The 115,343-nt window shown below is 44.5% G+C and carries 104 protein-coding genes, 1 other RNA gene and 2 pseudogenes (2 of these 107 running past the window's edge); 64 read left to right on the top strand and 43 right to left on the bottom strand.

Annotated features, from left to right (window positions below):
• The 6 genes in view from NI389_RS08230 to NI389_RS08205 are tightly spaced (at most 59 nt apart) and all read left to right on the top strand, a layout consistent with a single transcriptional unit that may run on beyond the window.
• Positions 1-2,977, top strand: the 3' portion of a protein-coding gene (locus NI389_RS08230; RefSeq protein ID WP_308362395.1) for an amino acid adenylation domain-containing protein. It extends 1,346 nt beyond the left edge of the window; 2,977 of the gene's 4,323 nt are visible here — the last part of the coding sequence; the start codon falls outside the window, past its left edge; its stop codon occupies positions 2,975-2,977.
• Positions 2,974-3,795, top strand: coding sequence for a siderophore-interacting protein (locus NI389_RS08225; protein WP_308362394.1), 822 nt, complete (start codon positions 2,974-2,976; stop codon positions 3,793-3,795). Before NI389_RS08230 ends, NI389_RS08225 begins: the two co-directional genes overlap by 4 nt.
• A complete protein-coding gene (gene dhbA / locus NI389_RS08220; RefSeq protein ID WP_308362393.1) occupies positions 3,795-4,568 on the top strand; it encodes a 2,3-dihydro-2,3-dihydroxybenzoate dehydrogenase in 774 nt (257 codons plus the stop codon). Before NI389_RS08225 ends, dhbA begins: the two co-directional genes overlap by 1 nt.
• A gap of 15 nt (positions 4,569-4,583) precedes the next feature.
• Positions 4,584-5,840, top strand: a complete 1,257-nt coding sequence (locus tag NI389_RS08215) for an aspartate aminotransferase family protein (RefSeq protein ID WP_308362392.1) — start codon at positions 4,584-4,586, stop codon at positions 5,838-5,840.
• A 59-nt stretch (positions 5,841-5,899) separates the two neighbouring features.
• On the top strand, positions 5,900-7,375 hold the full coding sequence (locus tag NI389_RS08210; RefSeq protein ID WP_308362391.1) for an amidohydrolase family protein: 1,476 nt from the start codon (positions 5,900-5,902) through the stop codon (positions 7,373-7,375).
• The gene (locus NI389_RS08205) at positions 7,372-8,550 is read left to right on the top strand and encodes an MFS transporter (RefSeq protein WP_308362390.1); all 1,179 of its coding nucleotides are present in this window, start codon (positions 7,372-7,374) and stop codon (positions 8,548-8,550) included. Before NI389_RS08210 ends, NI389_RS08205 begins: the two co-directional genes overlap by 4 nt.
• Before the next feature lie 16 nt (positions 8,551-8,566).
• Here the strand turns inward: NI389_RS08205 and NI389_RS08200 are convergent, their stop codons facing one another.
• Positions 8,567-9,517 carry a helix-turn-helix domain-containing protein gene (locus NI389_RS08200; protein WP_308362389.1) on the bottom strand — a complete coding sequence of 317 codons (951 nt, stop codon included), beginning with the start codon at positions 9,515-9,517 and terminating at the stop codon, positions 8,567-8,569.
• Positions 9,518-9,650: 133 nt separating this feature from the next.
• Between NI389_RS08200 and NI389_RS08195 the strand changes: the two genes are divergently transcribed.
• Positions 9,651-11,786, top strand: coding sequence for a TonB-dependent receptor domain-containing protein (locus NI389_RS08195; RefSeq protein ID WP_308362388.1), 2,136 nt, complete (start codon positions 9,651-9,653; stop codon positions 11,784-11,786).
• 188 nt (positions 11,787-11,974) lie between these two features.
• On the opposite strand, the gene NI389_RS08190 is transcribed toward NI389_RS08195, so the two are convergent.
• The 4 genes from NI389_RS08190 to NI389_RS08175 all read right to left on the bottom strand — a co-directional run bounded on the left by NI389_RS08190 (position 11,975) and on the right by NI389_RS08175 (position 15,799).
• Complete coding sequence (locus NI389_RS08190) at positions 11,975-13,195, bottom strand: isochorismate synthase (protein WP_308362386.1); 1,221 nt, start codon at positions 13,193-13,195, stop codon at positions 11,975-11,977.
• A 164-nt stretch (positions 13,196-13,359) separates the two neighbouring features.
• Entirely contained in the window at positions 13,360-13,851 is a 492-nt protein-coding gene (locus NI389_RS08185) for a DUF3299 domain-containing protein (protein WP_308362385.1), read from the bottom strand.
• Positions 13,852-13,862: 11 nt separating this feature from the next.
• The gene (locus NI389_RS08180) at positions 13,863-15,107 is read right to left on the bottom strand and encodes an ABC transporter permease (protein ID WP_308362384.1); all 1,245 of its coding nucleotides are present in this window, start codon (positions 15,105-15,107) and stop codon (positions 13,863-13,865) included.
• Positions 15,104-15,799 carry an ABC transporter ATP-binding protein gene (locus NI389_RS08175; protein ID WP_308362383.1) on the bottom strand — a complete coding sequence of 232 codons (696 nt, stop codon included), beginning with the start codon at positions 15,797-15,799 and terminating at the stop codon, positions 15,104-15,106. Before NI389_RS08175 ends, NI389_RS08180 begins: the two co-directional genes overlap by 4 nt.
• Positions 15,800-16,078: 279 nt before the next feature.
• On the opposite strand from NI389_RS08175, the gene NI389_RS08170 reads away from it, so the two are divergent.
• The 5 genes from NI389_RS08170 to NI389_RS08150 all read left to right on the top strand — a co-directional run bounded on the left by NI389_RS08170 (position 16,079) and on the right by NI389_RS08150 (position 21,525).
• Positions 16,079-17,179: a phosphoribosylaminoimidazolesuccinocarboxamide synthase gene (locus tag NI389_RS08170; protein ID WP_308362382.1), complete on the top strand. Its 1,101-nt coding sequence runs from the start codon at positions 16,079-16,081 to the stop codon at positions 17,177-17,179.
• A gap of 120 nt (positions 17,180-17,299) precedes the next feature.
• On the top strand, positions 17,300-17,935 hold the full coding sequence (locus NI389_RS08165; protein ID WP_308362381.1) for a methylamine utilization protein: 636 nt from the start codon (positions 17,300-17,302) through the stop codon (positions 17,933-17,935).
• Positions 17,925-20,237 carry a bifunctional diguanylate cyclase/phosphodiesterase gene (locus NI389_RS08160; protein ID WP_308362380.1) on the top strand — a complete coding sequence of 771 codons (2,313 nt, stop codon included), beginning with the start codon at positions 17,925-17,927 and terminating at the stop codon, positions 20,235-20,237. Before NI389_RS08165 ends, NI389_RS08160 begins: the two co-directional genes overlap by 11 nt.
• Positions 20,224-21,051 (top strand): DUF3034 family protein, encoded by an 828-nt coding sequence (locus tag NI389_RS08155; protein ID WP_308362379.1) that lies wholly within the window; start codon positions 20,224-20,226, stop codon positions 21,049-21,051. The genes NI389_RS08160 and NI389_RS08155 overlap by 14 nt, the downstream gene beginning before the upstream one ends.
• Positions 21,052-21,084: 33 nt before the next feature.
• The gene (locus tag NI389_RS08150; protein WP_308362378.1) at positions 21,085-21,525 is read left to right on the top strand and encodes a group I truncated hemoglobin; all 441 of its coding nucleotides are present in this window, start codon (positions 21,085-21,087) and stop codon (positions 21,523-21,525) included.
• Here the strand turns inward: NI389_RS08150 and NI389_RS08145 are convergent.
• A complete protein-coding gene (locus NI389_RS08145; protein WP_308362377.1) occupies positions 21,512-22,528 on the bottom strand; it encodes a glycosyltransferase family 9 protein in 1,017 nt (338 codons plus the stop codon). The genes NI389_RS08150 and NI389_RS08145 overlap by 14 nt on opposite strands.
• A 106-nt stretch (positions 22,529-22,634) precedes the next feature.
• Here NI389_RS08145 and NI389_RS08140 point away from each other — a divergent pair, with 106 nt between their 5' ends.
• Positions 22,635-23,465, top strand: coding sequence for a sulfurtransferase (locus NI389_RS08140; RefSeq protein ID WP_308362376.1), 831 nt, complete (start codon positions 22,635-22,637; stop codon positions 23,463-23,465).
• On the opposite strand, the gene NI389_RS08135 is transcribed toward NI389_RS08140, so the two are convergent.
• Positions 23,456-23,725: a DUF5522 domain-containing protein gene (locus NI389_RS08135; RefSeq protein ID WP_308362375.1), complete on the bottom strand. Its 270-nt coding sequence runs from the start codon at positions 23,723-23,725 to the stop codon at positions 23,456-23,458. The genes NI389_RS08140 and NI389_RS08135 overlap by 10 nt on opposite strands.
• Positions 23,726-23,810: 85 nt before the next feature.
• On the opposite strand from NI389_RS08135, the gene NI389_RS08130 reads away from it, so the two are divergent.
• Positions 23,811-24,143, top strand: a complete 333-nt coding sequence (locus tag NI389_RS08130) for a hypothetical protein (RefSeq protein ID WP_308362374.1) — start codon at positions 23,811-23,813, stop codon at positions 24,141-24,143.
• Between the two features lie 75 nt (positions 24,144-24,218).
• Here NI389_RS08130 and ubiK read toward each other — a convergent pair whose 3' ends face one another.
• Entirely contained in the window at positions 24,219-24,476 is a 258-nt protein-coding gene (ubiK, locus tag NI389_RS08125) for a ubiquinone biosynthesis accessory factor UbiK (protein ID WP_308362373.1), read from the bottom strand.
• Positions 24,477-24,619: 143 nt separating this feature from the next.
• On the opposite strand from ubiK, the gene rep reads away from it, so the two are divergent.
• Positions 24,620-26,635: a DNA helicase Rep gene (gene rep, locus NI389_RS08120; RefSeq protein ID WP_308362372.1), complete on the top strand. Its 2,016-nt coding sequence runs from the start codon at positions 24,620-24,622 to the stop codon at positions 26,633-26,635.
• Positions 26,636-26,670: 35 nt separating this feature from the next.
• Here rep and NI389_RS08115 read toward each other — a convergent pair whose 3' ends face one another.
• From NI389_RS08115 to elbB, 3 genes are all read right to left on the bottom strand, one after another.
• Positions 26,671-29,244, bottom strand: a complete 2,574-nt coding sequence (locus tag NI389_RS08115; protein ID WP_308362371.1) for a bifunctional diguanylate cyclase/phosphodiesterase — start codon at positions 29,242-29,244, stop codon at positions 26,671-26,673.
• A 136-nt stretch (positions 29,245-29,380) separates the two neighbouring features.
• A complete protein-coding gene (locus tag NI389_RS08110; protein WP_208844318.1) occupies positions 29,381-29,773 on the bottom strand; it encodes a c-type cytochrome in 393 nt (130 codons plus the stop codon).
• Between the two features lie 200 nt (positions 29,774-29,973).
• Entirely contained in the window at positions 29,974-30,627 is a 654-nt protein-coding gene (elbB, locus tag NI389_RS08105; RefSeq protein ID WP_308362532.1) for an isoprenoid biosynthesis glyoxalase ElbB, read from the bottom strand.
• Between the two features lie 572 nt (positions 30,628-31,199).
• On the opposite strand from elbB, the gene polA reads away from it, so the two are divergent.
• From polA to NI389_RS08090, 3 genes are all read left to right on the top strand, one after another.
• Complete coding sequence (polA, locus tag NI389_RS08100; protein ID WP_308362370.1) at positions 31,200-33,947, top strand: DNA polymerase I; 2,748 nt, start codon at positions 31,200-31,202, stop codon at positions 33,945-33,947.
• Between the two features lie 362 nt (positions 33,948-34,309).
• Entirely contained in the window at positions 34,310-34,891 is a 582-nt protein-coding gene (locus NI389_RS08095; RefSeq protein ID WP_308362369.1) for a YceI family protein, read from the top strand.
• A 52-nt stretch (positions 34,892-34,943) separates the two neighbouring features.
• Positions 34,944-35,489, top strand: coding sequence for a DUF1285 domain-containing protein (locus NI389_RS08090; protein ID WP_308362368.1), 546 nt, complete (start codon positions 34,944-34,946; stop codon positions 35,487-35,489).
• Between the two features lie 40 nt (positions 35,490-35,529).
• Here NI389_RS08090 and yihA read toward each other — a convergent pair whose 3' ends face one another.
• Entirely contained in the window at positions 35,530-36,165 is a 636-nt protein-coding gene (gene yihA / locus NI389_RS08085; RefSeq protein ID WP_308362367.1) for a ribosome biogenesis GTP-binding protein YihA/YsxC, read from the bottom strand.
• A 265-nt stretch (positions 36,166-36,430) separates the two neighbouring features.
• Between yihA and NI389_RS08080 the strand changes: the two genes are divergently transcribed.
• From NI389_RS08080 to NI389_RS08055, 6 genes are all read left to right on the top strand, one after another.
• Positions 36,431-37,063 carry a c-type cytochrome gene (locus NI389_RS08080; RefSeq protein WP_308362366.1) on the top strand — a complete coding sequence of 211 codons (633 nt, stop codon included), beginning with the start codon at positions 36,431-36,433 and terminating at the stop codon, positions 37,061-37,063.
• Between the two features lie 786 nt (positions 37,064-37,849).
• On the top strand, positions 37,850-38,488 hold the full coding sequence (locus tag NI389_RS08075; protein ID WP_308362364.1) for a class I SAM-dependent methyltransferase: 639 nt from the start codon (positions 37,850-37,852) through the stop codon (positions 38,486-38,488).
• A 31-nt stretch (positions 38,489-38,519) separates the two neighbouring features.
• Positions 38,520-39,110: a Der GTPase-activating protein YihI gene (gene yihI, locus NI389_RS08070; RefSeq protein ID WP_308362362.1), complete on the top strand. Its 591-nt coding sequence runs from the start codon at positions 38,520-38,522 to the stop codon at positions 39,108-39,110.
• Complete coding sequence (locus NI389_RS08065) at positions 39,110-39,625, top strand: DUF2489 domain-containing protein (RefSeq protein ID WP_308362361.1); 516 nt, start codon at positions 39,110-39,112, stop codon at positions 39,623-39,625. Before yihI ends, NI389_RS08065 begins: the two co-directional genes overlap by 1 nt.
• Positions 39,626-39,897: 272 nt before the next feature.
• Positions 39,898-40,527, top strand: a complete 630-nt coding sequence (locus tag NI389_RS08060; protein ID WP_308362360.1) for a trimeric intracellular cation channel family protein — start codon at positions 39,898-39,900, stop codon at positions 40,525-40,527.
• A 36-nt stretch (positions 40,528-40,563) separates the two neighbouring features.
• Positions 40,564-42,069, top strand: coding sequence for a YifB family Mg chelatase-like AAA ATPase (locus NI389_RS08055; RefSeq protein WP_308362359.1), 1,506 nt, complete (start codon positions 40,564-40,566; stop codon positions 42,067-42,069).
• Here NI389_RS08055 and NI389_RS08050 read toward each other — a convergent pair.
• From NI389_RS08050 to NI389_RS08035, 3 genes and pseudogenes are all read right to left on the bottom strand, one after another.
• Complete coding sequence (locus NI389_RS08050; protein ID WP_308362358.1) at positions 42,061-42,771, bottom strand: response regulator transcription factor; 711 nt, start codon at positions 42,769-42,771, stop codon at positions 42,061-42,063. The genes NI389_RS08055 and NI389_RS08050 overlap by 9 nt on opposite strands.
• Positions 42,772-43,079: 308 nt before the next feature.
• Positions 43,080-45,535: pseudogene (locus tag NI389_RS21140) on the bottom strand (prolyl oligopeptidase family serine peptidase).
• A gap of 199 nt (positions 45,536-45,734) precedes the next feature.
• On the bottom strand, positions 45,735-46,943 hold the full coding sequence (locus NI389_RS08035; protein WP_308362355.1) for an EAL domain-containing response regulator: 1,209 nt from the start codon (positions 46,941-46,943) through the stop codon (positions 45,735-45,737).
• A 224-nt stretch (positions 46,944-47,167) separates the two neighbouring features.
• Here NI389_RS08035 and NI389_RS08030 point away from each other — a divergent pair, with 224 nt between their 5' ends.
• On the top strand, positions 47,168-48,181 hold the full coding sequence (locus NI389_RS08030) for a metalloprotease (protein ID WP_308362354.1): 1,014 nt from the start codon (positions 47,168-47,170) through the stop codon (positions 48,179-48,181).
• Positions 48,182-48,240: 59 nt separating this feature from the next.
• Here NI389_RS08030 and NI389_RS08025 read toward each other — a convergent pair whose 3' ends face one another.
• Positions 48,241-49,557 (bottom strand): short-chain fatty acid transporter, encoded by a 1,317-nt coding sequence (locus NI389_RS08025; RefSeq protein ID WP_308362353.1) that lies wholly within the window; start codon positions 49,555-49,557, stop codon positions 48,241-48,243.
• A gap of 176 nt (positions 49,558-49,733) precedes the next feature.
• Here NI389_RS08025 and NI389_RS08020 point away from each other — a divergent pair, with 176 nt between their 5' ends.
• Entirely contained in the window at positions 49,734-49,958 is a 225-nt protein-coding gene (locus tag NI389_RS08020) for a hypothetical protein (RefSeq protein WP_308362352.1), read from the top strand.
• A gap of 63 nt (positions 49,959-50,021) precedes the next feature.
• Here NI389_RS08020 and NI389_RS08015 read toward each other — a convergent pair whose 3' ends face one another.
• Positions 50,022-50,933 carry an AEC family transporter gene (locus tag NI389_RS08015; protein WP_308362351.1) on the bottom strand — a complete coding sequence of 304 codons (912 nt, stop codon included), beginning with the start codon at positions 50,931-50,933 and terminating at the stop codon, positions 50,022-50,024.
• Positions 50,934-51,183: 250 nt separating this feature from the next.
• Here NI389_RS08015 and NI389_RS08010 point away from each other — a divergent pair, with 250 nt between their 5' ends.
• Complete coding sequence (locus NI389_RS08010) at positions 51,184-51,555, top strand: YacL family protein (protein ID WP_308362350.1); 372 nt, start codon at positions 51,184-51,186, stop codon at positions 51,553-51,555.
• A 26-nt stretch (positions 51,556-51,581) separates the two neighbouring features.
• Here NI389_RS08010 and NI389_RS08005 read toward each other — a convergent pair whose 3' ends face one another.
• Positions 51,582-52,286, bottom strand: coding sequence for a 2OG-Fe(II) oxygenase (locus NI389_RS08005; protein ID WP_308362349.1), 705 nt, complete (start codon positions 52,284-52,286; stop codon positions 51,582-51,584).
• A gap of 28 nt (positions 52,287-52,314) precedes the next feature.
• Here NI389_RS08005 and NI389_RS08000 point away from each other — a divergent pair, with 28 nt between their 5' ends.
• A complete protein-coding gene (locus NI389_RS08000; RefSeq protein WP_308362348.1) occupies positions 52,315-52,710 on the top strand; it encodes an acyl-CoA thioesterase in 396 nt (131 codons plus the stop codon).
• A 73-nt stretch (positions 52,711-52,783) separates the two neighbouring features.
• On the opposite strand, the gene NI389_RS07995 is transcribed toward NI389_RS08000, so the two are convergent.
• Both NI389_RS07995 and uvrA read right to left on the bottom strand, forming a co-directional pair.
• Positions 52,784-53,878 (bottom strand): hypothetical protein, encoded by a 1,095-nt coding sequence (locus NI389_RS07995; protein WP_308362347.1) that lies wholly within the window; start codon positions 53,876-53,878, stop codon positions 52,784-52,786.
• 43 nt (positions 53,879-53,921) lie between these two features.
• Complete coding sequence (gene uvrA, locus NI389_RS07990) at positions 53,922-56,741, bottom strand: excinuclease ABC subunit UvrA (protein WP_308362346.1); 2,820 nt, start codon at positions 56,739-56,741, stop codon at positions 53,922-53,924.
• A 131-nt stretch (positions 56,742-56,872) separates the two neighbouring features.
• On the opposite strand from uvrA, the gene NI389_RS07985 reads away from it, so the two are divergent.
• The 4 genes from NI389_RS07985 to NI389_RS07970 all read left to right on the top strand — a co-directional run bounded on the left by NI389_RS07985 (position 56,873) and on the right by NI389_RS07970 (position 61,525).
• Entirely contained in the window at positions 56,873-57,622 is a 750-nt protein-coding gene (locus tag NI389_RS07985; protein ID WP_308362345.1) for a substrate-binding periplasmic protein, read from the top strand.
• Positions 57,623-57,672: 50 nt separating this feature from the next.
• On the top strand, positions 57,673-59,040 hold the full coding sequence (locus tag NI389_RS07980; RefSeq protein ID WP_308362344.1) for an MFS transporter: 1,368 nt from the start codon (positions 57,673-57,675) through the stop codon (positions 59,038-59,040).
• Between the two features lie 22 nt (positions 59,041-59,062).
• The gene (ssb, locus tag NI389_RS07975) at positions 59,063-59,719 is read left to right on the top strand and encodes a single-stranded DNA-binding protein (protein WP_208844294.1); all 657 of its coding nucleotides are present in this window, start codon (positions 59,063-59,065) and stop codon (positions 59,717-59,719) included.
• Between the two features lie 123 nt (positions 59,720-59,842).
• Positions 59,843-61,525, top strand: coding sequence for an EAL domain-containing protein (locus NI389_RS07970; RefSeq protein ID WP_308362343.1), 1,683 nt, complete (start codon positions 59,843-59,845; stop codon positions 61,523-61,525).
• Here NI389_RS07970 and NI389_RS07965 read toward each other — a convergent pair.
• Positions 61,503-62,396, bottom strand: coding sequence for a 1-aminocyclopropane-1-carboxylate deaminase/D-cysteine desulfhydrase (locus tag NI389_RS07965; RefSeq protein WP_308362342.1), 894 nt, complete (start codon positions 62,394-62,396; stop codon positions 61,503-61,505). The two genes, NI389_RS07970 and NI389_RS07965, sit on opposite strands and share 23 nt — an antisense overlap.
• Before the next feature lie 221 nt (positions 62,397-62,617).
• On the opposite strand from NI389_RS07965, the gene NI389_RS07960 reads away from it, so the two are divergent.
• The 9 genes from NI389_RS07960 to tldD all read left to right on the top strand — a co-directional run bounded on the left by NI389_RS07960 (position 62,618) and on the right by tldD (position 75,223).
• The gene (locus NI389_RS07960) at positions 62,618-64,633 is read left to right on the top strand and encodes a formylglycine-generating enzyme family protein (protein ID WP_308362341.1); all 2,016 of its coding nucleotides are present in this window, start codon (positions 62,618-62,620) and stop codon (positions 64,631-64,633) included.
• 76 nt (positions 64,634-64,709) lie between these two features.
• The gene (locus NI389_RS07955) at positions 64,710-65,753 is read left to right on the top strand and encodes a rod shape-determining protein (RefSeq protein WP_308362339.1); all 1,044 of its coding nucleotides are present in this window, start codon (positions 64,710-64,712) and stop codon (positions 65,751-65,753) included.
• Entirely contained in the window at positions 65,753-66,586 is an 834-nt protein-coding gene (mreC, locus tag NI389_RS07950; protein WP_208844289.1) for a rod shape-determining protein MreC, read from the top strand. Before NI389_RS07955 ends, mreC begins: the two co-directional genes overlap by 1 nt.
• Entirely contained in the window at positions 66,583-67,059 is a 477-nt protein-coding gene (gene mreD / locus NI389_RS07945; protein WP_308362338.1) for a rod shape-determining protein MreD, read from the top strand. Before mreC ends, mreD begins: the two co-directional genes overlap by 4 nt.
• Positions 67,059-67,634 carry a Maf family protein gene (locus tag NI389_RS07940; RefSeq protein WP_308362337.1) on the top strand — a complete coding sequence of 192 codons (576 nt, stop codon included), beginning with the start codon at positions 67,059-67,061 and terminating at the stop codon, positions 67,632-67,634. The genes mreD and NI389_RS07940 overlap by 1 nt, the downstream gene beginning before the upstream one ends.
• Positions 67,631-69,103: a ribonuclease G gene (gene rng, locus NI389_RS07935; protein WP_308362336.1), complete on the top strand. Its 1,473-nt coding sequence runs from the start codon at positions 67,631-67,633 to the stop codon at positions 69,101-69,103. The genes NI389_RS07940 and rng overlap by 4 nt, the downstream gene beginning before the upstream one ends.
• Before the next feature lie 14 nt (positions 69,104-69,117).
• A complete protein-coding gene (locus NI389_RS07930; protein WP_308362335.1) occupies positions 69,118-72,972 on the top strand; it encodes a YhdP family protein in 3,855 nt (1,284 codons plus the stop codon).
• Positions 72,969-73,787, top strand: a complete 819-nt coding sequence (locus NI389_RS07925; protein ID WP_308362334.1) for a carbon-nitrogen hydrolase family protein — start codon at positions 72,969-72,971, stop codon at positions 73,785-73,787. Before NI389_RS07930 ends, NI389_RS07925 begins: the two co-directional genes overlap by 4 nt.
• Positions 73,784-75,223: a metalloprotease TldD gene (tldD, locus tag NI389_RS07920; RefSeq protein ID WP_308362333.1), complete on the top strand. Its 1,440-nt coding sequence runs from the start codon at positions 73,784-73,786 to the stop codon at positions 75,221-75,223. The genes NI389_RS07925 and tldD overlap by 4 nt, the downstream gene beginning before the upstream one ends.
• A gap of 62 nt (positions 75,224-75,285) precedes the next feature.
• Here the strand turns inward: tldD and yjgA are convergent, their stop codons facing one another.
• Positions 75,286-75,813, bottom strand: a complete 528-nt coding sequence (gene yjgA, locus NI389_RS07915) for a ribosome biogenesis factor YjgA (protein ID WP_308362332.1) — start codon at positions 75,811-75,813, stop codon at positions 75,286-75,288.
• Positions 75,814-75,992: 179 nt separating this feature from the next.
• Here yjgA and pmbA point away from each other — a divergent pair, with 179 nt between their 5' ends.
• Positions 75,993-77,342, top strand: coding sequence for a metalloprotease PmbA (pmbA, locus tag NI389_RS07910; RefSeq protein ID WP_308362331.1), 1,350 nt, complete (start codon positions 75,993-75,995; stop codon positions 77,340-77,342).
• A 21-nt stretch (positions 77,343-77,363) separates the two neighbouring features.
• On the opposite strand, the gene mgtE is transcribed toward pmbA, so the two are convergent.
• The 12 genes from mgtE to NI389_RS07850 all read right to left on the bottom strand — a co-directional run bounded on the left by mgtE (position 77,364) and on the right by NI389_RS07850 (position 86,594).
• Complete coding sequence (mgtE, locus tag NI389_RS07905; RefSeq protein WP_308362330.1) at positions 77,364-78,725, bottom strand: magnesium transporter; 1,362 nt, start codon at positions 78,723-78,725, stop codon at positions 77,364-77,366.
• A gap of 117 nt (positions 78,726-78,842) precedes the next feature.
• The gene (locus tag NI389_RS07900) at positions 78,843-79,115 is read right to left on the bottom strand and encodes an HPr family phosphocarrier protein (RefSeq protein WP_308362328.1); all 273 of its coding nucleotides are present in this window, start codon (positions 79,113-79,115) and stop codon (positions 78,843-78,845) included.
• The gene (gene rapZ, locus NI389_RS07895; protein ID WP_208844281.1) at positions 79,105-79,959 is read right to left on the bottom strand and encodes an RNase adapter RapZ; all 855 of its coding nucleotides are present in this window, start codon (positions 79,957-79,959) and stop codon (positions 79,105-79,107) included. The genes NI389_RS07900 and rapZ overlap by 11 nt, the downstream gene beginning before the upstream one ends.
• 14 nt (positions 79,960-79,973) lie before the next feature.
• The gene (gene ptsN, locus NI389_RS07890) at positions 79,974-80,420 is read right to left on the bottom strand and encodes a PTS IIA-like nitrogen regulatory protein PtsN (protein ID WP_308362326.1); all 447 of its coding nucleotides are present in this window, start codon (positions 80,418-80,420) and stop codon (positions 79,974-79,976) included.
• 2 nt (positions 80,421-80,422) lie between these two features.
• Positions 80,423-80,710, bottom strand: coding sequence for a ribosome hibernation promoting factor (hpf, locus tag NI389_RS07885; RefSeq protein ID WP_208844279.1), 288 nt, complete (start codon positions 80,708-80,710; stop codon positions 80,423-80,425).
• Between the two features lie 29 nt (positions 80,711-80,739).
• Positions 80,740-82,254, bottom strand: coding sequence for an RNA polymerase factor sigma-54 (locus tag NI389_RS07880; protein ID WP_308362325.1), 1,515 nt, complete (start codon positions 82,252-82,254; stop codon positions 80,740-80,742).
• Between the two features lie 59 nt (positions 82,255-82,313).
• A complete protein-coding gene (gene lptB, locus NI389_RS07875; RefSeq protein ID WP_308362324.1) occupies positions 82,314-83,039 on the bottom strand; it encodes an LPS export ABC transporter ATP-binding protein in 726 nt (241 codons plus the stop codon).
• Positions 83,036-83,557 (bottom strand): lipopolysaccharide transport periplasmic protein LptA, encoded by a 522-nt coding sequence (lptA, locus tag NI389_RS07870; RefSeq protein WP_208844277.1) that lies wholly within the window; start codon positions 83,555-83,557, stop codon positions 83,036-83,038. The genes lptB and lptA overlap by 4 nt, the downstream gene beginning before the upstream one ends.
• On the bottom strand, positions 83,547-84,101 hold the full coding sequence (gene lptC / locus NI389_RS07865) for an LPS export ABC transporter periplasmic protein LptC (protein ID WP_308362323.1): 555 nt from the start codon (positions 84,099-84,101) through the stop codon (positions 83,547-83,549). The genes lptA and lptC overlap by 11 nt, the downstream gene beginning before the upstream one ends.
• Entirely contained in the window at positions 84,098-84,649 is a 552-nt protein-coding gene (kdsC, locus tag NI389_RS07860) for a 3-deoxy-manno-octulosonate-8-phosphatase KdsC (protein ID WP_308362322.1), read from the bottom strand. The genes lptC and kdsC overlap by 4 nt, the downstream gene beginning before the upstream one ends.
• 2 nt (positions 84,650-84,651) lie before the next feature.
• Positions 84,652-85,623 (bottom strand): KpsF/GutQ family sugar-phosphate isomerase, encoded by a 972-nt coding sequence (locus tag NI389_RS07855; protein WP_308362321.1) that lies wholly within the window; start codon positions 85,621-85,623, stop codon positions 84,652-84,654.
• Positions 85,624-85,637: 14 nt separating this feature from the next.
• Positions 85,638-86,594, bottom strand: a complete 957-nt coding sequence (locus NI389_RS07850; protein ID WP_308362320.1) for a calcium/sodium antiporter — start codon at positions 86,592-86,594, stop codon at positions 85,638-85,640.
• Positions 86,595-86,803: 209 nt separating this feature from the next.
• On the opposite strand from NI389_RS07850, the gene NI389_RS07845 reads away from it, so the two are divergent.
• The 7 genes from NI389_RS07845 to murA are packed head-to-tail and all read left to right on the top strand — an operon-like array spanning position 86,804 to position 91,450.
• Positions 86,804-87,622: an ATP-binding cassette domain-containing protein gene (locus NI389_RS07845; protein WP_308362319.1), complete on the top strand. Its 819-nt coding sequence runs from the start codon at positions 86,804-86,806 to the stop codon at positions 87,620-87,622.
• On the top strand, positions 87,619-88,398 hold the full coding sequence (mlaE, locus tag NI389_RS07840; protein ID WP_308362317.1) for a lipid asymmetry maintenance ABC transporter permease subunit MlaE: 780 nt from the start codon (positions 87,619-87,621) through the stop codon (positions 88,396-88,398). The genes NI389_RS07845 and mlaE overlap by 4 nt, the downstream gene beginning before the upstream one ends.
• Positions 88,399-88,410: 12 nt before the next feature.
• A complete protein-coding gene (gene mlaD, locus NI389_RS07835) occupies positions 88,411-88,962 on the top strand; it encodes an outer membrane lipid asymmetry maintenance protein MlaD (RefSeq protein ID WP_308362316.1) in 552 nt (183 codons plus the stop codon).
• The gene (locus NI389_RS07830; protein ID WP_308362315.1) at positions 88,956-89,630 is read left to right on the top strand and encodes an MlaC/ttg2D family ABC transporter substrate-binding protein; all 675 of its coding nucleotides are present in this window, start codon (positions 88,956-88,958) and stop codon (positions 89,628-89,630) included. The genes mlaD and NI389_RS07830 overlap by 7 nt, the downstream gene beginning before the upstream one ends.
• Positions 89,623-89,916, top strand: a complete 294-nt coding sequence (locus NI389_RS07825; RefSeq protein WP_308362314.1) for an STAS domain-containing protein — start codon at positions 89,623-89,625, stop codon at positions 89,914-89,916. Before NI389_RS07830 ends, NI389_RS07825 begins: the two co-directional genes overlap by 8 nt.
• Positions 89,917-89,921: 5 nt before the next feature.
• Entirely contained in the window at positions 89,922-90,179 is a 258-nt protein-coding gene (locus tag NI389_RS07820; RefSeq protein WP_208844268.1) for a BolA family protein, read from the top strand.
• Between the two features lie 11 nt (positions 90,180-90,190).
• On the top strand, positions 90,191-91,450 hold the full coding sequence (gene murA, locus NI389_RS07815; protein ID WP_308362313.1) for a UDP-N-acetylglucosamine 1-carboxyvinyltransferase: 1,260 nt from the start codon (positions 90,191-90,193) through the stop codon (positions 91,448-91,450).
• A gap of 52 nt (positions 91,451-91,502) precedes the next feature.
• On the opposite strand, the gene NI389_RS07810 is transcribed toward murA, so the two are convergent.
• The 3 genes from NI389_RS07810 to NI389_RS07800 all read right to left on the bottom strand — a co-directional run bounded on the left by NI389_RS07810 (position 91,503) and on the right by NI389_RS07800 (position 94,672).
• Positions 91,503-92,585 (bottom strand): trypsin-like peptidase domain-containing protein, encoded by a 1,083-nt coding sequence (locus NI389_RS07810; RefSeq protein WP_308362312.1) that lies wholly within the window; start codon positions 92,583-92,585, stop codon positions 91,503-91,505.
• Between the two features lie 92 nt (positions 92,586-92,677).
• Positions 92,678-94,030 (bottom strand): Do family serine endopeptidase, encoded by a 1,353-nt coding sequence (locus NI389_RS07805; RefSeq protein WP_308362311.1) that lies wholly within the window; start codon positions 94,028-94,030, stop codon positions 92,678-92,680.
• A gap of 189 nt (positions 94,031-94,219) precedes the next feature.
• Positions 94,220-94,672: a YhcB family protein gene (locus tag NI389_RS07800; RefSeq protein WP_308362310.1), complete on the bottom strand. Its 453-nt coding sequence runs from the start codon at positions 94,670-94,672 to the stop codon at positions 94,220-94,222.
• Between the two features lie 141 nt (positions 94,673-94,813).
• Here NI389_RS07800 and zapE point away from each other — a divergent pair, with 141 nt between their 5' ends.
• The 8 genes from zapE to NI389_RS07760 all read left to right on the top strand — a co-directional run bounded on the left by zapE (position 94,814) and on the right by NI389_RS07760 (position 101,146).
• Entirely contained in the window at positions 94,814-95,902 is a 1,089-nt protein-coding gene (zapE, locus tag NI389_RS07795; protein ID WP_308362309.1) for a cell division protein ZapE, read from the top strand.
• Between the two features lie 228 nt (positions 95,903-96,130).
• Positions 96,131-96,559, top strand: a complete 429-nt coding sequence (gene rplM, locus NI389_RS07790; protein WP_208844263.1) for a 50S ribosomal protein L13 — start codon at positions 96,131-96,133, stop codon at positions 96,557-96,559.
• A gap of 11 nt (positions 96,560-96,570) precedes the next feature.
• Positions 96,571-96,960, top strand: a complete 390-nt coding sequence (gene rpsI / locus NI389_RS07785; protein ID WP_208844262.1) for a 30S ribosomal protein S9 — start codon at positions 96,571-96,573, stop codon at positions 96,958-96,960.
• 453 nt (positions 96,961-97,413) lie between these two features.
• Positions 97,414-98,004 carry a ubiquinol-cytochrome c reductase iron-sulfur subunit gene (gene petA, locus NI389_RS07780; protein ID WP_208844261.1) on the top strand — a complete coding sequence of 197 codons (591 nt, stop codon included), beginning with the start codon at positions 97,414-97,416 and terminating at the stop codon, positions 98,002-98,004.
• The gene (locus tag NI389_RS07775) at positions 98,004-99,269 is read left to right on the top strand and encodes a cytochrome b (protein ID WP_208844260.1); all 1,266 of its coding nucleotides are present in this window, start codon (positions 98,004-98,006) and stop codon (positions 99,267-99,269) included. The genes petA and NI389_RS07775 overlap by 1 nt, the downstream gene beginning before the upstream one ends.
• Positions 99,266-100,003: a cytochrome c1 gene (locus NI389_RS07770; RefSeq protein ID WP_308362308.1), complete on the top strand. Its 738-nt coding sequence runs from the start codon at positions 99,266-99,268 to the stop codon at positions 100,001-100,003. Before NI389_RS07775 ends, NI389_RS07770 begins: the two co-directional genes overlap by 4 nt.
• Positions 100,004-100,094: 91 nt before the next feature.
• Positions 100,095-100,721 (top strand): stringent starvation protein SspA, encoded by a 627-nt coding sequence (sspA, locus tag NI389_RS07765; protein WP_208844258.1) that lies wholly within the window; start codon positions 100,095-100,097, stop codon positions 100,719-100,721.
• A 5-nt stretch (positions 100,722-100,726) separates the two neighbouring features.
• The gene (locus tag NI389_RS07760; RefSeq protein ID WP_308362307.1) at positions 100,727-101,146 is read left to right on the top strand and encodes a ClpXP protease specificity-enhancing factor; all 420 of its coding nucleotides are present in this window, start codon (positions 100,727-100,729) and stop codon (positions 101,144-101,146) included.
• A 72-nt stretch (positions 101,147-101,218) separates the two neighbouring features.
• Here NI389_RS07760 and dolP read toward each other — a convergent pair whose 3' ends face one another.
• From dolP to NI389_RS07740, 4 genes are read right to left on the bottom strand one after another with little or no spacing between them, the layout of a single operon-like run.
• The gene (gene dolP / locus NI389_RS07755; RefSeq protein WP_308362306.1) at positions 101,219-101,791 is read right to left on the bottom strand and encodes a division/outer membrane stress-associated lipid-binding lipoprotein; all 573 of its coding nucleotides are present in this window, start codon (positions 101,789-101,791) and stop codon (positions 101,219-101,221) included.
• Positions 101,788-102,375, bottom strand: coding sequence for an SIS domain-containing protein (locus tag NI389_RS07750; protein ID WP_308362305.1), 588 nt, complete (start codon positions 102,373-102,375; stop codon positions 101,788-101,790). The genes dolP and NI389_RS07750 overlap by 4 nt, the downstream gene beginning before the upstream one ends.
• A 2-nt stretch (positions 102,376-102,377) precedes the next feature.
• Positions 102,378-102,743, bottom strand: a complete 366-nt coding sequence (locus tag NI389_RS07745; protein WP_308362303.1) for a YraN family protein — start codon at positions 102,741-102,743, stop codon at positions 102,378-102,380.
• A 7-nt stretch (positions 102,744-102,750) separates the two neighbouring features.
• On the bottom strand, positions 102,751-104,628 hold the full coding sequence (locus NI389_RS07740; RefSeq protein WP_308362302.1) for a penicillin-binding protein activator: 1,878 nt from the start codon (positions 104,626-104,628) through the stop codon (positions 102,751-102,753).
• A 61-nt stretch (positions 104,629-104,689) separates the two neighbouring features.
• Between NI389_RS07740 and rsmI the strand changes: the two are divergent.
• The 5 genes and pseudogenes from rsmI to secF all read left to right on the top strand — a co-directional run bounded on the left by rsmI (position 104,690) and on the right by secF (position 109,526).
• Positions 104,690-105,549, top strand: a pseudogene (rsmI, locus tag NI389_RS07735) (16S rRNA (cytidine(1402)-2'-O)-methyltransferase).
• A gap of 39 nt (positions 105,550-105,588) precedes the next feature.
• An RNA gene (gene rnpB / locus NI389_RS07730) (RNase P RNA component class A) lies at positions 105,589-105,946 on the top strand.
• A 215-nt stretch (positions 105,947-106,161) separates the two neighbouring features.
• Positions 106,162-106,659: a hypothetical protein gene (locus tag NI389_RS07725; RefSeq protein WP_308362300.1), complete on the top strand. Its 498-nt coding sequence runs from the start codon at positions 106,162-106,164 to the stop codon at positions 106,657-106,659.
• Positions 106,660-106,768: 109 nt separating this feature from the next.
• A complete protein-coding gene (gene secD / locus NI389_RS07720; RefSeq protein WP_308362299.1) occupies positions 106,769-108,631 on the top strand; it encodes a protein translocase subunit SecD in 1,863 nt (620 codons plus the stop codon).
• A complete protein-coding gene (gene secF, locus NI389_RS07715; RefSeq protein WP_308362298.1) occupies positions 108,624-109,526 on the top strand; it encodes a protein translocase subunit SecF in 903 nt (300 codons plus the stop codon). The genes secD and secF overlap by 8 nt, the downstream gene beginning before the upstream one ends.
• A gap of 61 nt (positions 109,527-109,587) precedes the next feature.
• Here secF and NI389_RS07710 read toward each other — a convergent pair whose 3' ends face one another.
• Both NI389_RS07710 and NI389_RS07705 read right to left on the bottom strand, forming a co-directional pair.
• Positions 109,588-111,465 carry a metallophosphoesterase family protein gene (locus tag NI389_RS07710; RefSeq protein WP_308362297.1) on the bottom strand — a complete coding sequence of 626 codons (1,878 nt, stop codon included), beginning with the start codon at positions 111,463-111,465 and terminating at the stop codon, positions 109,588-109,590.
• 80 nt (positions 111,466-111,545) lie between these two features.
• Positions 111,546-114,317, bottom strand: a complete 2,772-nt coding sequence (locus tag NI389_RS07705) for a TonB-dependent receptor (RefSeq protein WP_308362296.1) — start codon at positions 114,315-114,317, stop codon at positions 111,546-111,548.
• A 221-nt stretch (positions 114,318-114,538) separates the two neighbouring features.
• Between NI389_RS07705 and NI389_RS07700 the strand changes: the two genes are divergently transcribed.
• A complete protein-coding gene (locus NI389_RS07700; protein ID WP_308362295.1) occupies positions 114,539-115,099 on the top strand; it encodes an RNA polymerase sigma factor in 561 nt (186 codons plus the stop codon).
• Positions 115,100-115,147: 48 nt separating this feature from the next.
• Positions 115,148-115,343, top strand: partial view of a FecR family protein gene (locus NI389_RS07695; RefSeq protein ID WP_308362294.1) — the beginning only. The gene runs 677 nt beyond the window's last position; only the first 196 of its 873 coding nucleotides appear in the window; its start codon is at positions 115,148-115,150; the stop codon falls past the right edge of the window.

The raw sequence follows: 115,343 nt of genomic DNA, 5'->3' as shown, positions 1-115,343 counted from the left end.
ATTTTTTGCGCGTACAAATGCCACGCCGACAGCAACCGCTCTTGCCTTGGTCGATGGGTCAAGTTGGACGTATGCGCAATTGGCTGAGCAGGTGAGTCAGCTTGCAAGCCACCTCCAAATTCAACATCAAACCAGCGGGAATACGATTTTATTGTTACTGCCGAGAAGCCCAAAAACCGTGATTGCCATGCTAGCGGTGCTCGCGGCCAAACAACGCTTTGTGTTCATTGATGTGGACGCCCCCATTGAACGCAATAAGCGCATTGTTTCAGATGCAAAGCCATCATTGGCGCTGGTGGATGAACAGACCGCGTTATTTATGCCAAAACTCGATGCATCGCTGCCGAGTATCAATGTGACAACGCTCGCGGCACCAAACACGATGAAGGTATTGCATCCTTTTGATGAGAGTGATGAAGCGTATTTAATTTACACATCCGGTTCTACTGGTCAGCCCAAAGGTGTGCAGGTGAATCATGGTGCACTGGCGGGGTTTATTGTTGGGGCGCGTGATGCCTATCAAGTTAAAGCTGACGATACTGTGTTGCAATTTGCACCGTTTCATTTCGATGCCTGTATTGAAGAAGTGTTTTTGACCCTCACAACAGGGGCTAAATTAGTGCTTCGCAATGACGCGATGCTCGACTCCTTCGATGCGTTTATTGTCGAAATAGCACGCTTGCAGATCACCGTGTTGGATTTACCGACCGCGTACTGGCATGAACTGTGTCGTTTTATGTGCGAATCAAACCGCACACAATTAGGCCAAGTACACACCATTATTATTGGTGGTGAAGCAATCAATCGCCATCGTATCGAAGCGTGGCGTAGGCAGGTTGGAGCATCGATTCGAGTGTTGAACACCTACGGCCCAACAGAAACGACGGTCGTGGCCACGAGTATCGACTTAAGCCAAAGCAATTCGACCAACTCGATAGGCTTGCCGCTACCAGGTCGTGGCGCTGTGGTGATGCGCGATGTGGAGCACATTGCCAAAATAGGAGAGCGTGGCGAGCTTTATCTGACCGGCGCTGGACTGGCTACAGGCTATTTAGGCCAAGCAGAACTGACCGAGGCCGCGTTTGTGTCGTTTTGGGATCCTGTTGTGCGGCAGAGAAAGCGAGCCTATCGCACCGGCGATATGGTACGCATGCTTGGTGGTGGTCAATTAGACTATTTAGGACGTGAAGATGCGCAGCTAAAAATCAGTGGTTATCGCATTGAACTGGGCGAAATCGAAGCCGTCATGTTAGAAAACGCGGCGATAGTGGATGTCGCAATCACGCTTTTACATGATAGTGAAGGTCATCCTAAAGCCCTTGCTGCACATTTAGTTTGCGAGACGCCGTGGTCATTGGAAGAGTTCCGTGCCCAGTTTTCTGCACAGTTGCCTGCGCCCATGTTACCCGTGCAAGTGAACTATTACACAGCATTACCAAAAACACCGGCCAATAAAATTGACCGAAAACGTTTAGCGGCTGCGTCACAGACGGCCAATACACCAACAGAACTCAGTGACTTTGAGACGTTAATCGCAGATGTGTGGCGAGACATTCTGGGTGTGCCGTCGATTTCTCGTGACGACAATTTCTTTTCCATCGGTGGGCAGTCGTTGCAATGTATTCAAGTGGCCGCTCGTCTATCCAACTTGTTGGAGAAATCGGTCAATGTCGCCTTTTTGTTTGCTCACCCCAAATTAAGCGATTTGTGTATCGCACTCAATAATGAGACAGCACTAGAGCAAACATTGCACACTCAATGGCATGAACCTCTCCTTGAGGACGTTGCCGCCTTTCGCCGACGACTTGCGGATATTAACGGAGCAAATACGGTGAAATCAGCTCATCCAACCGTATTGCTAACCGGTGCAACGGGCTTTGTCGGGGCGCAGTTGTTGAGTGTTTTGCTCGCAAGACCAAACGTGAAGGTTATTTGTCATGTCCGAGCCACGACAACGAAAGCCGCATTTGAACGGCTAACGAAAGCGTTTCAGCAGCAACATCTCGACGTACCAGATTTTACGCGAGTAGAAATCTTACTCGCGGACCTAAGTGCGCCAAGCTTTGGATTAAAGGCACAGGACTATGACGCGCTGGGTAATGGTGTCACGCATGTGATCCATAATGCCGCGCACACGTCAGTACTTCGTGATTACACTAGTTTAAAAACCGCAAACACCGAGTCGACCGCAGAGCTTTTGCTGTTTGCGAAACGTTTTTCTGTGCTATTCAATCATGTTTCAACCATCGCCGTTGCACCGGTGTCGTCTGAGCCTTTGGCGGAGAAATTTGTCGCCCTTCATGACGGCTTACATGATGGTTACCAACAGTCCAAATGGGCCGCAGAACGTTTTGTTGAGTCAGCCGTTGAGGCGGGTGTAAGTGCACAAGTGTATCGTCTTGCTCGGGTCATTGGCGCAAAACAGACCGGATTCATTAATGGCAATGATTTGGTGTGGCGAATTTTACGTACGGGGCTGAAATTAAAGCGATTACCTGACTTGGCGGTCGCCGAGCCGTGGACGCCAGTCGATGTGGTCGCACGATTTATTGTGGCGCAAACGTTTGCTGGACGCGCCTCGCAAGTCTTTAACGTGACCCCAGAGACATCGCTGCATCTAGAGGAGCTCTATCAGTGGTTACGTGAGTTTGGGTTTGAATTTGACTCGTTGTCGATAGCGGATTGGGTGCGTGAGGCGGAGCAATCAGGTGATGAAAATGACTTAGCCATTGCGAGCTTCTTCGCGGGACAAGCACAAAAAAGCGCAAGCAATCGAGTGATGCTTACGGACAACGTTCAGTTCAAACAATCCGCAGCAGAGTTCAAGTTAAGCTTAGCGCCATTCTACCGCGACGATTTACCAACGTATCTCCAGTTTGCGTTTGCACAGGGCATTGTGGACGCGGCTCAACATCCACATGCCTATCAGCGATTACAACGCATGATTAAGACGACAAGCAATGAGGTGTATGCATGAACGTAAGACAGCCAGTTCCACTCACCGGGCCGCGTCGTGTGTACTGCACCGCGAAGCGATACATCACCCCGAACTTGTTGCGCATTACCGTCAGTGGTGATGAATTACGAGGCTTCCCAGAAGGCTATCATGGCGCGCACATCAAGTTGTTTTTCGCCAATCGCCTTACAGGCAAATTAGAACTCCCCACGAGAGAAGCATCAGGAGCGATTCGCTGGCCAGCCGACCGTCCAATTACACGTGCCTATACCGTGCGCGCCTTTCGTGCAAATCAAAACGAACTAGACATTGATTTTGTGGTACACGGCGATAAAAGCCCCGCTTCGGGTTGGGCTGTGAACGCCGAAATAGGCAGTGAACTGGGTGTCGCAGGGCCTGGAGGTCCAGATCCTTTACTTGCGCCTGCGGATTGGCATGTGCTGGCTGGCGATTTAACGGCTGTGCCTGCGATAAGTGCATTGCTTGAACATCTGCCAGAGAATGCACTGGCGGCGGTATTTATTGAAATCGAGAGTGACCGCGATATTCACTTCATAAAAGCCCCAAGCGGTGTTCACATTCATTGGCTTAAACGAGTGCAGGGACAACCAACTCCGCTTGCGAGTGCCATCCAAACGGTATCACTTCCTCCGAACACAACCTCAATCAGCGCCTTTATCGCTGGGGAAAACAGTGCCGTTTTAGCATGTCGGAAGCAGCTGATTGAGGATTTCGGATTAACTAAACAGCAGCTTTATGCAATTCCGTATTGGCGACGAGGTCAAGACGAAGAAACCTACCACGAGCAACGCCACGTGATAATGGATGAGGTGTACTGATGTCTGTGAAAACGGAATTTACAGGTCGAGTTGCGTTGGTGACAGGTGCCTCACGTGGCATTGGCGCTGCAACGGTGAATTTGTTGCGAGCGAAAGGTGCGATTGTTGTGGCGGCAGATATTGCGTTTACCTCGGCGGTGTTACAGGAAACTGCCGCGAATTATTTTCAAATTCAGTTAGATGTCGTCAAGCAACAGGATGTGCTGCGCGTGGTGAATGAAATTGAACGAACACTAGGTGCCATTGATTACTTAGCGAGTGTTGCCGGGGTTTTACATATGGGGGAGTTAACCGAGGTGAAGGATCTCGAGTGGCAACATACCTTTGCCGTTAATTGTCATGGCCCCTTTTATCTTTGCCAAGCGGTGGCCAACCACATGAAAGGTCGGCGAGCGGGCGCGATGGTGGCCGTTAGCAGTAATGCCGCTTCTACACCTAGGATGGGCATGGGCGCTTACTGTGCCTCAAAGGCTGCGCTTTGCGCCATGGTGAAAACGTTAGCGCTTGAATTGGCTTCATCAAACATTCGCTGCAATCTCGTTGCCCCAGGTTCGACTGATACGCTCATGCAGCAGCAAGTATGGCGAGATGCACAAGGTGCGACTCGCACGATTTCAGGCGACCTAGCGCAATTCAAGGTGGGCATTCCACTTGGTCGGATAGCCTCGCCCGAGGACATCGCCAACAGCATTATTTTTCTTTTAAGTGAACAAGCCAGACACATCACGATGACCAGTTTATTGGTTGATGGTGGTGCGACGTTAGGTCATTAATTTTCCGAGGATGTTATGAATAATCAGCCACTGTCTTTTACGCGTTCAGAGCAATTGCAAGCGCAAGGCGAACAACGGATTGCGGGGTTCACGCAATCAATGATGAAAAAACCAGAGCAATTTTCACCGGGCGCATTTCCGGTGTATATCGAAAAAGGTGAAGGGGCTTTGGTTACGGATGTTGATGGTAATCAGTACATTGATTTTATTTGTGGTTTGGCTGCTAATACACTTGGGCATAACCACCCGGTAGTGGTGAATGCCATTACTGACAATTTGAGTAAAGGGCTAATTCATTCTTTGCCGACACCGATTGAAGTGACTACTGCAACGACATTGCTAGAGGTGATCCCCGGCGCCGAGATGGTTCGCTTTTTTAAAACAGGTGCAGATGCTAATTCTGCCGCGGTACGTTTAGCTCGTTACGCAACGGGTCGCGATGAAATCATGACCGTGGGTTACAACGGTTGGCATGATCAATACATGTTTGATACACCTGGCGTCCCCGCTGTTATTGCTTCACTTACTCATCGAATGCCATTGTTTGCATCTACTGACGAGCCGCTCATTTTGGAAAAAATTGAAGCGCGAGGCGATAAACTGGCGGCGGTGTTACTGTCAGTTCCATACAATCGAGAGTTGGATAAAGCATTCTTGCAGCAATTACGAGAGGCGTGTACTCGTACCGGTGTAGTACTGGTCTTCGACGAAGTCGTGACTGGTTTTCGTCTCGCCCCGGGTGGTGCACAAGCCTATTTCGGTGTGCAAGCGGATCTCGTTACGTTGTCAAAAGGTATTGCGGCGGGTATGCCTCTGTCGGCTGTGACAGGGAAAAAGGTGCTAATGTCTAAGCTAAATGAGTTACAAGTGTCCACAACCTTTGGTGGCGAGATGTTATCACTGGCAGTGTGTGACGCAGTGCTTAAAGAATATCAGCGCATTGAGTTTACCAAGCATATTGCCAAATTAGGGGCGTTACTCAAAACCGAAGTGAACCAGATTGCAGAGCAACTTGATGCGCCTCTGCGGATTGTTGGTTATGACGCGATTCCAATGTTTTTATTTGCCAAAGACCCCCAAACCCATGTGAAGTTTGCAATCCCATTTTTGGCTGAAATGGCGAAGCGCGGTATTTTGCTACGCCGTGAAGTGAATTTCATTTGTGCCGCTCATACTGAGGCTCACATCAATCAAACGATTACCGCAGTCAAAGAATCGTTAATGGCGATGAAAGAAGCTGGTCTATTCAAGTCTTCGGATGTCACTTCATGAGCTGTTCATGCTTAACTTCTTCGCGATTTTCAGCCTTAACCCGTGCGCATAGCGCGGGTTTGGAACCATTTGGCAGTGCACAATTGAGCGAGCCTCTGAATTTACATGCAGTACGTAAAAAACCTCAGCCCCAAGGAAAACGCACACTCATTCACAATGTGTTTATTTACACCGCAGACGAAGCGAATACCACTATCGCGAATGGTTGGTTGCTGGTGCAAGGCAAGCGGATCGTTGCGCTTGGCGACGCAAGTCAGTTACCTCTGGATTATGAGGTCAGTATAGACGGGCAGGGCAAATTGATGTTGCCAGGGATGATTAATCCGCATTGGCATGAAAGTTTTGTCGCCCCAAATTTTGAGTCTCCAGATGATTCGCACCTCGAGCCTACGCCGTATTCAAATGGCGGTGATATTCAAGCATTAGGCTCGATGTTTGGATTTATCTCAACGGTGGGCGATAAACTCACGTTAGAAGAAGGCCTTGCTATTGCCAGATGGAGCATGTGGACGCAACTGCGTTCGGGAACAACCGCGCTTGGCGACGTTGGTTCAGCAAATAAAGCTGACTCGATGGCTCTTGCTGCGATTGATTTAGGCATGCGGCTACGCGTAAGTCGATGGGGTTCTGACATTATGTTGGAAGCAAACAAATCGACGCCAACCTATATTGCGGACACCGCAGCACAAACGGCGGATTGGCTTGCGCTCATCGAGACTTGGAACAACCATAGTTCGGGATTAGTTGGGGCTATGCCCTCGGTTATGGGCGCCTTTGGTAGTTCAGATAAGCAACTTGAGGCATTGGCGAGTATCACGCAGCAATATGATGTGCCATACGCCACTCACCTTGCACCACTGAAACATGAACGATTAGCAGTCGAGCGGGTATTCGGGCGCTCACCTATCGCTCGATTTGATGAAATGGGCTTGCTCACGAATAAACTCTTGGCGGTGCATACCGCATATGCAAGTGACGAGGAATATCAACGCCTTATCACGACAGGCGTAAACTTGTGCCATTCGCCAGCCCATTACGGCATGTTAGGGGAGGCCACGATAAGTGAAACTGGGCAATTAGGGCGATTCTTACGAGACGGAGTGTGGGTATCCAGCAGCACCGATGGCGATATTTCGTTTATTGGCGGCATGTGCGAAGCGATGCGTGGCGCACACCTCGGTCACAACGAGGCGCAAAACTGCAATACAGCCTGCCCTCCAACCTTGGCATTAAAAACCGCAACCTTGTTTGGTGCCAAGGCATTGGACTGGTTATCAGAAATTGGTTCGTTAGAAGTGGGTAAGCAAGCGGATTTCATATTGGTTAATAACAATGATTATCGCTACAAACTCTCAGCTCATCCGTTGCGAACCTTCATTGTTACGGGCAGTAGTCATGACGTTGATTCGGTAATGGTTGCTGGGGATTTTGTGGTGAAAGAGGGGCGCAGCACGCGTTTTGATGAGGATGAATTGTATCAGGACTACCTCAAAGCCGTGGCCGCAGCAAGAACGCGTATCGGAGGCCCATCATGAAACACACGCGATGGGCAACGTGGTTTCTACTGCTCGCCAGTACAATGACCATTCTTGCGAGTGCAACTTTAGCGCCTGCTATGCCCGCAATGACTCATGCCTTTAGTGCGCTGCCGAACGCGGAGTTTTGGGTCAGAATGACCCTGACGTTGCCCGGTTTAGTGATTGCGTTGTGCGCGCCATTGGCTGGAAGTCTTGTCGATAGATGGGACAGTCAAAAGTTGCTTATGTACGCCTTGGTGGCGTTTGCAGTCAGCGGTTATTTAGGATTTTACTGGCAGACGTCACTGTGGCTTATTCTCTTTAGTCGAGCGTTAATGGGGATTGCGGTGGCGTTCATTATGGTGAGTTGCACAACGATTGCGAGTCGGTATTTTGAAGGCCCAAATTTTTCCCGCTACATGGGCTGGCAAGCGGCGTTTGGTGGATTCGGCGGGGTGCTATTTTTATCGATAGCAGGCGTTCTTGCCGAGCAACATTGGACGTGGGTCTTTGCAATCTACGGACTGTCGCTTTTGGTGTTGCCTGGTGTTTGGCGATTTGTCAAAGCCCCATCACAGCAAGACCACGCTTTGTCAAAAACGACACCGGCAATGACGTGGATGAGTCAAGCATTGGCTGGATGCTGTGTGCTTGCTTTTGTGGAAATTGTTGTGCTGTATGGCTTAACCATTCATTTACCGTTTTATCTGAGTCATCACCATGCCTCCGCAGCCGAAATTGGATTTGTGATCGCGGCTTTCTTACTTGCCATGTCTTGTTTATCAATGAGCTATGGGTATTTCAGACGTTACTTCGGAATTAAGCAACTGCATATGATTGGCTGGATAGTCATTGCTCTGGGTTTTGCTTTTTTGAGTGTGGTGGAAACTATTCCTCGCATTGTCTGTTCAAGCTTAATTATCGGGGCTGGACTGGGTTTGATCCGCCCAAATTTGGTCGTTTGGTTGTTTGAGTTTGTTCCGCCGATGATGCGTGGTAAAGCGATGGGGATCATGATGACCTGTTATTTTACAGGCCAGTTTATGAGTCCGGTATTGCTTGAACCACTGACGTCCTCGTTGGGGTATACGTTATTTTTCCGCTCGTTGGCCGTCATTATTTTAATGGTGGTCGTGGTTGTTTGCCTTGTCTACTTTATGTGGTTCGGTAAACGCCAAGCAGATGTGACGTAGTATCCTGCCGAATGCCTTAAAACGGCCGATGTTGTTTAATAAACTGCATCGGCGTTACACCAAATTGCTTTTTAAATGCGGCGATAAAATTCCCAACATGATCGTAACGCGCTAAATAAGCTGCTTCACCAATTGAAAGCCCATCGACCAGCAAAGCATGACGGGCTTTGAATAGGGTGTGTTGCTTAATGTATTGTTTTGGTGTTGCGTTAAAGTGAGTTTTAAAAAAACGCAGCAAACTACTCAAACTCATGGCTAATTGCTGTGCGACGTTTTCCACAGAGTGACCCGCTTCGAGCAAGGCAACGACTTTGAGTTTTTTCACTTCGACATCCTCTTGCGGAGGCAAGCGATAGCTTGCTTGCGAAGAAGTATTGTCGCTCAGCATTGGCTGGATAAGCGCACTTAACCATTGCATTACTAACCCTTCACAGTGCAACTTTTGAATTTTAGAAAGCGTGTTTGACGTCTTTAAGAGTTGCAGTGTTTGTTCCAGAGCCTTGTTAGTGACAGGCAATTCAATCACTTTGCTGGTGGTCAGTAATGGCTCACCGTCGTTTCCAAAACGGTCAATAAACCAAGGGAGAGACACGCTGACGGTGACTTTTTCTATTTCTTGTTGGTTTCGCAAATAGCGGGTGAAAGGCTCGGCTACTGCGATGATATTGGCAAAGGCAATGGGGCATTGGGAAGCATCAAAATGGTAGAACTTATTCCCCACGCGAAATTCGACACACCCTTTGAGTAATACCGTGATATTGAGGCTTGGTGAAAGAAGTGCCGCGTTACTTGCTTTTTGTTGTTCGACATAGCGACAGAGGTGTAATTGCACCGCCTCACTTAACGAGATGAAAGAAAGACGCCCAACGGCAATTGGGGTATCGTGCTGTAGTGCCATTCGGCTATCTATACCGTTTGAGACTAAAAGTCGGTCGCTCAGTTGCTCTGCTGAAATTATCCCTTCCATGAACCCTGCCATTTATTTTTAAAACGCATAATGGAATGACGATTTTGCATAACTAATATTTAGAAAGCAACAAAAGGAAAGAGATATAATATTGCGAGTGATTCGTATTAGCATCTAATTTTAAGGGACATATATGTTAGTTTCTCGCACTAAGCAATTAGGCTTTCGCTATTCAACTATCGCATTAACATTAGCTGGGGTGTTATCTGCACCGGTTTTCGCGGATGACGACAAAATTGAAAAAATTGAGGTTTGGTCAACGGAAGTCAAAACATCCGCATTGTATTTGAAAGAACAGGACATTGCGGATAAACAAGCGGATCACATCTCTGATTTGCTGCGTTCTATCCCGGGTGTGGATGTGGGTGGTGCGCACTCACTTAATCAACGCATTACCATCCGTAGTATGGACGATAAAGATTTACGTATTTCGATAGATGGCGCAGCGCAGAATACGTATATGTACCACCACATGGGTAATTTACAGATCCATGCGGATATTCTGAAGTCAGTTGAAATTGAAACTGGCACTAACTCTGTAATTAATGGTGGCCTAGGTGGCTCTGTCCGCTTCGAAACAAAAGAAGCACGTGAACTACTCACGGATGACGCACGTTTTGCTGTGCGTGTTTCCGCTGGTGCCGCAGACAATGCCGGTCGCAACTACTCCGTTACCAGTTTTGGTTTGTTGAGCGATGACGTGGATTTCCTTGCCTACTATAACTCGGTACAACGTGATAATTACGAAGTCGGCGGCAGCAAAATTTTGGACCAAGACGACAAGGTCGTTGCTGGGACAGATGGTAAGGTACGCGGATTAGAAGGCGATGTGAGCGACGCGTTGGTGAAGCTTGGTTGGAACATCGACAACAACCAGCGAATTGCGGTGAGTTATGAAACCTACAAGGATGAAGGTGATTACAGCTACCGACCTGACATGGGACTTGCTACGGATACGGCGATTACCAATAGTTTGCAAATCCCATTATTGTGGCCAACAGAGTTTACGCGTGACACCGTGACGCTCAGTTACGATTTAAATTGGGGTGGTCATTCAACGCTTAAAGCAAGTCTTTATTCAAACACCAGTGAGCTGTACCGTGATGAATCCGGGTGGTCACAATCACCAAGCCCTCGATTCCAAGCATACGCAGGCAAAGTAACCGGTGAGGCGAAAAACTCAGGCTTTAACGTATTGGCTGAAACCTTTACAAACGGTCTATTTGGCTCAGAAGAGCACACGTTCACGTATGGTACCGATTACGTCAAACACGACACGGAATATGATTTGGTTATCAGCACAGGCGGAAATAAGCATTCGGAAGAGTCTGCGAAAAACTTGGCATTGTTTGTACAAGACCGTGTGGAGTTTGGTAACGGCTTTGCCGTGGTCCCGGGTGTACGTTATGACCGCTATGATATCGATTCAGGCACTGTTGATAACGACTTTACTGAGTTTTCATTCTCGTTAGCCGCAGAGTATCAAATCACCAAAAACTTGATGGTTAAGCTGAGCTCAACGGAGCTATTCAAAGGACCTGAAATTAGCGAAGTATTTGTGGGCGCAGGTCTGGATGACAAACCAAATCAAGACATGGAAGCGGAAACAGGTTTAAACAGTGAATTGTCAATTGCCTATGAAGGAAAAGTGGCGGCGGACAAAACACTGCGTTTAGGTGCAACAGCATTCAATACGAAAATTGATGATTATATCTTTGACAATGCGGCAGTACCTGGCGGCCAACCGCGTGAAACATGGAAAGACAACGTCGGTGATATGACCGTGAAGGGATTTGAAGTGTATGCGGGTTTTGCATTTGATGCGTTTTCAATGCAGCTAACGTATTCAAATTCGGAAAGTGATCTGGACGCCTATTCTCAATACGCTTCTCTCGATGGAGCGCGGTTGGAGCGTGAACAGGGAGACACGATTTCGGCTGATTTTACCTATCAACTTAGCCAGTACAACGTAACCTTAAATTGGGATTTCATGGTGGTGGACGACGTTGCAGCCGGCACGGATTTGTACGGTGCTGATTTGGACAACAGCAAGGATGGCTTTAGCGTGCACAACATCAGTGCACATTGGCAGCCAGAAGCAATAGCAAATCTGCATGTTAGAGTCGGTGTGGATAACGTGTTTGACGAATTCTATGCGTCTCAATCTTCTAAAAATGGCGTGTCATTCCACCCTGTATTTGGAAAGTTATTCTTAATGGATTACGAACCAGGTCGTAACATTAAAGCCAGTATTTCATACCAGTTCTAAACTGGTACCCTGACCCAGAACAAAGCCCAGCAATATGCTGGGCTTTTTTGTTTCCAGTCTTCATTTTTGGGCGTTTAGATGGAGATTCTTTTTAACAAACGCCATGCGTGACTGAGTGTAAAAATAGGCAAAAAAAGGTCACGTTTGGCATTAAACGTGACCGCGCTATCGATAAGGTAGCTAGGCGATTAGGCTGTTTCTAATAGCGATTCTTGAGTGAATTGTCGGTAGGCCGTGGTAGCATGTAAGGCGTTCAACATGGTAGATAGTTTTGCTTCTGTTTCTAACCATTCGGCGGTTGGATTTGACGCGTGAACAATGCCTGCACCTGCAAAAAGACGGGCATGGCGACCGTTTATTTCGCCACTTCGGATCACCACAACCCATTCCCCATTACCGTGTTTATCACACCATCCGACAATGCCTGAGAAAAAGTGACGGGATTCACCTTCGAGCACTTTAATCCATGGGTAGGCGTGTTGAGTGGGTTTACCACACAATGCGGGTGTGGGATGAAGGCGATTGGCTAACGCTAAAACATGGGTTGCGGGAGTGTGAAGTTGGCCTTCCACTTCGGTTGATAAATGCCACATTGTCGCTGTACTTAAGAGAGACGGTACGCTTGGAATGTGTAGTTGATGACACCAAGGTTCGAGTACTTGCGACATTTCAACCAACACGACCGCGTGCTCGAATCTATCCTTTTTTGAGTTCATGAGTGTTCGTTGACGTTGCACATCCATTGCGGAATCTGACGTTCGCTTTGCTGAACCCGCTAATGGATTGCTGAAAATAGCGCGGTGGCTTTTTTTGAGCAGTAACTCAGGACTGACTCCCAAAAGAGTTGTCCCCGACTCTGTGGGAAACGAAAATGGAAAGCCACTTGAACTTTGGTGCAATAAATTGGTGAGCACTTGCCCTTTGGGGAGCGCATCATCAAAGTACAAGTCAACTTGTTTTCCGAGCACAATCTTTTCCAATTCGTCACGTTCGAAAAGTGTTTTAGCGCGCACAATAGCTTGTTCGTAATGGGCTTGTGATTGTCGATGATGAACATCGTCTAATTCAGGAAAACGAGTGCCTTCAAGCTTATTTTGGGATGCGAGGTACGCAGTAAAATGTGATTTATCGAGGGTCTGAACGTGATCCGACACTAAAAACTGCGCTTGCTCCGATTTGCAAAAAGGTAAGATGCCAAACACGACCGCATCCTCACTTGGGCATTTTGCCAGCTCTGTTTCGAGCGTATTAACCAGTGTTTCGTGATTGTCGATGGGGGACGTAAAACGATGATGTGGATGCTGTGCTAAATAACAGCGTTGACCCGAAACAAACAAGGCGTGTTGTTGTGGGTCAAACGGGCGTTCTGGTGCAGTAAGGTCGGTTCGCGCGTCGAGTTCGCTTAACATGGATTTTCCTCATTTCCAGTGCATAAGTGTTGGTTATCCAAATGACGAAGTGAGGCGAGGAATATTTAGAGAAAGTTTGGTGTTGATGTTGAAAGAGAAAAGAGGGTTGAGTTTGCAAACCGACTAGGGGGTTACAAACTCGATAGTCTCAAAAAGGATACTTGTTAGAGTTCAAACGGGGCAACGCCCACGGCTTGCATGGTGTAACCAGTTTGGGCCATATCCCCTTTCCAAGTTTCCACTTTAATGACTCCAGTAACTGAAATCGCGTCATACAGACTTTCTATAGGCACACCGTCTTTAATCTTTACGTGCACAATTTGATTTGGCGGCGGCGGTGGAACATGAATGCACGCACCGAAGTAAGGCACAAGCAAGAATTCGGTAATGATCTCACTGTTTCCTTCAAGAGGCACCACAAAGCCAGGTAATGTGACGGTTTGATTGTTGAGCTCAGGGACGACTGGTGCGTTAAGATCTGGTTGCACCCAATTTTGCTCGCTCCCATCGTGACTTGCCGCGTCTTGATTGCTTATCTGTAAGTGGCCTTTTGGAATAAGGTCTTCCCAAAATATTTCTTTGGGTTCATTCGCTAAAAGGTGAGTGCTGACAAGGCCTGCACATAAGAAAAACGCGACTCTTAAAAATATTTTCATGTAATGTCCACTTAAACTTTTATGCTCATGCCATCGGCTAAAGAATAGAAATAGGCGCGAAGAGCTGGAATTAAACCTATGAGCGTGCCTGCCCCAATGATAACGGCAAGAATCTGCAGTTCATAGTGATTCAACACCGAAAGGCTAATTCCAATTCCAAATTGCGCCTGCAATACAGCGTATCCAGCGTGCAGGGCAAGATAGAATAACCCGACGCCAGCAAGGCATCCAAGGGCCGTGATAAGTAATGCTTCACCCATTAACAGGGCTACAATATGGCTAGGGCGAGCGCCGACTGAACGCAAAATGGCAAGTTCACGTCGGCGTTGCTGCAAGGTGGCCAACATGGTTGTTAGCATCCCCAGTAAACTGATGAAAACTAATGCGATTGAAAACAACAACAGCAGTTTTTCGACCATGCCAAGCATCTCCCAAAGTTCTCGTAGCGTAACGGTTGGCATAATGGCTAAAAGCGGCTCAGCTTTATATTGATTGATATTTCTTCTCACCTGTAGGGTGTAAAGTGGTGAGTCAAAGCCCATTAGAAAGGCCGAGATTTGCTTTGGATGACCGACTAAATCGTTGTCTTCATCTTCATCATGGTCGTGTGTTGTATGAGGTTGGCCATGTATTTGGTCGATGGCAGCAAGCGGCACATGCAAGGTTTTATCAACGGGGGTGCCTGTTGCAGCTAAGATCCCGACTACCGTCATCGGGTGGTTGTCGTGATGGTGGAAACTCGTTTTGCCAAGGCCATGAGACAGAATAATCGGATCGCCCAGTTGGTAATGCATTTTCGCAGCGACCTCAGCTCCAAGGACCACCTCATGCGTGGTGGTAAATGGGTGTCCATGTGCAAAGCTCAGTAACTGCTTGTTGCCATATCGGTAATGTTCAAAGTAATCAAGGGTTGTACCGAGTACCGCAAAACCTTTGTGACTGTCACCCAGACTCAGAGGTATCGTCCAAGCGACGCCCTTTTTCGATTGAATGTCTGAGTAGCTTTGCCAAGACACGCCATTGTTGGTGTAACCCAACCGGAAAACACTGGCTAGGAGCAATTGAACATCACCTGTTTTTGCACCGACGATAAGGTCAGTGCCTGAAAGGGTGTTGCTAAAACTGATTTTGGCTTCGTGTCGAATTCGTTCGATTGTTAATAGCACCATGACACTAATAGCAATGGCGAACAAGGTTAATAGAACTGCAGCCTTGCGGTTGAAGGTACTTTTAATCGCTAATCGAAATAACGTCATAATACCTTCCCTGCTCGTTGGTTAATCTCAGCTAAATTCAGTTGCCGTGAAAACATCGGGGCTAAACTTTGGTCGTGGCTAACAAATAACAACGTTGCGTTACATAGTGTTGCTTGCTCAAACAGTAAGTTAATAAATGCAGCGCGGTTGTCTGCATCTAGCGCGGATGTTGGTTCATCTGCGATGATAAGTTCGGGTTTGCCTATTACAGCGCGTGCTGCCGCAATGCGTTGTTGTTGCCCTATGCTGAGTTCGCCAACACAATGGTGAAGCAGCGACTCTGAAATGCCCAGTTGAGCGAGTAAATGGCGGGCTGCTTGTTTGACCGATCCGTGTTGTTGCTCTGCTTTGCTTGCACGGAGAGTTGAAAAGTGACAGCCCAACATCACGTTTTCAAGTGGGTTTAAATAGGCAAGCAAATTGAAGTTTTGAAAAATTGTACCAATGTGATCTGCGCGAAATTGGTCTCGTTTGGCGTTCGACAGAGACGTCAAATCCTGGTTCAAAATGGAAATTTTGCCTTGTGTTGGCTGGTGGATACCCGCTAATAAACCCAATAAGGTCGATTTTCCTGTGCCACTTGGACCAAACAAAAAAATTCGTTCCCCTTTCTGGATTAGCAACTGCTCTATGTGAATGGTGTCAATATCGTGTTTTGGCCAGCGATAACGTAGCTGTTCGAGTGTGATCATAATCATTCGTTATAATGGGACTCTCACCATGTTAGCGCACTTAACCTTGGACACTAAACTCTCGTGCGGCAAAGTGCGAAAAAACCCCGATGATTGAAGACTCCCGCCTTCGCTTGTCCTACACATTAAATTATGGAGGGTTATGTTGGCGTGGTGCAAAGTCATTTGAATACGATGGCAACAATTGTGATTTTTGCGCTGCTCGACTATTATACTCGCCTCTAACCCCCTCATTATTTTGCGCCCTTTAGCAAGGTGCAGCCATTCCTTGGAGACACAATGAGTAGCTACAAAGTTTTAGACGTCAATGACGATCTTCCTATTCGCACAAAAGGTGCGGTTCACAGTGGTAAAGTACGTTCAGTTTACTGGTTAACCGACAAAGACAGTGCACGTTTAATCGAAGAAAAAGGCTACGATGTACCAAAGGGTACTGAGCTTGCGATCATGGTTATTTCCGATCGTATTTCTGCATTCGACTGTATTTGGCAAGGTGAAAACGGTTTAAATGGCGTGCCTGGTAAAGGTATCGCACTGAACAGTGTGGCATCACACTGGTTCAAATTGTTTGACGCTGCGGGTCTTGCGGGCAACCACATTGTAGACATTCCACACCCATACGTTTGGATTGTGCGTAAAGCAAGCACCGTTCGTGTTGAAGCGATTGCTCGCCAATACATTACGGGCAGCATGTGGCGTGATTACAGCAAAGGCGTGCGCAACTTCTGTGGTATCGATTTACCAGAAGGTTTAACAGCAAACCAAAAATTAGCTGAAGTACTCATCACGCCTTCGACGAAAGGCATCATTCGTGGTGTAGCTGAAGTGCCAGAGCAAGACGATGTGAACATTACTCGTCAAAACATTCTCAACAATCTTGATGCATTTAACTTCAAGTCTGCAGCTGACGTTGATAAGTACGAGGAATTGTTAACTCAAGGCTTTAACGTGATTGCGACAGAGCTTGCGAAACTAGACCAAATCTTTGTGGATACGAAGTTTGAGTTTGGCTACGTAGAAGACACCAATGGCGTAGAAAAATTGATTTACATCGATGAAGTCGGCACGCCAGATTCATCACGTATTTGGGATGGTGCGGCATACCGCGACGGCAAGATCATCGAGAATTCGAAAGAGGGTTTCCGTCAATTACTCATTAATAATGTACCTGACAGCGACGTATTGCTAAATAAAGACCGTATGCCTGAGCGCGAAGCACTTGCTCAAGGTTACAAGTTACCGGAGTCGGTGATGCTTGAAGTGTCGAATACTTATGTAGGTATTGCGAGCAAAATTGTTGGTTATACACTGACAATCCCTGCAGATCCGCGAGCTGAAGTGATCGCGATTCTTGATGAGCAATATGGTCTAATTGATTAATAACGCTCCATTTTTAGGGAAAAGTTGGTTTTTTTATGGCTTTTCCCTCATTCCCCTTGCAATTGCACTGCAACTCACTTTTACTTAACGTATTGCGCATTTTTTAATATTGAGTAAATCATGTCTGTTTGGAGCAACTTAGTTGCAATGAGTCTTATTACATCATTGTCAATGAGTAGCTATGGCGCAACCGTGTCCATTGTTGATGGGCAGGGTGGTCCGCTTGCAAATGCGGTGGTCGAAGTGCTGGATGATTCGGTGATGGCAGAAAAGCCAATGGCTATTATGGATCAGGTAAACAAGCAATTTGAACCGTATGTGCTGGCTATTACTGAAGGCCAACTCGTGAACTTTCCAAACAGTGACGACATTCGTCATCACGTTTATTCATTTTCAAATACCAAACCATTCGAGCTTAAGCTGTATCACGGGACACCGAACAATCCGATCTTATTTGAAAATCCTGGAGTGGTGGTGTTGGGCTGCAACATTCATGACTCGATGGTGGGATACATTTACGTTGCACACTCAGCCAACGTATTTAAAACCAATAATTCAGGCACGATCCGTTTGCCTGAGTTGCAACCACAAACTGTTTTGCGGGTATGGCATCCAGAACAACAACAAGGTCCAGAAAGTGCGCAAACAATACGTTGGTCAGAGGTTGAAAAAACGGGCACCGTGGTGATTAACACGCAAGTTCCTAAGCCTCGCAACACCTTTGGGGAAAAGTTTAAGGTAAATCATGCTCACTAGTTTGAAGCACAGGATTATTGCACTATGCATAGGCTTAGTGGTGTTAACGGCCACAGGCAGTTTAATGGGAACTTGGTGGTCTTCCAGCCAATTTAATGAGCGTAAAACACAAGAAGCCATCAGCGTTGCAGAAAACGTTTATACGCAATATTTGCAAGCGAAACAGCGCTTATTGTTGACGGCAGCGAGTGTCTTGACATCGGATTTTGGGTTCAAGCAAGCCGTCGCCACACGCGATGCGGAAACGATTGCCAGTGTACTGTACAACCACAGCCAACGTATTGATGCTGAATTGATGGTGTTATTAGACACAAGTGGCAACCTTATATCAGCTAACCGTCAAGATTTACAATTACCAAGTGATTCGCGCAGTGTGATGCGTGACCTGCTTTCACATGAAGATGATTCGACATTCATTGTTATTGATAAAACGCTTTATCAAGCCATTATTTTACCCGTCAAAGCACCAAGAACGATTGCATTTACCATTGTCGGCTTTGCGATAACCCCTGCAGTTGCTAAAGATCTGCGCAAAGTCACGGGCATGGAAGTGAGCTTTGTGGTTGAAACGGGCACTACGAAAGTGTCGAGTATGGCATTACCTGAAGGCATGGGCGTGCTTGAGTACACGAACGCTAAACGAGTACAACGGATCATGGGGACATCGCCGATGTATGCAAATGCGTCCGTTGCCTTACCTGCTTTGACAGACAGTGCAGTGAGCGTCATTTTGAGTGCTGATCTAAAAACAGACTACGCTGAATTCGATAAAATGGTTCTGACGGTAGTGGTTCTCTCCCTTGTGACGGTGTTGTTGGGGTTTTTGGCCAGTGGCTTTTTAGCCCGAAATCTAACGCGTCCATTGCAACAATTGACGCAAATGGCGAAGGCGTTCGCGCAAGGTAACTACAAAGCGAAAGTCGCCTCCACAAAACCCAGTTCAGAAATTTGTGCGCTGATGGATGCCTTCCACGACATGGGTGAAAACATTCAATCACGTGAAGCTCAAATCCGTTTTGCCGCGAGTCACGATTCCATGACGGGATTCTTAAATCGCAGTGCCACACTTGAAACGTTGAACATACGACTGATCTCCGAGATGCCGCAATATTTAATCGGTGTCGATATTAAAGGGCTGCGCCACATCAACGATAAGTTAGGACCGCGAATTGGTGACGAATGTATCGTACAAGTTGCTGAAAGAATGCAAAAACATGCGTCGGACTTTAATGCTGAATTCGCTCGTTTAGGTGGTGATGAATTACTGGTTGTTGTTGAGGGTAAAGCTGACTGGTCGATTGAACGTTATGTCACGACACTAAAACTGGCTCTTGAAGCGACCTACCATATTCAAGGACTAGAATTAACGCTGCGTTTTAGTATCGGAGCCTTGAGTGCCCCAGAGCATGGCGACAACGCTGAAGATTTGTTACGCCGGACCCTGATTGCTGCGGATAATGCTGCACAAGAAGGGGTCAATGTTTATTACTATCGTAAAGGCGAAGACGAGGAATACTTAGCGCGTTTGCAATTGATAGACGAGTTGAAACAAGCGCTGTCGGATAACGATGGCCAGTTGTTTATGGCTTATCAACCTAAACTCAATTTCCGAACTCATCAAATCGACAAAGTCGAGTCGCTAATTCGTTGGCGACGTTCTAATGGCGAATGGGTGTCACCAGAGATGTTCATTGACTTAGCTGAACAGTCTGGGTTGATTGTGGAACTTACTCAATGGGTTATTGACACGGTGGTTGGACAAATCGCGGCATGGCAAAGCAAAGGCATTGTTATGAAAGCGGCGATTAACGTTTCAGCTCAAGACATTGTTGATGAGGGATTTTTACCTCACTTACAAGAAACGCTGCTCAAATATAAAGTACCATCTAAGTTGGTCACTATTGAACTGACTGAGCGAGACATGATTGAAAACGAAACAAAAGGCATTGCGGCTCTAAACAGTTTGAAAGCATTGGGTGCAGTCGTATCTCTTGATGATTATGGCGTCGGACAGACCTCGCTTGGGCGTTTGAAAATGCTGCCAATTGATGAACTTAAGTTAGATAAAGTATTCATTCTTAAACTCAATGAGTCACATGAAGATCAATGTATCGTGCAATCGACAATCAGTCTTGGTCATCAATTGGGGTTCAGTGTGGTGGCTGAAGGCGTCGAGAACCAAGCATCGCTGACTTTGTTACGAGAAATGGGGTGCGATTATGCACAAGGCTACTATTTAAGCCGACCATTGCCAGCGCTTGAGTTTGAAAAGTGGCTAGGAGAATATCATGAAGCGGGTTAACCCATTGCTTCTTGCTGTAGTGTTTAGTGGTTCAGTCATGGCTGCCGACGGTAAAATTCTGGCCACACCCGGCGTTTCACAAGTAGAAGGCAGTGCCGGAGGTGGTATTGTGCCTTGGGCGCAATTAGCGGGTTACGCCAGTGAAGACGAATGGTCCATCAGTGGTTTTTGCAGTCGCGCGGATGTATCGGATTACCAATTAGATGTCTGTGGCGTACAAGGAAACTTGTTTGACACCGTTGAGCTCAGCGTTGCAGAACAACGCTTTGATGTTCCGGTGCTAAACACGACAATTAAGCAGCGAATTTATGGTGCTAAATGGCGCGTCTACGGTGATATTGTTTACAGTACAATGCCTCAAGTGAGTATCGGATGGCAGCACAAATCGTTAGATGATGGCACCGTCGCGTCTTTGGTTGGCGCGAAAGCGCTTAGCGGAAATGATTTTTATATAGCGGCGAGTAAACTTCATTTAGGTGCGATAGCTGGATACAACTGGTTTTGGAATGTCGCACTGCGACATTCGGAAGCCAATCAGCTTGGCTTACTGGGTTATGGCGGTGCGAAGCAAGATAATCGCTGGCAGTTAGAGGCAAGTAGTGCAGTATTCATCAATCCAAACTGGGCGATTGGCGTCGAGTATCGACAAAAGCCAGATAATTTAGGTCTTGGGGAAACACATTGGCAAGACGCTTTTGTCGCTTGGTTTCCAAACAAATCGATAAGCGTTACGGCCGCCTATTTGGATTTGGGGCGTATTGCAGGCGCACCAGATCAAACGGGATGGTACGTGTCGCTTACTGGGTATTACTGAGGTTCAGGAACGGTTTATTGAAGGTGAAAATTAATGTTTTTTCCGTATTTTAAGCAGACAATAAAAACGCTGTTCTTTGCTCTGATGGTGAGTGGATTGAGTGCTTGTCAGTCTACTTCTGGAACATTGTATCAGCAAATTGGTGGCGCTGAGGGCAATGAAAAGTTAGTGGATGCTTTTATAAATCAAATTGGTAACGACCCGGTGATTTTACCTTTTTTTGAAAAAGCGAGTGTCGCGCATTTTCGCGCGGGATTCCTGACTCATCTGTGTGATGTACTCGACGGTCCTTGTGAATTTCGAGGTGACACAATGGTGCAAATCCACACAGGTATGAACATTGGGGAAAGTGAGTTTAATCGTGTTGTCGAGTTATTGGTGGCTGCGATGAATGAGCGACGCATTTCAACGCCACTACAAAATCAAATATTAGCGCGTCTTGCTCCGTTACGCGGAGAGGTTATTCATCGCTAAGCCGTGACATGAGCGATTGGTAAGTTCGCAGTACTTCAGCGGGCTCAATCGATTCAATGATACGATGATCATCTAATGAAAATCCATTGGCCACGATCGCCTCAAACTTGGCCACTTTAGGCGCGACAATGCTCCAAGGCGATGTACCAAGGCCAACGAGGGCTACGCAAGGGGTTCCTGTCGCACAGGCCATGTGCATTGGACCAGAATCAATAGAAATCAGCGCGTTTAAATGACCAGTGACATCCACTAGTTCCGGTAGACTTGTTTTTCCTGCTAAGTTAAGAACACGTGTTGGGTGATGTGCGAGCTGTTCTATGATGGCCTGATTATCCGAGACTTCTTGTTGGTCGCCGAGTAATACAACATTGCATGGCGTATTGTCTAAAAGTAGCGCGACAACCTGTGCACTCAATGCGGTCGGGTAATAACGGGTGTCTTTGTTTTTTCCACCAAAATAGCAGCCGATCGTCGGTGTTTGTGTGGAAACAAACGGTGATTCACGTGTCGACAACGAGGGGGCATTGAATGAGTCGAATGGGGAACCATGTGCCTCGTTAACTATACGGCAATAGCGATGAATGTAGTGGTGATTTTCATTAAGCTTCATCGCGTAGCTAAGTAAAGGTTTTCGGCCATTTTGGGCGTAACCAATCACGGATTTGATACCAGCAAGTCGACAGAGCGCCGCTTCGGCCAATGAGCCGCGAAACAGCACCGCAAGTTGGTAGTTTGCCTTTTTCAGTTCTCGTGACTTTTTAAATATCCCCCATTTTGGTTTCGTGTAGCGTTTGTCTTCAATGACATCGATTAATGGAAGGTTTTGCGCTTCGAACAGCGCAACAAGATGTGGGCGCACGAGAAAATGAAAAGGCGTATTTGGATACAGCTGTCTTAACAATTCAATTGCAGGTAACGTATTGATTGCATCGCCAATAAACTTCGGAAAGACGATTAATATTGGGTCTGATTGACTATCTGGCGTTATCGTTTTGTTCGACATGGTGTAATCTATATATTTGATTTGTCCGCATTATAACCGAGCTACATTGAGGATTCACGCCATAACTAACGTGAAACACTTTTGGCCATAAACACAAGGAGAGGCGATGAAACACTTTAAGTCCTGCGAATGGGTCTACGAGCATTTATCAACGGTAAAGCTTTTCGATGCAGGTATTGTCAAAGCTGGACTCAGTGGTCCTTACGTTCCTCCAGCCGTTATTCAGGGTGCTCAACGCTTTGACTTTGGTAAAACATTTGCGGATGAGCAAAGTTTCATTAGTAATACTATGTGCTCAGCCAATCAATTTGAGCGAGAAGCGCAAAAGCTTGGTCTTTCGCAGCAGGACACCATCATCGTCTATGACGTACAAGGGTTGTACAGTGCGGCAAGAGCGTGGTGGATGTTCAAAGCTGTAGGATTTAATGAAGTCTATGTATTAGATGGTGGCTTAACTCGTTGGATGAAGTTAGGTTATCCGACGACTTTATCTTACGCAAAGGCAAGTGACATTGGCAATTTTAAGGCCTCGGTGCTTTGTGATTTCTTCGTTGATAAACACCGTATTTTACAGGTGATAGATACGCCGCACAACCTAATTCTCGATGCCCGTGGCCAGGCTCGTTTTTTGGGCATAGAAAAAGAGCCGCGAGCGGGAATGCGTTCGGGTCATATTCCGTCGAGTCGAAGCTTATCCTATAGCTTAATGAGTCATGAAGACGGAACGGTAAAATCAACCGAAGAGTTAGCATCGCTGTTTCGTGAACGTCAGGCACAAGATAAAGCGTTGTATTTCAGCTGTGGTTCTGGCGTGACGGCTTGCGTGCTCGCTATCGCTGCAAGCGAATGTGGTTACAGTGACATGCATGTGTACGATGGTTCGTGGAGTGAGTGGGGCGCTGATGATTCTCTGCCAATTGCGACGGGTCAGGAATAGGGGCAATGACGACAGCCGTTGCCACAACAAGAGCCTCGACGAAGGTGATACCAACGACCAAGCACCATCAAGCCATCTTCGATGTGGTAGTCTAAACCCTCTTGTAGTGGAGCTTGTTTGTAAGGCGCGGCAATGACTAGTTGCTCAGCAATAGGTTTGGCTGACAGGGCGTCGAGGTAGGTGTGAATTTTACTCAACAAACAATCTCGACAATAGCAGCCAGCTCCCTCGTTGAGCGGCAAAATAGCCGGCAGCGTCATGCACCAGCAACCCTCGGGGTTACAGACCATGGTTTGGTGGCAAGCGGCACATTGTGTAGTCATAGTGAATTGAATCAGGTGAAAAGTGCAGTCTAACATAACACCCCAATTAGCAATACAGGCCCTACTAAGTTGGGGAAGTGATCGAAATCAAGCAATTAGTCTATTGCTTGCTGGTGAATTAGAACGCTTTCTACCGATTGAGGTGAAGGTATCGGATTTACGTGATGTGCTTGCTCGCGTGATGAGTCAGCAACTCAGCCTTGATGAGCTCGAAGTGTGGGCCAATATGCTTGAAGCACGAGTTGAGTTTGATATTACGGATATTGAGGGTGAAATTTATGCGCTGGCTAACGCGGAGCAAATGGGAGAACTTTCGCTAGAGAAAGTGCAACAACTGCTTGATTTACTAAATTAAAAGGATGTTTTTAAATAAAAATCGAGCAAAAGTTAGGGCTGGAGCGTTTTAAAAGACAACGCTCCTAGAAGTGCATTACGCTTGGTCAGAATTCATTTTGGCTTCTAACTCTGCGACTTTGGCTTCAAGTTCCATCAACTTTTCACGTGTACGGATCAGTACTTTACTTTGAATATCGAATTCTTCACGGCTAACAAAATCCATTTCTGATAATTTATTTTGTAGCACTTGCTTCGTTTTGCTCTCAAACGAATCTGCAATATTTTTAAGGCCTTGAGGCATATTGCTTGAAATTTGCTTTGCAATCTCTTCGAGTTTTGATGGATTTAACATGGGATAACCTTAATTCGCGTTGATACCTTCATCTTAACGCGAATTGGTCCTTGCGGCAAAACAAAGGGGACTGCTTTTGTGACTTTGCGCAAACCCCCCTTAGTTTACAATATCAGGCTTCCAGTTCTTATGTTTGTGGTGCTATGAAACTCAATCCTCGCCAAGATGAAGCGGTGAAATATATCAGTGGTCCGTGTCTGGTGCTTGCCGGCGCAGGTTCAGGTAAAACGCGTGTTATTACCAACAAAATTGCTTATCTAGTGCAAGAGTGTGAGTACAAAGCGAAAAACATTGCAGCGGTGACTTTTACCAATAAAGCCGCGCGTGAGATGCGTGAACGAGTTGCACAAACGTTAGGTAAGCAAGATGCCAAAGGACTTTGGGTATCGACATTTCACACCCTTGGCCTTGAAATCATTAAAAAGGAAATTAAAACACTGGGCTACAAGCCAGGCTTCTCTCTTTTTGATGATCAAGATACCAACCAGCTGTTGGCAGAGCTTACTGAACCAGAATTAGAAAGAGACAAAGACTTACTCAATTTGTTGAAAAACCAAATCAGCAATTGGAAAAACGAATTGATCTTGCCTGAGCGTGCTATTCGCGAAGCTCGTGAAGCACAAAAGGCACAATTTGCTCAGCTTTATGCTCGTTATCAAATTCAGCTACGTGCCTATAATGCGCTTGATTTTGATGATCTTATTATGATCCCGACCCTGCTTCTCAACCAATCTCTAGAAGTTAGGGAACGTTGGCAGGCTCGTTTTCGCTACCTTCTAGTGGACGAATATCAAGACACGAACACCAGTCAGTATCAGCTTGTTAAGTTGCTGGTTGGTGAGCGTGCGCGTTTCACCGTGGTTGGGGACGATGACCAATCCATTTATTCATGGCGTGGTGCGAAACCGCAAAACTTAGTGTTGTTGAAAAAAGATTTCCCAGGTCTTCGCCTGATCAAACTTGAACAGAATTATCGAAGCAGTGGCCGCATTCTTAAGGCTGCCAACATTTTGATAGCGAATAACCCGCATGAGTTTGAAAAGCAGTTATTTAGTGAACTAGGTTACGGAGAACCTCTGCGTGTTATTGCAACGAAAGATGAAGAACACGAGTCTGAGCGCGTTGTGGCGGAGATCATTTCCCATAAGTTTATGAATCGCACTAGTTTTAAAGATTACGCTATTTTATATCGAGGTAACCACCAAGCGCGTGTATTCGAAAAGGCGCTGATGAGCAACCGCATACCATACAAGCTCAGTGGTGGAATGTCCTTTTTTGGCCGTGCAGAAATCAAAGACATGATGGCGTATTTACGTATTTTGGTGAACCAAGATGATGATAATGCGTTTATTCGTATAGTTAATACACCAAAGCGTGATATTGGACCCGTTACCTTGGAAAAGCTGGGAACGCTCGCCAATGAAAAGCACATTAGTTTGTTTGAGGCGTGTTTTGATCAAGAACTCGCTGGGCGACTAAACGGGCGAGGTATGAACGCCCTGATGGGATTTGCTCGTTGGGTCGTCGAACTTTCTGACCGTGCAATGCGCGGCGATACGTTAGATGCTGTGCGCGACATGGTTCGTGAAAGTAATTACGAAGCATACTTGTACGAGTCATCAACGAGTGCAAAAGCAGCAGAAATGCGGATGAAGAACGTCTCGGAGCTCTATCGTTGGATAAGCGAAATGTTGTCAGGTGATGAAGACAATCCACCAATGACGCTGCCGGAGGTGGTCAGCAAGCTCACGCTTCGTGATATGTTAGAACGTAATGAAGGCGAAGATGAAAGTGATGCAGTGCAATTGTTGACTCTGCATGCGTCTAAAGGTCTGGAGTACCCGCATGTGTTCATGGTTGGCATGGAAGAAGGCTTACTGCCACACCAAACCAGTATCGACGAAGACAATGTTGAAGAAGAACGTCGTCTTGCCTACGTCGGTATTACGCGAGCACAACAAACCTTGACGATGACGTATGCTAAAAGCCGACGTCAGTTTGGCGAAATGATCACACCAGAACTCAGCCGATTTGTGGAAGAATTACCGCAAGATGATTTGGCTATCGAAGGTAAACAACCGGTAAAGAGCCAAGAAGAGCGCATGCAGCATGGGCAAAGCCGAGTTGCGGGTTTACGGGCGATGTTAAAACGAGATTAGTGCTGATTGGCTATTTAGATTGCTCGTTGAATCGCTTATTCAGCGAGCAGCTCACTGTCCGGTAAATCATACAAATTTTGCGCTTGTAAACTTTGTTGCTTACCAAAAAAGAGTTTCAAACCATGTTTTTCGAGCAAAGTTTGGAAATTCAGAATTGCAGGACCTTTTGCGACAACTTGAATGTGTTTGCACGCTGTGACAGCTAAAATCCCTTTCAATTGCACTTCATAGCTCGATTGCTGTAAAACACGTTTACTGAATGTAGAGCTGAGCAGCACATATTTGAAATCCAATTGGCTCACTAATGTCAGATCGCATCGGTCTTTTGCAAACTCATTAATCCCAACAGCCACGCCACTTTGGGTGAGCAATTTGAGATTTTCGAGTTGACGACTAGACGCAAAACGCACGTCCAACTCATTAAACAATAGACACAGTTTGTACTGGCTGGCGTTTAAATGTTTTTGTAGTTGAGGGAATGTGTGTTCTTCAAGCAATAATGTTGAGCATGAGAAAAGGGTATTTCCATCGAATTGTTTTGACCAGTTTTGTGCTTCTTGAAGTAGTTTTAACTCTATTTCAATTTGCTCGTCTTTCTCTGCTGCAAATTTTTTGAGGATATCAAAGCTGGTGCTACCTAAAACAGGGTGTTCACCGAAGGCTTCGAGTACGCGGATTTTGCCTCGCTTTCCATCGTTAGAATCGTCTAAGTTGCTTATCTCAGTTGAACGGAAATGGGTGGGCAGATCACATAAATGATGTTGCTCAGTGTGACGTTGGATGTTCTTGCCAGCCGTTAGGAGTGGATGATAGAACTCGAAACGTCCTCGGCCTGCATTTTTAGCATAGTACATAGCTGCATCAGCATCGCGGATAATTTCGTCGGTATCTGCATAACGCTTATTGCTGTATGTTATCCCAATACTTGCACCACTTTGTACGCAAATACCCTTCATACAAAATGGCTTTTGCATTACTCGAATGATCCGTTTCGCGACATCTTCAGCTTGTTGTTTATCCGATAAATGATTTAATAGCACCACAAATTCGTCACCGGCTAAACGAGCCAACAGATCATGTTCACGAATACAATCGGCGAAGGATTGGCTGACACTTATCAAAAATTGGTCGCCAGCATGATGGCCTAATTGATCGTTAATCTCTTTGAATTTATCAAGATCGATAAACAATACGGCAAAGTGATGGTCAGGATGGCGTTGATAAACCTGCAGTGTCCGCTCGAGCTGAGTTAGAAATAGACTGCGATTTGGTAATCCTGTTAACGAATCATGATGCGCGTCGTGGTAGAGTTGCTGTTCAATTTTCTTACGTTCATCAATTTGCATTTGTAAATGCAGATTAGTTTGGCGCAACTCTTTGGTTTTTTCGAGTACACGATGTTCCAGTTCTTGATAACTGGCTTTTAGGGCTTGGTTGGCCAAATGCGTTTGCAATACAGCCGCAATTTGATGCGAGACGAAGGAGATCAATTCCATGTCATCGTGATCAAATTCATATTTATGATCATACGCCTGACATGCGATCAGACCAATCACCCCTTGAGACGTTTTGAGAGGTGCGCCAAGCCAACTGGTTGCACGGTTTTCTTCTGGGATATGGACGGCACGTTCAACGATCCCATTTTCAATCAACAACTTCGCGCGGTGGCTATCAATTAATTGCACTCGTTCTGTACTAATGACTAGTTCACTGTAGCCTTTTGCAAATTCGCGTGGTTTTGACGCTGCGGTTTTTTGATCCACACAGTAAGGGAACGTTAGCCAACCAGATTCTTTGTCATACAGCGCAATGTAAAGGTTTTCTGCAAAGGTAATAGAACGAATGATTTGATGGACTTGCAGATAAACGTCTTCGATGTGTTCTGATCTGGTTGCCAACTCTGCAATCTTGAAGAGAATTTGTTGGCGTTCTAATGCTTTCTTACGATGATCGATTTCAGAATTGAGCGCTTCATTACTTTGCATTAGTGCACGTGTACGGATCTTGACTTCCGACTCGAGGAGTTCTCGCTTTTTCACACGTTCGATGGCTGTAGCGAGGTACAAAGACATCACTTCCAAGAGCTCAATTTGTTGATCTGAATAACTTTGCGTCGGATTGTAGCTCTGCGACACCATCACTCCGATGATGGTTTTTTCTCGATAAATCGGCACCCCAACCCAGTGTTCAGCGGGTGAACCTAGCGCTTTAAAATGGCCATCTTTTACGGCATCTTGCATCGACTCTTTCGTATAATAGACGGTTTCACCCAGTCTAAAGACATGGCCCGTTACGCCTTCACCAAACTGATTGGCCAGATGCATCGGTACAGAAATACCATCCTTCTCATCGACGAAATAGGAGAGCTCAAGAGCTTGAGTAAATTGGTTCTGCAATACAACATAAAAGCTACGACTAGGTAGGTGTTGCTCAAGAATGTGGTGGATTGCAGGATAGAGTAAGGTTAATTCAGGGACAGTACTAGCTTGCTCTGATAATTGGATCAGTGCATTTTGGAGCTGATGGAGCTGTTTGTACTTTCTTAACAGTGCTTGCAAACGGCGATTATGCCGAGCAAGTTTGTTGTGCCCTGTTGTGGAATCGTCCAATGATATTAACCGATTATTATTGTTTAATTATTATTCACTATAATTTCACTTATTGCAGCGAAAAGTCAAGTTTTAAACGGTTTTAGTTGTGTTTCTCGAGGAGGGAAAAAGGGCCTAATTTAGACCCTTTTTAGGATTACTTTGATGACATAAATTCGATTGCCGCAGCAAGCTCGTCATCGCTACAGTTCATACATGTACCACGTGGTGGCATTGAGTTAAAACCGTTGATAGCGTGATTAAGTAATACGTCTTTGCCTTTTGCTAGACGAGGTTCCCAATCAGCGTGCGCTTTTGGCGCGCCAAGTGCACCCGTACCGTGACAGGCGAAACAAGCCGCTTGATATACTTGCTCACCAGAACGAGGACCAGTTGGCTCAGCTGCAGCAGCTGATTCAGCGCCTGCAAGGTATACAGAACCAACAGGCTCTAGACGCTGTTTAATGGCATCTTCTGTTAGTGAATTGTCATAAGGCTGTGCAAACACAGCGGTAGATAGCAATAATAATGCTGCTGAAAGTTTTTTCATTTTGCCTTGCTCACTTCGATTTGCACGTGATATTCACGAGCTGACCCAAATGCGGGTGATTATAACGTCACCAATCGATTTATAAAACGTAAACTTAAGTATATCTTCGCAAAAAATACAATTATTTGTGCCATCGCAAACAAATGTCGGCTTTTTTGACCTTTTAATGGGCACAAGTCAATTGTTTATTTACGCGATTTTTACTTGCACATTTTTAATACTTGATTAACCAGTTTTTCAAGTCCTGTGTTGGCTTCAACGATTGATTGAGCCAGCATATAAGCGGGTGTACTAACAACCTGATGCTGCTCGTCAATGACGATTTCATCCACTAAGCACGCGACATGAGCGCCACCCATTGCTTCGATTGCAGTTGCCGTGTCCGTATCATTGCCAATGGTCAGTTGTACGCCTTGACCATACACTTGTGGAATGAGAGCTGGTGCAATGCACGCATAGCCTGCCGGTTTTCCCGCTTGTGCAAAAGCATGACATACAGTGAAAACGTCCTCGTGAATAACCATGTCTGCGCCGCTAAGTGCAAAATCGCACAGGTTTTTGGCTGCACCAAATCCGCCGGGCACAAGTAGTGCGTCAAAGTCAGCAACATTGAGTTCACGCAGAGACTTAACTTCACCACGTGCAATACGCGCAGATTCAACGAGTACATTTCTTTTTTGCGCCATGACTTCACCAGACAAATGGTTAATGGTATGCAGCTGTTCCATGTCTGGAGCAAAACACTGGTAATGAGCACCTGCTTTTGCAATATGTAAAAGCGTGAGCACAGATTCATGAATTTCCGCACCATCAAAAACACCGCACCCAGAGAGAATTACCGCAACACGTTTCATCATGTTTGTCCTTTAAATGATTTAATTGCAGCTAGTTTAGCATTAATTCAGGGTCGTTTTGTTGAAACTCGTTGTTTAGATTAATCTCTGCAGTAACGCTTACGAGTGCGTATTTAGGTAAACTAATTTTGGATATTTCTTGTGTGAAAAAACGGTGTGGACCACAGGGCGAATCGGCTATATGCCGAACGATAAAAGGGTATACAATAAAAAATTATAAAGGATCTACTTTGATCTTTGATCCAATGTGGTAGTATACCCGTCCGCTCAATAAAAAGCGGTCATAAAATGTGCTAAACAATGGAGCTTAAAACTCGTTTTCCACATTCAGCGGAATAATAATAATAACGAAAGCCGTACCATTATTCCTTTTAAATCCAATGAATTACAGGTCCTCTTGGGAAGCGCTTTACGCTCAGTTCCTAGACTCTTTCGTGTTTGTCTACAAAGTTATCCACAGATTGTGCAGTCCGTAAAGTAAGACATCTTGGCTATTTCAAAGCTCGTTTTCTAACGGTTGCTATGGCATGCTATAACCTATTCATCTTTGTTTCTTTCAGGATCCCTTCTTTATGTCAAAGATCCCTCAAAATCCACTTATTTTGGTTGATGGTTCATCCTACTTGTTTCGTGCTTATCACTCGCCACCGCACCTGACTAACTCAAAAGGCGAAGCCACGGGGGCTATCTACGGTGTAGTCAATATGTTGAAAAGTTTGATAAAGCAATATCAACCTTCGCACATGGCCGTGATTTTTGATGCGAAAGGTAAGACGTTTAGAAACGATCTATACAGTGAATACAAAGCGCACCGTCCACCTATGCCGGACGATTTACGAACCCAAATTGCGCCATTGCATGAGATCATCAAAGCGATGGGCTTTCCGCTTATCAGCATTGAAGGTGTCGAAGCGGATGACGTGATTGGTACGTTTGCACGAATTGCGTCTGAGCAAAAGCGTCATGTTCTTATTTCCACGGGAGATAAGGATATGGCACAGCTCGTTGATGAGCATGTGACACTGATTAATACCATGACAGATACGATTTCCGATCCAGACATGGTGAAAGAAAAATTTGGGGTGGGACCTGAGCTCATCATTGATTATCTTGCTTTAATGGGCGACAAAGTCGACAACATTCCAGGTGTTGAGGGCTGTGGACCAAAAACGGCGGTTAAATGGCTGCAACAATACGGATCGTTGCAAGGTGTTATGGATCATGCGCACGAAGTCAAAGGCAAGATTGGTGAGAAGCTTCAAAGAGCGCTCACACAGTTACCGCTGAGCTATGAATTGGCCACGATCAAATTAGATGTTGAGGTCGACAACGATCTTGAATCGCTGATTTTAAAAGAGCAAAACAATGACGCTTTAATTGAGTTGTACGGTCAGTGTGAATTTAAGCGTTGGCTTGCGGAGTTGTTAGATGGCAGTGCTACTGCGAAACAAGCAACTGCATTTGACCACTCTGCTGTCGTTGAAGATGAAGCAAAGACTGTGGCTGTGGAAGCACACTATGAAACGATCCTCACCGAAACCCAGCTAAAAACATGGTGTGACAAACTGAAAGCTGCAAAGGTGTTCGCTTTTGACACCGAAACGACCAGTTTGGATTATATGGAAGCAAAGCTTGTCGGGATGAGTTTCGCTGTGGCAGTAGGCGATGCAGCGTATCTACCTTTAGCTCACGATTACGTTGGTGCACCGGAGCAGCTACCGCTTGAGCTCGTGCTATCGCACATGGCGCCAATCCTCGCGGATAAACAACTGCTTAAGATTGGCCAAAACTTGAAGTACGACAAAAGCGTACTTGCGCAGGCAAACATCGAATTAGATGGGATTGCGTTCGATACGATGTTGGAATCGTATGTGTTTAACAGTGTCGGTACACGACACGACATGGACTCGCTGGCGCTCAAATATTTAGGCTACAAGACCGTGAGTTTTGAAGACATTGCAGGAAAAGGCAAAAACCAGCTTACGTTTAATCAAATTGAGTTAGAAAAAGCGGCATTTTACGCGGCTGAAGACGCGGATATAACGTATCGACTGCATGAGGCGCTGTGGCCTAAATTGGCTGCCGAGACGTCACTAATGAGTGTTTTTACTGAAATCGAATTGCCTTTATTGAGTGTACTATCAGATATCGAACGCACCGGTGTAGCGATTGACGTTGATATGTTAGGAGCACAAAGTAAGCACATTGCAGAACGATTGATTGAGCTTGAACAACAGGCGCATGAAATTGCTGAAGAGCCATTCAATCTAAGTTCGACAAAGCAACTCCAGCATATTCTATTTGAAAAACTGGGGTTGCCAATCGTTAAGAAAACACCCAAGGGCGCACCCTCTACGGCTGAAGAGGTATTGCAAGAGTTAGCACACGATTATCCACTGCCTAAAATTATTATGGAGCATCGTGGCCTGTCGAAATTGAAATCGACCTATACTGACAAATTACCGTTGATGGTGAATGCGAAGACGGGTCGTGTGCACACGTCATATCATCAAGCCGTAACCGCAACGGGTCGTTTAAGCTCAACGGATCCGAACTTGCAGAACATTCCAATTCGCAGTGAAGAAGGACGTCGAATTCGAGAAGCATTTATTGCCTCAGAAGGACATCAAATTGTTGCCGCGGACTATAGCCAAATCGAACTGCGGATCATGGCGCATTTATCGCAGGATAAAGGTCTGTTAAATGCGTTTGCACAAGGCCAGGACGTTCACAGCGCAACTGCAGCAGAAGTTTTTGCAGTGAGTTTAGACGACGTAACTACGGATATGCGTCGAAAAGCCAAAGCCGTCAACTTTGGCTTGATTTACGGCATGTCTGCATTTGGCCTATCTCGTCAATTGGACGTACCGCGTGCAGAAGCACAGCATTACATCGATAAATATTTCGAACGTTTCCCAGGCGTATTAGAGTATATGGAATCCACACGTCAAAAAGCGTCTGAAAATGGGTATGTCGAAACGTTGTTTGGCCGCCGTTTGTACTTGCCTGACATTAACGCGCGTAATGGTGCTGCTCGAAAAGCGGCTGAACGTGCAGCAATCAATGCGCCAATGCAAGGGACCGCCGCTGATATCATCAAACGCGCGATGATTGCGGTGCATGATTGGTTGAAATCAACCAGCAAAGACGAAATTAAAATGCTTATGCAAGTACACGATGAATTAGTCTTTGAAATCCGCTCTGATAAAGTTGACGAGTATAAGCAACATATATGTGAGTTGATGTCGAATGCGGCTAAGTTAGATGTGCCACTGTTAGTTGAAGCGGATAGTGGCGACAACTGGCAACAAGCGCATTAGTCCTAAACAAGGTCTGGGGAGCAAAGAACGTGTCATTTTTAACAAAATGTAAGTCGCTATAAATTATTGTAGCCAAAACATCAAATAGGCCTATATTTTGCTTGGAAGTGTTTATTTCTGGATGGCTATTTGCTAGAGTGCGCGCCGTCCTTATCCTGTAGGACATCCTGTTGATGATGTATCTCTCTTTTTGAGGATACAGCGTATTGATAGCTTCTCCCCAGATTGCTATACCGGCTCGTCGTTTTGACGAGCCGTTTTTTCTTTTAATGAATCTTTTCTTTTCCCCTCATTCGAATAGCCTTACACTTAAGCGCATAGTGGACTTTATTAATTATCTTAACTTTATAAAGGAATTCGTCATGCTTAAAACGATTTTCATGGCTGGGGCTACATTAGCATCTAGTTTGTTTGCAGCAAACGCTGTCGCAGATTGGCAAATCGATCCAAGTAACAGTGATGTTCAATTTGTCTCTGTGAAGAAAAACACGATTGGTGAAGTACATCATTTTACGCAATTCGCTGGTCGTTTATCTGATGCTGGCGAGTTCTCTTTTTCGATTGAACTCGCTTCAGTCGAAAGTATGATCCCAATCCGTAACGAGCGTATGCAACAAATGTTGTTCGAAGTTGCTGCGTTTCCTAAAGCGCAATTGACTGCGTCATTGGCAAAACAACTTAGCGGTCTGAAAGCTGGCATGAACAAAGTGGACGGCGTTGAAGCGACGTTGTCACTTCACGGCAAAACACAAAAGGTAATGTTGGACCTGAATGTAGCGAAGCTAGGCAACGATCTTTTCGTGACTACGCGTAAACCGCTTTTAATCAATGCGAAAGATTATGCATTGGATGCAGGCGTAGAAACGCTTAGAAAAGTTGCGGGATTAGACGCCATTGCACATGCGGTACCTGTTTCTGTATCTCTTCATTTAGTTCAAAAATAATCACTATGCGTGGCGCTTTGTTTGCGCCACGTATCGTTTTCCAAATAATTTTATGCAAAGACTTGATGCCCTTATTACTCAGCTAGTGTCCGTACAGGGACCGCAAGCTCATTGGCAACCCACTCACTGCGGAACGCTGCCAATCAAAATTGATACGGAGGCAAATTGGTTTCATGATGGGACGCGGGTAACGCGGCAAGAATTGATAAAGTTATGGGCCAGTGTACTTCGTGTTGAGTATGAAAACGGCGAGTCATTTATTGATGCGAGCTATCATTTGACCACGCCCGCTGAAGACGTCGAAATTGAAGTAGATGACGTGCCCTTTATTATTCAATCATGGACAGTTGTGTCCGTTGAGGAAGGAGAGGTCATTGTCGTTACTGATAATTTACAGCGGCAATGGCCATTGTGTACGCATTTTCCCCTAATTAATCGTGTCTTTCGAGAACAGCAAATTCCATACATGGTATTAAACGGGGGATTATTGGCTCGAATATCAAGACACGTTTATTATCAATGGGCAGAGCGGTCGATTGAGAACGAAGGGCTGTTTTGGTTGGTGTCAGGAAACGACCGTTTTTTATTGGCAGGTTAGGGCGCTCAGTTCACGCCCTTCCGATATATCGCTTCGGTAATTATTCCGTTTCGGTAGGTACTTCTTTAACGTATGGACCTAAAAACCAATCATCAAGTGTCCATGCCAAGTCAGTCAAACCAATGCCTTTCAACGATGAAAATGCATGAACTTTAATGTCACCGCCAAGTTCTGCAAGCGCTTTGCGGACCTGCAGTACTTCAGACTTACGTTTTCCTTGCGCATATTTATCTGCTTTTGTGAGTAACGCTAAAACAGGAATTTCACAGCCGACCGCCCATTCAATCAGATCTAAATCCAGATCCTTAAGTGGATGTCGAATATCCATAAGCACAACGAGACCTTTCAAGCTGTCGCGTTTTTGTAGGTATTCACCTAGCGACTTTTGCCACTTAATTTTCATCTCGAGTGGGACTTTTGCGTAGCCATAGCCAGGCAAGTCGATTAATCGTTTTTCTGCATCAAGCTCAAACGTGTTGATCAATTGTGTGCGGCCCGGCGTTTTACTGGTGCGTGCCAATTTTTGATTTGTCAGTGCGTTTAGCGCACTTGATTTACCTGCGTTTGAGCGACCAGCAAATGCCACTTCGATACCTTCATCAGCAGGTAAACGCGTAATATCGGGTGCACTGGTAACAAACTTTGCAGTGCTGTACTTAATACGAGATTTGAGCACGTACACATCCTCGATGCTAAAAAAGCGATAAAAATAAAGTTAAAGGGTGTCCAAGGATGGCATTTTAGCCTAAATTGCGCTGTCACAAAAGCAAACAACGGGTTAGTTGGCGCTTTGAAAAATTAATCTATGTCAAAACCCTATAATTTATAAGACTAATGTGGGTAGAAAACGTGCCACATAAAATATTATCGTGTAGAATGTAGCAATTGCATCTTTTAGAATGTAACCGTATACATACAGGGTCGGAAACAGAGAATTCACCATGAAAAAAATAGCACTCACTATAACTATGCTGCTTGGTGCGTTGTCAGCAAACAATGCAGTAGCATTTGACGGCAATGCAGAAGCAGGCAAAGCAAAATCAGCAACGTGTGCAGCGTGCCATGGTCCAGATGGTAATGCACCAGTCGCAATGTATCCAAAAATTGCGGGTCAACATGCTGATTACATCTATAAGCAGTTGAAAGAGCTTAAGCTTGGTATGACTTCTGGTGGTAAAGAAGGTCGTATGGATCCTGTGATGAGTGGTATGGCTATGCCTCTTTCTGATCAAGACATGAAAGATCTAGCTGCGTATTTCTCTTCTCAGAACATGTCTGCAGGTTCAACACCTGAAGAAGTCGTTGAGATTGGTCAAAAGCTTTATAAAGCAGGCGATGCTGAGCGCGGTATTCCAGCTTGTTCTGCGTGTCACGGTCCTCGTGGTAACGGTACGTCTCTGGCTAAGTTCCCGAAAATTTCGTTCCAACACCCTGATTACATCAAGTCACAACTATTGAAGTTCCGTGAAGGTACTCGTGCGAATGACATGAATGGCATGATGCGTGACATCGCGAAAAAACTAACGGATAAAGACATCGAAGTATTGTCAAAATACCTTGGTGGTCTTCACTAAGCCTATAAACTAAAGTCGTATTGTGGGGTAACCACCTACTACTTTATGATATATGTTGTGAGAAAGCGGCTTTATAGTCGCTTTTTTTTATCTGTGAAATTGTGAGATATATCTCACGATAGTGTAGGAAAATAGCTTGGTTTGATTGTAGGTTATAGCTTATTTTTCAGTTTGCGTTCATTTTAACCTAATGTAAAACCTGATTTTTTTATGTTTTAAATAATTTTTTTTTAATAAAATTGTTATTAATGTGTTGTGTATAGATGACGAAAGGGTACATTTATTCGTGTCGCAGACAACAATAACAACACGGATTTATTCGTACAGGAAGCGGGCGACAACGGTTGGTGTTAAGGTTGACACCCTATGGAACTAACAAGAAAGTGTTAGGAAGACCGAAAATAAAAAAGTAAGCATGGAAGTCTGATAATAAAAACAAAATGGAATGGCCACGGAAGTCATAATAAAAACAACACGGAAGCGATAATAAAAATAAGAATAAAGCAGACTAAAAAGTCGAAGGGAGAAGTGTCCAGTATTTGAGACGCTCAGATTAGTAGGCGGTAGAGCTAAGCTCTATCGCCTTTTTATTTTCTAGCAAATAACTTCAATTCAAACTCTTTAAAGCAAGTCATGTTGTACGGCGACTAGAACGAACGTCTCTTCCGCATATTTTACCTTTCTAGAACACGAACAAAAAAACATTTCATCCGTTGAATTTGATAATGCGGGCAAGGCAATTGATGGTACAATGTGCGATTGTGAATTCCTTTGTTTGGTTTCGACATGGTTTCAGAGTGCTGTGGATTATGTGGTTGTTCGCAACTATTGTTTTACGTTGAGGATAAACGTCGCACTTATCTACAATGCGCAGAGTGCAAATTGGTGTTTGTGCCTTCGCAACAGCATTTATCTCAACTCGACGAGAAGGCCATTTATGATCAACATGAGAATGCGTTGGAAGATGATGGATACCGTCGCTTCTTAAGCCGAGCTTTAGAACCTGTTGTAGAGCGTGTCGCTGCTGGCTCTTGTGGATTAGAGTTTGGCTGTGGTCCAGGACCTTTATTGGCTAAAATGCTTGAAGAACGAGGAATGCAAGTCGAGTTATACGATTTGTACTACTATCCTAATAAGACAGTATTTAACAAGCGCTATGACTTCATAACGTGTACGGAAGTGATAGAGCATGTGGCGCAACCGAAAGTGGTATTTGAACAGTTATTTTCAATACTGCAATCGGGTCAGCCTTTAGTCATGATGACAAAGCTTGTCATCGATGCCGAGCGGTTTAGTTCTTGGCATTACAAAAATGATTTAACCCATATTTCCTTTTTTAGCCGTGAAACGTTTGAGTTCGTTGCTCGGCAATATAACGCGACGCTCGAGATAATCGGTGCAGACGTTATTGTCTTAACACAGTGATTGCGTCTTAGACGTAAGGTGAATTAGCAAGATGACCAGAAAGAAAAAGTCGCGCAAAGTTAGTACGAACATTGCGCCAAAGTTAAGCAAAGAGAAATTGCAGGCCCTTCGCGCGGCGAAAGAAGCGCGTGCGAAGAAGCAAAGCAAAGGCCTAAAAGCAGGCTCTCGTAATGCGCAAGAAGCGAAAGTAGTCGATGCCAAGAATGGTGGTTCGAGTTTAAAAGATGCGCGCATTGGCAGTAAAAAGCCTATTGCACTAGTACCAACTAAAGATGTACAGCCAGCAAATGACGAGCCTAAGTTTAACCGTAGTGCTCAACCACAAGTCGTTCTGAAAAAAGTGGTGGAACCGACCTTAACGCCAGAGGAAGAATTGGCGCAGTTAGAAAACGATGAACGTTTAATGGTGTTAATTGACCGTCATGAGCGTGGTGAATTGCTCACAGGCAAAGACGCGAAATTCTTTAATAAGTCAATTGCCCGTCATCAAGAGTTATGTGAAATCCTTGGTATCGATGATGAGTTCGAAGAAGATGAAATCTTCGAAGCGGATCCGATGGCTCAATTTATGAGTGATGATCTGGCGAAAGAGTGGTTTGATGATGAGGACATGAAGGACTAATGACTTCTTCTTGGTATGTTGCCATTGTTGTTGGTGCGTTGATTATCGCAGGTCTGGCATTTTATGCCGGACAACTGCTTTGGCAAGTCAAAACGCAGCGTGAGAACATGGCCAAGCAACAAGCAAAGGCAAAAGCGGAATTAGAAACAAAACGCGCAGAACGAAATGCAAAGCTTGCAGACAACATCAACCTAATTGCAAGGGCGATGAAAGAGAGGCAATGCGAGTATTCTGAGGGCTGTTTGCGTGTTTGGGTACTTATGTCGCAATACAGTTTCGAGACGCAACGTGACTTGCAAACTGAGTTTTCTGGTATCTTCAAGATGTACGAAGAAGTGAAGGAAATGCCGACGCACGATGCTCGAAAAAAGTACTCAAAGAAAGAAATCTTCAAAATGGACTCGCAGCGTTGGCGAGCTGAAGAGCGTTTAGCCGATGAAATAGCGGCAGACTGTGAAAAGTTAATCGGTGAATTTCATCCATTACCAGGACAAGAAAACGTCGTATTTAGCTAGAAACACATGTTCTAGAAGAAGGCGACGATTTAGTCGCCTTTTTTATTGCCGTTTTTTGAGTCAGATAAGTTTTTGTTGATCGGTGCGCTCTGTATTTGTGAGCGTGTACAGGCTTAAATTGCCTGACCTAAAGTCTGTAAGCGTGTGAATAAAAAACGAAATCGGTAAATTGGTATACAGTTAAAATAGCTTAGTATTGAGATGAAGAGGTCTTTGAGTAGATTGGCTATCTCGCGCTCAAAGTCACCAACGAATAAAAAGTAGAGAGTAACATGCAAGATCTTTGGCATTGGTTTGATTTAGTCGGTGTGGCTGTATTTGCTATCTCTGGCACCTTAATTGCGCACAGCAAACATATGGATGGATTTGGGGTGATAGTACTCGCAACGGTTACTGGTATTGGTGGCGGTACCGTCAGAGATATTATTTTGGATACTCCGGTGTTTTGGCTACGAGATCCGAGTTACTTTATTGCTATTTTCACAGCCATTGCGCTCAGTATTTATGTGTTGAATCGCCAACGTAATATGCCAGCACAACTGTTACAAATAGCGGATGCGTTTGGTCTCGCGTTTTTTGCCGTTATGGGAATGCAAAAAGCCGTATTGCTCGGCATGCCGAATACCACGGTCGTGATTATGGGCGTTTTAACGGGTTGTTTTGGTGGCGTGATCCGTGATGTGTTAGCGAGAGAGATCCCCCTTTTACTGAAAGGGGAATTGTATGCGATTACCTGCATTGCTGGCGGTATTGTCTATACTCAAGCCTTATCGTTTGATTTAGGTATGACGGTTGCGATGTGGTCAGCGATGGCGACGACCTTATGCATGCGGTTAGCTGCCATGCGGTGGAATTGGGTCATCCATGTTTTCCGTTATCCAGAGGGACATCAATCGTTATAATATTATCGCCTTAACTTTATGGAGAACGACAAGGATATGTCATTAGCCAGAGTGTTAACCCGTGCTCAAGTGGGAGTACGGGCGCCACTTGTCCAAGTGGAAGTCCATTTGAGTAACGGTTTGCCAGCTTTTCAGATTGTTGGTTTACCGGAAACCTCAGTCAAAGAAGCCAAAGAGCGTGTGAGAAGCGCATTAACCAATGCCCACTTTTCATTCCCCGATACTCGTATTACCGTTAATTTAGCTCCAGCTGACCTACCCAAAGAAGGTGGTCGGTTTGATTTAGCGATAGCCATCGGTATTTTAGTGGCGTCAGGGCAATTGCCAGACACCGTGACCAACCAAGCTGAATTCTTCGGTGAGTTGGCGTTGAACGGCGAGTTACGGCCTGTGCATGCGATTTTGCCCTCCGTTATCGCCGCCTCACAAGAGAAGCACCACTGCTTCATACCTTTATTGAATGATCCGATGGCTAGTCTCGCATCACATTCAGAGCGATATGCGGTTGATTCGCTCCAATCATTGTGGCGGTTTGTTCAAGGCGAAGCCACGGCACAGGTGAATGCGGTTTATCACACTGAAGTAGAGCAATTGAGCATGGATGTTGATTTCAGTGAAGTCAAAGGACAGGCCGCGGCGAAGCGCGTCCTCGAAATTGCGGCGGCTGGAGGGCATAATGTGCTGTTTCTTGGTCCTCCAGGTACAGGAAAGTCGATGTTAGCGCAGCGTTTTCCTTCAATTATGCCGTTAATGAGTGAAGCGCAAGCACTTGAGAGTGCGGCTGTACATTCGCTTATGGGGCATGCTTTTGAACCTAAACGATGGCGGATCAGGCCGTTTCGAAGTCCACATCACACGTGTTCTGCCGTTGCTTTAGTAGGGGGGTCATCGAATCCTAAGCCAGGTGAAATTTCGTTAGCGCACAACGGCGTACTCTTCTTAGACGAACTTCCTGAGTTTGATCGGAAAGTGTTGGATTCACTTCGCGAACCGATGGAAACCGGTGTGGTGACCATTTCTAGGGCGGCGAGACAAGTGGACTTTCCAGCCCGTTTTCAATTGGTTGCGGCATTGAACCCTAGCCCAACAGGGCATCACACTGATAAAAGAGCGACACCTGACCAAGTATTACGATATTTAGCCAAGATAAGTGGTCCATTTGTAGACCGGATTGATTTACAGATAGAGTTGCCCAAGTTATCCAGCATTGAACTGATGTCGTCTTGCCAAGCGGAGAGTAGCGCTGTGATTCGAAAGCGTGTGCAAGCGGCCTTTGATTTTGCACAACAACGGCAAAGTAAAACCAATGCGTTATTAGGCTCTAAAGAGGTGGAACGTTTTTGTCATTTAAATTCGGAATGCAAAGCCTATATGAGTAAGGCGATGGAGAAATTGAATTTGTCGCCTCGTTCTTATCATCGAGTATTGAAAGTCGCGAGGACTATTGCTGATTTAGAGCAATTACCAGTGATACCGCTACAGGCAATCAAAGAAGCGCTCAGCTATCGGGCTTTTGAGCGCTTACTAAACCAATTAGGTTGAAAGCATGTAGCCTTTACCACGCACAGTGACGATACGTTTTTGTTCTTTTTCGTCACCAAGCTTCTTGCGTAAACGGCCAACCAGCACATCTACGGTACGGTCATTTGGACTCCAGTCTACTTGACCTATGTCTTCCGAAATTTTTTCACGAGACGTGGCTTTACCGGCGTTAGCAATGAGACAAATTAATACTTTATGCTCAGCTTCGGTTAAACGCGATTCATACCCTTGAGGGTTAATCAATGTACGGTTATCTGGATGCAACTTAAAGTCTGCATATTCGATGTATTCTTCTTCCTCGTCGTCTTGTTGCTGGAATTGACTTGCAAGGCGTTTATATACAGCGCGCATGCGCAGTTCTAGCTCCAATAAATCAACGGGTTTACAGATATAGTCGTCTGCGCCTTGTGCAAGACCCGCTATCCTATCGGCTTGAGAATCTCGACTGGATAACACAATAACGCCGACGTTGGTCAACGTGTTGAGTTCACGAGCAAGCTGTAAACCATCATGATGAGGTAATACCACATCGACAATAGCAAGACGAATTGGATTGTTTTCTTTTACGCTTTGTTCGACCTGTTCCAAAGCACGCGCACCTGTGTCATCAACCGAAATAAAAAATTCGGTGTTCTGAAAGTGGCTTTGGATCCGTTTTACTAAAAGCTCGTCGTCTTCGACTAACAAGACGTGAATGGCCATACTTAACCTAGTATTTTAACATTATTCTTATATTAGCATCGTAAAAAGCGCGCTGAGAAGGGTAAGTCCATTAATTCTTTGTAAATTTTCGTGTATTTATTTAGGGACTGTTGAAAAAGTCGATTTAATGATCTTTGTCTTCACAAACTCGAATGCGTTTCATTGTCTATTTTTAACACTAACTTTATAAAATTTATAGAAATTATTGAATGTTTTTTATTCTAGATTGATTCGGCAATTATGCATTATGAGCATTTAAAAACACATGTCGTACCAATAAAAAAGGAGCCGAAGCTCCTTTCTAATCGTTATTTACCTTGATAGAGGTAATCCCACCATTGAGGCTCGTCTTTTAAATGCTTATCAAAGTAGGCTTGCATTGTATCCCACCATTTAAAGCGACGGTCGCGCGCAAAGATTTGATGGTTAGCGCCTTTGAACTCAACTAACTCAACATCTTTACCTAGGATTTTTAGCGCTGTATACATATTGTGACTTTCGCCTGGCGGCACATTAGTATCGGCATCACCATGAATTAACAGTAAAGGAGAGTTCACTCTATCAGCATGGAAAACAGGACTATGTTGCGAGTACAGTGCGGGGTTATTCCATGGGAAACTATTTTTTGACGCTTCACCTGAATACAAGTAACCCCACCAACCTTGGCCCCAATAGGACGTAATATTGGAAATACCGGCATGGGCGATTGACGCGCTGAATAAATCGGTTTTGGTCGCAAGCAACATGGTCATGAAGCCACCATACGACGCGCCCAAATTACCCACTTTTTTAGGGTTTACAAAGTTATACTGCTTTAAAAATGCCTGAGTACCTTGAATAATGTCATCCGCTGTTTTTTCACCCCATGCGTTTACGTGTGCAGAGGAGAATGCTTGGCCAAAGCCTGTTGCGCCCGTTGGTTGTAGCACATAGACGACATAACCTTGCGCCGCCCAGTAATTGAAGGGGTAACGTCCAGTGAAACCTCGATTCACGGGTGATGTACCACCGTAATAGTAGACTAATGCCGGGTACTGTTTCGTCTTATCTAGATTCGTAGGTAAGTAAACTCGACCTTTTATCTCAATGCCATCTTGGTTTTTGAAATTGAACGCTTCCAATTGAGGAATCGCGGTATCCGCATAGGCAAGTAGTTTCGAGTCCCACAGCGTTTCTGATTTGTTTTTATTGACGTTCAGTTTTACTAACTGTTGTGGTGAAGTTGCGGTTGAACCTGTGACATAAACTTCAGGTGTACCAGATTGAGTGACGGCAAATTTTTCCGTGACATCCAACCCCGTTTTCAAGCGCGTGAAGCGATTTTTAGAGGCATCGTAGAAAAACAAGGGTTTTGTGTCTTCTTCGGTGACGGACAAAACCAAGTCTTCTTTATTAACGACTTCAAAGCCACCGATGGAAGGGTCGAACGTTTTGCTAAGCGCCTCGACGTTTTTACCATCCGCAGAAAGCCAATAAAGCTGTCCATCATAATTATTAGCCAACTGCCCTTCTGGAATAGTGCGACCGGCGCCGTTCATAAAATCAGGACCCGCCACAATATAAAACCCTTTTTTGCCATAACGCGCTTCATTGAAGGTTCTGTATTGGCCGATCATCGTTTCTTTATATGACGTTAAGTCGACCTCAACCAATTCCGTCATTGCATGAGGGGGGCGGCATAATCGCTTAATTGACGACTAATAAGAATCGTGTTTTTTTCGGCGTCGAAATCTTCAAGTGTGGCACTTAATTTACCTTTGGTCGCGGCGGTAATAAGACCACTTTCGAGATCAAAACGGTAGATTTGACTGTTTTCTCTAAAATAAGACCAGCGATCTTCAAGTCCTCGATAATGTTTAGTGATTTTATCATTATCATCTGTGCTTTTTGACCAAGAAAAAATCAAAGTGTTATTATCGAAGAACTGCCAATCAGAGGTCGATGCGAGATGATGCGGCATAGTCTTGAGATTGAGTGTCGCGACATTAAGGATGTTTAGTTCATCATTCGATAGAAATGCAATGCGCTTGCTGTCTGGCGACCAACTTAATGAGGCTGCAGAATTACCCGCAAAGCGGTATTTAACCTCACCTTTTGCGTTAAATAATGTTGTAACGCTAATCGGCTTATTGCCTGTTTTATCACTGTATTTACGTTCCGTCGTAATATAGAACTTTCCGTTTGGTGCCAAAGAGATAGCGCTTACGGTTGGTGCATCAAATAATTGTTTAGGTGACAGTGAGTGTTCATGAGAGGAGTGTGGCAAAACGACATCATGATCTGCTTTACCCTCAAATGAGAGCATGACTTTATTCCAATCAGGAACTTGCTCGGTCACAACTAATAGTTCGTAATCACCGGTCGGTAGTGCGATAGACTGCGTCGTTGAGTCTCCTTGACGCTCGCCATTCAAATAGACAGTCGCTTTCTCAATTCCAACAAGCGTAAATTTACCTTCAGTAAAACGGGTTGTCGAAAAACGATATTTTAAGGCTTGCATCCCTTCAATTGTCAGTGCACTAACCGAGTCGAAAGGCTGCCACCTCAGTGTTTTTTGACCTAGTATTAGTTTTCCATTTGATGTACTTAACGTTGCTGCAAGCGCATCGACCATCTCATTTCTATGTGGCGTTTCGAATGGCTTCAGCGTTGAACCTGAGGTCAATGGTCCAATGAATTCTATTTGTTGTTTTTCAATCTGCGCAGCATTGAGGTGCAATGACAATGCACAACACAGTAAAGAAAGTGTCGTTCTTATCTTCATGGGTGAGCCTATTGTAGGTAATTTTGTGAGACTATATCACGGATAAATTGGGAGGTATGCCGCATGCGACTAGTCGCAAAGTTTTACGTTACATCGCGAGGCGATGTTGATGTTTTTAAATGTGCCTTGCAACGTTCAGCTTACTAAAGTTGAAAAGCTGAAGTTTTCGTTGTTTCAATAAGCAGCACTAAAGTAATGTCTACTGATCTGAATTAATCATCCTGAGCCAAGACAACGCCCAACGTAGAAACTCTCGTTTCGATTTTGGACGTGATATTAGAAAGCCTTGCATGAGTAACGTGTTTTTATACCGTTCGAGGTAGTTTAGTTCCTCGATGCGTTCAATGCCTTCGGCGACGAGGACAATACCTTCATTTTGTGCGATGTCGACAAGTCCATCGACAATAACCTGTGAAAATCGATCCGTATCGATGTGTGACACCAATGAACGGTCTAGTTTTATTTCATTTAAAGGTAAGGTTTTTAACTGACTTAGGTTAGTGAACCCTGTGCCATAATCATCAAGAGAGATATCAAAGCCTCGCATACGCAGTCGGTTTAGTGTTTCTAGCTGAAGTGGGCGATTTAAGGGTTGGTGTTCTGTAATTTCTAAAATGATGTTTTCCGGCTTTAGATGATTGAGTTCTAATATTAATGCCAGCTTATCAGGACAGCCATAATCATCTAATTGCAGTGGCGATAAGTTGAAAGCGAGTTTAACTTCGCCATGCAAGGTCTGGCGAATTTCTTGGAAATCTTCAGTCGCCTTTTCAAATAGCTGGAATGTAATTAGGTTTATAAGATCGAGATCTTCAGCAACGCCAATAAAGCGGTCGGGTAAAATCAGTTGCCCTGTCTCGTTGGATACGATGCGGGCCAGTACTTCAACACTCGTGATGCGTTTTGTTGCTCGGTTGATTTTGGGTTGATAAAACGGCGTGATCTCATTTTTACTGATAGCATCAAGCAGCAGGTCTTCAGTAATTGGCTGATTGGCTTGCTCCACAGGTTCTATGAAGAGTTTCAGCTTTTCCAATACTCGGCTGACTTCACTTAATTGTACAGGCTTAGAAATGTTGCCAAGTAGATGAGTGCTGTGAAACCGAGCGAGATTCGCAGCCAATTCGATGATTTTGGAATCCATTTCAGAAATAATAACGATGCCCCCTTGAAACTTACACTCACCAAGCTGGCGAATAAATTCCATCCCGTCCATTTCAGGCATATTTAAATCGGTAAAGACAGCATCGTAACCTAGAGGGCGTTTTTTGATGAGTGCAAGTGCATCAATCGCGGAATTACACATCGTTGCGTTGGTCACGTCTAACTCTGTCATAATGGCTTGCATGACCAATAAAATCGCGGGTGAATCATCAACAACTATGATCCGCGTCTCTGAATTCTGCATGCTAGCTCCCTTGCTATCAACGGATAAATCTAATACTAAGTGTAGTAGAGTTCCTTATCTTGTCATCAATTTTGCTCAGAAAATGGACGATGGTACAGTGGAAGAACCAAGCTTTTTGCTAACGTAATGCAATTTATAAACTTAATACCAAATTCAACGTGTGGCGTTGTGAGTTTTGAATCAAGTTGCGATAATGGAACCACGTCGTCGAGATATAAACAATAATGAATAGAATCGAATTACACCTTGCGAATAAGTCATGTCATGTTTTGTATAACCAACACGACATTCTGCAAGTTTACGTTGATCAGCAAGCATTACCGCTCACCCCAATTGAAGCAAACAAATACCAAGTCGACATTGATGGTCAACAAGCCATTCTGAATGCGCAGCATTTGGTCGAGGGAGTTTTACTCGTACAGATTGGCAACGAGCCTGAATTTGCAGCTGAAGTTAAACATTTTAACGTTGAAGGTCGAGGAGGAAAACTCGGTGTATTGGCGCTGGTATTTAAGCTGTTTAAAAGTACCAAAGTAATTAAGGCAGCGCTTGCTGGCGCATCTGTCGCAGGCTATGCATGGTTATTTAGCTGGCAATTTGCACTGATGTTGGTGCTATGTTTGGTTGTTCATGAATATGGTCATGTTCGTGCTATGCAATATTTTGGTATTAAAACCAAAGGAATTTATTTGATTCCATTCGTTGGTGGTTTGGCTGTGTCCGATGAAAAAATCACCACGCGCTGGCAGGATGTTGTGATCTCCCTAATGGGGCCTGCATTTGGGTTGCTCACCTCATTTTTAGGTGTTGCGTTATATTACGCAACTGAACTCGAAGTGTTTGCCGGTGTTGCTGCGCTCAGCGCATTGATCAATTTATTTAACCTATTACCAATGTTGCCACTTGATGGTGGACATGTGCTGAAAAGTATCAGTTTCTCTTCCCGTTCTTGGGTTGGTTTAACGTTGTGTTTAGGCGGTGTACTGTTTGGATTATGGCTAAGCTATACGTTTGGCCTTACGTTGCTCGTCTTATTTTTATTTTTGGGCACGCTTGAAATTATCTTTGAATGGCGAATGAGAAATTTGTCGCATCTGCTACCTTTGAATACATACGGACAAGTCGTATCTGCGCTTATGTATTTATTGGTTGTGCTCGGTCATTTGGCGGTTATTTTCCATTTTGCCGATTCAGAGCATCCAATATTGAGTTTACCAGTTAAGATTCTGTCTAGCTGAGTTCGGTGACAAGTAAGGTGATAGAGGGCTTTCAGCCCTCTATCGTTGATTCGGATCCACTAGGCTGGAATGAAGGTCAGGCAGAGCGCGATGATAGCACCTGTGACGAACAGCTGAACAAGACAAAAACCCATAATGTCTTTTGCACGTAAACCAGCAATAGCGAGTACCGGCAACGCCCAAAATGGCTGAATTAGATTCGTCCATGCATCTCCCCAAGCCACTGCCATCGCAACTTTCGGTATATTTGCTCCCAGTTCAAGCGCCGCTGGCAGCACGATAGGGGCTTGTACTGCCCATTGACCACCCCCTGATGGAACCATAATGTTAATGAGCCCCGCACTAAGAAAACTCCAAAGTGGCAATGTTTGCGCATTGCTGATGTTTATAAAGCCCTCGGCAATGGATGCGGCTAATCCTGTTTTTACCATGACGGCCATAAGCGCTGCGTAAAATGGAAATTGAATAATGATCCCCGCGCTGCCTTTTACTGCTTCATTTAGGCTGCGAAGTAAGTTTGCCGCAGATTGATGCAGTGTAATGGATAAAAATAAAAATAGGGCGATGACACTGTTTAAGTTGAGCGTGCCTCCTTGTTGTACAAAATAAACAAGCAGGTAAACTAGCCCAAAGAGACCGATGGTAGTGCCTAACACTTTGCTTTGTTCAATCCGCTCTGCTGGTGTTGTCGCCTCAGGTATATCGATAGGCATCTCGTTTAGTTTTGATGCAGGAACGATGATTTGCTCTGCTTCTGGCGGGAGTAAAGCGCGGTTGAGTAATGGTAATACGACCAGCAGCGTAACTAATATAAGTAAGTTGAACGGTGCAAACAGCGTTAATTCCGTATTGATGATTCCTATCAAATCGCTAGTGAAATGGGATGGCGTAGCGATAGTAAGCGGAACTGAACCGGAAAGACCACCATGCCAAACAATAAATCCCGAATAGCTGCTGGCAATAAGTACTCGGTAGTCAACGGTTACACGTTTTGCAAGGGCTTTAGCAAAGAGCACGCCAACAACAAGACCAAACCCCCAATTGATCCAACTAGCAAGCATAGAAACGACGGTGACCAGCAGAATCGCTTGGCCTCCACTTTTGGGTTTTTCAGCAATTGCATCAAGGAGTTTGATACATGCAGGGGTATTGGCTAACATGTAACCACATAGCAGGACGAGCACCATTTGCATTGAAAAGGTGAGTAGATTCCAAAAGCCACTTCCCCATATTTGCAGCACGTCGAGTGCTGGGGTGGGCGTTGCAAGTGTCGCAATCGCTAAGACCACGAAGGTGAGCAATATAACGAAAACAAATGGATCAGGTAAGAAGCGCTCCACGCATTTTGTGAAAGGCTTTGCGATGTGGTTGAGCATATTGAGCAAATCCTGTTACTTTTGACTAATAATTAGTAAAACACACAAGGAATATCAGTATTAGTGTTTTTATTATTTTAAATCATGTTGATTTTAAAGGAGTTTAAGAGTTGGCATGAAAACTGTAAACATTCCAATAAACGTAAAGAAAACAAAGTAAGAATAGTGAGGTTACTATGGCAGGACAAGGTTCAGGCGGAAATGTATTGGCTGCAATCTGTAATGTGTTTTTTCCAGGGTTAGGGCAACTCGTTCAAGGTCGTATTTTAGCTGCTTTGATCTTCGCAATTGTTTTTGTTGGTGGTGCGGCGTTGTGGTGGCTAGTTGTGCCTGGCATTATTGCTGCAATTGTCTATGTATGGGCAATCATTGATGCAGCTAAGTATGACCCTAATCGATAGTGATAAAGACAGGGTGTGCAAAGAGTTAGGTGAGTAAAATAGCCTAGCTCAATGCCGACAACGTTAGTGTGTTAAAATACTTATCCAAACACTGAGTGTTAACGCACTCAACATAGTTGAAAGTACCACTCCTCCAGCCAATTGAGGCTGCATTGTATTAAGCTGACGTGAAACTAAATAAGCGTTAACGCCAAGTGGTGCAGCACTCATTAGTGTGACCACCGCAATTTGTTGTGATGTCAGCGCGAATCCATATTTAGCCAGAGCAAAGACACTTGCAGGTAAAAGTATCAATTTAATGAGACTGATTAATGCCGCTTCTTTCCACATAGATCCAATTTGGTAGTAGCTTAGGTTAGCACCTAAGACAAACAGTGCGCCTGCCAATGCAGGTTGTCCCGCTAAAGTCATGGCTTCCAGTAATACAGTTGGAAAAGGTGGCAAGATCAAATTAGCTAAAATACCTAAAGTGATGCTTGCTACAATTGGATTTTTCACCAAAGAAGACATTATTTGCCGTTTACTTGCTTCAGGGTTGCGAGCAAGTAAAAAGGTCATTGCAAACAGCAACGCGCTGTGAAAAGTAATGATGACAAACACCATTGCACCAGCCTCTAAACCAAATTGAAGCAAGATAACTGGGAGAGCCACTAGCACGGTATTTGAGTAGGTGCACCCTAACGCAAAAACCGCCATATCGACTTTTCTATATGCCAACACCAAGTTTCCTATTGTGTACACCGCGACAAACGTGAGTACCACAGGTACATAGAAAGACAGCATGCTGGCGAGATTCAATTGCGCGTGAAGATCCGCTTTCAACATGTTGGTAAACAAAAAGATTGGTAAGATTAAATTAAAAATAAAATGGCGTATCCCATCGAGTTGATCTGTGTTTACCCAACGGCGTTTTGAACTGATAAAGCCAAATAACACGATAAAAGAGAGTGGGAAAATAGTGCTGAATGCGCTCATTTATATAGCTTGAATGAAGTTTTAATTATTATCCCAATCGGACATTGAAGTGGCAAGCAAAAGGCTATGGGCGTGAATAACTTGCCAAAAAGAGTGCTAAATACATTTGTTTATTTAATATGTCGTTTTCTCAAGTGGCAAAGTTTTGACCTTCAAACCATGCGCTATTGCGTTAGGTTTTTGTGTTCGAACAGGTGGGACTGTAAACAGGAGTAAGCTACAATGCGCATCCATTTTTTGAGGAAGTTGTATGGAATATCAATTCATTCGAGATCCCCTCTTTGGGATCCGCTGTAAAATGACCGAAGAACACACCTTACTAGGGCGCTGGTTAAGCGATGAGATTGGCCCTGAGCGTGTTGCAGAAGTGGTCAAATGGATTGAACTAGTTGAACATGAGCCTCAGACGCTGGTGGACATGGGGTCGGAAATACGCTTGACCTTAACTCGGCAAGAAGCATTATTAGAAGCGCATGCGTTATTCATGGATGACGAAAGTCTGCTTGATGCTTATCGAGATGATCAGCTCGAATTTGATGAAGAAGGATTAGTTGCCGTGTGTGGTTTTGAAGACTTCAAAGCATTGATCCATGATTTCTCTGAATTCATCTCGAAGCGCTAGCGACGAGATGAATCAATAAAGCCTAATTATTGTGGTGGCTGTCCGTAGATCTGCTCCGCGCGATTGAACAAAACCCAAGATGTCAGAATATATTTGTCATTAGATTTAGGCATGTTTCCTCGGTGTGTATGCGTGAAGTAAGCTGGCGCAATCACCATTGAGCCTTTTACCGGTTTCAACTTTCTTTGTTGGTAAAAGAACTCAGTCTCTCCACCTTCTTCAACATCATTTAAATAAAACATAAAGAGAACCACGCGATGCAATGCTTCGTTGTGTCCAAGTTGCGGGTAAACTTCACTGTGCCAGTAAGGATAACCACCTTGATGAACCGGGTATTTTTGTGCCTGTATTGGTCCTAAGCGGAACAACTGCTGAGTCAGTATGGGAAGCTGGGGTTTGGCCACTTCTTCAAAGTTATCAACTGTAATATCAACGGGTTGGCCAGTTTGTGGATGATACACTTTTAGTCCAAACGCGCCTATCATCATAAAAAAGTGTTCTTCAATGTATTCAAATAGGTATTTTGCCGTAACTTGTTGAATGTGTGTCAGTTGCTTGGCATAGTCAGGGAAAGAATTTAAGTACAAATCCTGACTGACTTTTTTACTCGTATCAATGCCGCCAGAAGTACGGCCTTGAGTGACATGCGGGGAGTTATCAAATGTTTGAACGAATTGATCGCAAAAGTCTGCGCTTAACGCATTTTCGTAAATACGAATAAAATCAGTCATAAGAACCTAACTTGTTATTGGAATTTTTATGTATAAATTGATGGAACAAGTACACCCTCGTTTTAGCGAAACGGATGCGCTCGGACACATTAACAATACCGTAGTCCCTGTTTGGTTTGAAGCCGCGCGTACCCCAATCTTCAAAATATTTACACCAAACCTTGATCCAAAACAGTGGAAGCTAATCATCGCCAAAATCGAAGTCGAGTTCAAAGGCGAACTTTTTTATGGCGAAGAAGTCGAGATCCGAACGGGGATAGAACGCATTGGTAATAGTTCTTATGTGATAGTTCAAGAAGCGTGGCAAGGGGGGCGCGCGTGTGCCGTGGGGAAAACCATAATGGTGCGATATAGCTTTGCAGATAAATCAGCGGTGTCCTTATCAGAAGAGGAACGAGCGGGACTATCGACATTTCTCATCTGAGTTTAAATAACGTGCAACTCTCCCTTTGAAAATTATGGGAGAATTGCACCGTTGTCAATTGCTGACTCTACCATTATCTAGGTTGTTTGAACTGGTGACCAAGCGCTGCAGAAATGCACGGTTTGACTTCGTAGCGGTATCGCAAAGGTTGAGATGAGTCTCGGAATATTTCGACTATCTCAAAATCATTTAATTCCACAATGCGACTATTTTCATCGTGCTCACAGCGTGACTTTTCGTCTGCTTCCTGAAAATAAATGAAATTCGCGATGAACTGTTTTATATGTTGGTCGTATGCTTGCCCTTTTTGGCGGATCTTTGAGTTTCGTTCACGTACCTTGTCCAATTTCAACTTATTTGCACTGAGGTTTTCTGGTTTGGGCGTCGATTCGTCCTCTGCTTGTATTTGAACATCTAAACTGATACCGAGAGGTTCTTCAGTTTTAGAGTCTTGCGGATCGTCGTCCTTATTCACATCAATGACCCCATCAAAACCTCGCGCAATTCCGTTTAGTGTTTCATTTATACTGGTTGATAAGCCGCTTTCTTGTGTCATGGTCACCGCAGCGGCTAACAATGTTAGGCTAAATCCATAACGCACAATGCCAGTGATAAATGGGAAACGATAATCAGGGGAATGAAAATATTCATGGACACCTAATGGTCTTAATATGAGCAAAGCAAAAAGATACAGCGGCATAGCCAATTGTGTGATCAACAACACAAACAAAGTGGTGATGGCAAACCATGAAGGGATGGAAAGTAATAGTGCCATATTGTGACTGTAGGGAAATTTGTCAGCATTCAGGCCAGTGATATCGTTGATCATGCCTGCAGCTTGAACCAACGCATAATTGGCGACAAAGGCATAAAACAACAAGATGATTGCTTTACCCGGTAAACTTTCCCAAAAGTGGTAGAAGCGCGGCCAAAATTCTACAACGAGCGCAATGAGTGCTATGAACAGCGCAAAATTGATAAAAGGATTCGCAAAAGTGGGTGGTGTCTCGTCCATCACTGGCAAATCGACAAACAATCCGCTAAAACAAATCATCAAAGCTGAAAAGTAGCAGCGTTGTGGAAAATTTAGGCTAAGCCAAAACGATTTAATGCGGACGAGTCCAAATCGACTCGACCAGCGTTTTATGGGAGCGAGTAAGCGCATCATGTCATCCCTGTTTTTTTTATTATGATGCGCTCATCTTAGGGTCTTAAAGTAGGGGTTTCAAGTATTTCCCTGTGTGAGACTGAGGACAATCAGCAACCGCCTCCGGTGTGCCCGAGATTAAGATCTGCCCTCCACCTGAACCACCTTCTGGACCCAAATCAACAATCCAATCTGCCGTTTTAATCACATCCAGGTTGTGCTCAATAACGACAATTGTATTTCCATGGTCACGCAATCGATGTAATACGGTTAACAGTTGAGCGATGTCGTGAAAATGAAGACCAGTGGTTGGTTCATCCAATATGTATAACGTCTTACCTGTATCACGTTTAGACAACTCTCTGGCTAGTTTTACACGCTGTGCTTCACCACCAGATAAGGTTGTTGCAGCTTGACCCAAGCGAATATAAGAAAGGCCTACGTCCATCAACGTTTTCAACTTACGATGGATAGCTGGAATGTTAGTAAAGAACTCGCAAGCATCTTCGACCGTCATTTCTAGGACTTCGTGAATATTCTTACCTTTGTACAAGACTTCTAATGTTTCACGGTTATAGCGTTTGCCCGTACAGACATCACAAGGTACATAAACATCAGGCAAAAAGTGCATTTCAACTTTGATCACACCATCTCCCTGACATGCCTCGCAGCGTCCGCCTTTGACGTTAAAGCTAAAGCGGCCAACTTTGTAACCGCGAGAGCGAGCTTCTTGGGTGCCCGCAAACAATTCTCGGATCCCAGTAAAAATTCCGGTGTAAGTTGCTGGATTAGATCGAGGAGTACGACCAATAGGACTTTGATCAATGTCGATCACTTTGTCGAAATGATCGAGGCCTTTAATTTCTTTGTACGGAGCAGGTTCTGCGGTCGTTGCCCCATTTAATTCTGTCTGTGCAAGCTGATACAACGTGTCGTTAATTAACGTTGATTTACCTGAACCAGATACACCCGTTACACACGTCATTAAACCGACGGGTAATTTTACATCTACGTTTTTCAAGTTGTTGCCACTTGCCCCAAACAGTTCTAACCATTTGTCACTAGGTGCGTTGCGCTCTTTTGGGACTTCAATGCATTTAGTTCCAACAAGATATTGTCCAGTTAGAGAGTCTTTACATGCCATAATGTCATCACGAGAACCTTCCGCCACAACACGACCACCATGCACGCCGGCTCCTGGGCCAATATCGATAATATGGTCTGCCGCGCGAATCGCGTCTTCGTCGTGTTCAACGACAATGACGGTATTGCCAAGGTCTCGAAGGTGCGTCAATGTGCTGAGAAGTCTGTCGTTATCACGTTGGTGTAAGCCGATAGAGGGTTCGTCTAGCACGTACATTACGCCAACGAGCCCAGCACCGATTTGGCTGGCAAGTCGAATACGCTGCGCTTCACCACCTGAAAGGGTTTCCGCACTGCGCTCGAGCGACAGATAATTAAGGCCTACGTTGACTAAAAAGCTCAATCGATCTCGGATTTCTTTTAATATTTTCTCTGCAATTTGTGCTTTTTGACCCGTTAGCTGGATTTCGGTGAAAAACTGCAACGAGTCACCAATGCTCATTAACGTGACAGTGGGTAAGTTTGTTTTACCGATGAAAACATGACGGGCTTCTTCACGCAGTCGCGAACCATGGCAGGTTGGACACGCTTGTGAGGTTTGGTATTTGGCCAGTTCTTCACGTACTGAATTTGATTCTGTTTCGTGGTATCGGCGCTGCATGTTGTTCAAGATGCCTTCGAACTCATGGTGGCGCGTTAATACGTCGCCACGGTCATTCCGATAGTGAAACGCAATTTTCGTTTTTCCACTGCCTTCGAGTACGACTTTTTGTGCGGCCGAGGGGAGTGCGTTGAAAGGCGTATCTAGATCAAAATCGTAGTGTTCTGCGACAGATTGCAACATCTGAAAATAGTAGAAACTGCGTTTATCCCAGCCTTTAACTGCGCCTCCGGCTAAACTCAGCTCGGGGTTATGAACAACACGTCTTGGATCAAAGTATTGTCTCACGCCAAGACCGTCACAGCTTTGACAAGCCCCTGCAGGGTTATTGAATGAGAACAAACGGGGCTCTAATTCTGCCATTGCATACCCGCAAGTAGGGCAAGCAAAGTTCGCTGAAAACACCATTTCTTCAGAGAGTGATTCATCCATTGCTGCAATTTGTGCGATGCCACCAGATAGCTCAAGTGCAGTCTCGAAAGATTCAGCCAAGCGTTGTTGTATATCGGCTTTTACTTTAAATCGGTCAACAACTACTTCGATAGTGTGTTTCTTGTGAAGTTCAAGCGTTGGCGGATCAGATAGATCACACACTTCACCGTCAATTCGGGCACGAATATAACCCTGTGCGGCGAGCTGCTCTAACAATTTGACGTGCTCGCCTTTTCGCTCTTTAACAACTGGGGCAAGGAGCATTAATTTACTGCCTTCAGGCAGTGCAAGTACGCTATCGACCATTTGTGACACGGTTTGTGCTGATAATGGCAGGTCATGTGTAGGACAGCGAGGCTCGCCCACACGTGCAAACAGTAGACGTAAATAATCGTATATTTCAGTAATCGTGCCCACGGTAGAGCGAGGATTGTGAGACGTGGATTTTTGTTCTATTGAAATGGCGGGGGAAAGCCCTTCAATATGGTCAACATCGGGCTTTTCCATCAAGGATAAAAATTGTCTAGCATAGGCCGAGAGCGACTCGACGTAGCGACGTTGTCCTTCAGCGTAAAGGGTATCGAATGCAAGCGACGACTTACCCGAACCAGATAGGCCGGTTATCACAATAAGTTTATCACGAGGGATCGTCAGTGAAATGTCTTTCAAGTTGTGCGTTCTAGCACCACGTACTTCAATATTGTCCATGTTGACCTTGTATATTACTGAAACGTATAACTGTGATTTTGTACAGTATCGCATACTTTTTGAAAAAGTAGAGACTCTTTTTAAAAACCAACTAAGCTATTTAATAGAGTGAGTTAAACTACGACAAATAGATGTATCGAATTATTTTATTTGCGTGTTTTGTTTTCGTATTTAGCAGTTATGGTTGCGAAATAACCGTTCGTTTTGAACGATACGGAGTACAAGCGCAAAACGATCCTGAATTGGGTTGGCATGGCCTTGATGTTGATTTTGCAAAGGCGTTACTTGAAAAAGCGGGGTGCAAATATCGTTTTGTCAGTACGCCTTGGGGTCGTGCAATTAAAATGCTGGAATTCGGCGATTTAGACCTTGTCTTGAGTGTGAGTGATAATCCAAGGAGACGCACTTTTGCGTATTTTGTCGGCCCGCAACGTATGGAAAATATTGTGTTCGCAGTACATCGAGATGCGCCGGTTGAATTGAATTCAATGGAACAATTATTTGCGCTTGATAGGCCCGTTGCAATTCAGCGAGGGGCATTTTACGGTCAAATTTTTGAGTCCCATTTAGCGGCGTTGAAAGATCCCGAACAACAATTTATCTACGTTGCGGACAATAACGTAAAGATTAACTTGCTTAAAAATCAGCGTATCAGTGGTTTTTTAGAAGAAAAATACAATTTACTTTACCAGATAGAAAATAATCCCAACTTTTCGGAGGTGAGGATCAACACCTTTATCGTGAACCAAGAGCCGGTGTATTATGCGTTTAGCAAAAAATCTATCACGCCAGAGCAGCTTGCTCAGTTTGAAGCTGCCTACATTGCGTTACAAAAAAGTGGTGAGCTCAAAGCAATTTTGAAGAAGTACAAGCTAGATTAATTGTGTTAGACTAATCGCCGCTTTTTAAAACAGTAAACAATTCGGTAATTATGTCGTCAGCTGCGCTTAATCAATTGGAAAAACGCGCTGCCATTTCATTGGCCAGTGTTTTTGCGTTTCGAATGTTAGGTTTGTTCATGCTCATGCCGGTATTGGCAGTGTATGGACAACATTATCAAGATGTTTCCCCTCTGTGGATTGGTATTGCCATTGGCGCTTATGGCCTTACACAAGCGTTGCTTCAAATCCCAATGGGATGGTTATCCGATAGACTTGGGCGAAAGCCTGTTATCGTAGGTGGCCTTTGCGTTTTTGCGCTTGGTTCTGTTATTGCTGCGATGGCCGAATCCATTCATTGGGTTGCGGTCGGACGTGCATTACAAGGGATGGGCGCTATCGCGAGTGCTCTACTGGCGCTGGCTGCTGATTTGAGTCGCGACGAGCAAAGGCCAAAAGTGATGGCTGTGATTGGTATGTGTATCGGTATGAGTTTCGCTGTTGCCATGCTGCTTGGACCAATGGTGGCTGCGTCGTTTGGCGTTACAGGCGTATTTTGGCTTACGGCCGCGTTGGCACTTGTAGGTATAGGCATTATTTTGTTTCTTGTACCCAATGCGGTGAGTCGTGCACCGAAAGGTGACACCGTTGCAAGTATCGGTGCAATTAAGCAGCTTGTTAAAGATGGACAACTGGTCCGCCTTGATCTTGGGGTGCTGTTGTTGCATTTAACCATGACAACCCTTTTTGTCTCTTTACCGGGGCAATTGATAAAAGATGGGCTTGCAGCAGAATCTCATTGGAAATTGTACATTCCCGTCTTTCTACTGGCGTTCGTGCTAATGGCCCCGATGATGGTGATCGCCATCAAAAAACAAAAGGAACGCTCGGTTTTCCTCTTGTGTATTTTACTGCTCGTTTTGAGCACCGGAATGCTAAGCATGATGGCTACAAACGTCTGGGCAATTGCAGGCTGTTTGTTGATTTATTTCGTTGCATTTAACTTTCTTGAAGCAACCATGCCTGCACTTGTATCACGCTTAGCGCCAGCTGCACAAAAGGGGGCAGCGATGGGGATATTTTCCTCTGGCCAATTCTTCGGAGCGTTTTTAGGTGGGATGCTCGGTGGAGTGTTGGCGCAATATTTTAATGCGCAGATGGTGTTTGCGGCTTCGGCTATGGTTGGGTTAATATGGTTACTTATTGCTTGGGGAATGCAAATCCCTCAACGTAGCAAAGTGATCAATATTTTGGCCGATATCGCCAATGATAAGGCCGCACAAGACCTTGCTGCGAAACTAGTCGCGCTACCCGGTGTATTGGAAGCGACGGTAGTGAACGAAGAAAATCGTTGCTATTTAAAAGTTGATGAAAAAGAGTTTGATTTAAACGCGGCAAGACAACTTGCTGGGTTAAGCTAATTTAGTTTGAGGAGACGGTGCCATGGCACGTGGTGTAAATAAAGTCATTTTGGTTGGTAACTTAGGCCAAGATCCAGAAGTGCGTTATATGCCAAATGGCAATGGTGTTGCGACTATCAGTATCGCAACAACGGATAGCTGGAAAGATAAAAACACGGGTCAAATGCAAGAGCGTACAGAATGGCACCGCGTGGTGTTATTTGGAAAACTTGCAGAAGTGGCTGGTGAATACCTGCGTAAAGGTTCTCAAGTTTACATCGAAGGTCGACTACAAACGCGTAAGTGGACTGATCAAGGTGGTCAAGAACGTTACACGACAGAAATAGTTGTGGACATGGGTGGCCAAATGCAGATGTTAGGCGGTCGTGGTGAAGGCCAATCAGGTGGCGGTTACCAAAACGCACCTCAGCAATCGGCGCCGCAGCAACAAGGCCATTCAGGTGGTTATGCTCCATCACAACCAGCTATGCAGTCTCAAGCACCGCAATCTGCACCACAACAAAATCAGTACAATCAAGGTGGTTATAGCAATAACCAAAACCAAGGTGGCTATGCACCAGCGCAAAGTCAACAAGCCTACGGTGGTTTTGCACCTAAGCCACAACAATCTGGTCCACAAGGTGGCGCAAGCAACCCGATGGAACCGCCAATCGATTTTGACGACGATATTCCGTTCTGATCGAGTAAAGCGATTGAATTTGAAAAAGAGCCAAGCATTTGCTTGGCTCTTTTGTTTTCGCTGCTTGCAGAACGTCCGCTTTTGAACAACACTTAGTAAACACTCACGCAATCTAGGTGCATTATGACGAGCGATTTTTCGCGCATTCGTACACCCGTTTTCACGTTGTTGATCTGGGTTGCTTTCCTGTGTGCATGGGTTGCCTCAAGCGTCTTTCTATACCATTCCCTTCATGCAAAATTACACCAGCAGGGTATTTCGTTAGTAAAAGAAATTGAAGAGGCTTCATTGGATCCTAATAATCCATCGAATGTTGAGGCAATCCAAACTATCCTAGAACAACGAGGTTTTTCGCTAGGTAGTATTGACGAACAGGCGCAAGATTGGTTTTACAATAACGTGGAATATGAAGTCTTTACCGCAAAAGGAATCACGCTGACGCTCAAACATCCGACGATTGGCATTTACTATGCCCATTGGTTCGTGATGTTAACAGGGCTTTTCATTGGTGTAGGCTTTGGTCTATGTCGTTGGAATTTAAGACTCAATAAAAAGTTAGCGATAGAGAGTAAGGTCAACTCGAGTGATTTTGTGAATCAACCACCGCAAAAACCAGATAATGCTGAAACCGTCAATATGCTTCTAGTTGAACAATACGGCCTGTTTAGTCTCGTGAACTTTAACGTTAAATTACCGGAAGAGTGTGATGCCGATACCTATTTTAAAGTCGTGTTGGCTAAAGCGTTTACAAAATATCAAAAATGCCGTGTGCGTTATTTAAATGATGGACTTTTAGCAATTACGTTTCCGGTGGTACCAAAACCTGAAATACAGGATATGACCGCAGTCATTCATGAGCAGATATTTAAATCTCTGCGCAAATTTCGTCATGATTTGTCGCGCAAAGCCGTAAAAGTTGGCACCTGTTATTACCCACACAAAGCAGAGCAAGCAAAAGTGTATCAGTTAGCGCGGTCCGCTTTGGCCATTGCGACAAACAATCTTTGGCATCACTACCACTGTCAGCCTTTGAATCACACGCAGAGTGAATTATTTGATGAGCAACAAGAAGTGCTTAATTACATTACTCGTGGCCGTTTTTTGCTATTGTTTCAACCTCTTATTGGTTTTGACCAACAAGATATCGTCGCAAGCGAAGCGCTATTACGTGTTCGACACAGTAAAATAGGATTGATGTCCGCGAAACAATTTATTGTACATGTTCAAGAGCCAACCCATTTTATCGAGCTGGATAAACATGTCATTGGGCAGGTATTTAACTTGCTGAATAAAGAGCCGTCAAACTTAGATGTCCATATAAATATCCATTGTATGAGTTGGTGCAGCAGTGAGTTCAGGCAGTGGCTATTGGCGGAATTAGCTGATTTTAAATATGCATATCGTCTTGTGTTCGAAATCGCTGCTTTTGATTTCTATCAGTACAGCATCCAACTGCACGACATTTTTTGTGCATTACAAAAGTCAGGCGCGCGTGTCATGGTTGATCATATTGAAAAGCCGCTCGAAGTGAGTCGCTTTCGAGCGCTTCCAGCTGTCGTAGGCCTTAAATTGAGTGTTGAGTTAGTGCACAACATAGAAGTAGACCTACAACGTCAGCGGTTGGTCAGAGAGATAGTGACCCAAGCGAAATTACTGAAGTTACCGGTTTTTGCTATCGGTGTTGAAACTCATCAAACACTACTATGTTTGCAGAAATTGGGGATAAAAGGCGCACAAGGGCACTACTTCAGTGAGCCGCTTCAACAATTCTCTGACTCCGATCTTATATCAGGCCACGATACTTAAGCCCCATCAATCCCTGTAAACCGCCAGTATGAATTGCGCAAATAGTGGTTTCAGGTGCAAAATAGTCAGCTTGGATGAGTTGCCAGAGTCCGAAAAACAGCTTACCAGAGTATATTGGTTCTATCGGAATATGATGTTGTTTGGTAAAAGCTTGGCAAAATGCCCACAATTCAAGTGTAAAGCGTCCATACCCTCCATCGTGAAATTGCTCTAGGAGTTGCCAATGTGTGTGTTGATGTAATTCCGGATATTTTTCGAGTATTTCATCCTTCAAATGTTCGTCTTTTAGAACAGCAAAGCCTATAACACGCGTCGATGCTTGCAACCCAAGCGCTAACCCTGCTAGGGTACCGCCACTACCGACTGCGCAAGCAACGGCATCGCAAGGAGGTAAACTTGCGGCCAATTCCAGTAATCCAGGCAGTGCTAAATGGTTACTGCCACCTTCGGGTACGACCCAGTAGTGAGGAAAGGATTGTTTGAGTTCTTGCAAATATTCATCTTCGTTTCGACGACGGTATGTCTTTCTGTCGACAGCAATCAATCGCGCGCCACATGCTTTTGCAATTTTTAGAGTAGGGTTATTGTCGTCAAGAGGTGTTCCTCGGACAATGATTACACAGTCAAGCCCAGCCAGTTTACATGCCATGGCAGTTGCATACAGGTGATTTGAAAATGCTCCACCAAAAGTGAGCAAGCCTTGGCATTGCTGTTGTTTTGCATGTTCAATGTTGTATTTCAGTTTTCGAAGTTTATTACCGCTGATAACAGGATGATTGAGATCGTCGCGTTTCACCAATAATCGAATTTTTTTCTCACTAAGCAAAGGCGATTTTAATACTTGTATGGGAGATTCAGGGTATGACAGCATCAGTTGTTCATTTTTATAAAGTCTCAGCGGAAGTTTAGCAAAATAAACGCGCATAAATGTGGAAAATTTCCCGACAAAACTGGTCAGACGTAGGCTAATGGTTGTAAACTCAGATATTAATTGTGCAAAGCTTGTGTTTTAGGCGTTAAGTACATAGCATAAAGCCCTAATTATAAAAAATAACAATGACCAAATAATTGCCGCTTTTGGGAATGGAAACTATGCGAATTGCTCCTTTATCTCTTTTCGTGACTGCAGCATTGCTGGCGACTAGTGCCTTTGCTCAGGACACTGCCACAGTGAATGCAATCGAGTCTGAATTAACAGCTAAACAAGCTGAATTAGACAATTTTACAACGGTGTTGGATAAGCATATTGCTGAAGAAACTCGTTTACAAAGCCAATTAGGCCTGCTCAGAAAGCGTTCTACAGAGCTTGAAAAAGAGAAAAATCAAGCGCTTGATGCGATGAACGAAATGTATCGTCGAATGATTGACGATCCAAATCTAGATATCTCTGCGGCACAAACGAGATATCAGCAATCCGTAGCAACCCACAAACAGAACAAAGATGACATTGCGATGCAACTGGCGGCAATTGCGGCGCAACGTAAAGATATTGAGCAAATTCGAGTAGCAAAACACACGCTAGTCAATACCTTAGAAAATCTAAAAGATCAACTTAGCACGGCTCGAGTTGAGCGTCTTCGTAATGAATTTACACGCGAAGGGACGCTAGAAGTTGAACACACTATAAATTGTAAACGAACAGAAACGTTGGCGGCGTGTGAGCAACGAGGCCAGCAGTTAGGTCTACAAAAAGCAACTAAGCGATTTATCGATCAAATCTTTGCTAACTTAACTGAACAGCGAGTTGTAGAGCCAAAACGTAATATCGCTGGTGCGCAAGTTCAAGTTATGAGCAGTCACGTTGTGAGCAGTGCTTTCAGTGGCCAGGGTAATTACACGGCCAATTTAAGTGTCACCATGCGTGGTGATGTAAATGGCAGTCGACTGTGTGGCTTGTTGAACATCGACAATCGATTCTGTTCTGAATATGGCCAGCCGCTTGCCATTGGTTATCAATCGGTATATCCAACTACCTACAGTGATGCTCAACTAAGTTTCCCTGAAGATGCACCTGTTGCCCCCGCTTCAAACACCTCAGATACCGTGAGCGTAGCAAAAATGGAGGTGGCACCCATTGTCGAAACTTCTCTAAAAAAGTCTGAACCTCTACCTGAAAAAAAAACGACGGTAGAGTTTACAGTACGATCTAATGTTTTCGATGATGAAGTGTTTATTAATGGTGTGAGCTACGGTTCGACTAAGCTTGTCACTAGCCTTGCTCCGGGAATGTATTCTCTTGAAGTAAGAAAACTCGGCTATGAAACCTATTCAGCGCAAGTCGATTTACGTAAAGCACGTACATTGAATGTTAAGCTATTAAAAAAGCCTGAGTTGATTGCGGCTCCTACACCGAAAAAAGTTGAGCCAATTGTCGCCTCGGCGGACAATACACCTAAAAATCAGACGGTTGTGATCCCCGCAGGCAAGTTCATGATGGGCGATTTGACAGGCAATGGTCTGGCAAATGAACGTCCAGTTGTCGAAAAAGTGCTTAGTCATTCATTTTCTATGCAAAGTACAGAAGTTACAGTAGCGCAATTTCGTCAATTTATTGAACGGTCACGCTATGTAACCGATGCGGAGAAAAGCCGAGGCTGTGCGCACTACAAAAATGGTGAACCAGTTTGGGACATTGATTACAACTGGAAAAATCCAGGTTACGAGCAAAAAGATTCCTTTCCAGTAGTTTGTGTTTCTTATGAAGATGCAAAGGCGTTTGCGGATTGGTTAACGGCCGAATCGGGTGAACAATACCGTTTACCAAATGAAGTTGAGTGGGAATACGCCGCGCGTGCAGGTTCAAGTGCCGAGTACCCATGGGGTAATGAAATCGGTCGCAATCTAGCAAACTGTGGTTGGTGTGGCAGCGAGTGGTCGAATAAAAGCCCTTCGCCCGTTAGTGAGTTTTCACCCAACGCTTATGGTTTATATGATACGGTTGGTAATGTTTGGGAGTGGACGCAAAAGCGTGCATCGCAAGACGACGTTACGGTTCGAGGCGGAGCATGGAATTTCGCGCCAAGCTTAGCACGTGTTTCAACACGCTTAACGCTTGCGCCTGATTTCAGAGCGAATTACATCGGCTTTAGGCTGATAAAAGAAAGATAAAGACACTTGTTTTTCGACAGGGTAGGAAGGCAACGAAAGTTGCCAATGGTTAAGAATTCAAAGGTTGTTCAGCCTCATGTTTAAAAAATTACGCGGATTATTTTCGAACGATTTGTCGATTGACCTTGGTACGGCAAACACACTTATTTATGTTAAAGAAGAAGGCATTGTACTCAATGAGCCTTCAGTAGTTGCAATCCGCCAAGAACGTGCGGGTGGCCCGAAATCAGTGGCTGCAGTAGGTACGGCTGCAAAACAAATGCTAGGCCGTACACCAGGCAATATCAAAGCGATCCGTCCGATGAAAGACGGTGTTATTGCTGATTTTTACGTCACTGAAAAAATGTTGCAGCACTTCATCAAACAAGTGCATAACAATAACTTTATGCGTCCAAGTCCACGAGTACTCATATGTGTACCTTGTGGTGCAACACAAGTAGAAAAACGTGCTATCCGTGAATCGGCTATGGGTGCGGGAGCAAGAGAAGTTTACCTAATCGAAGAACCAATGGCGGCAGCGATTGGCGCAGGTTTACCGGTATCTGAAGCAACAGGCTCTATGGTTGTTGATATTGGTGGTGGTACAACGGAAGTGGCGATTATTTCCCTGAACGGCATTGTGTATTCTTCATCAGTGCGTATCGGTGGTGATAAGTTTGACGAAGCTATTATCAACTACGTGCGCCGTAATTTCGGTAGCTTGATTGGTGAAGCAACCGCTGAACACATCAAACATGAAATCGGTTCTGCTTGGAAAAGTGAAACACCAATCGAAATTGAAGTACGTGGTCGCAATTTAGCTGAAGGTGTACCCCGTTCATTCATTCTTAATTCGCATGAAATCTTAGATGCATTGCAAGAGCCTTTAATGGGGATTGTGAGTGCGGTTCGCGTGGCGCTTGAGCAATCTCCACCTGAGCTTGCATCAGATATCTCCGCGCACGGTATGGTGCTCACGGGCGGTGGTGCGTTGTTGAAGGATCTTGATCGACTGCTAATGGAAGAAACGGGTATTCCAGTCGTTATCGCTGATGACCCACTTACTTGCGTTGCAAGAGGTGGTGGCAAAGCACTTGAAATGATAGACATGCACGGTGGCGACGTATTTAGCTACGACTAATGAATCTATTATTTGGCCGAACAATCTCTTTACAACTGCGACTGTCTGTCGCAGTTGTGCTTAGTATTGCACTCATTGTTGGTGACCGTTACACCGTAGGTGGCTCAATGGTCCGAACAGGGTTGAATACGTTAGTTAGTCCCTTGTTATACCTTGCTAATGTGCCTTATGAGCTGCTTAACTTAAGCGTGCAAAATCTACAAACGAAAGAACAGTTACGTCTTGAAAATGAACAGCTAAAGGAAAAACAGCTGATGCAAGGCGAGCAATTGCAGCAGTTGGCGTTTTTACTCAAAGAAAATAAAGAATTGCGGGCGCTGCTAGGTTCATCGGCACGAGAAGCAAACCGACGTTTAATTGCGCAAGTGTTATCTGTTCACTCTAATCCGTATAGTCATCAAGTCGTGATTAACCGCGGTACTGTAGACGGAGCTTTCGAAGGTCAGCCTGTGATCGACGAAATGGGTATAGTGGGTCAGCTCTTGAAAGTAGGCACAACGACTTCTCGAGTGATCTTAATGACGGACACTACCCACGCGACGCCGGTTCGTATCCTACGTAATGATGTCCGAACGGTGGTCGAAGGGATCGGTAAGCTTGATAAAATGCGCTTGTCTCATGTACCTCATAGCCTTGATATCCGCATTGGTGACGTACTTGTCACATCTGGACTCGGTGGCACTTTCCCTGAAGGATACCCCGTTGCCGTGGTGACGGAAATTAACCGTGATGAAGGGCGTCCGTTTGCGCAGGTCTATGCTGAGCCTGTTGCCCAGTTAGATCGCATCCGCTTGTTAGTACTCTTGTGGAAACAACGAGAGGGGCAGCCATGAAGTCGGCTCATTTTTTAATTTCTGTGTCTGTGTTTGCTGCCTTAGTTATGGCGCTAATGCCATTGCCGCTATCCTTTGAACCGTTTCGTCCAGATTGGGTGCTATTGGTGCTGATGTACTGGTCACTCGCTGTGCCACATCGTGTCAATTTAGGCTGGGCCTGGATTACTGGTTTGATTATGGATTTAGCCATGGGTTCAACACTGGGTGTGAATTCATTGACGTATTCGGTTTGTATTTATATTACCGCTAGCAACTATCAGAAAATTCGCAACTTTTCAATTTGGCAGCAAGCGGTGCTTATTGGGTTGTTCTTAACGCTCTATCATTTACTGCAATTCTGGCTCAATCATTTTTTAATGGATATCTATTTTAATCCGCAATATTTGTGGCCTGCAGGGGTAGGTATGCTTTGTTGGCCTTGGGTCTTTTTGTTATTAAGAAAATACCGTCGTCATTTTAGGATCCGTTAATGGCTCGAAAAATCTATTTAGCGTCAGCTTCACCTCGTCGTCGAGAACTTGTGGAGCAACTAGGCTATCAATTTGAACAGTTCTCCGTAGATGCCGATGAAAGTTTACTTGGTTCTGAATCCCCTCGTAATTACGTTGAACGTTTAGCTCGTTTGAAGGCTGAATCAGGAGTTGCGCTTGGTTACAGGAATTACCCTGTACTTGGCAGTGATACCTCTGTTGTTGTAGACGGACAAATTCTCGGGAAACCAGAGAATTACGAAGACTTTCAACGCATGATGACGCTGTTATCTGGCCGTACCCATGAAGTATTAACTGGTATTGCATTTGCAACTGAGCATTCCACAATCAGTGACGTTGTAGTGACTCAAGTCACATTCAAAGCATTGAGCGAAGCCGAGGTGGAGTCTTATTGGCAAACAGGTGAGCCAGCGGATAAAGCCGGTGGATATGGTATTCAGGGGTTTGGCGGCCGATTTGTCACCAATCTCGAAGGTAGCTATTTTGCGGTGATGGGCTTACCTTTATATGAAACGGATAGGCTGTTAACACGTTTTTTAGCGGAGGCGAAATGAGTAGTGAACTACTGATAAACGTCACACCCAGTGAGTGCCGAGTCGCTTTAATCGAGAATGGGGTGTTACAAGAGGTTCAAGTTGAGCGTCAGGGAAATCTAGGTATTGTCGGCAATATTTATCTAGGCAAAGTGAGTCGTGTGTTACCGGGTATGCAAGCCGCATTTGTCGATATTGGGCTTGAGAAAGCCGCATTTCTTCATGCATCAGATATCGTGAACAGTGCTTCTTTCGAAGAAGGCGTAGATGAACAACCTGTAAAAAAAGTACAGGACATTCGAGAGCTCGTAAAGCAAGGGCAGTTCATCATGGTACAGGTAGTGAAAGATCCACTTGGCACCAAAGGGGCTCGTTTGACTACGGACATTACTATCCCATCACGCTATCTTGTGTTTATGCCCGACGCGACGCATGTTGGCGTAAGTCAACGCATCGAAACAGAGGAAGAACGTGGGCGACTCAAAGAAATAGTCCAAGCCTACAATGACGAGCAAGGCGGTTTTATTGTACGTACAGCGGCAGAAGGCGCGACCGAAGCCGAACTCCAACACGATGCAGAGTTTTTGAAAAAAGTATGGACTAAAATTGTCGCAAAGCGCAGAAAAACCAGTAAAGCAACGATTTTACATAAGGACCTTACTCTCGCGTTTAGAACACTTCGGGATTACGTCGGTGAAGATATGGAACGGATCCGTGTTGATTCTAAATTGACGTATCAAGAGCTGACGCAGTTTACGGAAGAATTCGTACCTCAACTGGCGAACGCATTGGAATATTATCCGGGTGAGCGACCAATCTTCGATTTATTTGATGTAGAAAATGAAATTCAGAAAGCCCTTCACCGTAAAGTGGAATTGAAATCAGGCGGCTATCTAATTATCGATCAAACAGAAGCAATGACGACGGTAGATGTAAATACGGGGGCGTTTGTTGGTCATCGAAATTTAGAAGAAACCATCTTTAATACCAACGTAGAAGCTACATCAGCTATTGCACGTCAGCTTAGGTTAAGAAATCTAGGTGGTATCATCATTATTGATTTTATCGATATGATTTCGGAAGAACACAAACGTCGTGTATTGCACTCTTTGGATGTTGCGTTGTCAAAGGATAGAGCGAAAGCGAACATTACCGGCTTGTCTGCGCTTGGATTGGTTGAAATGACGCGTAAGCGCACTCGAGAGAGTCTCGAACATATTTTGTGTGATACGTGCCCTGTTTGTTCCGGACGAGGGTCATTGAAAACGGTGAAAACAGTTTGCTACGAAATATTAAGGGAGATCATGCGTGTGAATCGCGCGTACGACGCGGATAAGTTCATGGTGTATGCCTCGCCAGCGGTGAGCGAAGCCTTGTTGAACGATGAATACCATAACCTCGCAGAGCTTGAGCTCTTTATTAGTAAGCAAGTGGTTGTTCAAACCGAAAGCCTTTACAGCCAAGAACAATTTGATGTCGTTATGATGTAAGTGATTTTGAGAGCATGAAGTTTAGAACCATATCGTTTTATTTACTGCGCAAAGTGTGGCAGCTATTTGCTGTTACGCTTGTGCTGCTTGCGGTGGTTGTTTCTGCTCTCAAATATTCGTTGCCGTATGCGAATGACTATAAGGAAGACATCGAAACATTATTGTTTGATGAATTTGGGGTCGATATTGCCATTGGATCTATTTCTGCAAGTTGGCAGGGAAATGGCCCCGCATTGGTCTTGGAAGGATTGTCCTTTGCCGATAACCAAAGCTCTCCGATTGCACTTGATATTGAAAACACCAGTTTACATATTAACCTCGTCGAGTCGGTAAAGACTTGGCAACTTAAATCCAATTACTTTGTTTTATCCGGTCTTTCGGCCAATATCGATGCAAGCCGATTCAATTCGGGCAGTGGGGAATTTGAACAACAATCCCTTCTTGAAAGCCTTTTCTTGGGCGAGACGGGTCATTTTGAAGTCAAAGACAGTCAGCTCCAAATTAAACTACCTGACGGGAAAAAACGGACGTTATTGGTCGATAGTCTGCTTTGGCAAAACCAACCTGAGCAACATCGAGGCTATGGTAAGATTGCGATACCGGGAATTTCGGAAGGTGAGTTCACGGCCAACCTAGCACTACATGGCCGCACCTTTGGTGAAGTGGCTGGTGACATTTATTTTTCAGCGCAAGGTGTAGATGCAGCAACGTGGCTGGGACCTTGGTTAGATAAAAATAAACAGCAAGTTAGTACCGACCTTAACGCGACGGCTTGGTTATCGGTGAGTTCAGGTCGTTTCTCCACCGCTTTGATGCAATGGCAGCCGAGTTATATTCACTGGCAGCAAGATAATATAGCTCAGGAATTGAGTTTAGATGCGGGTGAAGCGCAAGTTTACTTTGACCAAAATCAAGGGTGGGATGTCGCAGCATCGGCTTGGCATTTTAGCCATGGAGGCCGTGATTATCCTGCGATTGAATGGCAAGCAAGTCAACAGCAAGGGAAATTAGACGTTTGGCTTAAGTCGCTCAGCCTATCGCTTGTCAGTGAGTTATTAGACTTCTCAAATCAAGAATCAATAAAAAATGCCTTAGCGTTTAAACCCCAAGGTATGGTTTCTGCAGCAAAAATTGAATGGCAAGACAAAGCAAACTGGCAAGCTTATGGTTCGGTTGAGGAATTAGGTTGGCAAAATAGAGATGGTGTGCCTGGCGCGCAAGGGTTATCCGCAGAGATTTTTGCTTTGCCTGAGCGTATTCGTCTGGCGGTAAACGGTGAGAACAACCATTTGTTGACTGGTCATGTGTTTAGTAAGGCGATGGCTTACGAGCAATTACATGCTGTGATTGAAGCAAGGCAAAGTAACGAAGGGTGGTCATTGCAAAGTGATGATATTTGGTTTGCAAATAATGAACTGAATCTCGCGGCTGAATGGCGAATGGACCTGTTTGGTGAGCAGTTATTTTCACTCTATGCCGAGCTGACAGGGGGCGATGGAAAAAATGCCTCTCAGTATTTTCCTATTCCTGTCATGGATACGGATCTAATTGCTTACTTGAAAGGTGCTATCAAGTCAGGTCAACATCAGCGTTCTCAGATATTGCTCAATGGCAATTTAAGTGATTTTCCTTTTTCGGATAAAAGTGGGCAGTTTGAAGTTAAATCTGAACTCAATCAGGTTGAATTTGCGTTTGCGCCGGATTGGCCTGCGATTACGAATGCTCAGGTTGAGTTAGATTTTACCGATGAGAAGATGACGATTTTGGCGAAAGATGGTCAATTACTCAATCAAACTATTCATCAACCCGTCACCGTATACATCAATGATTTGATGCATGCCGATCACTTGTATGTAGACATTAAAACCACCACAGAGTCATCAACGCTGCCTAGCTTCTTTTCACAAACGCCGTTAGCAAAACATTTAGATCCCGTTTTTGAAGTGATTAAGCCACAAGGCAACGTGAGTGGCGATGTATTGCTGACTGTCGACTTGCGCACCAGTCATGTGAATGCCGTGGGTAATGTGGATTTTCTCAGTAATAACTTAGAGATAACGCAGCCGGGCATGTCTTTAACCAATGTCTCTGGACGTCTCGACTTCAGTGATGAAAACTTATCAATTTCCGAATTGAGTGGCTTGTGGCGAACGATGCCCATCGTGGTTTCATTAGATGCGCAAACTAAGCAACGAGACTATGTGGTTGCAATTCAAAGTGCGTTATCAGCTAACCACGAAGAGCTGGACCAAATAACGAGTGGACTTACCCAAAAGTTTGTTACGGGTGAGACAGCGATCAAGACTGACATAACACTGAACTTTTCACCGACAGGGTTTCATTACACTGCAAAAGCAACGTCAGATCTGAAGGGCATGGCCATTTCATTACCTCAGCCTTATACCAAACGTCATGATCAAACTCAGGCACTTGCTGTGTCGATTCAAGGTGACGACATCTCGAATTTAATTACAGCTCAATTGAATAATCAGCTGTATTTCAATGGCATTCTAGACAACGCGACAGGCAAAATCAGTAATGCCAATATTGTGGTGGGCAACAAGAATCAAGGTTTGTCAGAAGAAGGCTTAGTTGTTTCGGTGAATCAGCCATCACTGCAGTTAGAACCATGGTTCCCATTTTTAAAACGATTGATTGACGTTAGTTCAAAACCAAGTGAGCAGGGAATTCTACCGTCACTTGTTCGAGTTTACGGAGAGTTTAGTCAGTTGGATATTGGGCCGCTTCCCTTTAGTGAAGCGCAGTTTGTTCTCAAGCCCGACCCAGATGGTTATGGTGCAACAATAACGGCAAAAGAGTTACGTGCTAAAGCGACATTGCCGCCGAGTGGCTCTTCAAGACCAATAGGCGTGTTGATTGACTATTTACGCTTACAACCTAAAGAAAATACGACAGAAAAACAGGGTACGGTTGAGAATTTAGAATGGTTAACACACATTCCCGCCGTAGAGGCACAATGTTTAGATTGTAAAATAAAAGGGTATCAACTCGACAAAGTCAGCCTATCGTTATTTGGCGATGGAAAAAATTTGATGATCCCTGAATTGGTTGTTGATAAGAAAGAACACGTTTTGCGTGGTGAAGCAAAGTGGAGCCAAGGAATATCTGAGTTTAAAGGGAAACTTGAGAGTAAGAATGTGGGGTCTTTGTTCGATGAGTTTGATATTACCACTACGGTAAAAGACTCTACTGCGGATGTTAATTTTGCATTAAATTGGCAAGGAGCACCTTATCACGTCGACCTTAATAGTTTAGGTGGCGAAGTGAAATGGCGCCTTGGCGAGGGCCATCTTACCGAAGTCAGTGATGGTGGTGCGAGGGTATTCTCATTGCTCAGCCTTGATTCATTGGTCAGAAAACTCAAACTCGATTTTCGTGATGTGTTTTCAAAAGGCTTTTTCTACAATCAAATAACGGGCTCGATGCAAATAAAGTCAGGGATTGCATACACACAAGATACAAAAATGGATGGCGTTCCCGCGGACCTTACCATAAAGGGATACGCGAATTTAGCCACGAGAGAAATAGAATATGATTTATCCGTTGCGCCTCAAGTAACATCGAGTTTGCCTGTTATTGTTGCTTGGATGGTTAATCCGGTATCTGGGTTGGCTGCGCTCGCTTTAGATAAAGTCGTGCACTCCGCACGAGTGATATCTGAAATTAAGTTTAAGGTTTCAGGGACAATGGATGCGCCACATGTGACTGAGATTGATAGGAAAAGTCGTGAAGTGGAATTACCACAAGCCGCACAAAGTCAGCCACCAGAAGAACAGAAAGATCCAGCAAACGAGCAACAACAAGATGCAATGGATATGCCGGAACAAACTCAGGGTATTTCATTATGAGTAAGTTAGTTTTTGCGTTACAAATGAACGCCACGTGTAATGCTCAAGAAAACATCGATTTTATTGATGAGCAAATTAGTGCGTTGAACTTACAAGAACCTGCGCTAATTTGTTTGCCAGAAGCTTGTTTGGCCTTTTGTCGAAACGTTTCCGAGAACCAACAGCTCGCGACTGAACATGAAACGTGGTTAAAGATATTTGGCGAACTGTGTCAGCGTCACAATGTTTGGTTGGCTATTGGCAGCATGCCTGTTCCAGCGCCAGATGGCCGCTATTACGCCGCGTCTATTTTGCTCAATAATACTGGGCAGATTGTCGGCGATTACCATAAATTGCATTTGTTTGATGTAACGGTAGCCGATGGCACAGGTAACTATCATGAATCTAAAGGCACCGCCCCTGGTCGGCATATTCAAGTACTGGAGACGCCATTTGGGAGAATTGGTCTCAGTATTTGCTATGACGTGCGCTTTCCTAGTTTATTTCAACAACTACGCGCGTTAGGTGCCGAAATCATCCTAGTCCCAAGCGCGTTTACCACGGTAACAGGTGAGGCTCATTGGCATGTTTTATTGCGTGCTCGAGCGATTGAAACGCAATGTTATGTCATTGCTGCCGCGCAAGTAGGCTTGCATGAAAATGGCCGTCAGACTTATGGGCATAGTTTGATAGTCTCACCATGGGGAAATGTTGTCAGCGAGCTCGGTTCAGGTGTCGGAATGATACAGGCTGAGCTAGACTCTGATAAGTTACAAGAAATCCGCCAAGCCATGCCCTTGGTTAATCACAACCGATTTTTAGAGCAGTTAGTATGAATCAAGTAGAACAGCATTTATTAGCGGACAGTCAGCTCACTCGCGAGCAACTTGCACAAACATTGTCATACATTCATCAACATAGAGTTGATTATGCGGACCTCTATTTTCAATCGAGCTACAACGAAACGTGGGTGCTCGAAGATGGCTTAATTAAAGAAGGTACGTACAACATTGAGCGTGGAGTCGGGGTTCGAGCTGTCAGTGGAGAAAAAACAGGTTTCTCGTACTCAGATGCAATCAACATGGAAGCGCTTAATAAAGCGGCAGAAGCAGCTCGAAGCATTGCCCAAGCCGGTGAAGAAAAACGTATTCAGGTATTTAGTCAAGTTACAGCTCCTGAGCAATTTGCGCCAAGACAGCCGATAACAAGCATGACAGACGATGAAAAAGTGCTGTTGCTTAGAGAAGTAGAACAGGCAATTCGAGAATTAGCACCAGACGCAGAGCAAGTCGTCAGTTCGATGTCTGCAGTTTATGAAGAAGTGCTGATTGCCGCAAGCGATGGTACATTTGCGACTGATATTCGTCCTTTAGTGCGGTTAAATTGTTCAGTGCTGCTCAACCGTAATGGTCGCAGAGAACGGGGGAGTGCAGGTGGCGGAGCGCGATTAGACTATGACTATTTCCGTGAGCTACAAGATGGAAAGCCTCGCTGGCTTGGCTATGTTAAAGAGGCGGTACGTCAAGCTGAAGTTAATTTAGAAGCCATCGACGCGCCGGCGGGTACGATGCCTGTGGTTTTAGGTTCAGGGTGGCCTGGAGTGCTACTTCATGAAGCAGTAGGGCATGGTTTAGAAGGGGACTTCAACCGCAAAGGTGCTTCAGCGTTTAGTGGTCGAATTGGTGAGAAAGTCGCGTCTTCGCTTTGCACCGTGGTGGATGATGGCACTCTTGTCGATCGCAGAGGATCACTCAATGTCGATGATGAGGGAACGCCAGCTGGGTATAATGTACTAATTGAAAATGGCGTCCTGAAAGGGTATATGCAAGACAAGCTCAATGCACGACTAATGGGGGTTAACCCGACGGGCAATGCACGTAGAGAATCTTATGCGCACCTGCCTATGCCACGTATGACAAACACGTACATGTTGCCAGGTCAACACAGCCAAGAAGAAATCATCTCTACCGTGAAAAAAGGGATTTTTGCGAGTAATTTTGGTGGTGGGCAGGTTGATATTACGTCGGGTAAATTTGTTTTCTCTGCATCAGAGGCCTACTTAATTGAAGACGGCAAAGTAACTCGTCCAATCAAAGGAGCAACGCTGATTGGCAATGGTCCTGATGTCATGCAGAAAATTTCGATGGTAGGTAACGACTTACAATTAGACAAAGGCGTTGGCGTTTGTGGCAAAGATGGCCAAAGTGTCCCTGTTGGCGTTGGGCAGCCAAGTTTGAAAATTGATGAAATCACGGTTGGTGGAACCGCATAACGACTAAATAAAAACCCCGCTTTCGCGGGGTTTTTATTTAGAATGTCTCACAGTCATTCGCTCTAGGGCATAATGACTTCTTTAATGTACTGAAACAGTTCTTTGTAGCCTTTTGCAGGTTTTTCCGCCGCCGCTTCTTTTTTCGCTTGGCGAATTAACTGACGTAATTTTTGGCGTTCGAGCGAGGGATATTTCTCTAACAATTCATTCGCTTTGTCGTCGCCAGTTGAAATTAATTCGTTGCGAATACGCTCAATTTTATTCATCAACACGTCTGCTTGATTGTTCTTATTTAAAAGCAAATCAATCATCGCTTGGATATCAGGAACATTATCGGATTCGCGTAATGTTTTTGAGATATAACTCATATGGCGGCGCAAAGCTTCATGTTTGCCTTGAAGTTTGTCGGCTAAAGCCATTGCTTCAACAAGCGCTGGAGACAAAGGTAACTTGTCTCGTTGCTTCTTACTTAAGCCAACAATATCAACACCCAGTTGAAACAGTTCTTGCGCATCGCGCTTTAATTCGCTTTTTGAAACGTAGATGATCTCTTCTTCGACTTCAAACGGATCGGGACGTTTTCTCGCCATGATTAATTGCCAAATAAAATACTTATTGGCAAGTATACCAAACCCATTACCACTTTGCTTCAGTGTTGTAGAAATGTAGGCTTTAAATACCGTAGGTAAAATCTTATTTGTTGTTCCTAAGGCTGAAATGAGAGATGTGTGGTAGCATTAAAAGAGAAAGTTTAAATATGGAATATGCCATGAGCCAAACACAGAACGCGCCTATTTATCAACGTATTGAAGAAGTTAAACAAGCTGTATCCGAAGCGTTGGACTATGCAACCTCATTGGGTGCAACCGCGGCAGAAGCAGCTATGTCGAGCACCTCAGGTTTGTCTGTGAGCACTCGTTTGGGTGAAGTGGATACCATCGAATTTAACCAAGATGGTGGGTTAGGCATATCCGTTTACGTAGGCAACCATAAAGGTTCAGCCTCTACTGCCGATTTAAGTCCTTCAGCGCTTAAATCGGTGGTAAAAAAGGCCGTTGAAATAGCGAAGTATACGTCTGATGACCTTTGTAACGGTCTGGCGGATAAAGCGTTGATGGCTTTTGACTATCCTGATTTAGATTTGTTTCATCCAGAAGATATATCGCCAGAGCAAGGTATTGTGCTTTGTCAGCAAGCCGAAAAAGCGGCGCTTGAATTCGATTCGCGTATTGTGAATTCTGATGGGGCAAGTTTTTCAAGCCATCAAGGACTTCGCGTCTACGGAAATACGCACGGCTTTCTAGCTGGTTTTCCTCGTACTCGTCATTCTTTGAGTACGATGGTGATAGGCAAAGAAGGCGACATGATGCAGCGTGACTCTGCATACACAATTTCACGTGTGTTTTCTGAGTTAAAGCAAGCGGCGGAAGTTGGTGTGGAGGCGGCTGATTCAACACTTGCGAAGCTGAACAGTCGTCAAGTGGCGACCCAGAAAGTCCCTGTGATTTTCCGTGCGGACATCGCCAATAGCTTGTTTGGGCACTTAGTGAATGCCATTGGTGGGGGCGCGCTTTACCGTAAATCGAGCTTCTTACTTGATAGTTTAGGCACTCAAGTCTTTAGCTCATGCGTCTCTGTTTCTGAACGCCCACACATGCTTAGAGCATTAGCATCAAGCCCGTTTGATAGCGAAGGCGTCAGAACCTCTGAGAGAGAAGTATTACAGGCAGGAGAGCTACAAACCTACCTACTAGCTAGCTACGCGGCGAAAAAGCTTGGGATGCAAGCGACTGGGCACGCAGGTGGTATTCACAACTGGTTAGTTCATCCAACAGAAGGGGGGCTAGATAGCCTGTTAAAATCGATGGGTAAGGGATTATTAGTGACAGAATTAATGGGTCATGGTGCAAATACAGTAACTGGCGATTATTCTCGAGGGGCTGCGGGTTTTTGGGTAGAAAATGGTGAAATCCAATTCCCTGTGAGTGAAATTACCATCGCGGGTAATCTTAAAGAGATGTTCAAAAACATTGTTGCGATTGGTAATGACATTGAGAAACGCGGCTCAGTACAGACGGGTTCGATTTTAATTTCAGAAATGCAAATCGCAGGTCAGTAACACGCCGATTTTGGTAGACGTTTAGTCTACCAAAATCCACGTCGCAGTACCCAAGAAAGCGAAAATACCCACAATATCGGTCACGGTTGTTAACACCACGCTACCTGCAAGAGCGGGGTCAATGTGTAAACGTTTGAGGATAAGTGGAATACTTGCCCCTGCAATACCAGCCGCGACTAAATTCATAAACATCGCAAAGGCGATTACGGCGCCAAGTTTAAAGTCCCATTGCCAAACGGCGATAACACCCGCAATAAGTACAGACCAAAGCAAACCATTCAAAGCCCCAATCGCCAGTTCTTTACCTAAAATAAAGCGTTGGTTGGCGCTGTTAACGTGCCCCAATGCAATACCTCGAATGACCAGTGTTAATGTCTGGCTCCCTGCAACGCCACCCATACTTGGTACGATACCATTGAGAACGGCAAGGATTGGTAGTATGTCTAACGTACCTTCAAAAAAGCTCGCAACAAATGCGGCAAGCAGCGCGGTTAGCAAGTTAATACCAAGCCAGATTGAACGACGTTGGCTGGACTTCATGACGGGGGCAAAGGTATCTTCTTCATCATCAAGACCCGCCATACTCATTAAACTGTGTTCAGCGTCTTCTCGGATGACATCGACGATATCATCAATCGTAATACGACCAAGGAGATGTTTATTGTCATCAACCACAGGTGCTGAAATCCAATTGTGACGCTCGAACAACTGTGCGACTTCACTTTCATCCATGGAGATTGGAATGGCCTCTTTTTCAAGATCCATGAGATCCCGAACAATTTTATCCGGTGAATTGGTTAGCAGCACGCTAAGCGGCAATGAGCCTAAGAAGCAATTATCTTTATCGACAACATACAAGTCATCTGTGCCGTCAGGCAGCTCCCCTTTCAGCCTTAGATAACGTAATACAACATCAAGCGATACATCCGGACGAATAGTCACAGTATCGCTGTTCATCAACGCACCCGCAGTACGTTCTTGATAGGATAGGGCTTGCGTTGCACGTTCACGGTCAATCGCATCCATTGCGCCCAATACATCTTGATAGACAGGTTCGGGTAAGCTTCGAAGTACTTCACCTAAGTCATCGTCGTCCATGTCTTCCGTTGCCGCGGCGATGAGCTCAGGTTCCATCTGAGCGATGATGCCAAGACGCACGTCTTCAGAGAGCTCTTCAAGGATGTCACCTTGAATATCTGGGTCAACTAATTGCCAAAGTTGTGTACGAACTTTATGTGGAGAAGATTCAAGTAATAGGGCGGAGTCGCAAGGTGCCGTTTCGGCAAGCATACGTCGAACCTGAACAAACTGCCCACTGTTAAGCGCTTTTGTGACTTGTTTTAATTGCTGCAGTGTGTAGTCTTGCTCGAAGGTTTCCGGCATAGGCGTTCCTTGATTGTACGGTTAAATGAATGTGCTAAGCACAAAAAGGAGCTCTAGTATAAGTGTAACGAATTAACTCACGCTTACCAAGCCGGATTTAAGGAGAAAATCAGCAACTTATTCAGATTCATGGAAACGATCGTCGATAAGTTCCCCTATTGCATCCAAAGCAGGTTCCGCATCGGGTCCTTCACAAACGACTTTAATTTCTTTGCCTTGACTACTTTCGAGTAACATCAACGCGAGAACACTATCGCCTTCTGCGATTTTATCGTCCTGATACAGCGTAATTTGTGCATCGAACTGCATGGCTAGTTGCGCTAAAACCGTTGCGGCGCGCGCATGTAAACCTAGTTTATTTTTAATTAAAAACGTGTTCTCAACTCGCATGATTGGGTTGCTCTCTGTGGCGAATTTTTACGTTACTGTGCATTGTCTGAAAACTTTCACCAATCGTTTGGGCAAGATACACGGAGCGATGTTGGCCACCCGTGCATCCAATCGCAATGGTGAGATAACTGCGGTTATTGCGCTCTAAATGTGGCAGCCAAGTTTGTACAAACGTCTGAATTTGCCAGGTGAATTTTTGCACAATACTGTGATTGGCGAGATAATCCTTTACAGGTTGGTCGAGGCCGGTTAACGGTTTTAATTCAGGCTCCCAATGCGGATTTGGCAAGAAACGAGCATCAAAAACGTAATCCGCTTCTTTTGGAATACCATGTTTGAAGCCAAATGACATAAAGGTAATGATGAGCGTTTTATCTTTCTTACCTAATATTTTCTCTCTAATCGTCTCCGCAAGTTGATGTACGCTCATGTCCGTGGTATCGATGAGAACATCCGCTCGGTTGATGATAACATCTAATAATACTTTCTCTTGCGCAATAGCCATATCCAGTGGAAGACTGTTAATTGAAAGAGGGTGAAGCCGACGAGTTTCAGAAAATCGGCGAATTAACGTATGATCATCACTGTCTAAATAAAATAAGGTGGGTTTAGCGAACTGCGGTAAGTATTCGAAGATTTCATTAAATTCTTGTTGTTCTTTTGGTAGGTTACGGACGTCAATGCTTACTGCCACTTTGTCATAGTTATCGGCAGAAATACGCACAAGAGAAGGCAATAAATTAACAGGAATATTATCTACGCAATAAAACCCTAAGTCTTCTAAGACTCTTAATGCAACTGATTTTCCGGATCCAGAGCGACCACTGATAATTATAAGTTCCATTTTACCACCTCTACTTAGCTATCCAGTACCTCAAACAATTCTTCATCTGTTTGTGCATGTCGTAAACGACGACAGTATTCTTTGTCCCTAAGTTTATCAGCGATAGTGGCTAAGGTCTTTAGATGTGATTGATGTTCCCCTTCTGGTACGATCAGTCCGACAAATACGTCGACGGGACGATTGTCTATTGCATCGTAATCGATCGCTTCTTGGTTCGTAAGGAGCATGACGAGCGGTTTTTCTATACCGGTTAAACGCCCATGCGGAAGTGCAACACCTTTGCCAATTCCTGTGCTTCCCAGTTTTTCTCGCGCAAGAAGTGCATCAAGGATTTCATGTTGATCTACTTCTGGAAGCTGCTGTTGTGCTAATTCACTAAGATATTCTAGAACGCGCTTTTTACTAGTAAAAAGGACTGCAGCTTTCGTGCAGTCCTTTGAAATGAGTTCGCTAAGTTTCATTGTTAGTGTCGAGTCATCTTTTCTTTATGTTTTATTACTTGACGGTCCAACTTATCCAAGAGTAAATCGATGGCCGCGTACATGTCCTGGTGTTCCGTTGATGCAAAGAGTTCCCCACCATTTACATGTAGAGTTGCTTCTGCTTTATGCGTGAGTTTTTCAACATCTAATATAACGTGAACATTATTGATGTGATCAAAATGTCGCTCCAGCTTCGCAAACTTACTGTTTACATAGTCTCTTAAAGAATCGGTAATTTCTACGTGACGACCAGTTAGATTTAGTTGCATAAGCATTTTTCCTTCTTGAGTTTTACGTCTTAGATCAGGCTTTTACGCTGATTTGACGGTGGTATAGCCAAAGACTCACGATATTTTGCAATCGTACGTCTCGCCACTTGAATTCCTTGTTCCGCTAAAATATCCGCAATTTTGCTATCACTCAATGGTTTAGCTGCATTTTCTGCGGCAATTAGCTTTTTAATGAGCGCTCGTATCGCAGTGGATGAGCACTCACCTCCGTTTTCGGTACTAACATGACTTGAGAAGAAGTATTTCAGTTCAAAAATGCCGCGAGGTGTATGCATGTATTTTTGTGTCGTAACACGTGAAATGGTGGATTCGTGCATTTCGACCATTTCAGCGACATCATTTAACACCATTGGACGCATGGCTTCAGGGCCATGTTCAAAAAAGGCTTGCTGCTGTTTTACGATACAGTTAGCCACTTTCATTAGCGTCTCATTGCGACTTTCTAAACTTTTAATAAACCATTTGGCTTCTTGTAGGTGAGAGCGAATAAACTGGCTATCACTTGAAGAGCGAACGGAACGACTCATTGCGGCGTATTGATCGTTAACACGGATCTTTGGCATGCAATCAGGATTTAATTCAACAACCCAACGGCCTTTGACCTTTTTCACTGATACATCTGGTACCACGTACTCTGGTTCTTCATGGATCACTGAGGCTGCAGGTTTAGGATTGAGGCTATGAATTAGCGTCATGACTTCTTTTAAATCACTTTCTTTAAGCTTAGTCTTTTTCATTAAAGTGCGATAGTCACGACTTGCTAAAAGCTCAATGTGTTCATTAAGTATTTGTTTTGTCTCAGCTAACCAAGGCGTTGATGAATCATATTGGTTTAGTTGGATGCAGAGGCATTCTTGTAAGCTTCTCGCTGCGATACCAATAGGATCAAAGAGTTGAACTCGCTTTAATACAGCTTCTACTTCATCAAGCTCAATGGGTTCTTCTTCATCGCTACCTTCATTCAGACTGTCAACGATGTCTTGTGTTGAAACGGTGAGCGTACCAGACTCATCTACCGCCTCGACAATGGCAACAGCAATGGCACGATCAGTCGGTGAAAATGGGGTGAGTTCAAGTTGCCACATTAGATATTCATGAAGCGTTTCGGTCGTTTCGCCTTGATAGACCATGTCATCGTCTGGCATTGGTCCTGAAGAGGCTGCAGGAGCCGCACTCATGTATTCATCCCAAGTGACGTCCATTGCCAGTTCGTCACTGACCGTATCTTTATTTAGTGCGTCACCGGATTCCATTTCATAGTCAGTGACTTGTTCTTCGAAGTCATTGGAGGGTTCTGATGAACTGGATTCTTGAGATGAGGCATAATCGAAGTCGTCATCTTGTTGGTTATTTTCAGGGGAATTTTCCTGATCATCGACTTCTAATAGGGGATTGCTGTCCAGCGCTTCTTGAATTTCTTGCTGAAGATCTAGCGTGCTCAACTGCAACAAGCGTATTGCTTGCTGCAATTGTGGCGTCATTGTCAGTTGCTGCCCCATGCGGAGCTGTAATGATTGCCTCATGTATCTGTAACAATCCTTTCTCTAGTGTTCAATTCAATTAGGCGACTGTACTACGTAAACTATAGCCTGAATTGTTCGCCTAGGTAGACATCGCGGACGGTTTGATTTGCCAAAACGGATTCAGGAGTACCTGCCGCGATTAATTCACCATGAGAAACAATGTAGGCCTTTTCACAGACATCTAATGTTTCTCTTACGTTGTGGTCCGTGATGAGTACGCCGATACCACGATTTTTTAGGTGTTCGATTATTTTCTTTATATCTAACACTGAAATGGGATCAACGCCAGCAAAAGGCTCATCTAAAAGGATAAATTTTGGCGAAGCGGCCAAAGCGCGAGCAATTTCAACTCGACGACGCTCACCACCGGATAAAGCCATACCCAAACTATCTCTAATGTGTTGAATATTAAACTCATCAAGTAGTTCATTAAGGGTTTGCTCTCGGCCTGCTTTGTTGAGATCTTTACGAGTCTCAAGGATCGCCATCAAATTTTGAAAGACGGTTAGTTTTCGAAAGATAGACGATTCTTGCGGTAAATAACCAATGCCTAACCGCGCTCGGCTATGCATTGGTAACAAAGTGATATCTTGATCGTCGATATGAATCGTTCCCTTGTCACTTGGAACCAATCCAACAATCATGTAAAACGTCGTGGTTTTCCCCGCGCCATTTGGACCGAGTAAGCCAACAATGCTGCCTGCTTCGATACTCAAGCCAACGTTCTTTACGACTTGTCTTCCTTTATAACTTTTTGCTAGGAACTCTGCGCGTAACGTACTCATGGATTACCTTGCTCCTTGCTTTTGTCTTTTTGTTCCGGCACAAGGATGGTACGTACTCGCGACTGGCTTTCATTGCCTCGCTCTGCACTTATGAGCTGTTTTTCCATGTCATAGACAATCACTTCAGCATTAATTTTTTGACCAGCTTGGCTGATTTCAGCCCCACCTTTGATGGTCAGTAAGCGGTTTGCGACGTCATAGCGAACTTCTTTCGCCGTCGCTTTCAAAATGCTGCCGTCATCTTGAGTTTCTTGGAATACGGCTGGATTTCCTGTCGCTACGAGCAATTCTGCATTTTCGCCCATTTCTTCGCGACGATGGACTTCTAATCTGTCCGCTTTAATTTTTCGCTTGCCATGAACGATTTCAACATTCTTTTCAAAAATACCAATGTTGGACTTTAACTGTGCAAGTTGTTTTTCAGCGACGATCGACACAGGTTCAAGCGGCATTGTCACAGCAAAAACCGATGTGCTCATTAAAACCGCGATCAGCGTTATCAAAGGCTTATTTTTCATAGTAAATCGTTCGTGTATGGTTATTAAGTTCAATTGTGTCGGTTTTGAGATCCGCCAATAAACCTTGGCCGGTGATCGTTAAATTTGGACCAGACACAACAACGGGTTGTTCCGAAAGCATTTTTTTATTCGTTATATCAACACGAATATGAGCAGCGTTTATGTGGCTAATCATGCTCGTGTTGTCCATATTTGTGGCAACAACATCCCCTTCCAAAATTAGGGTATTGTTTTCATACAGCGTTGCTTCATTTGCTGTGAGTTGCCAATTCTGTTGCTGGTTATACAAGGTGAATGTCGGCGATTGAAAGTGAGAGAAGCCAAGCTCCTGAAACATTTCAACTTTTATCGCATTTACTGTATGAGTCAGCTGTCCTTCATTGTTGTACATCGACTGTCTTAAGTCCATGGCAATGTAGTCAGGCTGCGCTAGGACATCTTGTCTATCATCTTGAGCTGCTTGCTCGTTTGATAGGTAGGGGGCCCAAAGCCACACCATGACCGCTAGAAAAACGACGAGCAGCAAGGCACGTGAATGACTCATGCACTGGTTCCTTGATAACCTAATGGCTTATTTTGACTCAACATAATTAAATCGGTCAGTTCTCTAACTGCGCCATATCCACCAGGTAACAATGTTGTGTAATGTGATAAATGCCGAATGATTGGATGTGCATCATTTACCGCAACTGCAAACCCAACCTTTTCCATTACTGGCATATCTGGCGAATCATCACCTATATAAGCAATTTCGTCATCGACCAACCCCAGTTTTGCCTTCAAATCAGCATAAGCAATCAGTTTGTCTTCTTGACCTTGATAAATATACTTTACGGTTAAACTAGTCATGCGTTGCTGAACTATTTGTGAATGTCGACCAGTGATAACAGCCACTTCTACGCCTGATTGGATCAAGGCTTTGATGCCGAAGCCATCTTTCGTGTTGAATGCTTTAAGTTCTTCACCATGATTACCCAAATAGATGCGACCATCTGAGAATACACCATCAATATCACAGATTAGTAATTTGATTTTCTTGGCTTTGTTGAACACTACATCGCTAACAGGTTGGTATAGTTCTGCAAACTGCATGGTTAAAGCACTCCCGCTTTGAGTAAATCTTGCATATTAAGTGCACCAATTGGACGGTTTTGACTATCAACGACAATAAGACCGTTAATGCGTTTTCTTTCCATGATATTTAGCGCTTCGGCAGCGAGCATTTCTGGATTCGCGGTGGTGCATTTTCGTGTCATGACGTTTTCAATCGTGGTCGAATGGATGTCAATGCGTTGTTCAATAATACGACGTAGATCGCCGTCAGTGAAAATCCCAACCATGCGGCCAAAACCATCGACGACAGAGGTCATGCCGAGGCCTTTAGCTGAAATTTCAAAAAGGGCAGCTGTGACCGTTTGATTAAGTTCAACTCTTGGTACCTGAGTTTCTTTATGCATGATGTCATCAAGTGTAAGAAGTAAACGGCGGCCCAGACTTCCACCAGGGTGTGACAGCGCAAAATCATCCGCGGTAAAACCTCTTGCTTCGAGCAGAGCGACGGCTAGTGCGTCGCCCATGACGAGGGTCGCGGTTGTACTTGCAGTAGGCGCGAGCCCTAATGGGCACGCCTCTTGAGAAACGGTGACTTGGATATGACAATTAGCAAGCTTAGCCATCGAAGATTGGGCATTCCCTGTCATAGCGATAATGTATGCACCTATTCGTTTTATGACAGGAACTATGTTGAGGATTTCGCTAGTTTCTCCTGAGTTGGAAATAAGCAAAACAACATCGTCTTTAGTGATCATGCCTAAGTCGCCATGACTCGCTTCACCAGGGTGTACAAAGAAAGCGGGTGTACCCGTTGACGCAAGCGTAGCAGCAATTTTATTACCTACATGACCGGATTTTCCCATTCCGACGACAATGATCCTGCCTTGGCAATCAAACATGGTTTGGCATGCCGTGTCGAAGTTGACATCAACATACTGTTTTATTTCCGAGATAGCTTGTCGTTCGATATCGATGACGCGTTGTGCACTTGAGATAAAGTTGGTTTCTGACATGCCTTACCCAAAAACTAAATAATAAAATAAAGATATGCGAAAAACGCAACAACCAATACACCGCCTTCTAAACGGTTTATACGTCGCATGCCTTTTATATTTAGGCTCATTACGACTAAAATCAATGCAGCTGCGAGCATGACGTAAATATCTCTGCTGGATACTGCGCTATCAATGGTTGCAGGGTGAATCAAACCACCAATAGAGAGGACGGCGAGAATATTAAAAATATTGGAACCAATAATATTACCAAGCGCGAGGTCGTCTTCATTTTTCATTGCACCAGCGATGGAGGCTGCAAGTTCTGGCAAACTCGTGCCAATCGCAATTATTGTTAACCCTATAAGTAAATCGCTCATGCCAAAGTATTTGGCAATATCCACAGCCGCATCGACTAAGTATCCAGAACTTACCGGCAACATAATCATACCAATAATCAGCCAGAATACCGCTTTAGAGGTTTTGACCCCCTCCGGAATTTCGTCACACGTTTCGCTTACCAGAGGGTCTTCGTTGTCGGTGTTGTTTTTCGTGATGTAAATGAGACCGAAGATAAACATCACAAAGCCTATCATAAGCACGACCGCTTCGTGAAAGCTGAAATAATTATCATGGAAAATGTACCAAGCACTGAGCGAAACAATGATTAGAATTGGCATTTCACGTCTCAGAATGCCAGAGCTGACCGCCAAAGGGCGAATTAAGGCCGTAGCACCGAGGACTAAAAGAACGTTAGTGATATTCGAACCGACCACGTTTCCGACTGCTGTATCTGTTTTTCCAGCAAGTGCAGCTTGAGCTGCTACCATCATTTCAGGAGCTGATGAACCCATCGCAACAATAGTCAGGCCAATGATCAAAGAAGGAACACCAAAATTTTTGGCAAGTGCTGCGGCACCAAAGACGAATCGATCAGCACTCCAAACAAGTGCGGCAAGACCTAGAAATAGGATTGCAAAAGAAGTCAGCATAGATTGTGGGTAACTACAGCTATTGGTAATGCAATAAATAGTAACAAATTAGCGCGTAAATGTATAAGCAATTGCGATGTGCTAGTTTGCATTTAAACAGGGGTCTATCGTATAATTGAACGATTATTCAAGATTACAAAATTTTACGAATTCTCTTTTCCCAACATAATTTAAAAAACGTATGATGGGCGAATATTGAGGAATCACACATGGAGCGCGAGTTGTCTAAAGCTATAGTCGAAGTCAAGGGACTTACTTTTTCGCGCGGTGATCGGACGATTTACGAAAATATGAGCTTCACTGTTCCAAAAGGCAAAATAACAGCGATTATGGGCCCGAGTGGAATAGGTAAAACGACGATGTTGCGGTTAATCGGCGGGCAATTGAAACCGGACAACGGTGACATTCTCTTCGAAGGGAACAGCATCCCAGCAATGTCTCGCTCTGAGCTGTACCAAACTCGTACTAAGATGAGTATGCTTTTCCAAAGTGGCGCGTTGTTTACAGATATGTCGGTTTTCGACAATGTCGCGTTTCCTTTACGTGAACACACTCAACTTAGCGAATCGCTTATCCGATTAATCGTGCTTATGAAATTACAAGCTGTGGGTTTGCGCGGTGCACAATCGTTAATGCCCGCAGAACTTTCTGGTGGTATGGCGAGAAGGGCGGCTTTAGCACGTGCTATCGCGCTTGACCCTGAACTTATTATGTACGATGAGCCCTTTGCCGGCCAAGATCCTATTTCGATGGGCGTGTTAGTTCGTTTAATCAAATCACTTAACGAAGTGTTAGGACTTTCTTCATTAATCGTTACGCACGATGTAACCGAAGTGATGAGTATAGCCGATCACATTGTGATTATTGCGGAACAAGGCGTTATTGGAGAGGGAACACCTGAAGAGATGTTGAAGCATGAATCACCGCTAGTGCAACAGTTTTTGCAAGGTCTTGCAGATGGTCCTGTACCATTTCACTTCCGTGCTGAGCCTTACGAAGATGAATTGCTGTCCGGGAGCGCAAGATGATTTCATTGTTTCAAGCGTTAGGCCAAAAAACGTTAGAGCGCTTTGCTGCAATCGGACGTGCAACTCAAATGCTACTTGGCGCGCTTTTTAATGTGCCGAATGTTCGCAAAGGGACGCCGTTGCTGGTTCGTCAACTTTACATGGTTGGCCACCAATCATTGTTAATTATCATGGTGTCAGGCCTCTTTATTGGTATGGTCCTGGCGCTACAAGGTTACACCGTACTCGTTGATTATGGTGCGGAAGACAGTCTAGGTCCTTTAGTTGCGCTTAGTTTGCTGCGAGAATTAGGGCCTGTTGTGACCGCTTTGTTGTTTGCCGGACGAGCAGGCAGTGCATTGACAGCCGAGATAGGCTTGATGAAAGCGACTGAGCAACTCTCAAGTTTAGAGATGATGGCCGTTGATCCCTTGAAACGCGTTATCGCTCCTCGCTTTTGGGCTGGTTTTATCAGTATGCCGTTACTCGCGCTTATCTTTTCAGCCGTGGCAATCCTAGGTGCGCATTTGGTTGGGGTAGATTGGCTAGGTATTGATACAGGTAGTTTTTGGTCAATTATGCAAGCGCAAGTGTCGTTAGAAAAAGACATTTTAAACGGTCTTATTAAGAGTTTTGTATTTGCTTTGGTCGTGACTTGGATAGCACTTTATAAAGGACATGATTGTATCCCAACGTCTGAAGGGATCAGTAAAGCAACAACGGAAACCGTTGTGCATTCATCACTTGCAGTACTCGGTTTAGACTTTGTATTAACCGCAGTGATGTTTTCGAACTAATTAGGTTGAGATATGAATTCACGGAAAATTGAAATTTTAGTTGGTGTGTTTGTTTTCTTAGGGATTGCTGCATTTACGATGCTGGCATTAAAAGTAGCAAATGCAGGGATTGGCGGTAGCAACGAAACTTTCGGCCTACACGCGAAGTTTGACAACATCGGCTCTTTGAAAGTGCGTGCGCCAATCAAAGTAGGTGGTGTTGTGATTGGTCGAGTTGATGGGATCTACGTAGATCCGGTTGAATTCGTGCCTGTTGTAAACATGGCTATCGATAAACAGTACGAATGTAAGTTTGCTGACACAACCAATGTATCAATCTTAACGTCAGGTATCCTGGGCGAGCAATATCTAGGGTTGTCGCCTGTGATTGCATCTAATTCGTCCCAACAAGCTTGTTTAGGAAACGAAGTAAAGCAAGAATCGGACGATCTTGATTCGCTGTTTGGTGTTGAAAGCAAGGCGCTTAAAAATGGCGATCGTGTTACAGATACTAAGTCTGCGTTAGTATTAGAAGAGTTGATAGGTCAATTCCTATTTAATCAGGGGGTGAATAACCCATGTTGAAACGAATTTTAACAATGCTGTTTGTTTCAGTGTGTCTGTTTTCTACTGCACATGCTGAAGTAGACACAAAAGATCCATTTAAAATGGTTCAAGAAGTTGCAGACAACACATTTAAACGAGTGACTGCTGAGCAACCAATTATTGTGAAAAACAAAGAGCACCTTCGCGTTATTGTTGAAGAAGAACTTCTACCTTATATTGATTACAAATACGCGGCGTATCGTGTGTTGGGTAGCTACATTCAAAAAGTGCGCGCGATTGAGGATCCTGAAGAGAAAAAGCGAGCGGTTGAAAACATCAAAACGTTCATTGAAGTGTTCAAGCATTACCTTGTTGCGACCTACGCTGGAGTATTTACTCAATACACAAATCAAAAAGTCGAGTTTTCTCAAGATCGCGATTTTGCTGGCGACGACATTGCGATTGTACGTACACGTATTGTGGAATCAGGCAAACCCGACATAAGCATTGATTTCAAAGTGCGCCGAGACAAAGACAATGAGTGGCGAGCGTACGACATGATAGCGGAAGGTATTAGCTTGTTAGACGCGAAGCAAACAGAGCTCCATGGCATTTTACGTCAACAGGGAATTGAGTACGTTATTGAGCTTCTTGACAAGAAAAGTAAATTACCAGTTCAGTTTCGAGGTAAGAACAGCGATGAATGAGCTGCAGCTCAAATCAATGAATGAAGGCCATTGGCAGTTGGTTGGCGAGATGACTCGAAATAGCCTCGGGAATGAACGGCTTCTTAACCAACTGCTACAAAATGTCCAAACAACACTTAAATTAGACCTTTCTGAGGTGTCTAGGGTTGACACAGCGGGATTAGCTTGGTTAATTCACACATTGAGTGAATTAAAGAAGCGAGACTGTCGTCTCGAGCTAATCAATAAACCTGACCAGTTACTTAATTTGATGGAATTGGGTCAGGTTAGCAATCTATTTGAGTGAGTCTAATGGAAACTACCCAAGTTGAAGCGTTGCTTCGTGAAAAACTGGCTTTGTCAGAAGTCATCGTAAAAGCGAATGGCAACCACTATGAAGTAATCGCAGTTGGTGAATGTTTTGACGGTTTAAGCCGAGTTAAAAAACAACAATTGGTTTATGGCCCACTAATGCAAACAATTGCTGATGGCACCATCCACGCGGTCAGTATCAAAGCGTATACGCCAACAGAGTGGCAAAGAGAACGTAAGTTTATCCTTCCTCAATAATTGGAGCCGCTATGGATCAGTTTGTTATCCAAGGTGGCACTACGTTAGCCGGAGAAGTAACAATCTCCGGCGCGAAAAACGCCGCCTTACCTATTTTATTCGCCTCATTGCTTGCCAACGGCAAGAGTACTTTTCTGAATGTACCTCAGCTTCGTGATATCTCAACCACAGAGGCATTATTACGTACACTGGGTGCAGAAGTTTCATGGCAAGGGGATGCACTATTAGTTGATGGTAGTACGGTCAATAGTGTCTTAGCACCTTACGAACTAGTAAAGCAAATGCGCGCATCTGTCCTTGCTCTTGGGCCATTGTTAGCTCGTTTTGGTCAAGCTCAAGTCTCTTTGCCAGGTGGCTGCGCAATTGGCGCGAGACCTGTCGACCTCCATATTCAAGGTCTGGCAAGAATGGGGGCTGACATTCGAGTTGAGAATGGCTATATCCATGCAAAGTCAGCGGGCAGATTAAAAGGCGCAGAAATCTTTATGGATATGGTCAGTGTCGGCGCTACTGAAAACTTGCTCATGGCGGCTGCTTTGGCGGATGGCCGTACCGTTTTAGAGAATGCAGCTCAAGAGCCTGAAGTTGTTGATTTGGCAAATTGCCTCATTGCAATGGGTGCGAAAATCTCAGGAGCTGGTACGAAATGCATCACTATTGATGGCGTAGAGTCGCTCTCGGGTTGCGAACACCGTATCTTGCCTGATCGTATTGAAACTGGGACTTTCCTCGTTGCTGCGGCGATGAGCGGTGGTGAAGTATTGTGCCGTGAAACGGATTACCACAGCCTAGAGCCGGTAATTGAGAAACTTAGAGCGGCAAATGCGTTTATTGAATTAACTGACTCGTCAATTTATCTTGATATGCGCGGTCGCGAATTGAAAGCGGTTAATATTAAGACCATGCCGCATCCTGGTTTCCCAACAGATATGCAGGCACAATTTACGGCGTTAAATGTGGTAGCAAAGGGCAGTGCGACGATCACTGAAACGATTTTTGAGAATCGTTTTATGCACGTTCCCGAGCTGCAGCGTATGGGGGCTAATATTCGACTTGAAGGCAATACGGCGATTTGTGGTGATACTGATCGCCTGACTGGTGCGCAAGTGATGGCCACTGATTTGCGTGCGTCAGCAAGTCTGATTTTGACGGGGATTGTCGCTGAGGGTGAAACGGTAGTTGACCGCATATATCATGTAGACCGAGGCTATCAGCGCATTGAAGATAAGCTTAGCCGCTTGGGGGCGAAGATTAAACGACGTTCTGCATAGTCATTGTCTTAGCTGAAAACATAAAAACGCGGAAACCAGTCCGCGTTTTTATTTAAATGCGAGTTTCAAGCTCCGCGACTTCCACTTCGACTTCTTGATACGCACCATCACGATAAATTTCGAACTTCAATTTTGTGCCCGGGCGTGTATTTCCTATCAGGTGAAGTGCATCTTGAGGAGTTGTCACGGATTTTCCCGCCATCTTCACAATAATGTCGTTGTCTTTCATACCCGCTTGCCAAGCTGGTCCCAGTGGATCTAGGTTGTTGATCAGAATGCCAAATACAGGCGTGTAGCGGTCGGTTATCTCAATGCCATACTGATCGACAGGCTTTCCTGTAAAGCCCAAGTAGCCACGGATCACCCTACCATCTTTAATTAGTTTTGCCATAACTTCTTTCGCGAGCGCGTAAGGTACAGCAAAAGAAATACCTTGAATATCAATATTATACCTAGCTCTAAACTGCGCTGAGGTAATACCGACTAAAATGCCATTTGAGTTAACTAAGGCACCCCCCGAATTCCCCATGTTTACAGCAGCGTCCATTTGCAACAAGCTGTTATAAGGACTATCAGTAAGAGTTTGCTTTCCTGTGGCTGAAACAATGCCTTGTGTGATTGTTTGCCCGATGTTAAGTGGGTTACCAATTGCTAATACGACATCGCCTACTTCAGGAGTAAAATCGTCGTCTTTAGGGATTACGGGTAAATGTTTCGCGTCTATCTTTAATAGCGCAAGATCAGTGATAGGATCGAATCCAATGAGCTGTGCATCTGTAAAGGTACGCCCATCCGTTAAAATAACCACGATTTGGTCTGCATTATTCACTACGTGATAATTGGTTAGAATATAACCATCAGAGGTCATAATAACGCCAGAACCTAATTCTTGAACCTTGTTCTGTCTTTTATAGCGAGGCTCGGTGACATCCCCTTCTGAGAAAATTGTCACAACAGCAGGAGCCGCTTTTTTCACCCCATCAGCAAAACTCATATGACTGGCTTTGATTTTCGCTGCGATAGACAGGTTGGGCAAAATGCTCGAACGCATTTCAGGGACCGCTAAAATAATGATAAATGCAATCGCAAGTCCGAAAAACAACGGGGGTACAAGAAACTTTAAGAATTTAAGCACGTATCAAAATCATTTTTATAGTTGTCGAGGGTTTATGATGGCACAAAAAAAAACACAGCGGCAAGTACCACTGTGTTTTTCTCGTGTTTTTCTTACTGAATTAATAAGAAGACAGAATCTCTACCACGTTTAATCCCAAGTACCACGTTGCCTTTGATATCATCAATAATGCTGCTCATTTCACGCACCGATGTGACGCGTTGACGGTTGACTTGCATGATAACGTCACCTTCTTCCAAACCAACACGGGCTGCATTTGAACGAGCTTCGACCGCGGTAACGACAATGCCTTGGTTACCATCGCGTTCACCACTTTCTAGAGTTGCGCCTTGAAGCGCTGGGTGAATTCGTTGTGCATCAGCCGTCTTCTCGCTTTGGCCTTTCAAAGTGACGTCGATTTCTTTTGTCTTACCATCACGGTGGATGCCCATTTTCAGCGTTTTGCCTTCACCATGCGTTGCTACTTTTCCTCGTAATTCTTCGAAACTCGCAATGGGATCACCATTTAAACTTACGATTACATCGCCGGCTTTGATCCCGGCTTCATTTGCCGCACCTTCCGGCATGACTTGCATGACATAGGCACCTTGCTTCACTTCAATACCTTGTGCTTTAGCAAGACCGGCATCGAGCGTACGGCCAGCAAGACCTAAGGAACCGCGGCGAACTTGACCATATTCAATGATCTGATCCACTAAGTTTTTCATCATGTTGGATGGAATGGCGAAACCGATGCCTACGTTGCCACCTGATGCGCCTAGAATCGCAGTGTTAATTCCAATTAACTCACCATTGAGATTCACTAATGCACCACCAGAATTTCCTTGGTTTATTGCGGCATCTGTTTGAATAAAGTCTTCGTAGCCTTCGATATTAAGACCACTGCGGCCAAGTGCACTGATAATTCCAGATGTTACGGTGTGACTCAGGCCGAATGGGTTACCAATCGCAACGGAGAAATCACCGACACGCAGTTTGTCTGAGTTGGCTAATTTGATTTCGGTAAGGTCTTCGGCATCAATTTCAAGTAACGCAATGTCAGCCTCTTTGTCCGTACCAACTAATTTAGCCTCGAATTCGCGTCCATCTTGTAAAGTCACCACAATTTTCTCTGCGTCTTCAATGACGTGATTATTTGTCACGATATAACCTTCGCCCGAATCAATGATCACACCTGAGCCTAAGCCACTGAACGGTCGCTTTTGGCTTCGTGGTTGTGGATTACCAAAAAAGAAATCGAACGGGTCAACACGACGGCGCACTTCTTTCGCCCCAGAGACTTGGATGCTGACGACACCTGGCGTGACGCGTTCAAGCATCGGCGCAAGCGTAGGAAGATTTTGTCCGTCTACCGCGATAGGTAATTTCGCTTCTGCGTAAACTGGGCCTAGCAGCATTGTTGCGGAGAGAAGTGCTGCCGAAAGTACAGATAATTTCATTTTCATAGTCTTGATCTGCTCCAAATAGAGATTAATCGTTATTAAAGCGGACACATTAACCAACATTTTGCGTTCAAAATTTGTTTAGGTTAAACATTAAGTATTTTGATATCAAAATGTTAAAAGGATAGTGTGTCGCACAAATGATTTAAGACGTTCACTATCCCTAAAGACTATGGGGTCAAAAAAAGTTCATCAAGAAATTTTTATTTGCTCATTTTCTGAACTATTTCCTGAAAAAATACCTGATTTGCCCTCTACGAAGTCGGTTGGCTGGGAAGTGGCATTTGAGCGATCACTACGACGTTCTGGACGTTTTTTAAGGGAAGCTTGCAGTTGTTCCGTTGTTTCTTTTGAAAAGAATGGATCGCTGCTGACGACTTGCTTGTCAGACAGCAGAAGTTGGTTTGTTTCTTCTACTTGATTTAACAACTGAGTGTAGTTGTCTTGCATGCGCGACACCAGCTTGCGCGTGTTATCTAAATGATCCGTAACATCCTGACGAAACTGTTCTAGCTCTGCTTTTGCTTCGTTCGCTTGTTGCTCGAGCTCATCCTGTTTAAACTTTTTCTTGGTAAACATTGCGCCAAGCGAGAAAGCCGCTGCGGCAACAATAACAACTAAACCAATCCAAGCAATTGTGTTCATTTAAATACTCCTAAGTTATTGGTTTGAATCTTGTAAAAACAGAAACCAAATTTCCACATTCGCACATGCGCTAATATACGCTGTAGCAGGATGCGTGTTAAGATATAGCTATCAATTCAACCAAATTTAAATACGTTTCTTATGACGCCTTGGCAAAAATACCAACACGATCTCAAACGCGATGATTTTCAATATGACGCTGCTCAAGAGAATGCGGTAAAGCATTTGCAACGTCTATACGATGACTTGTTGGCCGCAAGTGAGTACAAACCTACGTGGTTGGACCGGCTATTAGGTAAAGATAGCATGCCAAAAGTAAAAGGGCTTTACTTTTGGGGGGGCGTGGGGCGTGGTAAGACCTATTTAGTTGATACGTTTTATGAAAGTTTGCCAACAGAGCGCAAGCTACGAGTTCATTTTCACCGCTTTATGCACCGAGTTCACGATGAATTAAAGCAGCTTCATGATGTAACAAATCCGCTGGAAATCGTTGCGGATAAGTTTAAATCGGAAACGGACATCATCTGTTTTGATGAGTTTTTCGTTCAAGACATCACTGATGCAATGTTACTGGGTGGTTTAATGCAGGCGCTGTTCAAACGCGGAATTGTTCTCGTAGCGACGTCAAATATTATTCCAGATGAGCTATATCGTAATGGCCTTCAGCGCGCACGATTCCTGCCCGCTATCGAGCTTGTGAATGCCAACACCGAAGTCGTGAATGTTGATTCCGGTATAGATTATCGGCTCCGAACTTTAGAACAAGCTGAGATTTTTCATAGTCCATTGGATGAACAGGCTGATAAAAACCTCTTTGAATATTTTGATAAGTTAGCGCCGGAGCCTGGCACATTCGATGAGCCAATTGAAATTGAAGGACGTTTAATCAAAACGCGTAAAGTAGCAGATGGTGTTGTGTTGTTTGATTTTTCTTCAATCTGTGAAACGGCAAGAAGCCAAGTTGATTATATGGAAATTAGTCGCCTATATAACACCGTTTTGATTTCTAATGTGAAACAAATGGGCCAGCAAAATGATGATGCTGCAAGACGTTTTATTGCGTTAGTTGATGAATTTTACGAGCGCCACGTCAAACTGATTATCTCTGCTGCAGCACCGATTGAAAGCCTGTATACACAGGGTACTTTGAGCTTTGAGTTCAAACGTTGCATCAGCCGTTTGCAGGAAATGCAATCGTTAGAGTATTTAGCGAGAGAACACCTCGCATAACCTTTTATTCCCTTCGAGAAATTTATGTGGAAAAAAGCACCAGCCTCTAGTCAGGTGTCTTTTCTGCTGCTATAATTCGCGGCCTGCCACGTTGCGTTCTATTCCTTTCGTCGGTTTAGCCTCTGGCGTCAGGGTATAAAGTCTTCAACTCGAAGGGGTTAAAGCACCAATAGTAGAGCGGCAGTTAATTCTGCCTGTGGTTTTAATTGAAACATTGGATTTTTATAAATGAAAACGTTTGTTGCTAAACCAGAAACAGTAAAACGTGACTGGTACGTAGTTGACGCTGAAGGTAAAACTTTAGGTCGTATTGCTACTGAAATCGCTCGTCGCCTTCGCGGTAAGCATAAAGCTGAGTACACTCCACACGTAGATACTGGTGATTACATCATCGTTATCAACGCTGAGAAAGTTACTGTAACAGGTAATAAATTCGAAGACAAAATGTACTACGCTCACTCTGGTTACCCAGGTGGCCTTAAGTCTGTAAACTTCGCTAAGCTTCAAGCTGCAAAGCCTGAAATGATTATCGAAAAAGCAGTTAAAGGTATGTTACCACGTGGTCCTTTGGGTCGTGAAATGTTCCGTAAACTTAAAGTTTACGCAGGTAGCACTCACAACCACGCTGCGCAGCAGCCTCAGGTTCTTGACATTTAAGGAGCACTAACATGGCAAATCAATACTACGGTACAGGTCGTCGTAAAAGTTCAAGTGCTCGCGTATTCCTACGCCCAGGCACTGGCAACATCGTAATCAATAAGCGCTCTTTAGAAGAGTACTTCGGTCGTGAAACTGCTCGTATGGTTGTTCGTCAACCTCTAGAGCTAGTTGAAATGACTGAGAAGTTTGACCTATACGTCACTGTAGAAGGTGGTGGTATCACTGGTCAAGCTGGTGCAATCCGTCACGGTATTACTCGTGCGCTTATGGAGTTTGACGATTCTCTTCGTTCAACACTTCGTAAAGCTGGCTTTGTTACTCGCGACGCTCGTAAAGTTGAGCGTAAGAAAGTGGGTCTTAAGAAAGCACGTAAGAAGACACAATTCTCTAAGCGTTAATTTATTACGTTTCAGAATTCAAAAACCCAGCTTTTGCTGGGTTTTTGTTTTTTAAATCTTTTCTTTTTCCTTATATTCAGAATTTTCAATATTTTTCGCATTTTTAACAGAATAAATGTCGATTCCTTCACCCCTATGGATATTTTTTTTGCTACAATTGCGTGGCAAGTAATGTGAATAAGATCAAGGCTTACGACCTTGAGCGTTGTAGTCTCGTTGATCTTGGTCAGTAAATTGTGAACCTAGAAGTGTTACCATGTGAAGTCCTTCCCAGAAGAACGTTTTAAAAATTGGGAAAGACCGTATTTGTGCGGGTAGAAAATAGGAATAACCTTGTTTTAATCAAGGCTTTTCTTTATGATCGCTTCTATTTTGTAATTTCTTGAAAATTAACCTGCTGTAACTGATTTTCTCAATATAGCAAGTGTTGAGGATCATAGTGGAGATAAGTGGATGAGCAATGCGCCTGTAGACAACAGCCGACGTCGCTTTTTAACCATTGCTACCTCTGTTGTAGGTGGTGTGGGTGCGGTTGGTGCTGCTGTTCCTTTTATAGCGTCTTGGAATCCAAGTGAGCGAGCTAAATCTGCGGGTGCGCCTGTAGAAGTAGATATCAGCAAACTTGAACCAGGACAACTAATTCGTGTTGAATGGCGCGGTAAACCTGTTTGGGTTGTGTACCGTACGCCAAAGATGCTAGAGCAAATGAAAGCTCATGAGAACAAGTTGAAAGATCCTGGTTCAGAAGAACCACAACAACTTGAATCTGCAAAAAACCCTTACCGTTCAAAGCGCCCTGAGATTTTCATCGCGGTTGGTATTTGTACACACTTAGGTTGTTCTCCATCGTTCCTTGAAGGTAGCTTTGGTGAGAAGGTTGAAGGTACTGAAGATGGTTTCTTCTGCCCATGTCATGGTTCTAAGTTTGATATGGCAGGACGTGTATTCCAATCTGTACCTGCACCATTAAACCTAGAAGTTCCTCCGTATACTTTCTTAGATGAAACCACCATTATTATCGGTGAAGAACAAGGGGTTGCGTAATGTTTGGCACTATCATCAACTGGATTGATGACCGTATTCCAATGACTCGCGTCTGGAATATGCACATCGCCCAATATCCAGCACCAAAGAACTTTAACTTCTGGTATTTCTTTGGTTCACTAGCTATGTTAGTACTTGTTAACCAGATCGTTACCGGTATTTGGTTGACAATGAACTTCGTTCCTTCATCTGAAGGTGCGTTTGCTTCTGTTGAATACATCATGCGTGATGTTGAATATGGTTGGTTACTACGTTACTTGCACTCAACGGGTGCGTCTGCATTCTTTATCGTAGTTTATCTGCACATGTTCCGTGGGATGATCTATGGTTCTTACCAAAAACCACGTGAGCTCCTGTGGTTGTTCGGTATGTTTATTTTCTTAGCACTAATGGCAGAAGCATTCATGGGTTACTTACTTCCATGGGGTCAAATGTCATTCTGGGGTGCTCAGGTAATCATCAACCTGTTCGGTGCAATTCCGGTCATTGGTGGTGACTTAACTGAATGGATCCGTGGTGACTACGTAATTTCTGGTGCAACGCTTAACCGCTTCTTCGCACTACACGTAATTGCGCTTCCACTTGTGCTTGTTATTTTGGTCTTCCTCCACATTGTTGCACTTCACGAAGTGGGTTCAAACAACCCGGATGGCGTTGAAATTAAACGCAAAAAAGGCTCTGTTGCTGAAGAAGATAAACCAAAATTCAAATTCCACGAATACTATACAAATAAGAAAGACATCGTTGATGCTATTCCATTCCATCCATATTACACAGTGAAAGACATTGTTGGTGTGGTTGGTTTCCTTCTTATTTTCTGTTGGATCGTATTCTTCTCACCAGAGATGGGTGGTTTCTTCTTAGAGGCGCCAAACTTTGAACCAGCTAACCCGCTGAAAACACCTGCGCACATTTTCCCAGTATGGTACTTCACGCCATTCTATGCGATTCTGCGTGCAATCCCTGATAAGCTCATCGGTGTTATTGCAATGGGTGCGTCAATCGTGGCACTTGCGTTATTGCCTTGGATCGACCGTGGTTCAGTTCGCTCAATCCGCTACCGCTGTGGTTTCCACAAGTTGAACATTGCGCAGTTTGTTGTAACGTTCGTAATCTTGGGTTGGGTTGGTGCAACGCCACAAACTGATTTCAAAACGTTGTTATCACAAATCACGACGATCACGTACTTCATGTTCTTCGTATTATTGTGGTTCTACAGCAAAAACGAAAAGACTAAGCCATTACCAACGAGGTTGACGAAATGATGAAAAAGCTAATTATCGGTTTATTCGCATTCTTGCCAACGCTTTCAATGGCTTCAGGTCCTGACGTTGAGCTACAACATGCAAAAATTGACTTAACAGATAAAGCGTCTTTACAACGCGGTGCAAAATTGTTCATGAACTACTGTCTTGGTTGTCACCAAATGCAGTATCAACGTTATGAGCGTACGTTCCGTGATATCGGTATTCCAGTGGAAATCGGTAAAGAACAGCTTATTTTTGATGGTTCAAAAGTAGGTAGCCACATCCTTAACGCGGTTAAGAAAGACGATGCGGCGAAATGGTTTGGCGCAGCTCCACCAGATTTAACATTGATTGCTCGTGTTAAATCACCGGACTACATCTACACCTATTTAAAATCATTCTATAAAGATGAGTCTCGTCCTTTTGGTGTGAACAATATCGTGTTTCCATCAGTAGGTATGCCACACGTACTTCAAGAGTTACAAGGTCTTCCAACACCAGTAACACACGAAGTTGAAGAACACGGCCACAAAGTAACCAAAGTAGTGGGTACAGAAGTGGATGGTTCTGGTGAACTGAGCACAGATGAATATGATCAAGCTGCTCGTGACATTACAAACTTCCTAGAGTATGTTGGTGAACCAACTCGTCTAACTTCAGAAAGCATTGGTATTAAAGTATTGGGTTTCCTTGTGATCCTATTTATCCTTGCTTTCTTATTGAAGAAAGAATACTGGAGAGATGTTCATTAATATTGAACAACGACTTCAGTAATTTTGTGATAGGGGCATGTGCCCCTATTGCTGTTTAAGAATTGCTTATGTAATGAATTTGGAGGTAGGCATGGCTATTGCTGCCAATAAGCGCCCTGTAATGACTCTGTTTTCTGGTGCAAACTGTATGTACAGTCACCAAGTACGTATCGTACTTGCGGAAAAAGGAGTAAGTGTTGATATTCATCTGGCTGAAAAGGACAATCTGCCAGAAGCGTTGCATGAGATTAACCCTTACGGCACAGTTCCAACACTGATCGATCGTGAATTGGGTTTATACCAAGCAAGTATCATCAACGAATACCTAGACGAGCGTTTCCCTCATCCTCCATTGATGCCTGTATATCCTGTGATGCGTGGCCGTAGCCGCTTAATGATGTATCGCATCGAAAATGATTGGTACAGCCTTGCAGAGAAGGTAATTGCAGGTGGTAGCGATGCAGAACAAGCTCGTAGAGAGTTAACTGAAGCATTGCTTGCTATTGCTCCTATTTTCAACGAAGCACCTTACTTTATGAGTGAAGAGTTCAGCTTAGTTGATTGTTTCCTAGCTCCATTATTATGGCGTTTACCAGAACTCGGTATTTCGTTAACAGGTGCTGGTAGTAAAGAGCTTAAAGAATATATGGTTCGTTTGTTCGAACGTGAATCTTTCAAAGCATCTCTAACTGATGCAGAACGTGAGATCCGTGCGTAATGAACATGACCCCGAATCGTCCTTACTTGCTACGAGCTTTTTTTGATTGGATTATCGATAACCAGTGCACTCCGCACATTGTTGTTAATGCAAACTACAAGAGCGTGCAAGTGCCGGTTCAATTTGTTCAAGATGGGCAAATCGTACTGAATATCAGTCCATCTGCGGTGACGCAGTTTAGCTTAGATAATCAAGCATTAAGTTTTAATGCGCGTTTCTCAGGGCAGCCTATGCAAGTTTATGTGCCAATGGGTGCAGTACTTGCCATATATGCTCGAGAAAATGGAGAGGGTACTGTATTTTCGGCTGAATCGTTTGACGAGGAAATGTTTGAAGAGACAATTCCTGAAGAGACACAACAGCCAAGTGTTTCAGAGAGTCAGCCTGAAAAGAAAAAAGGCTCACACCTGCGGATAATTAAGTAAGTAACGCACATCGAAAAAAGCCCCTAATTTAGGGGCTTTTTTGTATCTACATTGCTTTTATTTACATGCTGGCTAGAGGTATTCAAATACCTTGACTACCCGTTCTACTCCATTGATATTACGCGCAAGGTCTACCGCGAGCCCCGCTTCATTTCGACTTACAAGGCCGAGCAAGAATACTTCGCCATTTTCAGTTACAACTTTAATGTTGTTGAAACTCACGTTTTCAGTCGTCAACAGGCGCGATTTAACCTTGGAGGTGAGCCAAACGTCATGCGTTTTAGTGGTGATCCCAACATTACTGCCGATGCGAATTTGATTGTGTATTTGACGAATACCGTCCACTTCTTTAAGTGACGCTTCTACTTGGCTTCGTAGCCCTTCATCAGGTACCTGACCGACGAGCAAGACAACACCATTAACGCTTACAACTGAAATATTCGCATCTTTTGCCGTATCGTTGATGGATTTGATAGCAAAAGTCGCTTTTATCTCGATGTTGTTATCGTCAATTTGTGCGCCAATTGTACGTCTATCTGTCGCTGCAGTAACTGCACCAGCAGTCCCCGCAACAACGGCGGCTGCACAGCCTTGCAAAAGTACGACAGTGCACAGCACTGTAGTTAGTTTAACTCTTGTATTCACATGTCCTCCTGTGGGAAGAGCGTATTGTCAATTAACTGGCTGAGGCAATGTAAATTAAATAAATGAGACTCAACAATACGAGCAGGACGCTTGCTTGGTACTTTAATTTCAACATCATTTGGGCCAAGTAAACCAGTGAGTTCTCCACCATCATCACCTACGAGCGCAATGATCTTCATATCTTTCGTTAGCGCCGCTTCGACAGCCGAAATCACGGTTTTTTCTGACCCATCGACAGATACAACCAGCAGAATGTCACCCGATTGACCAAATGCTCTAACTTGGCGAGCGAATAGGTCATGGTCTTCAGTGGATGCCGAATAGCTTAGTTGGCGGTGTTCTGCAGTTAACGGAATTGCAGGAAGACAAGGTCTTTCAGTTTCAAAAAAATTCACTAAAAGGCCTGCAAAATGTTTTGCCAGCATATCGCAGCTCGCACTTCCGCAGCTCAATAGCTTATTTCCATTAAGCAGGGTTTGTGCAATCGATAGGGCGCCCGATTCTAGGGCGTCTTGAAGAACTTCCCCTGCGGCTATCTGAGCCTGAATACTCTCTGTAAAAATTGTTTTGATTAATTCTTGCATAGCTAGTAAATATTTTTGATCCAGTGAAATTCTTGTTCGCCATCGATGGCTACGAAATCTATTCGTAATGCTCGTTGCGATAAGTGATTACTTTGACAATAAAACGCTATTGTCCTACGTATACGTTGCATTTTTTGAGGCGTTAAGCTGTGTATTGCGCCACCAAAGTGTTTTTCCGCCCGGTATTTTACCTCAACAAAAACGATTGTCTCGCCAAGTTTCATAATCAAATCAATCTCTCCGAAACGACATCGAAAGTTTCGGGTGACAGGTGTTAGACCCTGTCGAATTAGAAATTGTTCAGCTTGTAACTCGTAGTAGCAACCTTTTTCCGTTGAATTAGCAAACCACCCTAACCATTTTTTCATTTAAACCTTATTTAAGAAGCGACACTGTTGAACCAGCGATTTCCTGCATAAATAAAGGTTTAGGTGGTTTTTCATTAAATTCAATGCGGTTAATCGTTTTATTACGATACTGCGCCCAACTCAATGCGCGAGAAAACTGATTGTGTTGAGTGACTTTCAGTTTGCCTGTTAATCCCACAAATTCTCGACCAGGAATTGAGGACAGCTGTTTGAGATCGGGGATGACATTGACGGCATCATAGGCCATTGCGAACAAGCGCTGTTCTATGTCCGCTTGTTCAGGCCAAAGTTGATCATACGCTTCGCGCAGTTGACGTTGTTCAAGGCCAGGAAGCATCCAAGGTTGTTCCGTAAAATACAGACCTTCTAAATCACTTTTGTCTGTGCTGTCGATGCTTTTACTGTAACTACGAGATGTCGCAAACAGAGGTATACGCTGTGCAAATGTACTGACATTGACGTCTAAATAAGGTTTTAACAGACGAGTTTCAGTTGAGTCACCTAAAATATACACCGCATCCAAATCTGCTCTCGAACGTGTTTCGCTTTCTATCTCTTGTTTAAACAATGACTTAATCGTCTTTATGCGGTTTTTAGACGCATCCACTTCAAGTATCGCAGCAACGACATCTGCCATGTTTTTACTGTCAGTGTAAAAGCCGACTTCAGGCTCATTTTCGCTGTATATTTTCCAATGATTTTTGAATCGTTCAACCAAGCGTTGGCCATTAGCTGTTTGTGGTGCGAGAAGCATGGGTTTTTGGTAGCCCTTCGAAAGAAAATGAAGCATGGCTTGGTCAACTTCATGCTCAGGATTTAAGGCAAAGTAATAGTGGTCAGGATTCGTGTTTGTTATGTCATCTACATTCAAAAATAACGTTGGTCGGGTTTGCAATAAGTTCGCTTGTTGGATTTTTGTCACGTTATTTTTTAACAGCGGACCAATCACAAAATCAATATTTAGCAGATTGAGTTGCGACTCAATTTCGTCCGTACTTGCCATTTCATCAATAAAATACACGCGTTCGATAGGGTTTTCATCAAGTGCAGCTAAAATACCATTTTTCAAGGCTGAACCAAGTCGTTCACTGGGTCCTGATTGTGGCAACAAAACGGCGAGTCGGTTTATTTGATAAGGCGCTAAATTCAGTTTGCTGCGAAGCGCTTTGGGTATTATGGCTGTTGCTGGGTGATTCACATATCGCTTTTGCCAATTATTTAGGGCTTCTTCAAAAAGCGGCCCTTTCCCGACGTAAATTTGTTGGTATTTGGCCAATTTAACCCAGCCTTGCTGGAGTACCGAACCCCTATCGAAACGGTCTAGGGCATAAATAGAGAGTTCCTGCAGAGCTTGCCAAATCTCTTCATCGAGACCGATTAAAGCGAGTTTTTCATCATCGACAATGTCAGCGGCATTAAAGAAGTGGGGAAGTGCCTGCTTAGGTAAATTCTGAGAAGCGTAAATGCTGCCCATCAAGTATTGATGCCACGCCCGATGCGCAGGCGATTGCAACGCATCTTCTACGACTCGAAGAATGGATAATGCACTTTCATATTGCTGGAGATGCTGACGAGCAAGCGCGAGATAAAGCGCATTTTGCACGTGGTCAACACTTGCTTTTTGACTGAGCATTTCCGCTATTTTTTCGAGTAATGCCCAATTTTGGCTTTGTAAGGCGGCATCTCGTGCCATGTAAAGCAATTGAAATTGGGCCGCAGGATTGGCGGTTTGTGCTCGGTCAAAAAGGGATTGTGCACTGCTATCTGTTGTTGGTTTTGCCGTATTTTCTATCGGTTGTGACTTTCTAGGCGTATTTTCAGTTGTACTACACGCTGATAACCCCGACAATACCACTATTAACAGACTCACATGTTTCAGTCGCACACAACACCTTTAGGTTATTCAATTGAATGGCTTATCTTACTGACAGTCGCAGGAGACCACAATGACAAATGCGGAGAATGGCAACAAAATTGGCACTCTTTTCATCGTTGCAACGCCTATTGGCAACCTCGCTGATATTAGCGAACGCGCTTTACAAACCCTAGCGAATGTTGACTTAATCGCGGCTGAAGACACGCGTCATACCGGTAAGTTACTTAGTCATTTTGGGATTAAAACACGCACATTTGCGCTTCACGATCACAATGAAAAGCAAAAAGCGCAGCAACTACTAGATTGGCTCAATGAAGGTAAAGATATAGCGCTTGTGTCTGATGCGGGCACACCGTTAATCAGCGACCCTGGCTACGCAGTCGTCAACTTATGTCGACACGAAGGCGCAACAGTGACACCAGTGCCTGGGGCATGTGCGGCAATCTCAGCGCTGTGTTGTTCAGGCTTGCCAACAGATCGATTCCAGTTTATCGGCTTTACCCCTGCAAAAAGTCAGGCACGTCAGCAGTTCTTTATCGACGCATACGACAGTGGTATTACGAGCATTATGTATGAAAGCACGCATCGCATTATGGCAAGTTTAGAAGATTTGAGTGCGGCGCTTGGCGCTGAACAACACGTCGTGTTTGCCAAGGAGCTCACCAAGACGTATGAGACGTTTTTCAGTGGTACGGTAACCGAACTAATTGCATTTTTAACCAACGAGCCAGAACGTCAGCGTGGCGAGTTGGTGTTGATGTTACCTGGAAAACCCGCTCAACAGGATGAAATTCCTGATGAAGCAAAGCGTATGTTAACTCTGCTTGAACCTGAAATGCCGCTGAAAAAAGCCTGTGGTATTGTGGCCGATTACTTTGGATTGAAAAAAATGCCCTTTACAAATCAGTTATTGATTCGCGCGAAGGATAATTCACTGGGCAAAGCCAATAGTTTCGGTATAATGCGCGCTGAGTCGGCTAGATAATCGCTGCCTGTGACGAAAATGATCAGGGGGAGGAAAGTCCGGGCTCCACAGGGCAGGGTGCCAGCTAACGGCTGGGGGGCGCGAGCCTACGACCAGTGCAACAGAGAGCAAACCGCCGATGGCCTTCGGGCACAGGTAAGGGTGAAAGGGTGCGGTAAGAGCGCACCGCGCGGCTGGTAACAGTTCGTGGCACGGTAAACTCCACCCGGAGCAAGACCAAATAGGGTTCCTTAAGGTGTGGCCCACATCGGAACCGGGTAGGTTGCTTGAGCCTAAGAGTGATCTTAGGCCTAGACGAATGATTATCCACGACAGAACCCGGCTTACCGGCTGACTCAACAAACTTTGATAAAAAGCCCAGGCATTAAGCCTGGGCTTTTTATTGTGTGAAATTATCCACTCCACAAACATCAAATCAGTGGCTTACCGGCTGACTCAACAAATTATAAAAAAGCCTCGCATTTTGCGGGGCTTTTTTATTCACAAATCGAACTTAGACTTGAAAAAAGGTTGCCAAGCCCTTATCTTCGAGCAAGATTAAGGGAGTCGTTGTCACTATGTCGCGCGTTGTTTTAGCCATTTTATTGTTTTGTACGCTACTGGGTCTTGGTAGTCGTGATGCTATGGCAACAACTTGGCAAGCAACGTCAGTAAACTCATTGCATACATTCGAAAGCGATCAAGACGCTGCGAATGAATTGCTATCGGTAGACGAGACCAACGCATTTGGGCGAGGTGTTAAGCTTTTCCATCCGACGATGCCTAAATCAGGAATACAGCACCAGTTGCCAGCACCACATCCAGTGGAGCTTCCTGAACGCAGCCGGGTGACTCACCCAAGCTATTTTCTACATCCAGATCAGCAACCTAATTATTTGCTCGTTTACACTTTGGCTGATACTGAAATCTGTCGTGATGTTCAATATCGTCCTGATAAACCTGAAATTCAACCATGGTATCAATGCGCCACCAGACCACGTACTGGTGCAATTGATAACTGCCAACTCGCAAACCTCACGTATCGCGCTCGACTAACATACCAACAAAACGCCTGATCGTTTCTCATCGTAGCCGAAAGCTGCTCTAGGCGCTTCGGATTCTTATCAGGTAACAAGCTGTCGTGTTTAGCCTTTTGCATTTGCACAGCAGCTAAGAGAGTTTAGTATGTTTAAATCAAACAAAGTATTGCGCACGCCGTGGCAAGCGCAATTAAAACGCATGGCCATCCTGCTTGTCATTATTGCGCTTGGGCTGTGTGCCTTACCTAATTTTTATCAAAATAATACCGTGTTGCGTATTAGTCCATCGAAGTCAGGGGACGCAATTCCTAGCCCAGATCTGATTCAACAAGTACTACAGCAACATCACTTCAACGTCGCGACCATCCGCTCAAACACAGAATCGGCAAGCACCGAGGTGATGTTAATACCCCAAACCGCGTCCGCTGCAGCACAAGAAATACTTTCCGAGAGCTTGCAAGCCCATGCAACAGTGAAAGTCATGGAGCAATCTACCGCGCCAATCTGGTTACAAAAGCTCGGGCTGTCGCCAATTAAACTGGGTTTGGACCTCAACGGAGGAGTGCTTTTTGTACTTAAGGTTGATACGGACAAAGCGCTTGAAAAGCGTATGGAAAATATTGCATTGGAAGCACAAGCATTCAGAGTTAAGGAGAAATTGCACGGTGTGCGCATTGAGCGCAGTTCAGCCACAGAAGTGGAGCTAATTGCGTTACCAAAAGGTCAAGATGCCTTGCGACATCTGCAAAACGCGCTCGTAAAGCAATTCCCACAATTAACGGCTGTTACTTATCAACAAGGGAATTTGCAACGTTCAACACTGAGTTACAACGAAGAGGGCAAAGTCACCTTTGAAAAGCAAACCATGGTACAAGCCCTGACTACATTACGTTCTAGAATTGAAGAGTTAGGGATTACTGAAGCCGTCACACAGCGTCAAGGGACAAATTACATTCGTATTGAATTACCTGGAGTACAGGATCCAGCAGCGGCGAAACGCATTATCGGTGCAACAGCACAACTCTCATTCCACGCGCTACAGGATGTTGGTGGCAAAGCGGTCAAAGCAGAACATGGTATTGTGAACCTAAATCCGCTCGCCATTTTTAGTGGCGCAGACATTGATACGGCGCAAGCGGGACGAGATGACTATGGCAAGCCGTTAGTTCAACTTCACTTAACTTCGCAAGGTGGAGCAAAGATGCTTCGCTTTTCTAGGAACAATGTTGGCCAGCCGATGGCGACGTTGTACAGCGAATATGTGGCAGACAGTCAGGGTGAAATTCATGAAAATAGCACCGTAATTTCAGTTGCTACTATTCAGCAAGTACTTGGTCAACGCTTTAGCATCACGAACATGGGGTCGTGGCAAAAAGCGGAAGACTTAGCGCTTTTGTTGCGTGCAGGCTCCTTGGATGCACCTTTGACCATCGTGACTGAGCGGACAATCGGTCCAAGTTTGGGGGCACAAAACATCAATAGCGGATTTAAAGCTCTTGCACTTGGCTTGTCGTTAACACTGGGGTTTATGTTGTTGTGGTATCGTAAACTTGGGGTGATTGCCTGCATTGCACTCGTTGCTAACTTAGTGTGTTTAATTGGTCTAATGTCGTTATTGCCAAATGTCGTGCTGACCTTGCCCGGTATCGCTGGGTTAGTACTTACTATTGGTATGGCCGTTGATACAAATGTGATAATTTTTGAGCGGATCAAAGAGGAGCGCAAACAAGGTAGCCGTATGATCACGGCGTTGCAGCGAGGCTATCAACAAGCTCAAAGCAGCATTGTTGATGCGAACTTAACCACGATGATCACTGCCATAGTGCTCATGGCGATTGGTTATGGCCCAATCAAAGGATTTGCCATTACGTTAGCGCTTGGGATCATAACCAGTATGTTTTGTGGGGTGGTGGTTTCCGCTCAATTATCGCATTGGTTTTATCGAGCGCCAGAACTGGCAAATAAAACGATCAAAAGTAGCGGCGTGAAAGGGGGGCAACATGGTTAATGTATGGCAAAAAATTCGGACATCAGGTTTGTGGCTGAGCATCCTTGCCGTTGTGCTGAGCTGTATTTTGATTACACAGCGAGGAGTTTTACTTGGGCAAGATTTTACGGGTGGCTACGTTACTGAGTTTCAAATCGTAAAAGACCTTACGGCAAGCGAATTGGAGCATGAGTTGAATGTGGTTGTACCGGGCAATTTTCGTTTATCAAGCAATGGTGTGCTGCAATGGCAACTGTTTCAACCACCTCAAAATGAGGTTGAAGAGCCGTTGAGTTGGCAAACTAAACTCCCTGATTCAATGGGGATAAAAATTTTAGACAGTCGCTTTGTCGGTTCACAGGTAGGATCTGAATTAGTTGAGCAAGGCGGATTAGCGTTGCTTGTTAGCCTGCTTGCGGTTGGGCTATATCTTATTGTTCGGTTTGAGTGGCGATTGGCCGTTTCCGCGAGCTTGGCGTTGTTGCACGATATTGTAATTACGGTCGCGTGCTTTTCGCTAACGGGAATGGAGTTCGATTTAACCGTCCTTGCTGCACTTTTAGCGATAGTCGGTTACTCGCTGAATGACTCCATTATCATTGGCGATAAAGTGCGAGAGCTGGTACGTGTGCGCCCTGATGCTCTGGTGAGTGATACTATTAATGAAGCGCTGGGTACTACGCTTGGTAGAACAACGATAACGTCGTCAACAACGTTGACGACTGTCGCGGCGATTTGGTGGCTCGGTGGCGCGAGCCTACAAGGTTTTGCTTGTGCGCTCTTTGTTGGGATTGCGGTTGGCACGTGGTCATCTATTTTTGTGAGTGCCACTTTACCTCAATGGCTTGGACTCAGTTTCGCGAACTATCAACGTGTTTACACTGATCAAGAGCAACGACAATTAGCGGAGCCTTAATCGTTACGGGCAGGGCAAAATGTTGATTTGCCCTGCTCTAACGTTACAAATGTATGGCGCATTAGTGGTTTCGTGCACTTGCGATATCACACTGCTCGACTGCGTTTGTTGCATTTCGTGCGTCAAGTTTAACGACTACACATTCATCGTATTTGTCCTGATTTAATTGCTGGAATATTGAGAGGGTTTGCGCCAACGCCTTTCCAACTAAACACCAAGTTGTGTCTTTTTTATTTAAATTTAAACAGGACGGGTCCATCTCTTGGTTGGTTACACTGTTTCGATTGCGTAGTTGTTTTGCCATCTCAAAATAAGCGAGTTGATGCGATTGAGGTATATCCTCAAGCGCCAGTGAGCCAGCGTTACGCAACATGTAAAAGTCACCAACAAAATCCATTAACGTCGTGCTTTCTAGCGGCTGTAAGTCTTTACTTAGTAATGCATTAGTATGGGTGGGCAGCTTTTGAAGTAAATTGAATAGTGAGGTATCCAATAGTTCTGATTTGAATACTTTTGACCATTCGGCGGGGAAAAATCTCATTCTGGCAAGCGCCAACAAATGAGCTTTGGCAAATTCATGATAATTCCTTGCATGCAAGATATTGTCATCCCAAATAGCCTTAGATTGAGTCGCTGTTAGGTATTGGTGTTCAGCAAGATAGGCTGGAAACAGCGCGTTGAAATGACTGACTTCATCCAATTTAATCGTGTTAATCTGCGCCACTTCATTGTGCACTGAAATGTGTTTGTATGCAGGTCTATACGCCGCAATGGACGGAGCTTGTACGTTTACCAGTACATTTTCTTGTGTACGTGTGATACTGGTGTCGTTCATGTGCATGTGGCCCGCGATGTGTAAGCGCAGACCTGTTTTCGCAAGTACGTCACTGGTGCTCGAGCGTGGCTCTCGCGCAAGTTGAAAAGCCTCATGACCAAACACATCACGCATAACAGGTGATTGTTGGTCGTAGAATTCTGCCATCGGAAAATGGCTAAATGCAATTAAGGTCTTATTTTCTGATTTTGCCCTAGCCACAATCTCCTTTATCCAAGTAAGTAAAAAAGGCTTTTCCGTCAGTATCTTATTGTAGCCAGCATTGCCGGATCCCTGAAAATGGACTTCACTGGATACCAAGGATGGCATATAAACGTTCGCGTCAATCGCTAAAAGCCACAAGCCTGGAGTGGGTTCAACGAGATAGCTGGTATCAGGCATCGAGACACAGGTTTTTTTATCACTTGAACATTGTTTGTAATGGCGAAAGGTTAACGAAGACTTGCTTCGGTCTTTGGAAAAGGGCGTTTCCCAAAGGACATCGCGTGGGTCTGGCATTAACCCAAATGGCGCCAGTTGAGCCATTATATCAGCGTAGCCACCGTGTTTTATCGCATCACTGCAAATAGTTGGAGTTGGGTTTCGGCGCTTGGTTGGCTGGCAACTTTTGTGATCAAGACTGAAAATGCCGATTTCTGTTCCTGTAGCCGTTAGAAAGTCGCTCTTGCCGCCCGCTTTACCAAATGGACTGACAGGGTCGTGATTTCCAGGAATGGCGAAAAATCGCATACCATGTTTTTTTTCGTATTCTTTTAATAGGTTTTTTAAGCCTTGTAAGTGGGCTGGTTGCCCATCATCAGTAAAGTCTCCTGGTAGTGCGACGAATTTTATTCCTCGGGAGGCTATATCATCTAGAGCACTTATTAGAGCAAAGTAATTCTCGTTAAATAAGCGAGTAGAATGAAGCTGTGCTGCCATAGAGCGAATACTGACAGGCTTATTGAGTCCGGACAGTCTAATACCCTGAAATGCCGCAGAGTTAAAATCGGCATAAATATCATGTAAATGAACATCAGGTAGAAATGCGACATCGACATTTTGCGCATGTCGAGCTGACAGCGATTGGCAAAAAAGGCACAGAAGAACGGATAAGAAGGCTTTCATATTCAGTTTTCTAAAATCACGTAAAGTTAAAAGACGCTCGACCTACGTTGATTTAAACGCAGGTCAAGCGCCAACAGGGTTTAGAAATTACCTCGGATACCCAAGGAGATGCGACGACCCGAAAACTCATACATCGTTGGGAAAACAGGGTTGAGTGTGTAACCCGTGGTCTCTTCATTGAGAATGTTTATCCCTTCAAGTGTTACCTTAACCATGTCATTCACTCGGTAGCCCAATGAAATATCCGTTTGTCCATAAGCATTGCGGTATACAGGGTACATATCGCGCTCAATTCGCTCGACGTATTTATCTTTGTAGTTGTAAGAAATACGCGCATCAAAGCGTTGATTTTCGTAATAGACAGTCACGTTATAAGTTTCTTCTGCAAGCCCTTCTGGTGGCGTCGGGATACCAAGGTCAGATGCACCCGTTAACGAGTTGTCGAGTACGGTGTAGTTTGCATTGATGCCAAAGCCACTGAGCATTTCATCAAAGTAAGACAAAGGTAATTGAGCGACCAATTCGATGCCACTGACATCGTACGAACCTTCAGCATTTACTTTTTGGTAAATGTCGAAATCATAAATGCCATCGACGCTGCCATTGTCATTGTATTTCGTCACATTGTTAACCACCCCCGTAAGTGATTCACGCACAACACCTTCTATTTCTTTCTCAAAATAAGAAACGGCTAGCAACGCTCCTTCGTCCAAGTACCATTCAAGGCCAAATTCCCATTGATCAGCATAAGTTGGTTTCAGATCAGGGTTACCATCTCGATATTTAAATTCGTTTAAGCTCACGCTGCGTTTATAAGCAATGTCAGTTAACGCTGGGCGAATAAAGGTTTTTGAAGCGGCTGCTCGAAGCAACAAATCGTCCGTTAATTCCAAAGCGAAGTTCACGCTTGGTAACGTTTCTTTGTAATTGCCATCTTTAGAGACCGGTTTTGCGGTAAAGCCCGTTGTGCCATCTTCATTTTGCACTTGGTGATAACCAGACGAGTGCACTTTCGTGTCAATGTATCGGACACCCGCATTTAACGTCGCTGGCATGGTTGCGATGTCAAAGTGAAAATCAACCATTGCATATAAAGCGAGTGTTTTTTCCTTCACTTTATAATATTGATCCGGCTCGTAGGCGACGTTAAAGCCCGCGTAACGCAATTCGTTACGGGCATAACTATTGGCAATTTGCATCCAGTTTACTTTGCTGTCTACTTCTGAGAGGTACTCTCCACCAGAGACAAGAGTTGAAATGTCGGTCAATTGACTGTCTGCCAATGTGCGTACACCAACCCAAGAACTGTCGTCTTCCGATGGGCCTTTCACGCGATTTGTGCCGTAGTCTCGCTCTTTGGATTTGTCAGTGGCACGCACCCCCAATTGTATTTGCGCCAAGGCTGGGAAAAAGTCGAGCTGCAAGTCGCGTTTGAAATCGAGTTGTGCCGCGTATTTGTCGTCGTTGATATGTTCTTGGTTAACTTCGTAGTAGTCAAACAGATAGGCATCTGGCGAGTTGTACATATCAAAAGTGTTTGGGTTGCTACTTGGCAGAGTTTCACCACCAGTGCTGGTGTATCGAGTGCGAGTTGGGCGATAGGCGGTATGTTTAAGGTTTGTGGTTTCTGCTTGTTTTTCCGCTCCACTGTAGCCCACAATACCGTAGATTTTCCATGCCTCTAGCTGCCAATCCAACGTTAAACTAAATTGCTGATAATCAGTTTCTTGGCTATTTTCTTTGCTTAGAAATTCGTGCTGTGTTGCTGCATAGTCTACATCGGTTAGTACCGTGATACCGTAGTCTGAAAGGGTAGTGCTATCGTATTGATTGATTTTTTCAAGCGAACTGATACTGGATGCGGTATAGGCTGCGGCATCGTACTCGTCTTCATGGTTGTCGAAATTACCTAGCAGTCCATCAAACGTTAAACTCAATTCACTGTTTGGTTTGTATTGTAACGACAGTGTCGCCCCCCATTTATCTTGTTCCGTTAGATAGGCACGATCGCCCACTTTATCTAAGAATACGACGCGGCTAGTTTCGTCTTTGTTTTTTCGGTCATTGATGGAAATTCCCGTGTCGCGAAGCAAAACATCGGCCGCTTGATCTGCTTGCCATTGTGATTTGCCTGTCTTTTCTAACCAACGTGAAAGAGGGCGGAAGTTAATCCCAGAATTACTGTCGGTACGGTTGCTACGTTTTGAATAGGCAAAAGACGCAAGCGCCCCCCAATCACCAAAGGTGTCGCTGGCAAGTACAGCAAATTTTGGGTCTGATTTTTCTGATATATCGTTGTAAGCAGTTTCTGCAGAGACAACCAATTGGCGCCCATCGTAGTCAAATGGGCGAGCAGTGGTGATTGTGACTGAGCCCGCAATGCCACCTTCTTCATCCGCCGCAGTAGGAGACTTTTTCACCGTAACACTTTGAATTATCTCTGATGCGAACATATCAAATTCGACATCGCGTCCGCCGCTGCCTGATGCGGTCGCCAAGTTATTAATAGACACAAAGGTAAATTCACTCGGTAGGCTGCGAACATTAACTTTCTGACCTAGACCTTTATTTCGTTCAATCGTCACACCCGGCATACGTTGCAGTGCTTCTGCAAGATTTTGCTCAGGAAAATCGGCAATGTCTGATGCAACGATGGAATCCGAAAAGCCAATATTCACGCGCTTTAAATCAATCGCCTTTTCTAAGCTTTTGACATAACTGCCAGTGACAACAATTTCTTCGATGTCATTGGATGGGGTTGATTGGTCATCAGCAAGCGCATTGGTGCTTGATAAAAGAGTGCCGAGAGCAAGCGCTAGAGGCGAAAGTGCAAATAATCGGTGAGTATTCATAATTGTTCCTGTCAGCATGAATGGCGACTTTTATTAAAATTCGCCAGTAAAGACAGATAAGAAATTCCGAAGGGGACGTTTGATTTTAATGAAGTTTTTGTTTCATTTTTACGGCAGTTGCGACATAAAACCGTCATGAAATGTTCATGAAAATAATGTCCCCGCTGGGTTAAGTTTGCCGTCTTATCAAAAAAGCGATGTTGTATAAGAACAACCCATTTATGTCTTCAATTCATTTTTCTTCCTCATCGTTCGGCGAGGAAAAGGACCAGACGCGAACGTTAGTACAGTGCTTTATCACTAATCAAGATGCGTTGAAAGGGTATTTTCGTCGAGCGGTGGGTGAACAGGCTGACGCCGAGGACTTGTTCCAAAAGTTGTTACTTAAAGCGTTGAAAGCGGAGCCTAGTTCGCCTATTGAAAATCCATTGGCTTATGGTTATCGCATGGCGCGACATTTGGTCATTGACCATCATAACGAACAAAATAAATCACCAGAAAGTCTTGAACATGAACCTGAGTGCGATGCCCAATCGTTGGAATCAATGCTGGAACATGAACAACGTGTGCAACTCTATCAGCGAGTGTTGAGCGAAATGTCCCCTTTGAGGCGAGAAATATTCGTTCGTCGTCGTTTACATGGTGAAACACGTGTGCAGATTGCACAAAGTTTATCGTTAACGGATGAAGCAGTGAAAAAGCATATTTCTAGAGCGATGGACATGTTTAAACGTGCTATGCAAGATTCTTTGGATACGTGTGCGGGTGACTTAGCGCGTTGATTAAGCAACCTCCACTTTGTGGGAAGATTTTTTAGGTAGATAGATCCAATGACTTCACCAGAATTCGATAAAGATCAAAAGCGAAATTCGCTAGAACACGCGATTTGGAATGATCCTGCATTGCTTGAAGCCCTAGCTAAAGAGGCAGCAAAGGTCCCCTGCACAGAGGCAACGGATAGTCGTTCTTCAGTTCCACAATTTGAGTGGAAATGGTTTGCTGTTGCCGCGGCAACACTACTGCTCT

The organism is Pseudoalteromonas xiamenensis, assembly GCF_030994125.1.
GTDB classification, from domain to species: Bacteria; Pseudomonadota; Gammaproteobacteria; order Enterobacterales; family Alteromonadaceae; genus Pseudoalteromonas; species Pseudoalteromonas xiamenensis_B.
Note: the sequence above shows the minus strand (reverse complement) of the source record. Positions and strands in the feature narration are given on the sequence as shown.

What these genes read in the sequence shown, in the direction of transcription:
- NI389_RS08225 (WP_308362394.1), top strand. Translation starts at nt 2,974, where the DNA reads ATGAACGTAAGACAGCCAGTTCCACTCACCGGGCCGCGTCGTGTGTAC.
- dhbA (WP_308362393.1), top strand. Translation starts at nt 3,795, where the DNA reads ATGTCTGTGAAAACGGAATTTACAGGTCGAGTTGCGTTGGTGACAGGT.
- NI389_RS08215 (WP_308362392.1), top strand. Translation starts at nt 4,584, where the DNA reads ATGAATAATCAGCCACTGTCTTTTACGCGTTCAGAGCAATTGCAAGCG.
- NI389_RS08205 (WP_308362390.1), top strand. Translation starts at nt 7,372, where the DNA reads ATGAAACACACGCGATGGGCAACGTGGTTTCTACTGCTCGCCAGTACA.
- NI389_RS08200 (WP_308362389.1), bottom strand. Translation starts at nt 9,517, where the DNA reads ATGGAAGGGATAATTTCAGCAGAGCAACTGAGCGACCGACTTTTAGTC.
- NI389_RS08195 (WP_308362388.1), top strand. Translation starts at nt 9,651, where the DNA reads ATGTTAGTTTCTCGCACTAAGCAATTAGGCTTTCGCTATTCAACTATC.
- NI389_RS08190 (WP_308362386.1), bottom strand. Translation starts at nt 13,195, where the DNA reads ATGTTAAGCGAACTCGACGCGCGAACCGACCTTACTGCACCAGAACGC.
- NI389_RS08185 (WP_308362385.1), bottom strand. Translation starts at nt 13,851, where the DNA reads ATGAAAATATTTTTAAGAGTCGCGTTTTTCTTATGTGCAGGCCTTGTC.
- NI389_RS08180 (WP_308362384.1), bottom strand. Translation starts at nt 15,107, where the DNA reads ATGACGTTATTTCGATTAGCGATTAAAAGTACCTTCAACCGCAAGGCT.
- NI389_RS08175 (WP_308362383.1), bottom strand. Translation starts at nt 15,799, where the DNA reads ATGATCACACTCGAACAGCTACGTTATCGCTGGCCAAAACACGATATT.
- NI389_RS08170 (WP_308362382.1), top strand. Translation starts at nt 16,079, where the DNA reads ATGAGTAGCTACAAAGTTTTAGACGTCAATGACGATCTTCCTATTCGC.
- NI389_RS08165 (WP_308362381.1), top strand. Translation starts at nt 17,300, where the DNA reads ATGTCTGTTTGGAGCAACTTAGTTGCAATGAGTCTTATTACATCATTG.
- NI389_RS08160 (WP_308362380.1), top strand. Translation starts at nt 17,925, where the DNA reads ATGCTCACTAGTTTGAAGCACAGGATTATTGCACTATGCATAGGCTTA.
- NI389_RS08155 (WP_308362379.1), top strand. Translation starts at nt 20,224, where the DNA reads ATGAAGCGGGTTAACCCATTGCTTCTTGCTGTAGTGTTTAGTGGTTCA.
- NI389_RS08150 (WP_308362378.1), top strand. Translation starts at nt 21,085, where the DNA reads ATGTTTTTTCCGTATTTTAAGCAGACAATAAAAACGCTGTTCTTTGCT.
- NI389_RS08145 (WP_308362377.1), bottom strand. Translation starts at nt 22,528, where the DNA reads ATGTCGAACAAAACGATAACGCCAGATAGTCAATCAGACCCAATATTA.
- NI389_RS08140 (WP_308362376.1), top strand. Translation starts at nt 22,635, where the DNA reads ATGAAACACTTTAAGTCCTGCGAATGGGTCTACGAGCATTTATCAACG.
- NI389_RS08135 (WP_308362375.1), bottom strand. Translation starts at nt 23,725, where the DNA reads ATGACGCTGCCGGCTATTTTGCCGCTCAACGAGGGAGCTGGCTGCTAT.
- ubiK (WP_308362373.1), bottom strand. Translation starts at nt 24,476, where the DNA reads ATGTTAAATCCATCAAAACTCGAAGAGATTGCAAAGCAAATTTCAAGC.
- rep (WP_308362372.1), top strand. Translation starts at nt 24,620, where the DNA reads ATGAAACTCAATCCTCGCCAAGATGAAGCGGTGAAATATATCAGTGGT.
- NI389_RS08110 (WP_208844318.1), bottom strand. Translation starts at nt 29,773, where the DNA reads ATGAAAAAACTTTCAGCAGCATTATTATTGCTATCTACCGCTGTGTTT.
- elbB (WP_308362532.1), bottom strand. Translation starts at nt 30,627, where the DNA reads ATGAAACGTGTTGCGGTAATTCTCTCTGGGTGCGGTGTTTTTGATGGT.
- polA (WP_308362370.1), top strand. Translation starts at nt 31,200, where the DNA reads ATGTCAAAGATCCCTCAAAATCCACTTATTTTGGTTGATGGTTCATCC.
- NI389_RS08095 (WP_308362369.1), top strand. Translation starts at nt 34,310, where the DNA reads ATGCTTAAAACGATTTTCATGGCTGGGGCTACATTAGCATCTAGTTTG.
- NI389_RS08090 (WP_308362368.1), top strand. Translation starts at nt 34,944, where the DNA reads ATGCAAAGACTTGATGCCCTTATTACTCAGCTAGTGTCCGTACAGGGA.
- NI389_RS08080 (WP_308362366.1), top strand. Translation starts at nt 36,431, where the DNA reads ATGAAAAAAATAGCACTCACTATAACTATGCTGCTTGGTGCGTTGTCA.
- NI389_RS08075 (WP_308362364.1), top strand. Translation starts at nt 37,850, where the DNA reads ATGGTTTCAGAGTGCTGTGGATTATGTGGTTGTTCGCAACTATTGTTT.
- yihI (WP_308362362.1), top strand. Translation starts at nt 38,520, where the DNA reads ATGACCAGAAAGAAAAAGTCGCGCAAAGTTAGTACGAACATTGCGCCA.
- NI389_RS08065 (WP_308362361.1), top strand. Translation starts at nt 39,110, where the DNA reads ATGACTTCTTCTTGGTATGTTGCCATTGTTGTTGGTGCGTTGATTATC.
- NI389_RS08060 (WP_308362360.1), top strand. Translation starts at nt 39,898, where the DNA reads ATGCAAGATCTTTGGCATTGGTTTGATTTAGTCGGTGTGGCTGTATTT.
- NI389_RS08055 (WP_308362359.1), top strand. Translation starts at nt 40,564, where the DNA reads ATGTCATTAGCCAGAGTGTTAACCCGTGCTCAAGTGGGAGTACGGGCG.
- NI389_RS08050 (WP_308362358.1), bottom strand. Translation starts at nt 42,771, where the DNA reads ATGGCCATTCACGTCTTGTTAGTCGAAGACGACGAGCTTTTAGTAAAA.
- NI389_RS08035 (WP_308362355.1), bottom strand. Translation starts at nt 46,943, where the DNA reads ATGCAGAATTCAGAGACGCGGATCATAGTTGTTGATGATTCACCCGCG.
- NI389_RS08030 (WP_308362354.1), top strand. Translation starts at nt 47,168, where the DNA reads ATGAATAGAATCGAATTACACCTTGCGAATAAGTCATGTCATGTTTTG.
- NI389_RS08025 (WP_308362353.1), bottom strand. Translation starts at nt 49,557, where the DNA reads ATGCTCAACCACATCGCAAAGCCTTTCACAAAATGCGTGGAGCGCTTC.
- NI389_RS08020 (WP_308362352.1), top strand. Translation starts at nt 49,734, where the DNA reads ATGGCAGGACAAGGTTCAGGCGGAAATGTATTGGCTGCAATCTGTAAT.
- NI389_RS08015 (WP_308362351.1), bottom strand. Translation starts at nt 50,933, where the DNA reads ATGAGCGCATTCAGCACTATTTTCCCACTCTCTTTTATCGTGTTATTT.
- NI389_RS08010 (WP_308362350.1), top strand. Translation starts at nt 51,184, where the DNA reads ATGGAATATCAATTCATTCGAGATCCCCTCTTTGGGATCCGCTGTAAA.
- NI389_RS08005 (WP_308362349.1), bottom strand. Translation starts at nt 52,286, where the DNA reads ATGACTGATTTTATTCGTATTTACGAAAATGCGTTAAGCGCAGACTTT.
- NI389_RS08000 (WP_308362348.1), top strand. Translation starts at nt 52,315, where the DNA reads ATGTATAAATTGATGGAACAAGTACACCCTCGTTTTAGCGAAACGGAT.
- NI389_RS07995 (WP_308362347.1), bottom strand. Translation starts at nt 53,878, where the DNA reads ATGATGCGCTTACTCGCTCCCATAAAACGCTGGTCGAGTCGATTTGGA.
- uvrA (WP_308362346.1), bottom strand. Translation starts at nt 56,741, where the DNA reads ATGGACAATATTGAAGTACGTGGTGCTAGAACGCACAACTTGAAAGAC.
- NI389_RS07985 (WP_308362345.1), top strand. Translation starts at nt 56,873, where the DNA reads ATGTATCGAATTATTTTATTTGCGTGTTTTGTTTTCGTATTTAGCAGT.
- NI389_RS07980 (WP_308362344.1), top strand. Translation starts at nt 57,673, where the DNA reads ATGTCGTCAGCTGCGCTTAATCAATTGGAAAAACGCGCTGCCATTTCA.
- ssb (WP_208844294.1), top strand. Translation starts at nt 59,063, where the DNA reads ATGGCACGTGGTGTAAATAAAGTCATTTTGGTTGGTAACTTAGGCCAA.
- NI389_RS07970 (WP_308362343.1), top strand. Translation starts at nt 59,843, where the DNA reads ATGACGAGCGATTTTTCGCGCATTCGTACACCCGTTTTCACGTTGTTG.
- NI389_RS07965 (WP_308362342.1), bottom strand. Translation starts at nt 62,396, where the DNA reads ATGCTGTCATACCCTGAATCTCCCATACAAGTATTAAAATCGCCTTTG.
- NI389_RS07960 (WP_308362341.1), top strand. Translation starts at nt 62,618, where the DNA reads ATGCGAATTGCTCCTTTATCTCTTTTCGTGACTGCAGCATTGCTGGCG.
- NI389_RS07955 (WP_308362339.1), top strand. Translation starts at nt 64,710, where the DNA reads ATGTTTAAAAAATTACGCGGATTATTTTCGAACGATTTGTCGATTGAC.
- mreC (WP_208844289.1), top strand. Translation starts at nt 65,753, where the DNA reads ATGAATCTATTATTTGGCCGAACAATCTCTTTACAACTGCGACTGTCT.
- mreD (WP_308362338.1), top strand. Translation starts at nt 66,583, where the DNA reads ATGAAGTCGGCTCATTTTTTAATTTCTGTGTCTGTGTTTGCTGCCTTA.
- NI389_RS07940 (WP_308362337.1), top strand. Translation starts at nt 67,059, where the DNA reads ATGGCTCGAAAAATCTATTTAGCGTCAGCTTCACCTCGTCGTCGAGAA.
- rng (WP_308362336.1), top strand. Translation starts at nt 67,631, where the DNA reads ATGAGTAGTGAACTACTGATAAACGTCACACCCAGTGAGTGCCGAGTC.
- NI389_RS07930 (WP_308362335.1), top strand. Translation starts at nt 69,118, where the DNA reads ATGAAGTTTAGAACCATATCGTTTTATTTACTGCGCAAAGTGTGGCAG.
- NI389_RS07925 (WP_308362334.1), top strand. Translation starts at nt 72,969, where the DNA reads ATGAGTAAGTTAGTTTTTGCGTTACAAATGAACGCCACGTGTAATGCT.
- tldD (WP_308362333.1), top strand. Translation starts at nt 73,784, where the DNA reads ATGAATCAAGTAGAACAGCATTTATTAGCGGACAGTCAGCTCACTCGC.
- yjgA (WP_308362332.1), bottom strand. Translation starts at nt 75,813, where the DNA reads ATGGCGAGAAAACGTCCCGATCCGTTTGAAGTCGAAGAAGAGATCATC.
- pmbA (WP_308362331.1), top strand. Translation starts at nt 75,993, where the DNA reads ATGAGCCAAACACAGAACGCGCCTATTTATCAACGTATTGAAGAAGTT.
- mgtE (WP_308362330.1), bottom strand. Translation starts at nt 78,725, where the DNA reads ATGCCGGAAACCTTCGAGCAAGACTACACACTGCAGCAATTAAAACAA.
- NI389_RS07900 (WP_308362328.1), bottom strand. Translation starts at nt 79,115, where the DNA reads ATGCGAGTTGAGAACACGTTTTTAATTAAAAATAAACTAGGTTTACAT.
- rapZ (WP_208844281.1), bottom strand. Translation starts at nt 79,959, where the DNA reads ATGGAACTTATAATTATCAGTGGTCGCTCTGGATCCGGAAAATCAGTT.
- ptsN (WP_308362326.1), bottom strand. Translation starts at nt 80,420, where the DNA reads ATGAAACTTAGCGAACTCATTTCAAAGGACTGCACGAAAGCTGCAGTC.
- hpf (WP_208844279.1), bottom strand. Translation starts at nt 80,710, where the DNA reads ATGCAACTAAATCTAACTGGTCGTCACGTAGAAATTACCGATTCTTTA.
- NI389_RS07880 (WP_308362325.1), bottom strand. Translation starts at nt 82,254, where the DNA reads ATGAGGCAATCATTACAGCTCCGCATGGGGCAGCAACTGACAATGACG.
- lptB (WP_308362324.1), bottom strand. Translation starts at nt 83,039, where the DNA reads ATGAGTACGTTACGCGCAGAGTTCCTAGCAAAAAGTTATAAAGGAAGA.
- lptA (WP_208844277.1), bottom strand. Translation starts at nt 83,557, where the DNA reads ATGAAAAATAAGCCTTTGATAACGCTGATCGCGGTTTTAATGAGCACA.
- lptC (WP_308362323.1), bottom strand. Translation starts at nt 84,101, where the DNA reads ATGAGTCATTCACGTGCCTTGCTGCTCGTCGTTTTTCTAGCGGTCATG.
- kdsC (WP_308362322.1), bottom strand. Translation starts at nt 84,649, where the DNA reads ATGCAGTTTGCAGAACTATACCAACCTGTTAGCGATGTAGTGTTCAAC.
- NI389_RS07855 (WP_308362321.1), bottom strand. Translation starts at nt 85,623, where the DNA reads ATGTCAGAAACCAACTTTATCTCAAGTGCACAACGCGTCATCGATATC.
- NI389_RS07850 (WP_308362320.1), bottom strand. Translation starts at nt 86,594, where the DNA reads ATGCTGACTTCTTTTGCAATCCTATTTCTAGGTCTTGCCGCACTTGTT.
- NI389_RS07845 (WP_308362319.1), top strand. Translation starts at nt 86,804, where the DNA reads ATGGAGCGCGAGTTGTCTAAAGCTATAGTCGAAGTCAAGGGACTTACT.
- mlaE (WP_308362317.1), top strand. Translation starts at nt 87,619, where the DNA reads ATGATTTCATTGTTTCAAGCGTTAGGCCAAAAAACGTTAGAGCGCTTT.
- mlaD (WP_308362316.1), top strand. Translation starts at nt 88,411, where the DNA reads ATGAATTCACGGAAAATTGAAATTTTAGTTGGTGTGTTTGTTTTCTTA.
- NI389_RS07830 (WP_308362315.1), top strand. Translation starts at nt 88,956, where the DNA reads ATGTTGAAACGAATTTTAACAATGCTGTTTGTTTCAGTGTGTCTGTTT.
- NI389_RS07825 (WP_308362314.1), top strand. Translation starts at nt 89,623, where the DNA reads ATGAATGAGCTGCAGCTCAAATCAATGAATGAAGGCCATTGGCAGTTG.
- NI389_RS07820 (WP_208844268.1), top strand. Translation starts at nt 89,922, where the DNA reads ATGGAAACTACCCAAGTTGAAGCGTTGCTTCGTGAAAAACTGGCTTTG.
- murA (WP_308362313.1), top strand. Translation starts at nt 90,191, where the DNA reads ATGGATCAGTTTGTTATCCAAGGTGGCACTACGTTAGCCGGAGAAGTA.
- NI389_RS07805 (WP_308362311.1), bottom strand. Translation starts at nt 94,030, where the DNA reads ATGAAAATGAAATTATCTGTACTTTCGGCAGCACTTCTCTCCGCAACA.
- NI389_RS07800 (WP_308362310.1), bottom strand. Translation starts at nt 94,672, where the DNA reads ATGAACACAATTGCTTGGATTGGTTTAGTTGTTATTGTTGCCGCAGCG.
- zapE (WP_308362309.1), top strand. Translation starts at nt 94,814, where the DNA reads ATGACGCCTTGGCAAAAATACCAACACGATCTCAAACGCGATGATTTT.
- rplM (WP_208844263.1), top strand. Translation starts at nt 96,131, where the DNA reads ATGAAAACGTTTGTTGCTAAACCAGAAACAGTAAAACGTGACTGGTAC.
- rpsI (WP_208844262.1), top strand. Translation starts at nt 96,571, where the DNA reads ATGGCAAATCAATACTACGGTACAGGTCGTCGTAAAAGTTCAAGTGCT.
- petA (WP_208844261.1), top strand. Translation starts at nt 97,414, where the DNA reads ATGAGCAATGCGCCTGTAGACAACAGCCGACGTCGCTTTTTAACCATT.
- NI389_RS07775 (WP_208844260.1), top strand. Translation starts at nt 98,004, where the DNA reads ATGTTTGGCACTATCATCAACTGGATTGATGACCGTATTCCAATGACT.
- NI389_RS07770 (WP_308362308.1), top strand. Translation starts at nt 99,266, where the DNA reads ATGATGAAAAAGCTAATTATCGGTTTATTCGCATTCTTGCCAACGCTT.
- sspA (WP_208844258.1), top strand. Translation starts at nt 100,095, where the DNA reads ATGGCTATTGCTGCCAATAAGCGCCCTGTAATGACTCTGTTTTCTGGT.
- NI389_RS07760 (WP_308362307.1), top strand. Translation starts at nt 100,727, where the DNA reads ATGACCCCGAATCGTCCTTACTTGCTACGAGCTTTTTTTGATTGGATT.
- NI389_RS07750 (WP_308362305.1), bottom strand. Translation starts at nt 102,375, where the DNA reads ATGCAAGAATTAATCAAAACAATTTTTACAGAGAGTATTCAGGCTCAG.
- NI389_RS07745 (WP_308362303.1), bottom strand. Translation starts at nt 102,743, where the DNA reads ATGAAAAAATGGTTAGGGTGGTTTGCTAATTCAACGGAAAAAGGTTGC.
- NI389_RS07725 (WP_308362300.1), top strand. Translation starts at nt 106,162, where the DNA reads ATGTCGCGCGTTGTTTTAGCCATTTTATTGTTTTGTACGCTACTGGGT.
- secD (WP_308362299.1), top strand. Translation starts at nt 106,769, where the DNA reads ATGTTTAAATCAAACAAAGTATTGCGCACGCCGTGGCAAGCGCAATTA.
- secF (WP_308362298.1), top strand. Translation starts at nt 108,624, where the DNA reads ATGGTTAATGTATGGCAAAAAATTCGGACATCAGGTTTGTGGCTGAGC.
- NI389_RS07710 (WP_308362297.1), bottom strand. Translation starts at nt 111,465, where the DNA reads ATGAAAGCCTTCTTATCCGTTCTTCTGTGCCTTTTTTGCCAATCGCTG.
- NI389_RS07705 (WP_308362296.1), bottom strand. Translation starts at nt 114,317, where the DNA reads ATGAATACTCACCGATTATTTGCACTTTCGCCTCTAGCGCTTGCTCTC.
- NI389_RS07700 (WP_308362295.1), top strand. Translation starts at nt 114,539, where the DNA reads ATGTCTTCAATTCATTTTTCTTCCTCATCGTTCGGCGAGGAAAAGGAC.